We start from the raw sequence: 115,343 nt of genomic DNA on the forward strand, positions 1-115,343 counted from the left end.
CATGAAAAATGGGATAAAGAAGAAGGGTGGAAAAAATGGCTAAACAACCTACGATTAGTGATCTCTGTATTTAATGCAATAAATCTTATCAAAAAGTGGTTAAAAGTATTTCCATTTGCCCATGTTTTGGATGAGTTAACTAAACTTTACAACAAGGTTGATAAGCTAGATCGATTAAAGTATTTGCTAAATTCATGGAATACATTCTATTCTTCTTCTGCCTAGATTGATGAAAGAGGGATAGTTTGCTTCTTGAACCGAGCCACCAAAGCTCTGATCATACGAGGAAAATTTACTTACTTTCTCCTAATCTGGGAGAATCAGAAAGTTTTTTAAAAACTAGACTAAATATCGTTATCCCTACCATTGAGCTAATTAATCATCCTGCAGGGCTAAGAGTTTTTCATTCAATACCTGTAAATATTCATCACTGATGTCATCGGCTAATATTCCCTTTGCTAAGGCATCATTAATGGCACTTTTTTCGGCTATGTAGAGACGACGGTATAGACCGTCAATATATTCTTTTTCTACTTCTCCCTCGGAAAAAATTAAATTTCTTTGGTTATAAAAACTTCTTAATTCTTGCTCAGAATTGGCAATGCGAGCTTGATAATCGGCGAATAATTCTTCATACAAAAACTTAGGTAAACTGCCCGTTTCCAAGAGATATTTTAATTCCCCTTGGGCCGCCTTCGCCGTAACTAAATTAAGTTGGAGCACGGCAATTTTTTCAGCCAAGGGAGAAGGTTTGCTCAATTGTAGTTTTTTCACCACCCAGGGCAGACTTAAGCCTTGCCCAATTAGGGAAACCATCACAGTGCTAAAAACCAAGGTAATCACCTGCTCCCTTCCCGGTAAAGTGAGGGGCAGAGCCAATGCTAGGGCCATGGAAAGAGAACCTTTAACATTGCCGGCGATTAGAACATGTTGCCAGCGCAGGGGCAAAGGCCGGTCAAAGAAGCGGAGCAGATAAAGGAGCGGATAGATGGAAAAAACACGGCCAATTTGGTAGGCAACAATTGCGATCAAGGCGGCGGGGATGGTGGCCAAAAGAATGCGGGGATAGACCTCAATACCCACCAAGAGAAAAATTAGGGTGTTGACACCAAAACCGGCATATTGCCAGAAGCTTAACAGGGTAACCTTAATGGAAGCGGAGGTTTGCTTGAAGGCTAGATTACCAATAACTAAACCTGCCACCACCACGGCGATCGCACTGGAGACCCCCAACATTTGGCCAATTTGAAAAGTTCCCAAGGATACGGACACCGTCAGCAAAATGTCACTCAGGTCATCGTCTAGCTGACGAAACAGACCGACGCACAGGTAACCAAGTCCCAGCCCCAGCAAAGTCCCCCCCACAAAGGCAATAAAAATTTGCTTAATGCCTTGCCCAGGGCTAAAAGTTCCTTGGACGTGGATGGTGGTAATGACACTGAGTAGTACCATGGCCACCCCGTCATTAAGTAGGCTTTCCCCTTCCACAATGGTGGCTAAACGTCGGGGCACGGGCACTGTGCGAAAAGCGGCAATGACGGAAACAGTGTCAGTAATGGTCAGGATCACGCTGACCCCCGCGGCGGTAATCCAGGCTAAACCAAGCCCTATTTTCAATAATACTGCAGTAATGGCGGAGGAAAGCACCACCCCCGGCCCCGCTAATAGGGCAATGGGTTTAATGGTGCTACGTAGCCGGCTAATGTCGGTGTTAATGGCCGCCTCAAAAATGAGAATGGGCAGAAATAGATTGAAAATTAGTTCAGGATTGAGACCAATGGAAAGGTGACGGGGGATGGCCAAACCCGCTAGCACTAAACCCACCACGTAGGGAATTTTCAGCCAGCGGGCCACCAAGGCCACCAAGGTAGCCACCAACAGAAGAATGATCAAATTCTCCACCAAGGTGGCGATGGCTAGGTTACCGAGGGCTGATTCTGGCTCTGCAGGAAGTTTGTTGATATTGATTTCCGCACTGAGGGCCAAATATCTAATCATTATGCTTGGTGGTATCCCCCGTAATGGGTGGTGACTGTGCTTGGGCTAGTTGCCCCCTAACCATTTTTGGCCATTCAATCGCTGTAGGGTGTAGAGCACCATTAAATCAAGGGTGACCTTGCGCTCGTCAATCATAAAGGACTCCAGGGTGCTGGGGGGACGATTATCAACGCTGTAGGCAAAGCCTTTGGGACCTTTGATGTCTTCCTGGAAAAAATAGAGGTTGAATTGTTTGGGGATTTGGCGATCGCCGCTCCAGGTGCCTTGTACTTGCCAGTAGGCGGTATTGTCGGCACCGGGGATGGCTAGGGGTTGTTGGTTAAAGTCTAGGGCCACCTGACCTAGGCCAATTTTACCCAGAGCACTTTGGAGGGCGGGGAGAAAATCCTGCTTGATGAATTCGGTGAAGGGTTTCTCTTCCACTGCAGGGGGTTTCGCTTTCTTTTCAGCGGATGCTTTGGCTTCTGTCATTAATTTGGGGGGCGATCGCCATAATACGAAAAAGGGAGTGAGCGCCCTTGGGGGCAGTCACAAAGAAAATAACAAATATTAACGGGGTTCACCAGGGGTGACGGGGGCCCCATTAGTCTTTTTTTCCGTGACCCGGCGCAAAACCCCATTGATAAAACGATGACCGTCCTGGCCAGAGTAGCGCTTGGCCAACTCCACTGCTTCGTTAATGGCTACTTTTTGGGGTACACCGAGGTAATCCAGTTCGGCGATCGCCAAGCGGAGTATGTCTTGATCAATTTTGGCTAGGCGGGACAGTTGCCAGTCCACCATGGCTTCTTGCAGTTGCTCATCAATCTGCTGACGGCGGCGGCAGACGGTGCCAATTAATTCCAACGCAAATTTCCGCACTTCCATTTGCCCAGCCAATTGCAAAGTTTCTGGTAAATCCACCGCTAGAGCTAGACGATTAATCACGGTTTCCGTGAGGGTCATGGCTTCTTCTAACATTGCCTTCGCACTGTTGAGATTACTGGCCCGGATTTCACTGTTTAAGAGGCGTTCATGACTACGACTCAATTCTGCTGAGGCTGTTTCTAAAATTTCATGGACTTCCCCACTCAGGGTGCGGGTGGCGGCCAACAACAATGCTTCCAGGTCGCCTTGCTCCAAGGTTTCGGGCTTAGTGTCCTTGCGGCTCAATTGACTCAGGCTCAATAGGGACAGTTCACGGGCCACACGGCGGGGTTGTTGACGGGCAAGCATAGGTTCAAATCTCAGCAAATCAGGAGCAATACTTTTTCTGATCCTATGCCCATTGTTGGTTACTTGGACAATCTGGCCCAGGCCTTGGCGATCGCCAGCCCGATTGCGATTATTATTCAACTCACCAATGCCGATGGATTGGCGATGCACGAGAACGCTACTAAGGGATTGGTGGCATTGTGGATCAATGGCAGAATAGCTCCATGACCCTAGGGGATTTGCTGAAAATGATTAGTTGGAACAGAAATTGGTTGGGTTTTTCGCGTTTATTTGTGCTCACCCTGGCGGCCATGCTGGGGCTAAAACTGTTTTTGGCCAGTCCGGTGGCGGCCCAATCCCCCTCAAATTTTATCCAACAGGGCAATCAAATTAGCATTGATGGCAAATCCTATCCCGTCGCCTGGGGCCAATGGCGGGAAGGGGGCCAGACCCACACCAGCCTTGGGGATACCGGGGCTATGCAGTTTTTAGGGCTGGATCTGCTCGATAACACCAACCCCAACCAACAACCGGTGCAATGGTTCAGTGGCGATCGCCAGATTTTGAACGCCCGTTTTGTCGCTCCTAATCGTTATTTAGATGTAACTCCCCTATTGCAACCGCTGGGTACAGTCCAGTCCCAGGGCAATACCCTCGTCATGCCTAATACCAATGCCCAAATTCTGACGGTGCGGGACGGTAGGCAACCCTGGGGGGAAAGGGTGGTGCTGGAACTGAGCCGACCGGCTTTTTGGCAAGTGAGCCAAGCTAAGGAAGAAGCGGTTTTGACTATCAACGCCAGCAGTACTATCGGTGGCCAAGGTAATCCTAACTCCCCCGGCTTGCAAGCCATTGACCAGGACGATTTGGGTGGCAAAACCAGCGGCGGGCAACAGATTCGTTATCGCCTGGAAAGATTAGGTTCCAGCAGTAAAGTCCATTTCCAATTACCCGTGGGCTACAAGCTCCAGGTTAGTACCCTTACTTCTCCCTTCCGTTTGGTGATCGATGCCCGGACCGATGCTCCCCCAGTCAAAACCATTAATTGGGTAGAGGGAATTACTTGGCAACAACGTTTTGTCAACATTGCTGGCGGTCAGTTTCCCGTCACCACAGTCACCATTAATCCCCGATCGCCAGCCATTTCCCTACGACCTTTAATGGCTAATCCCACCATGGCCCAGGGCACTGCCCCGTTAGTAACCATGGCTAGGGACCAGCAGGCGGCGGTGGCCATCAATGCTGGTTTTTTCAACCGCAATAATCAACTTCCCCTTGGGGCGGTGTGGAGTCAGCAAAATTGGCGATCAGGGCCCATTCTGAACCGGGGGGCGATTGCCTGGAATGACCAAGGACAAACCACCTTTGGCCGCCTCTCCCTCTCGGAAATTATCACCACCGTATCGGGACAACGCTTAACCGCCAATTATCTCAACAGTGGCTATGTGCAAAGGGGCATTGCCCGCTATACCCCTGCCTGGGGGCCAACCTATGTTCCCCTCAGTGATAACGAACGGGTTTATCTGGTGCAAAATAACCAAATCACTGCCCAATATCCTTTACCCAAATCGGGACAACAGCAAATGCCCATTCCCAGCGATGGCTATCTAATCATTGACCGGGGTAACCAAATTCCCGCCGGAGTTTTAGCCGTCGGCACCACTATCAACGTCAACGGGCGATCGACACCGGAAGTATTTAATGCTTTTCCCCACGGCCTGGGGGCAGGGCCACTATTGATTGACCAAGGGCGCATTGTCCTCAACGCGGCAGGGGAAGGTTTTTCCAATGCCTTTCAACAGCAACGGGCCTCCCGCAGTGCGATCGCCGTGGACAGAAACGGCAATATTATCCTGGTGGCGAGCCATAACCGGGTGGGAGGAGCCGGAGCTAGCTTGGGGGAATTTGCCCAAATTTTGCAACAGTTAGGGACGGTGAATGCTTTGAATTTAGACGGTGGTAGTTCCACTTCCCTAGTCCTGGGGGGTCAATTATTGGATCGATCGCCAGTGACGGCGGCCCGGGTGAGCAATGCCATTGGCGTCTTTGTTCGTTAATCCCTAATCAGTTACTTTTTGGGGTATTTAAAGTCAATGCGCCAGATAACCGCCGCTATTTTAGCCAAGTGTTTTTGTCGAGATTCAATTTTGGCTTCATCCCAGATATCGTAATGTTCGGCGATCGCCTGAGTAATTTGGAAATCGCTTTGGGCATATACCTTGCGTTTGGTTGCATAATCCCCATTGCCCAGATCTCGATTACGAGCAGTTTCTAGGGGGGTCATGTTGCCAAGACGATAAATTAAACGATCCTGTTTAACCTCGTCAATGGTAGACCAAGCAGCGGAAGGATTTTCAGGCAGGATATGTTCCAAGTTGTAGGTGGCACTTTCAAAGTCGAAGTCCTGACCTGATCTTTGTCTCTCGATGGCAAACAAAAGATAACGAACAACTTTTTTATTGCGACTGTAGGTGGTACGGAGTTCTTTATCTGCAAAGGCATTTTTAAATTGGTCATCGTCGGGATAAACAGCTTGGAGGGTTGCCAATACCTGTTGATAGGTGAAGTAGGTTCTATTAGAAATCTTGACCGCAATATCGTTATAGAGCCTTTCTTGGTCATGGGTTTGCAGGTTACAAATGACGTTGTAGCGCAAGGAAATAATGGCGATCGCCTTAGTAATACGGGTAAAAGCAGCTCGATCTGAGTCAAAAAAATGATGATGGCAAGCCAGGAGCATGGCTAAGGGTTGGCGCACGCTAAACATTAATAATTGCTGGAGACTTTGTTTTTCTTCCGTATTCCAGGTTGGGTCTTGGGGGTCCCGGAGAGCTGCATAGATAGCGGCACACTGATCGAGGCTACGAACCAGGCTAAAAGCATTTTCCCTGCTGGTGATCTGTCGTCGGATGGTTTTAAACAAGTCGGATTTACGCACTAGCTTATGGCGACTATTCCAAAATACCCGCAGAAATTCGGGAAAGCTCTCACTACCCAGTAGTCCCACAATCCGTTCCCATTGTTCTTCAAGCGCCCGCATTTCGGTTTCATGGGTCTCGGCGGTGCTGATCAGGGAGAATAAATAATTTTTCAGCAAGTCGGTGGCGGAAAGACGCACACCCCTAGCATTGAGGGTTTCAAAGACTTTAAAAGCGTTGAGTTCGTCGGTGACAGTAATAACCGTAAAAAAGAGCTTATCCACCAGGGAGTCAATGAAGGCGGCAAAGTTCTGCCCGCTGTCAGGTTGATTGCCTAGTCGGGTTTTGAGGCGGTCTTTGAACCACAGGAAAGCTTTCCTAAGTTGATGTTCAGACGCATTGAGACCCCGTTGGGGAATATGTTCTAAGGGAACTAGATAAGTTTGATAAAAGCGATCATTGTGGCGATTGAGTCGCAATTTTGATTGGGCAATGAGGCTAACAGGATCGAGGTAACCGATGTAGCTATTTTGTAGTTGTTCTTGGCGGCGACGGTTGTTGTCAGCATCTAAGCCAGTATTAATTAGGTCTTTTAAGTAGCTAAGCCCGGCCAAAATCATAATGCTGATGGTGGTCAGGCGTTGTTGGCCATCAATAATATCGAAGCGTTTGCTATCGGAGGATTGCAGTACCAAATAGCCCATGTAGTGAGCCGGTTCACCGTCTGCTTCAAAAAGAGCAGTAATATCCTGCCAGAGATCATCCCATTCGTCATCGCCCCAGGAATAGTCCCGCTGGAAGGGAGGAACGTGATAGCTCAGTCCGTTGCCCAGTAGTTGGCGGAAAGTAGAATTGGTGGTGTTGAAATTTAAAGTTGCCACGGTTATTCCCCCCCAAATAAATAGTGAATACTTGACCAAAAAGGGTTGAATTCACCAGAGGATAAAGGCAGTAAATATTTCTGCACGAATAAATTAAGCTCTTCCATTGAGAGAGATTCGTCCAGAAACGGCTCGATCGCCTGTCGGCGCAGGGCGCGTAATGCGGGAATATCTAAACCTAGTTTCGAGATGGTGGTAATGGCCGCTTGATCCTGATCATGGCGAGGCTGGATATAACCATCAGCAGTAAATTTAAATGATGTTTCACACTTGGGGTCAAGGGGAGAAATCAATAATACTGGGTCAAACCAATGACCTTTGAGGTTACCGCAATGACGGGGTTCTCCTTTTTTAATTTGGTTTTGGCAGGAGCAGAGCAGATTGTCAAAGTCCAGAGGATCAACTGTGGGATCACTCTGGGGGCGAAAATGCTCTATGTGGGAATCGTTTGGGTCTAGTTTTTGTTCACAGTAACAACAAAGATAGCCTTGTTCTTGCATTAAGGCTTGTTTAATCGTTCGTTTAAGGTCACTGCCCAGGGTTGCATAACTGGGCTGCCAATGGTCGTTGCTTTGTTGTTTCCAATGGTGGAGTTCCGGCGGTTCTGCTTGTTTTTGGATATATTTCATCGACCAATGATCTCCTTGCGTCGAATCAGCACCTCGGCCTTGACCAATTCAGGATCGTTACCGATCGCCGCTTTCATTTCGGTAATCGCCTGTTGAGCTACGGGGAGTTGACCTTGATCGATCAGTTGGTAAATGTGATGAAGATCTTGACTAACTTGTTGGGGTCGGGTGGTGTCTAAACCCATGAGGTCTTCCAAAATTCGGTCTACCGTTTTCCCGTAGGATGCACTGGGTTGAGTGACGGTGATATTATCGGGAGTTTGGGTCAGGAGAAAAATATTGTCGGGCTGGACATGGGTTAGGACATGGGGCGAATGGGTGGAAACGATAAATTGACAGTTAGGAAACACCTTAACGAGTTGAGGAATAATCATTCGCTGCCAAGTGGGATGGAGATGCAGATCGATTTCATCAATCAAAACGATGCCATCTCCCTCTAGCGGATTCCCAATAGGATTGGCGATCGCCAAACGCCGAGCTATGTCACTAATCATTGCAATCAAACATTTTTCCCCATCGGAAAGTTGATTAATGGTGAAGAATTGTCCCCGCTTTTGAATTTCCATTCTGAGAGGGTTTCGCCTCACATTTAAATTTTCAAAGTCAGGTAGGAAATGCTTTAAAGCGCTACGAACTGCTTCCAGTTGAGGATCGGGAATAAAATCGTGAGAATAGTTTAAAAATTTTCGACTTTCGTTTTCTAAATCTTCACGTTCTCTAAACCACTGAAAAAATGTCTTGAATGTGGAACTTCCCGTTAAGGCTTGATCATAAACTTCCATCAAATCAAAGGTCTGTTTCTGTCTAGGATCTAGGGAAATTTTGGTTACAGCTCGCCCTACAGGATAAAAAATGAATATTGGGATATTTGTCTGTCCTTTTGTAGCGGTGATACTAGCTTGTATTTTTTCTATGTACTTATTTAATGAGGAAAAATCACTAAAATTGAGGTAAGCAGAATGGCCTTGACGACTCTTTCCAACTAGCCATTTCACTTGTTTATCATCGTCAACAAAGCTTATTTCAATTGAAGTATTGGGTTCGCCAATCTTAATATCTTCTTCTGAGATTGAATTTCCTTTTTTCCCAAGGCTCCGAATCCGACTAATCGTCCAGGACAACATGAGGGCGATCGCATCAAGAACAGTGGATTTCCCTGCCCCATTACAACCCACCAGGACGTTTAAGCGGGGCTGTAACTCCATTGTCAAGGACTGCGCTCCACGATAATTGTGCAGGCTTAGGGTTTTAATGTGCATGGTTGCGGCTGAATACCTGTTAACTGGCAAAAGTCATGGAAAGCTTCTTCATTGTAATGTACAATGTGAGCACAACTAATGGGCATTAAAAATCCCTGTTAACAAGTTCAAGTTATGAATAGCAAAGTTTCCCAGACTAAGGACGAGCGTGTGCAGTTGCGTTTAACCCAACGACAGAAAGCAACAATCCAGCAAGCGTCTCAAATTAAACAGACATCGATGACCAATTTTATATTGGATCAATCCTACCAGGCAGCTTTGACGGTGGTGGCCAATCAGCAATTATTTTCCCTATCGGATCAGGCCTGGGATGACTTTTGTATAGCATTGGAATCACCTCCGAAATCTTTACCCCGTTTGCACGCCCTCTTAACGGAGCCTGGGGTGTTCGATGACTAGGGGGAAATCATTCCAGGCCCCGATCGCCTTAGAGCCTAGCCATGATCTGGGGAGTTTTGATTGTGGCGTTCCTGAACTGAATCTGTTTTTGCAGAAATATGCGTTGACCAATAGCCGTAACCACACTGCCAAAACCTTTGTAGCGTTAGGGGAGGCTGGGCAGGTGATTGGTTTTTATAGTTTGGTCGCGGGGGCGGTGGAGCATGGGGCCGTACCACCAAGGGTGAGTAAGGGTTTGGGGAAATATCCGATTCCGGTCATTGTTTTGGCGCGATTGGCGGTGGATCGGCGTTATCAAGGTCTGGGGTTGGGAAAAGGTTTATTAAAAGATGCATTGTTGCGATGTTTGAATGTGGTGGAGCAAATTGGGGCAAGGGCGATCGCCGTCCATGCCAAGGATGAGGAAGCGGCGGCGTTTTATGAACGCTATGATTTTGAGCGATCGCCGTTGTCGGAATGTCATTTATATTTATTGGTCAAGGATATTAGTAAGACGGCGGGGATTTAGGCGAGCCAGGGAATTTTTGTGAAGAGTTTGGTAAATTTGGGTTAAAAAGGTAGTGGCATAAATTTTCATAAACCAGGCAAAGTCTTGGTAAATTTCAGGGATAGTAGCAAGCAATTCTGCCTTAGCTAATTGAGATTCCATTCCGGTTTCTGGATTGAGCAAGAATCCATTGGTTTTGTTAACGGTGATGCCATGGTTCGTCAAGCAAAAAAGGGCAGTATCTGGGAGACAAATAAGAATAGAACATTTACCAAAAATTAAATCCTGGAAGTCAAGCAAGTTGGAGAGTACTCTCAATCAATGCTAAGGGGGTCCACGTCAATGTCCAAGTAAACGGAACTAGGACAGATTTGTTTAATTCTCTCCAGGGGCAAATTTACCTTCACGGAACTTGGGTATTTAATTAAGAACTGCCAGCGATACCGTTGGGCAATGCGGAGAATGCTGGCCGGGGCAGGGCCCAAAATCTCCACCGTCTTTGGCAAAAGCTGACTACATAAAATGGCGATCGCCTGGATAGTTTTTTCCACTTCCCTTTCATTGGTCCCCAGACAACGGAGCAGAATTAACTTGCCGTAGGGAGGATAATTTAACATTTCCCGTTGGGGTAACTCTTGGGTAATAAAACCATGGTAGTTGTGGGTTTTCACCGCTTGGATGACGGGATGGTGGGGAGTATAGGTTTGGATAATCACCTGCCCCGGTTCTTCCCCCCGGCCGGCCCGGCCACTCACCTGGGTTAAGGTCTGAAAACCCCGTTCAGCGGAACGGTAATCGGCAAAATTAAGCAAACTATCGGCGGCCACCACCCCCACCAACGTAATCTGGGCCAGATCTAACCCTTTAGTTAACATTTGAGTCCCCACCAGTAAGTCCGCTTCTCCCTGTTTAAATTGCTCCAACAATTGCCGATGGGCTCCCTTTCTGCGGGTGGTGTCACTGTCAAAGCGAATCCAACGTAAATCGGGAAATTCCTGGGTCAGAGCTTCGGTTACCTTTTGGGTGCCACTGCCAAAAAACTTCAGATAGGGAGACGAACATTCTGGGCATACCTTGGGCTGGGTTTCAGCATGGTTGCAGTAATGGCAGCGCAGAAGGGGTTGGGCATTGCCCTGGACGTAGTGATAGGAAAGGGAGACGTCACAGTTGGGACACTCCAACACATAACCGCAACTGCGACAGGAGACAAAGGTGCTATGGCCCCGGCGGTTAATGAATAAAATGCCCTGCTGTTGTTTGGCTTTTAACTCCCCCAGAGCAGTTTGCAAAGCCCGACTAAAAATGGAGCGATTGCCCTGCTTTAATTCCGCCCGCATATCGACAATTTTGACCGGGGGCAGGGGTCGGGACTGTACCCGATCCGGTAACGCTAGGTAATGCCGTTGGGGGTCACCTTGAGGTTGATGAACCGTGTGCCAACTTTCCAAAGCAGGGGTGGCAGAACCGAGGATGAGGGGGCATTGTTCCAGCTCGGCCCGGCGTTGGGCCACGGTGCGGGCATGGTAATTGGGGCTGGACTGGGTTTGCTTAAAACTACTGTCGTGCTCTTCGTCGAGGATAATTAGTCCTAACTTAGGCAGGGGTGTGAAAATGGCGGATCGGGTGCCGATGATGATTTGTTCATAGCCCAACAGAGTTTGGCGCCAGGTGTCGTATTTTTCCCCGGCAGATAGGGCGCTATGGTACACCGCAACTTTTTGGCCAAAGCGGGCCCGAAAACGGTCGGTTAGCTGAGGCGTTAAACCAATTTCCGGCACTAACACTAAAACGGATTGCCCGTTGCCCAGGCGATCGCCACAGATTTGCAGATAAACTTCTGTTTTGCCGGAGCCGGTGACGCCGTGGAGTAGAACTTGATGATAGCCCTGGAGGGGACGGATAGTTTGGCAGGCCTGCTCCTGGTCTGGGGTTAACTGGGGAGCATGGCTAGCATGGACGGCTGGTTGCTGCAAAAGGCGCAATTTCTCCCGTTCGGCGATCGCCACTAGCCCTTTTTTGGCCAAAGATTGAATGGTGGAGGCGGAACAAGGCACCGCTTTGAGCAAATCTGCTAACCAGAATTCCCCTCCTTGATTTTTGAGCACTGTCAGGGCCCTGGCTTGTAATTCCGTTAATTTGAGGTCTGAGTCAAAGTTCAACAAAGTCACCATTTTGGGTAACTGGGGCCGCACCGCTTTGGGGGGTTCTAGATAACTTTCCACCCATTGCCGCTTGAGCAAATCCCGCAACGCCTTAGTCAGCCCCGGTACTTTTTGCCGCAGATAACGGTAACTGTAATCCCCTTCTTTGGAAGACTGCAGTAGGGTCAAAATTTGCCTTGCTCCCTGGTGGGATGGCTGACTCAAAAACATGGGCCAATCCGACGGCAGGCGATCGCCGTTTAGTTTAATGCGGCGCTGGGAACGCTGGAGTAAACCCGGCGGCAAGGCCATGCGAATGACCGTGATTAACTCCGTACAATAATATTCCGCCAACCAATGCAACAACCGCCAATAATGGGGCGCAAAAAAGCCCGACACAATTACGTCTTGAATCGGCTTAATTTTCTCGGCGGGCAAATCCGGGGGCAAGCTGGCCACACAGCCCACCACTACTCCCCCCAACTGTTGGTTACCAAAGGGCACCGCCACAATGTCCCCATCCTGCACCGTTAAATCCGGGGGAATGGCATAGGTGTAAATGCCATCGGTTTGGGGCAAATCCACCAACACCACTGCCCAGGGCCGCACCTTGTTTCCTTCTTGATAGTTAAAGCCCAACTCCGCCAGGGCTAGGGGAGAAACCGTCATACCGTTTTAGTTTTTGCCATTTTTCCCCTTGCTCTCCACAGCCAAATGGTCCGTGGGATAGACCTGCCAGGAATGCCAGGCCGCCTTCATCCCCGCCAGCAAACGCTTAGAGCCACTCTGCACTTTTTTGGCCCCTTCTTTGGTGATGGTTACGCCCCGGTCCACCGTTTGGGCCACATCTTCCACCGTTCTCACCCCCTGGTTCAAATCATCCGTCAACTCACTAATTTCCAAGCCCGTTAAACGAATCGCTTCCAACGTAGGGGGAAATTCCCGGTTGAGGCTATCAAACAACTTTTCGGCACTACGGGCCGCTCGGGCCAACTCCTGGAGGGCTGGTAGGGCCACCACCAGGACAGCGGTAAGGCTAATGGACACCATGGTGAGGGAAAGACCCAGCCAAAAAAGGGGTTCGGTCATAGGTACGACAAAAGTCAATGGGGGAGCAACGGGGCAAAATGTTTACGGCGGGGAAAAATTCTAGGTTAGTTACCTAAGGATTAACCAAAGGAAGCATCAATGAAAACTAGTTATCCGCCAAAGTGGTTTCCGCTGTAATGTCCCTGGGTTTTAGTTCCGGCTCTGACACCACGGTTGTCTGAGTTGCTTCCACCCCAGCGGCGATCGCCTCCTTTAACCGTTCTAGGGTGTCCTGCCAGTTACGTTGGGTGGCTTCGGAAAGATAGTCCGCCTGCAATTGCAGGGTGGTGGCCAAATCCTCGGCTAAATCGGGAAGGGCGTCAGCGGATTTTTTCAACAGTTGTCTGGTCTGTTTACCGGAACGGGGGGCCAACAAAAGCCCCGTCACCGATCCCACTAAACCACCAATTACCATGCCTGCCAACAGAGCGCCACCTTTGTTATTGCTGGCCATGTTCCCCCGCAAAAAGAATTTCCCCCATTCTAGTGGACAGGGAGAAAATGCTGTCGGGATTTTTGGTGGAGTTGGGCCATGGCAGATTTTCTGACAACAGTGGGCAATTTCTAATCAATTTGTAAAAGGGTATGAAATTCTTCGATCGCCATCGGTCGGCCATAGAAATAACCCTGGAAGAGATGACAACCCCGCTCGGCCAAAAAATCAACCTGTTCCTTGGTTTCCACCCCTTCCGCAATGATTGCCAGGTTAAAGTTACGGGCCACCCCGATGATTGCTTCCACCAACGCCGCATTGTTCAAATCCGTGGGGGCATCCTGGACAAAAATGCGATCAATTTTTAATTCATTCAAAGGTAACTGCTTCAGGTAAGCCAGGGAAGAATAGCCGGTGCCAAAATCATCCACCGAAAAATGTACACCCAAAGCTTGCAACTCAAACATGGTGGCGATCGCCTGGCGGGTATCCTCCACAATCAGCCCCTCCGTCACCTCCAGGGTTAAAAGGGAAGGATCAATGGCAATGCGGGCCAAAAGAGCTTTCATATCATCCACAAAGCTGGGCTGGCGAAATTGTCGCGGGCTGACGTTAACTGCAATGTGGAGCCTAGAACCAAGGTTTTGTAGCCGAGCTAAATATTGGCCCACCTCCTCCAACACAAAGTCTCCAATATCGCAAATCAGGCCATTCTCCTCCGCAATGGGAATGAAAAGATTGGGCGAAATGAACCCCCGAGTAGGATGGTGCCACCTCAGTAAGGCTTCGGCTCCGACCCACACTCCATGGTGGTTCACCTGGGGTTGGAGATAAACCCGGAATTCCTTGTTCTCCAGGGCATAGCGTAGATCTGCTTCCAGAGCAAAGCGAGACTCCACTTCCAACTGCATTTGCGACTCAAACAAACAGACCTTATTGCGGCCAGCCTTTTTAGCTTGGTACATGGCCGTGTCTGCTTCCTTAAACAAATCCGCAATTGTTTCATTGACTTTGGGAAAGAGGGTAATGCCAATACTGCCGCTGATCTGAACCTGTTCGGTTTCCAGGGTAAAAGGGTTGGCCAAAGCCCGGCGAATTTTTTCCCCCACCCCCAACCCCAACCGGGCCGCTAGTTCCTGGTCATGGGACAATTCCGGCAACAACACAATGAATTCATCTCCCCCCAATCGGGCCACCGTATCCGAATCCCGTAGGTTATCCGCTAATCTTTTGGCCACCATTTTCAACAGGCGATCGCCACTGTCATGGCCCCGGGCATCGTTAAGGGTTTTAAAACCGTCTAAATCAATCAACATCACCGCCCCATAATGTTTGGATCGTTGGGCCAGGGCCAGGGCATTTGTAGCTCGGTCCAACAATAGGCGACGATTGGGCAAAGCCGTGAGGGGATCGTAATAGGCCAGGGTTTTAATCTGGGCTTCCGCCCGTTTGCGCTCCGTAATGTCAGTCAAAATCCCCAACATTCTCAGGGGTTTACCCTGGGCATCCCATTCGACAATTTTCCCCAGGGACAGGAGCCATTTCCATTGCCCGGTCATGGTCTGTTGCCGATACTCCACTTCGTAACGGGAAATCTTACCTCCAATGTAACTGTTATATTTTTTCTCCACCCGTTGCCGGTCCTGGGGATGAATGCGCCCCAGCCAAAGTTGAAGAGTTTCTTGGAAGTTTTCTGGGTCGTAGTCCAAAATTTGAGCGTACTGGGGAGAAACCACTGCCAGCCCAGTTTGTAAGTTGAGATCGTAAAAGCCTTGGTTCGCCACCTCTAGGGCCAGCCTCAATCTTTCTTCATTTTCCGCCAACAGTCGCTGGGCCGTCTGCTTACTTTTGTCCGATCTAATGGCCGTCAGGGCAAAGGAAATATTGTCGCCAATTTCCTGGAGCAGTCCCTGTTCATCTGCGGTGAAAAATTCCGCTTCCTGGGAATACAAAGTTAATACTGCCACTACCTGTCTAGCTTCCCAGATGGGCACTGAGGCAGCAGAGAGGAAACCATAGCGTAGTGCACCACTGCGCCAGGGAGCCATATTTGGATCTTGGATAATGTCGGAACAGATCACCAATCTTCTTTCTCTCACGGCCGTACCAGCAGGGCCCCAGCCAGCGGGTTCATCTCGGATGGTGATGTGGATACTGTCTAGGTAAGCGGTAGTGTGGCCGCCAGCAATGTAGGGAATCACAGCTTGGCTTTCGGGGTCAATCAACCCAAACCAGATCAGGGGAAATTTGCCCACTTTTACCCCCACGTCACAGATGGCCCGGAATAAATCGTCCCGTTCTCGATTTTCGATGATGGCCCGGTTAACCTGGCTGAGGATAGCATAAAGGCGGGACAAATGCTCGATGCGGCGCTGGTTTTGTTTGCGTTCACTAATGTCCCGCACCACCGACAGCAGGCGAGCTTTACCATCAATGACCGTCGGCTGAATGGATACTTCCACCCAAAAAACACTGCCGTTTTGTCTGCGGGCTAGCCATTCAAACATTTGTAGTCCGTCATTGGCTGTCTGGCGAATTTTTTTCTCTATCTCCACTTCGGTCTTACCCGGTTTATCGGCACTAAAATCCAGAATCGAACGCCCTATCACACTCTCCTTGTGGACGTAGCCGTACATGGTGAGCATGGATTGGTTAACATCGACCACCGCTCCAGTTTGGGGGTCTTGGATAAAGATGGCTTCGTGGGTAGAATTAAAAATTTCCCGGTAATTGCGCTCGTTTCTTTCCAGGACAATTTCGGTGTAATGGGATTCTAGAAAACGGCTGAGGAATTGGCCAATGGTACTGAGTAACTGTTCCTCCTGGGACAAAAACTCCCTTCCTTCGCTGTAGCAGACTTCCAAACGTCCTTGGTGGAAATGTTCCGTCTGAAAATCAACGATCAAACAGCAATTGGTCTTTTGATAATCGGTGGTTTGGTAGAGGGAATTGCCCCAGGTCAGGCGGGCAGAAGCCAGCCTATCGTGGTGGAAAGCCAGGGGCAAAAGTTCCACCGTGTTTTGCAAAAATTCTTCTAAAACTAAATCCGGCTGTTGGGCCATCTGGGCGATCGCCACCAGGCAATCCATTTCCTTGACCCTTTCTCGCAACTGCCCCAGGGTTGCCCGTAATTCCTTAGTTCTTTGCCTGATTTGGTGGGTGAGATTGGCCTGACTGTTGGTGACAATAGACACAATGATGGTAATCAGGGCAGTGATGCCTGTGCCAATGACAAATGTGATCAGGGCCGCTCGCTCAGCCTGTTTTTGGTTAAAGTCCGGCCCCGGCCAGAGCAAAAGGGCGTAGGTTTTACCGAAAATAAAGACGGGATAAGTCTGAAATAGCCTCGGGTGATCGTGCCCTGCCTGTTCCCCTTGCCAACGACTGATGGAGAAAGGGGGAGGGGAAGATGAGGCTAGCAGTTGGGGCGCTAACTCCGTATCAAGTTCTAACCATGCCAACTCCAGGGAGTTATCTCCAAAGCTGATCTCTCCAAAGGTTTGCCGCAAAAATGCATCTAGCCTGATCACCACCGCCGCCACTCCCATGGGGGAATTTTCCACCTTACCGCCGGCAAAAACTGGGGCATAGGCCACAACGCCCCTCTGTTCTTCCATCTCTTGGACAAGGGTAAGGGGATTAGTGGCACTGGGAAGTCCAGATTTTAGGGCATTATCCAAAGCTGTTTTGGAGGGCCCCCTAGAACTGACATCAAACCCCAGGGCCATTTCATTGCCCCCTAAGGGCTCTGCATAAAAAATTGGGTAGTAGAAATCCCGCCCTCGGGCTGGAACCATTTCCCCCTGGCGATCAACTTCAAAAATGCGAAAATCTTTTAAGCCTTCTTCTTGAGCTTGCCGCTCAAACTCTGGCTTATCCGCTGCTAAAACCTTAGGAATCCATTCCCAAGCCTGAATACTAGATTGCCTAACCATCGGCCAGGTAAAACGGGTAAACTCCGAACGGGTGACCTCCTCACTAGATTCAATAAAACTAGTCAGGCTGGAAAGGCCATAATTTTGCAACTCCCAAAGCCTTTGGGCGAACAGAGTGGCCCGGGGAATGGCAACTTGGTTGAAATCACTTTGGCTGACTAGGAGAGTGTTTTCTTCCACCAAGGCCATGGTAACTATGCTTAAACATAGGCCCACGATCGCCATGGCCAGAGCTTCTCCTTGATTGACAATAAATCTGTTCCCCCAACGGTGGCGGCACTGCAGTAGATAATCTCCCCCCAGAATTACAACAATTAATCCTAGGGAAAAAAGCAAAGGGGCCCAAATTTTCTCCCGTAATTGACTTTTCCACTGACTGGCTTCAATATCTATGGCGACAATTACCAAAATCTTTGGGGAGCGAGGCTGAAGGATGGGGGCATAGGCCGAGACAAAATTACCCCGTTCACCCTGGTAGGGGCCAATAATTAACTTTTTGGCCGGGGGCTCGAATAATTGCCTGATGGCCGTTGGAGGGTTTTGGTAAACAGCCCCGGGGAAATTAGCCAGCAAATCCCCAGAATTAAGACTATCGGGGCCAAAGAGAATTTTTCCTCCCCGCCTCACCATGGTGTAGATACTGCGGTTATCAAAGGTCTGGGCATAGGCCATCATCTGATTGTGCAGTCTTTGAAAATGGGGAGCCGTTAGATCCTCAGTAGTGAAGGTAAGTTCCTGGAACAGTTGGGGATTAAGGTTGGAGGAAACCATTTCAACTTGTTCTAGTAAATCTTGACGCATCTGTTCACCAACTTTTTCCATGCGCCAGCGGGCCACCCCCAATCCCCCCAGGATAATTAAAAAAACTAGACCAGATAAAATTAATTTTCGCCAAAAACCCCGCCCATGGTGGCGAAAAGTAGAAGACGGGGGGGGAGAAATGATAGACATCGGGAAGTTGGGGATACATTACCCAGGGAAAAATGCCGGAGCTACCATCTTGAACAGCAGTACCTCCCCTCCTGTGGCTCAATCAGAGGGAGAAATTGGTTTGTGTTAAGCATTGAAGCATTAGAGTGCGAAAGTTTATAGACTTCCCCACACCATCAGTTTAAACAAAACTTGCTTAATTTTTGATGGTAGCACTACCCTTTAATTTGCCTTGGGAGAGGCGGAGGGGAAAGAGTTTGTTTAAAAAAACTTTGCAATGCTCTGCACTGGAGTTTTAAATAACGTTCCATGGAATTGCCTTTCATCAGAGCCATAGATTTATTCGCCTGGTCTACAAACGTTAGGGGGTCTAGGTATGCTTGGTAGGATAACCAGGCTTCTTGGTGAGTTTGAAAACTGAGGTGCAACCCTTCCGTTTCTTGGGCGAAACAGGCCCAAAGCATGGCCTCACATTCCTGGGCAGAAAGACTGAATAAAGGCGATGTGAGGAGTTTAGCAATGATGCCGTACAGGGCAGGGTCGTACCAAAAAATTCCATTGATGGCAGCGGATACATGGTAGTGATCCCTTTGGCATCCCCTAATGCCCAAGTTGACTAGTTGGCGCTCAAAGGCAGTGGGAGCGGGAAGGAGGCGTCCAACATCGTGGGACAAAATGGTGGAGGTATTGAAGTGAAAGCTTTCGTCGAGAAAATGGTAATAGGAAATTTGGGTCGGGATCGAGTTCCGTTCTGCTTCCTGTTGTTGGTAAAAGTGACTAAGTTTGTGCTGCACTAATTTGCCATTCAAGGTCCGCAATCCCCGTACCGTGAGATATTGGCAAGCTAAAAAAGCATTGTTCGCAGACAGTAAACCAAAGCCCTGGAGTTGCAGACCCTTCCACCAATTTTTAAACCAATTTGTGTTGGCAAAAATCATCGTTTCCCGAAATGGCGATCGCCGGGGCTGACCAAATAGATGGCCGCCAAAGAGAATTTGCTCCACTTGGTCAATCACTGTCTGAAAAGCCTGGATATGGCACCGTTCTTGGGAAGTTTCCAGATCTAGGGTGTCACAAACTAAGCGAAAATCCGTCAGGGGATAGAGACCCGTGGCGCTGGTTTGATTGAAATAAATGGTAGCCACTTCCGCCGCAATAATTTGGCTGTAGTAAGCCACCCAGTAAAGATGGTTGAGGATAAGTTTTTGATCTGCACTAGCTTGGTCCCACAGGGGAGTGCCATAGAGGAGGGAAAATTCTGGAGCTTGCCAGTATTGGCTTCGACATTGCTGATAATCAAATTGCTCAGCTAATTGATCTAATGCTGGACTATGATCTGTTTGCTTAGCCCGACGATAATTAAGCTCTAATTTTTTACGGGTTTTGCTATCCTTTGCTAACAGAGATGGCGGAGGATTACTAGACTTATGGAGGGCATTGACAGTGGTTGACATGGGACACATTCTCTAGCACAATTCAGCGGCATAGGGGACAAAACATTGTTGTTCTTCCAGGCAAGATAAAATTTTTGGTGGTACTCCGTGGGCCATTAAGGAACGCAAAAGATTGAGTTTATTTTGGCTCTGCACTTCCGTTTTTAATTCAGTAAAGATTTGTCGGCGATCGCCAGGGGATAAATAACCTCTGCCCTGTTCCACTGCTTGAACCAATCGTTGGGGCCCCACCTGCACCATGTGCAGAAATTCCCTGAGGGCTTGGTAAATATTTTCTAGACTGAGTTGATCGTATGACCAAGTTTGTAATTGCTGGACTCCCGTGGCGTGGTGGCGGGCTTCAGCAGCCAAAAAGCTTTGTAGGGTTGCAGTTAAACGATCATTTTGACAATGGCTAGCCAGGGAACGGTAATGGCTCAGACCCCAACCTTCTAGTACCACTTGCACCATGGTTAACAACAGAGCTTTATCGTTAGACTCCAATAATTGCCCCATAAAAGATAAAAAACTATCCTGATTAAATTCTGGCTTTTGCTGAAAAAATTGTTCAATTTGGCATAAATGTTGGGCTTCATCGGCGGCAAATAAACTGTACAAAATTCGTTCTTCATTACTTTCTGCTAGCAGGATCATTTTGGCCATATAGCCCATGCCTGCTTGTTCTACCCAATAAATTTCCGTCAGCAAGTCCTGGTTGGCGATCTCCAAAATTGTGTCCTGTTCTCCGGCACTGGCCTGCTGAAACAGGGTCACTTGGTTTAAACCAAAATATTCGGCGGGCCAATATGGTGGCTGGCCATGGTCAACAGTATCCTTCTCCCCTGGTCGATTTAAGGCTGAATTGAGAATTCGCTGTAGGTGATCGCCGGGGGCAGTCGAGGGGAGCGTAAAGCCACTAATGGATTGGGTCATGGATTTTTACCCCTCCATTGTGGTTAGTTACTGCCGGGGCAGATGGCAATTTTTTTTCATCTAATGGTTGCCAAGTTTCCCAATGAAGGATTGGTTGCTTTTCTAGATGGTGGATAAATTCAAGAATTGATCTATCCTCTGCTAAAGGCGTTTTGAGTGCGAATTTAATGGTCTCAAAAATCTTGGTATCTCCCTTCGCAAAATAATTGCCCACCAGATTAGTTAGCCAAAGAATAATGTTATTAAAAAACCAGCCCCAAAGCCCAGGGTGATGCTTAGTCAACAAAATTGTTTGCCCTTCCGTTTGCCCATTCTCGCCTAAGCGCAAGGTGAACATAAGATAAAAATGCAAAAAGTCTGGCCCCAATGTCACCGTCCCCGTACTACCAAACCAGTAGGATAAATTATAGGTGCCCGCTTCCCGGTAAAAGGGTTTAATCAGACGCACAAAAAGGGAATCATTGCCCCCCTGGGTGGTGTTGGCAAAATTAATCATGCTTTGATTAATAATCTCGGCTTTGAAGTTGATTTCCACCGGGAAATTATGCACTGTATTGAAATGGTGGGCATCAATGGCATTAACCATCACCACATTGGGATGGCAAGCTTTCGTAAAGTTTTTACCTAAGGCACTGGCCACTTTTTGATCAGCCAACTCCGGCGGTATAGGTAAAGTTTGACTAGGTTCAGTCCCAGTCCAGAGCCAAATCAAACCATAGGCTTCTGTCACTGGCCAGGTAGTAATTTTTAGCGGCAATGATTTCCCTAAACAGGGTACTTCCACGCATTGTCCATCGTGATCAAACCGCCAATTGTGGAAAAAACAACGTAAACTTTCCCCTTCCACCTTGCCCTCCGCTAAATGGGCCCCCATGTGGGGACAATGGGCATCCACCGCCACCACTCTGCCGCTGTCAGTGCGGTAAACCGCCAAATCTTTGCCCAATAAAAATACGGCTTTAACCTGGCCCCGTTTTAATTGTTTGGAGCGCAGTAACCAATACCAACCGGCCACAAAGCGCTGGGGCTGATTAAAAACTTTGGGAGAGTGCGGTTTGGGCAGGAAGACCACGGTGGTCAGACCAATTAGCTCAAGATATTTACAGCATAGCTGGAATGCCAAATTCTTAGTCCTGCTTTGGTCAAATTTTCCGTTGACACCTCAGCCAAACAAACCAACTCATCCCCCTGGATATGACCGGGATTTTTTTGCAAAAAGAACTCCACATGGCGATCGCCTAATTTTTCCGTGGGCACCTGGCGCAGGTTAGGGGTTAATACTTGGGGCTGGGGTAAGCGCACAATGCCCAAAATGGGGTCATAGTTGCCTTGGAATTTTTCTTGGGCTAGCTGGTCGATAAAATTTTGTACAGGCGGGGGAGTGGGGTGGAGATAGTGGGGATAGAATTCCTGGGCAAAAATGCTCAAAAACCGATAGGTACGGTAACCGGAGGAAATCAGGAGCCAATAAAGTTTTTCTGGCCTGGCCCCATGGAGAATTTGCATGGCCTTTGTCCAAGCCTTAGCTAAGGCAGGATTAGACCACATAGATGGATCGGTGATGGTGTCACCGGAATAGACAATTCTGACGGTTTCACCTTCCCGCTGGGCTGGATAGAAGCCAAAGGTGGTGAAGCCTTTCAACACCCCAGCCAATTTGAGTAAAATCACCCAATCCTTATCCACCAGGTCTGCTTGAAATTGCGGCCAATGGGGCCCCTCAAAGTGGGTTTGGAGCAATGCCAACATTAACCGTTGGTCGGCAGCGGGGATTTGGTCGGCGGGCAACAGAAAGGCTTCAATCATGGATTTGAAAAATTTTGCCTTCTCACCTCAATCTCTGGGGAAGGTCACGATGGTTTGCCCATGGCCTCTAGCCAACGATAGTTAGAGGAGATCGCCGCTCTGAAGGTGGGATAAACTTTGTACTCTACATCAAATTCTTGGCAAACATCCTTAATGATATTTTCTAGCTGGGGATAGTGAATATGACAAATATTAGGAAAAAGATGGTGGGTAACTTGGTGATTTAAACCTCCACAAAACCAGTTCCAAAAGGGATTAGTGGTGGCAAAATTGGCCGTGGTGCGAATTTGACAAATAGCCCACTCGTCATCAATGGTACCGGATTCACCGTCGGGGGTTAAAAATTCGGTGCATTCCAACACATGGGCCAGCATAAAAATAGTACAGACCACAATGCCGTAGGTCATATAGGTGACAGAAGCACCAATTAATACCTCAGGAATGGAAAAGCCTAGGGCCAGGGGTAAACCGAAAACATAACCTAGCCAAAGCACTTTAATAGCCAATAAACTAGCTAATTCCAGGGGCTGAAAAGGAGGGATTTTATGGTCATGGTATTTACCTTTATTCAGCACTAGATAAATGTCATAAATGAACCAATAAAAGGGAATAAAAAGATATAAGCCCCAAATATAAAATTGTTGGAAACGATAAATGCCAACATGTTCCTGTTCAGGACTCATGCGTACTGCTCCGTCCCCGTGGATTTCCACGTCGTGGCCGAGGATATTGGTGTAGGTGTGGTGCAAATAGTTATGACGATAGCGCCAAAGAAAACTGGATAACCCGACAAAGTCGTAGGTCAGGCCCAAGGCCCGATTCACGTGGGGATTGGAGGAATAGGCGTTATGGTTGGCGTCGTGGCCGACATTGAAGGAAAAGGCCGCGACGGCGATCGCCAAAACCACACAACCGAGGAGGCGTACCGGAAAAATAACTGGAGCAAAAAGCACAAAGGCCCAAGCGGAAAACAACCAGAGCACGATGATCAGGGTTTTCAGATACATGGCGGGGTTATCCCTTTGGGTCAGGCCATGCTCGGCAAAGTAGGCATCAACCCGTTGGTTTAGTACCCGACGAAACCCCCGCTTCTGGGTAAATTTAATTCTTTCCGCTGTTAACATTTATAAATTTTAAATAGATAAAAAACTCCCACATTATACCGCTATTAACTACCAAAAAAAACTCCAGCACCGAGGGAATCTAAAAATTTACTCAAAATAGCAGACCGTTGACAAAGTTATCGCCTGCTCCCCATCAACCCGTTCAAGCTCCAGCAATAGGAGAAGCACTGTATCTGGTTTTTTTTCAAAATTGAGTAGTAAGAAGACTTTTTAAACATACATTGAAGGGAATGATGAAGTCATCCAGAGCCGGTGCCAGTGAACTACTGCAATAACTAAGCAATAATCTAAAGTTGTTGTCTCTACTCACCCTTTTTTAGCATTGTTGAGAAGTAAAATCTAGCTATAAATTAAGCTGATGTTGCTATTTTATTTGGTTTGATTTTTCGGAAAAATGTACCTCTGCTGTTGTCTAATTTAAAAACATTAAACGTAGGTAAAATGTTCTTTCTTGATCGCCCTTGGGCCGAGCACAGGATTCCGTTTCCCCATGCTAAACCAAAAAAGAGTCCAGGGGATCGGCGGTGGCATGGGGCGATCGCCAAAGTTGCTCCAGGGCAGTGGCGGGCATGGTTAGATACAATACATCCCCGGAGGTGAGATGGGTGCTCAACAATTCCCAGCTATGGATAGTTTTGCCACCTCGTTCTAGATAAAGGGGAACGAAATCTGATTTTTGGGCCGCAATTTTCACCAATTGGTCAGCAAAGGGATGGTTGGGAGTGATTAAGGTCGCTAGGGCTACCCAAAGCAGATCATCGGTCATGCCGTTGCCCAAAATTTTGCCCCCCAGGGCCGCCGCCGCAAAGGAATAGGTGGCCAATTCCGCTGGACAAAGCACCGTTTCAAATTCAAATACTTCCTGCAGGGACAAGCTAAACTGGGCATCCTGACAGCGCAACACCACCGGCAAACTAGGGGCGATCGCCTTAGCGGTCAGGCCAATTTCCAAATTCACTGTATCGTTACTAGTGGCTACCACAATGGCTTCGGCTCGGTTGATATTGGCACAGGCTAAACTTCTTTCCAGGCGGGCATCTTCCACAATTACTGGCACCCCCAGGGAGCGGGCCGTATGCAAAAAACGATTATCGGTATCTTTTTCAATCACCACAATTTCATGGCCCTGGTGAATTAACTCTTCAATGATGGCCATGCTCACGCCCCCCAGCCCACAAATAATGATGTGATGGCGATCGGGTAACTTGGCGGCATCCAAAAACTGACTAAAGCGACTGCCGAGGATGAAATCATTCAGCAGGGCGTAGCAAATGCCAATCACCCCCGCCCCAGCTATCATCATCACCGCTGTGAACACTTTGATAATATCGGGGGACTTTTCCGCCACTTCTTCCTTGCCACCGGCCCCGGTAATCATACCAACGGAAAAATACAGCGCATCTACTGGGGCAATATGTTGGTCAATGGAAACGTAGGTGAATGTGGCCAGAAAAATCATCAACAACAAAAACAGCACTACCCACATCACCTGTTGGACGTAGCGCTGATATTCCCGCAGATTGGTAATTAGTTTGGAAACTTTGCGCCAAGGCGATCGCCTTTTGGCCTTGGGTTGGGGTTTTTGACCCACAATCAAATGATCCCCAGCTTGCAAAGTTAGCCCATCCACCACTGCGCCGATTAAATCTGTTTCACTATGGGCCGGCAGATAATAGATCAACATCCGACTGGGGTCATCCCATAAGTCTGCCAGGGGTAAATTGAACCAGGGATGGTCTTGGTCAATGATAATTTCTTGGATGGGCCAAGTCTGGTCAAACAAACGCAATTGCCCGATCGCCTGATTGCCCAAAGCCGCAAAGGAAAAAATCGGCGCCGCCAGGGCAGAAACACTTAAACTAACGTGGTCTGGTAAAGTGCTGTCCAAGCGTTTGCCCAGGGCATGGTTAAACAAACGATTAACAATGCGAATGCGGGGATTGAGAATGCGGGCCTGGGTCAGGATAGCCAGATTCAGGGCGTCGTCACTGGTGGCTAGCACTAAGGTTTGAGCGGTGTGGATGGCGGCCTTAGTTAGGGTAACGGTGGATCTCAGTTCCCCCACCACAATATTGCTGGGATTTTCCCCTGGTATGGGGCGATCGGAAATGCCAATCACCTCCGCTCCCTGTTGTTTGAGCAGACTGAAAATTCGATAACCCGTTTGTCCCAGCCCACAAACGACGATGTGCGGTTTCATAACGTCCTAAAAAAATGGGAACCTGAACAAAAAACGTCGCCAACGGGAAGCCCTGTCCCAGAGCCTCTGGAACTGATCAAACTCACCAAACGGCACTTTGCTAACCCAGCCATTTCATTTTCTCCATTCTCCCCAGACATCGCTAGCAAAACTGTCACCGTTCAATCATTTTGTCCCCACTGGCGATCGCCATAGCGCCAAAGACGTACTGAAACTGATCCTTCAACCATTACGGCCAACGTTTAAGATGGGAGCATTGTTCTAGTCCGTCATTGTAATTACCAACGGAGGGAAAATGTTACAACTACTGATCGTCTGGATTGTTACCTCAGTCAGTCTCCTCATCATTGCCCAACTGCCCACAGGGGTAGAGATTTCTAGCTTCAAAAAAGCCCTCATTTCCGCCGTCGTCATTGGTTTACTCAATGCCCTAGTACGTCCAATACTAACATTTTTCACTTTTCCCCTAATTTTTCTCACCTTTGGGCTGTTCTACACCGTAGTTAACGCCATCATTTTTGCCCTCGCCGCGGCCTTTGTGGATGGCTTCAGCCTCCGTTGGGGTTTTTGGAGCGCCCTCATTGGAGCCATTTTGCTGGGATTTATCAACTCCCTGCTCTTTCAATTACTACCCATCGGTAGCTAGTCCAAATGTGAGATTAGGATTCTAGAGTGTCTAGTAAAGGCGGTGGGGTTGATTTTAACGTCACCGTTCTTGTTTATATATTGCAAAAATTGAAATTGTTCGAGGAAAAAATTTTGCAAGTTACCATTAACCAAGCTAAATCTCTCCTCAATAAAGCCACTGGTTTTATCCAGGATTATGATTTTACTCTTAATCCCTATCGCGGTTGCCAGTTTGGTTGTGACTATTGCTACGCTTCTGCCTTTAGTCCCAATACTCAGCTAAAAGCCAATTGGGGAGACTGGGTAATGGTAAAAGAAAATTCAGCAGAATTATTAGTACATGAACTAGAGCGAACTAGCAAAAAATACGATCGTCCGATTCGGATCTATATGAGTAGTGTAACGGATCCCTATCAACCCATTGAGCAAAAAGTACAGATCACCAGAAAAATTCTACAGGTCTTAATTAAGTATCAACCTGTGTTAGTTTTACAAACCCGCAGTCCCATGGTGGTGAGAGATATTGACCTTTTACGTCAATTTCATAACCTAAGAATTAATATCAGCATTCCTACTGCTAGCGAAAGAGTAAGAAAAGATTTTGAAAATCGTTCTCCCAGTGTTAAAGCTCGCCTACAGACGGTGGAAAAACTTAGGCATCAACTTCCTTCTGATGATGATTATAAAATCAAATTCGCCGTTACTATGACCCCACTGCTGCCTTCCTACGATGAAGATTTAGCGAAATTTATTGAACAATTAGCCACAGTTGACAGAATAGTTATACAGCCATTTCACAGCAGTCAAAATCAATCTCTAAAAGCCGCCACCCCTGCCAAGGCAATAGAACTAAAAAGAAAATATGAATGGTGGTATCAAAACGAAGATGACAATTATCATAATCTACTCAACAGACTAGAATTGATCAACCAATGCTATGGCGTAGAAATTTTTGAAGGTAGGGAAGGATTTGGTTATGATTAAACCGATTCAATTTGTCAAAAGTTTATGGCAATTGCAGATTATCAAAGCGGAAATTGCCAAAGGAAATCGTAAGTTAGCTCAACATTTAATTTTAGCAAGAAAAAAACAGGGATATAAATTAACTTTGTTGGAAAGATTGTTCTTGGAAAACCAGGGACAAACCAAGCAAAATAGTGATTATTTGCCTGGACGTACTGCCACTATAGCTAGGCAAAAATTTACCACACAACAAAAGTTAATACAAAAAATTAATAGTGCTTTTCATTTAATTGACCACGATGGTCACAAAATAGAATGTACAGGAATTGAAGAGTCTATTTTTACAAAATTAGAGACTGAATTAGTGATTTTTTTAGAAAAAATCATTGATGCCGTCGACTTGAACAAGAATCAAGTTAAGCAAAAAATTAAGGAGGCTTATCGAGATTTAAATGGATTGAAAAAAGGAATTGATCCAACCTATGATAAAGCTTTTAGTCCCCATGTTTATTTCATCAAATATTTTTTGGATAACGTTTATTGTAGTTATCTCGCCTATTTTTTTATCTATCAATCTGGTCAATTAAAGAGAAATCTGAAAATTCTTGACATCGCCGCTGGCCCCGCTACGATGTTGTTTGGTTTATCCCTCTTTTTAGAGTCTTTGGCTGATTATCAAGAAATTGCTAATTTTACCTGTTCTTATTACTCCCTAGAAAAACAACGCAATTTACAGTACAGAGGACTACAGTTTTGGCGTCAATATCTTGATAGCCTTAAATTGCCCCCCAATATTTTTTATCAATTTAATACAGTCAATATCTTCGATTATGACAATTATTCTTCTAAGTTGCCCAGGGGATTCTTCGATTTAATTATCATTGCCCATTGTTTTTTCTATCAAGGAAAAGATAGAAGTAAATCTTTTGATATTTATCGATCAATTTTTAAACAATGTTTGCGATCAGAAGGTAGGGTTTTGTTGGTTGTTCAGGGAAACAAATTTTATAAAATGTTTGACACTTATCCTGATGAAAACATAGATAAAGAACGGTACTTAATTGATACATTATTAGATTCTCTCGGTCTACAACTAATCTTTTACAAATACTTGACTTCAACTGGCAAGCGAACTAGCAGCAAGGAGAATTTTAAAAAATTTATCCTAGGTAATCTTCCAGAACAACCACAAATGGATAAAGTAAAATGGGAATATCTCAACTATAAAAATCCTAGTAAATACGTTATTGATGATTTTGTGATTTATGCAGAAAGACAATTCTAATCATCTGTTTGAGGCTCTTCTTCTGTTGTAGAAGAATCCTCTGGTAACTGACTAATCAATACTTTATCAATGCGGATGCCGTCCATATCCACCACTTCCACCCGTAGGGTATCGGAAACAAAATATTCTCCTGATTGGGGAATTTTACCTAGGCTTTCAATCACAAAGCCCCCTAGGGTATGATAATGCCCTTCCTCTTCGTTGGAGAGGGTTTCAAGGTCGAAAATTTCCTTAAATTCATCAATGGGCAATAGGCCATCGAGCAGGTAGGAACCATCTTCCCGTTGAATAATTTGGGGCTCTTGAATTTCGTCGTCATTGGGAATGCTGCCCACGATCGCCTCGATCAGGTCATTGAGGGTGACTAGGCCTTCAATGCCACCATATTCGTCCGTAATTAAAGCCAAATGGATACCAGAGGCCCGGAACATTTCCAACACATTCAGGGAACGGGTATTTTCTGCCACAAATAGGGGAGGCTGAACAATTTCCTCCAGGTTGATTTTTTGCCCCGACCATTGACTATTGAGAATATCCTTCACCCGTACAAATCCTAAACATTCGTCCAGGCTGTCCCTACCCACCGGAAAGCGAGAATAGGGAGTATCGAGGATTTCCTGTTGATTTTCCGCCCAGTCCGACTCCACATCCAACCAGGCGATCGCCGTGCGGGGAGTCATTAACGTTTTAACCGGGCGGTCCCCCAAACGAAAAACCCGTTCCACCATTTCCTGTTCGGCCTCGTCGATCATGCCGGCCTGGGCCCCTTGTTCAATCATGACCCGAATCTCCTCTTCGGTAATGGGGCTAGCTTCCTTGCTAGTGATGCCAAACAGCCGCAGTACTCCATCGGTGGAAAGGCCCAAAAGATAGACCAAGGGAGCGGTGAGCTTGGCCACTAAATTCATAGCTGGAGCCACCCCACAGGCAATTTCTTCTGGATGACTGAGGGCAATACGCTTGGGCACCAACTCTCCCACTACCAGGGATAGATAGGTGATACATCCCACCAACAAAGCAATGCTGAGGGGACTAGCGTAGGGAGCCAGCAGGGGAATATTGTTAAGAAAATCCGCCAGCCGCAGAGCCACCGTTGCGCCTCCCACCGCACCACTCAAAATGCCAATCAGGGTAATGCCAATCTGGACCGCCGACAAAAAATTATTGGGGGCTGTGGCCAGCTTCAGCGCTAGCTTTGCTTTGTGATTACCCCGCTTTGCCAACTGTTCCAAACGAACCTTGCGAGCTGAGACGACGGCAATTTCCGAGCCGGAAAAAACTCCATTTAACACCACCAAAACGAAGATGAAAAAAAGTTCCAGCTCAACAGAAGAGGAAAACATTCAATTTTTAGGGATATGAATCCGGTAGGCCGGGGATAAAGTCGGTGGGGAGTGGCTAGCGACAACCATCAATCATAGAAGAAAACATCCCGACTGTCTGTGCTCTGGATTCAGTTTGTTCCCAGAGAAAGGCCCACAATCCTTGACTCCGTTGGGCAAACTCGGTTCCCATGGCCGTGTTTGGGGATTGATCCGTCCCTCTGACAATTTACGCCCCGAAAAATTCTGGCCCCGAAAAATAGGTTAGAATGATAAACGCGAAATTTTTCCCAATTTATTTTTAGTTAGTATGATTAAACTCCGTCTGAAACGCTTTGGCAAGAAACGTGAAGTGAGCTATCGGATCGTCGCCATGCACAGCACCAGCCGTCGGGATGGTCGTCCCCTGGAAGAATTAGGTTTCTACAATCCCCGCACCGATGAAACCCGCCTTGATGTACCGGCGATCGTCAAAAGATTGAAAGAAGGGGCCCAACCCACCGACACCGTCCGCTCCATTTTGACCAAAGCCCAGGTTTTTGAACAGCTAAAGGCTTAGTGCCGGTTTTTTCCTTGGTGTTTACCAACGTTTGCCCCCTGTGACTACCCTAAACTACGTTGAATTGGTCAAGTTTCTTGTCCGCCCCTTTTTGGAAAAGCCCGATGACCTGAAGGTGGACTGTGAGGTGTTTCGACAAAATAGCCGAGTTTGGATTCGCTTAGCCCTAGGGGACGAAGACCGGGAAAGACTCATCGGCCGGGGGGGAAGGAGTTTGCAAACCATTCGCACCCTGCTCACCACTGCCGCCGACCAGGTGCAACAGTCGGCCTTCCTAGAAATATACGCCACCGATTCCATTGGGAAATCCACTCCCCTGCGCCGCCGTCGCTCCTCTGCTGGCCCGGCCCCTGTACGTCGTTCCCGCAGTCGGGGAGAGTCCGTTAATCGCTACTAGGGGAGACTAGTTTTTTAGGCACCACGACTTTTTTGTAATATTTCTTCATATTTTGGATTTATAGCCTCGGCTCGTTTCCGTCTCCCCTTGGGAGGAAAGGAATGGGTCGTTGTTTTTGTATCTATATTGTCTATTTGAAAAAAATGTCTTGCGTATGATTGGAGGGTCTGTAAACTCCGAAGTAGAGATTTAAGCCAATGAGTGGAAATGCGGCCCGCGCCCAAGCAGTGCATCAAATCATCAACCAGAAACCCTTACCTGCAAAAGAGTCACCCCGTCTAGAAGACCTGTGGGCGGATAACGTCTTTAACCTGAGTAAAATGCAGGCGAGCCTCCCCAAAAGTGTCTTCAAATCCATCAAAAATACCATTGTCACCGGGGAAAAGCTGGATCCGACGATCGCCGATGCGGTGGCCACGGCCATGCGGGATTGGGCTATGGGCAAAGGAGCTTTGTATTACGCCCACGTTTTTTACCCCATGACTAACCTCTCGGCGGAAAAGCATGATGGCTTTATTTCCGTGCAAGGAGACGGCAATGTCATCTCGGAGTTTTCCGGCAAAGTTTTGGTGCAGGGGGAACCGGATGGCTCTTCTTTTCCTAATGGTGGCATTCGGGATACCTTTGAGGCCAGGGGCTACACGGGATGGGACGTAACTAGTCCCGCCTACATTATGGAAACAGATAATGGTTCCACCCTCTGTATTCCTACGGTATTTGTTTCCTGGACAGGGGAAGCATTGGACAAAAAAGTGCCTTTGTTGCGTTCCATTGCCGCCATGGATAAAGCGGCCAATAAGGTGCTCAAACTTTTAGGCAATGAAAATATAGCCCATGTCAATTCCAGTTGTGGGGCGGAGCAGGAATATTTCCTCGTTGATGCCAATTTTGCTAGCCAACGTCCCGATTTACTCTTAGCCGGCCGGACTTTATTTGGCAAAGCCCCCGCCAAGGGCCAAGAGTTTGATGACCATTACTTTGGGGCCATTCCCGAGCGGGTGCAGGTCTTTATGCAGGATGTGGAGGAAACCCTTTATAAATTGGGCATTCCTGCCAAAACTCGCCATAACGAGGTTGCCCCTGGTCAGTTTGAAATTGCGCCCTTTTTTGAAGCGGCTAACGTGGCCAGCGACCACCAACAGTTGTTAATGACCGTGTTGAAAAATACCGCCAAAAAACACGGCTTTGTCTGTTTATTACACGAAAAGCCCTTTGTTGGCATCAATGGTTCCGGCAAGCACGTCAACTGGTCAGTGGGCAACTCCACCCAGGGTAATTTGCTCGATCCCGGCGATTCACCCCATGATAATGCCCAATTCTTGGTCTTTTGCGGTGCAGTAATCCGGGGTGTCCATAAGTATGGCCCTCTGATGCGGGCGGCGATCGCCACGGCCAGCAATGACCACCGCCTAGGGGCCAACGAAGCTCCCCCGGCAATTATGTCGGTTTATCTCGGCACCCAACTCGAAGAGGTATTTGAACAAATCAAAACCGGTTCCATTGTGGAGTCTAAACAAAAAGGGGTAATGGATCTGGGCGTTGACGTGCTCCCCGCCCTAAGTAAGGACGCTGGTGATCGTAACCGTACCTCTCCCTTTGCCTTCACCGGCAACCGCTTTGAATTTCGGGCGGTGGGATCTAGTCAGTCAGTATCCGGACCCTTGATTGTCCTCAACACCATGTTGGCGGATTCCCTAGCTTGGATTGGCGATCGCCTGGAAAGTGAATTAGGCAAAGGCTTAGACCTTGATACCGCCATTCTCACCGTCCTCAAAGAAGTGATGAATGCCCACGGTGCCGTCGTTTTTGGGGGCAATGGTTATTCCGAGGAATGGCACAAAATGGCTGTGGAAGAACGGGGGCTGTCTAACCTCCGCACCACCGCCGATGCCCTCCCCGTGCTCAAGGAGCAATACATCAAAGACCTCTTTGAAAGCACTGGTGTTTTAACCCCGGTTGAACTAGCCAGCCGCTTTGAAGTGTATGCGGAGCAATACATTAAGTCTATTGATGTGGAGGTCAAGCTCGTCATCAGCATTGCAAAAACGTTGATTTACCCCGCTGCCATTGAATATTTAGCCAAACTTTCATCGACGATCGCCAGCTTAGGAAGTATGGGGATTGACCTGGATAAAAACAGCGCTAAAACCATTGCGGACTTAACCAACACCATGATGAATGCCGTTGATAAATTGAGCCATGCCAGCAAAAAGCATGGTTTTGCTTCAACAGAGGAAGAGCTACAATACTACGCCCAAACCCTAAAGCCATTAATGGACGAGGTGCGGGTTTCTGCCGATGCCATTGAAGCAGAAGTAGCAGATGAGTTTTGGCCCTTGCCTACCTATCAAGAAATGTTGTTTATCAAATAGTCAAGTACTATTTAATAGGCAATGGTTGCTGACAGTGAAAAACTGTTAGTAATCTAAGATTTATTTGGAAAGCCCCCTGACTTTAGCCATAGGAGAGTTGGGGGGTTATTTGATGTTTTGCAGATCCCAAGCAAAAAGTTAGCGATGGCAAAATTAGAAGTAAAATCCTCCAAAAGTTGGCAAGATTATCAAATTCGTTCTCGTTTCAAAGATGCCCTAGCCAAAGTTAGGGATGGGATGGTTGGGCGTTAAATATTGTATTAATTGCCGGCCAACTAAAGTGCTGTGGGCTTGGCCAGAGGAATGGAGTCCGATGGTGGTGCTCACAACGATGGCCAGGGACTGGGAAGGCAGGGCTGCAAAAAACAGATTGTAGCCGCCGAAACGGGGATTCTGCACTAGCCAACCATTGGCATAGATAATGCCCAGACCATAATAAAGATCCGGTCTATTCCGACCTAAACCCACCGTGGTGGGGGCAATTTGGGCTTGGGCCGCTTGGGGAGAGAGCAGAGTACCTTTGGCGATCGCCAGGGCTAATAAACCGAGATCCCCCAGGGTGGAAATCATCATCCCAGAGTAGGAAGTCCAAGAAGGATTCCAATAGGTAGAATCTTCAAAAACGTCCCTATCCTTGCTAAAAGCATGTAGTACCGGAGCCGGGATTTCGCTGGTATGGGGATAACTGCTGTTAGTTAAACCCAGGGGAGCAAAAATTTCCCGCTCTAGTAATTCCTGTATGGATTGCCCAGTAATCCTTTGCAATAGTTGCCCCAAAACAACAAAATTTGTGTGGGAATAATTCCAACTTTCCCCCGGTTCATACAGAAGAGGAGTAGCAAAGGCAATATCTAGCAATTCCTGGGTTTTCCACTGGCGGAAAGGATTATAGTTGTTGGCGTCGATCAAGGTTTGATCCTGTTCAAAGTCTGGGTAACCAGAGGTGGAATTGGCTAATTGTTGGAGGGTAACCTTTTCTGCCCTTGGTAACTCTGGCCACCAACGGCCCACAGGATCGTCTAAATTAACTATGCCCCGATCCACCAATCTCAATAGCACCAAGCAAATGCAGGTTATGGTAACTCCCCCAGCCCGGAGATGCATAACAGTGGTAGCAGGCACATTGGTTTGGGAATGACCGATCGCCGTGGAAATGATTGTTTTTTCTCCCTGCCACACTCCACACAGCAGGGCGGAAAGACCGTATTCCTGTTGGGCTTGCTGGAGGATAGCTAAAATTTCTTTGGATAAGGAGGAATCGACTTCTAAATCAGTGGCGATCGCCGGATTGGTCAAACCTTTCCATCTTTGGCTCCCCAGCCAAGCAGAAGCGGCTAAAATTGCTAAAAATCCACGACGTTTGAGATTAAGTTCCATACATTATCCCTAATAGGATGGAGAGAAACGGCGATCAAAAAATTTAGTAGGGTTTAATATTAATTAAAAAAGACCTCCCCTCAGTTTTGAGTGGAAGATCTTCTGCGTTTTTATGGAGTTTTATATTCACCGTTAAAACTTTGTTCGTAAACTGCCTCCAAACTTGGGGAATTTAGAGGGAAACTAATTAAACTAATTTTTTTACAAACAAAATTCCCCGTAGGTTTAGAAGTAGATAGTACCACCCCACCGTTCATCCAATTTGGGGGCAATGAGAGTGTAACCAGCCACATCAAAGATGTCATCTTCAGTGTAGTTTCTCATTTCTGGGTAGATGTCGGGACGGGAAATGTTGGGATGTAATTCCGAATAGTCATCTTCACCGTCATAACTCTTGGGATTTTTGAGATATTCCACCAAGGCCAAGAGATTATCCCGACGGGGCTCAGCACCGGCCAAGTCTACCAAACCTAAACTGACGTTATTGTTAGTTTTGGTTTTACCCTGGAGGTGACATTGGGTACAGGTGTCCACAAAAATCTTTTGGCCGTTGGTGAACTGGCGGGCGGTTAAAGTTGTGGTGCCACCGGCCTCATCTAGGGCAACGGTGCGGGTGCTTTCGGTCAACTCCACCGCATTGGCACTGCCGGCCATGGTGTTAAACAAAAATAGGACAGAGGCGATCGCCACCAGAAAAAAGCGTTTCACAAAGGTTCTCCTCAAACTGTTGGTATAAGGGGTGAGAAAGGTAATCGGTCAATTCTCAATCTTTTTTTAAAAATAGGGTTTTAATCAAGTGTGCCAAGAAAATCGAGGGTTTTTGATCGGTCAGTATGGTGATAGGAGCCATAGCAATGGTCTGACAGTGTTAGGAACTAGAAATTGTCCCCTTCCCCAGCGGCTGATTGTTGACGGTGCAAAATTTGCATAATTACCGCCTTCGCATCCTCCAGGGCCAGATTAGTTTCTTGGTTTTTGTAGGCTATGCCGAGTTGGTCGCACAGGTCAAAGACCGATTGCACAGTCAGATCGTACTCCGTGGCAATGGACTGAATCGACAGATCCGCAAATCCCATAAAATTTTATTGCTATGGTTTACCGAAAGATTGAGTGGTATAACCATCATGCCATTGTAAGTTCCCTTTGCCACAGCCTCCCTCCGGCGATCTCCCAGAGATTTGTTACGCAGGGCGCTATTGCCGGGGGAGATTAAGTCGAAATTTGCAGTTTTCGTGGGGGGATAGAGCCAAATTTGGTTAAAATCGCCACCCCAGGGCAGGGAAATGTTGATTAAGATATATGAAGCTAAGCCCCTTTTACCCCCCAACAAGCTTTGTCCATCGCCTATCTGTTGGTTGCCCACGGTAGCCGTGATCCCCGTCCCCAGATCGCCCTCGATCGCCTAACTTATCTAGTGAGTCAGTTTCTGCGCCCCCGTTCCGCCGCAGGAAAAAAGGCCCTGATCAAACGCCATGGCATGGCAACTTTGGGAAGTTACCTTGGGGGGACGTTGATCACCATTAGCCAGGAAAGTACTTCCCAGTCCCCAGTCCAGGTATTTAGCTCCAGTTTGGAAGCCCAAGCCCTGCCCCTCCATCAACAATTGGTTAACCTTGCTAGGGATTTGATTCCCCAAGGGGTGAAAAAAATTGCCGTTATGCCCCTCTTCCTACTCATGGGGGTGCACACCTGCGAAGACTTACCCCGGGAAATTGCCCAAGCCCAGGCCTTATTGGGTAATGACATTTCCATTGATTGCTTACCAATTTTAGGGGTTTATCCCTGGCTACCAGCTCTGCTCGACAAGTGTTTTACCCAGTACCAAACCCAACCCCAGGCCGAAAGAATTTTATTAGCCCACGGTAGCAAACGGGCCGGTGGTAATTTGGCGATCGCCACTGTGGCGGAAAAACTAGGAGCCAGGGCGGCCTATTGGAAAGGGGGCATCAGTTTGGGGACTGTCCTGAGGGAAATTAAGACAGCGGGGGAAGTGGTGATTTTGCCTTACTTTTTATTTGCCGGAGGATTAACAGACCTAATCAGGCAAGAGCGAGAGCAACTCCAATCAGTCCATGGTCGGCTCCGTCTTAAATTAGGGGAACCTCTAGGGCCCCAACCATTGCTGGCCCAGTTAATTGCCACGGAGCTACAGCGTTTTGATTGATACGAGCGGGAATTCCCCTTCCTCGCACGCAGTTGACTGCGACAAGTAGGCAGGAGTAGTTCACCTAGGGGACAATAGATCTTTCAAGTCCACGGCCCAGTCCACGGCTGTCAGGGTGATGGCCCGCCCTTCCCCTTGGTGGCATAGTTGAATTTGCAAATACTGGTTTGGTAGTTGGGGTAATCTTTCCGGCCACTCCACGGCGGTAATCCCCAAGGGAAAATCTTCCCCCTGCCAATATTGTTCTGGGTATAAATATTCGACTTCAAGGGAATTAAGCCGATACAAATCCAGATGGTAAAGAGGCATCTTGCCTTTCCGATACTCATTAACAATGGTGAAAGTGGGACTGACAATTTCCCCCACAATGCCCAACCCCCTACCAAGGCCCTGGACTAAGCTGGTTTTCCCGGCCCCCAAATCCCCCTGCAACAAGATGATGGTGCCCAGGGGTAACTGTTGAGCCAATTGTTGCCCCCATTGATGGGTCGCATTTAAGTCGGGAAGAAAAAATTGCATAGAGTTTTCATTCATCGGCAAATGGGAGAAATTTTAAAGGCATTGGACAAGTTTGATGGGGATCGGCCCGTCTGGAAAATGTTGACCCCTAGTCCTACCAAAATTTGTTAAGCTTTGTATCTAATTAGAGCCAATCTGTAACATTTTTTGACAGATCCAGTCTAGGCGTTCACCCTTTCCCTACTCCGCCATTATGCCCAACCTAGAGTCCGCCGTTGTTGTCCCCACCTCCGAGGCGATCGCCGTTGACCCGAACCAGCTAGAAGGAAAGTTGACTCCGGCGGATAGTTTTTTGGAACGCCACCTAGGGCCCGGAGAAACGGAACAACAGCAGATGCTCCAGACGTTGGGCTTTGATGCATTGGAGGATTTGATTGACCAAGCGGTGCCCCCGGCCATTCGCCTCTCCCGGTCCCTCAAACTGCCCGCTTCCCAGGGTGAGTATGGGGCGATCGCCCAGTTGAAATCCATTGCTTCCAAAAACCAAGTTTTTCGCTCCTACATCGGCATGGGGTATTACGACACCATCACCCCGCCGGTTATTCAACGGAACATTTTAGAAAATCCCGGCTGGTACACAGCCTATACCCCCTACCAAGCAGAAATTGCCCAGGGTCGCTTGGAAGCGCTGTTGAATTTTCAAACCATGGTGATGGATTTAACTGGGTTGGAAATTGCCAATGCTTCTCTGTTGGATGAGGGTACCGCCGCCGCCGAAGCCATGGCCTTGAGTTATGGAGTGAGTAAAAGCAAAGCTAATGCTTTTTTTGTTGCCCAGGACTGCCATCCCCAAACCATTGCAGTGATTAAAACCAGGGCCAATCCCCTCGGCATTGACGTGATTGTGGGCGATCACCGCACCTTTTCCTTCTCCACGCCCATTTTCGGCGCGTTACTGCAATACCCCGCCACCGATGGGGCCATCTATGATTACCGCAGTTTCATTGACCAAGCCCATCAAGACCAAGCCTTGGTTACCCTGGCCGCCGATCCCCTCAGTCTCACCCTGCTGACTCCCCCCGGTGAATTGGGGGCCGATATTGCGGTGGGCAGTACCCAGCGGTTTGGCATTCCCTTGGGGTATGGTGGGCCCCACGCCGCCTACTTTGCCACCAAGGCCGAATATCAACGGAAAATGCCGGGGCGCATTGTGGGGGTTTCCAAGGATGTCCATGGTAATCCCGCCCTCCGTTTAGCCCTACAAACCAGGGAACAGCATATCCGTCGCGACAAAGCCACCAGTAATATCTGCACTGCCCAAGTTCTCCTCGCAGTGATGGCTTCCATGTACGGTGTGTACCATGGCTCCACGGGTTTAAAAAATATTGCCCTGAGAATTCACCAGTTGACAGCCCTATTGGCGATCGGTTTAAAGCGGTTAAATTACAGCCTCAACAACGATTACTTTTTTGATACCTTGCGGGTGGGGGTAGGGGAACAGAGTGCCCCAGCGATTTTAAAAGCGGCAGAGGGACGAGGAATTAATCTGCGACCCCTGGCCCCTGGGGAAGTGGGCATTAGCTTAGATGAAACGGTGACAGTGCAGGATCTGCTCGATCTGTGGCAAATTTTTGCTGGCAAGGATGATTTATCCTTTACACCGGCAGAACTGTGGTCGGAAGTTAAAACAAGTTTTCCCGCAGATTTAACCCGTCAGAGTCCTTACCTACAGGATGCCGTTTTTAATCAGTACCATTCAGAAACGGAATTATTGCGCTATCTCCATCAACTGGAAAGCAAGGATTTAGCCCTGAACACTTCCATGATTCCGTTGGGTTCCTGCACTATGAAACTCAATGCCACAGCGGAAATGATGCCCGTTACCTGGCCCGAATTTGGCAAAATTCACCCCTTTGCCCCCGCCGGTCAAACGGAAGGTTATCAGATTTTATTTGCCCAGTTGGAAGCTTGGTTAGGAGAAATCACCGGTTTTGATGCCATTTCTTTGCAGCCCAATGCCGGTTCCCAGGGAGAATATGCCGGTTTGCAAGTGATCCGTCAGTATCATCTCAGTCGGGGAGAAGCACAACGCAACATCTGTTTAATCCCCGAATCTGCCCATGGCACCAATCCGGCTAGTGCGGTGATGTGCGGCATGCAGGTAGTGCCGGTGAAATGCGACGGGGAAGGAAACATCGATGTAGAGGATTTAACCGGGAAAGCAGAAAAGTACGGCGATCGCCTGGCGGCCTTGATGGTGACCTATCCTTCCACCCATGGGGTATTTGAAGCTACCATCAGCTCAATTTGTGATACTGTGCATCGCTTTGGCGGCCAAGTTTATATGGACGGGGCCAATATGAATGCCCAGGTGGGGTTATGTCGTCCCGCTGACTTTGGGGCGGATGTGTGCCATCTCAATTTACACAAGACTTTTTGCATTCCCCACGGCGGTGGCGGCCCCGGGATGGGACCCATTGGAGTTAAGGCCCATTTGCAGGAATTTTTACCCTGGACTAGCTTAAATTTTTTTGCTGCAACCCCAGAAGAAGATCAGTCCATTGGCATGATTTCCGCCGCTCCCTACGGCAGTGCCAGCATCTTAGTTATTTCTTGGATGTACATTGCCATGATGGGCCCTCAAGGTTTGACCAAAGCGACAGAGGTGGCTATCCTCAGCGCCAATTACATGGCTAAGCGATTGGAAAATTATTACCCCATTTTATTCAAGGGTAATAATGGCTTAGTGGCCCATGAATGCATCCTTGATTTGCGCCCTCTGAAAAAACAAGCGGCGATCGAGGTGGAAGATGTGGCCAAACGCTTAATGGATTTTGGTTTCCATGCCCCCACGGTGTCTTGGCCGGTGCTGGGCACCATGATGGTGGAACCGACGGAAAGTGAATCCCTGGCGGAATTAGACCGTTTTTGTGATGCCATGATTACCATTTACCAAGAGGCCCAGGCGATCGTCCATGGGGAAATTGATCCCGTTGATAACCCCTTGAAAAATGCCCCCCATACGGCCCAATCCCTCATCTGTGGTGAATGGAACCATCCCTACGACCAGGAACAGGCCGCCTACCCCGCCCCCTGGACTAAACAGTTTAAATTCTGGCCCGCCGTTGGCCGCATTAATAACACCTACGGCGATCGCCATTTAGTTTGCTCCTGCGAGGGTATGGAAGCTTACAAGGAAAATTAACCGGAGTCAGGGCAACGGTGAGGTGGGGGGGACAAACAAATTGGTCTCAACTTTATTTGCCAGTGGCAGTTAAACCTGGGAGGCTTGGCGGCGGGCAGCGGATTTTTCTAGTAGAGATTGGGCAAAGGCTAACGCTTCTTTGGCGGAATGGCCCCCAGTTAATTGGGCTAATTCCTGTTGGCGATCGCCATCGGACTGGAGGGGAGTAATGCGAATAACGGTGCGTAAATCCTCATCAAGCTGGGGGTTCACCGGATCGGCAATGTTCTCATTAATCACTACTTTGTCCACATGGAAATGGGCATCGGCCAAAGCCGCCACCAACGGTTGATGGGTGACACAGAGGAGTTGTTGACGTTGACTCAGTTGGGCTAGTTTGTCGGCGATCGCCTGGGCCACTTTGCCAGATACACCCACATCAATTTCATCGAAAATTAAGGTTTGGCTGGGGGGAGCCAGGTCACTAAAACAGGCTTTGAGAGCAAGGAGGAAGCGGCTCATTTCCCCCCCGGAGGCGGTGGCCGCTAAGGGTTGAATTTTTTCCCCCGTATTAGGACTGAAATAAAACACCACCTGTTCTGCACCAAAACTACTGGGAGGGGTGGACTCCAATTGACAAACGAAAATCACCTTTTCCATGGCCAAAGGTTTAAGTTCCTGTACCAATCTTTTTTCTAGTTTTTGGGCTGTTTTTTGTCGGATTAAAGTTAACTGACCACAATGCTTGATTAATTTTTGCTCTGCCTCAGTCAATGCTTCTTGCAACTGGGCTAGGGATTGTTCTCCATCCGCCAACTGGTCATATTCAGCTTGAATTTTTTCTTGGTAAGCAATGGCTTCGGTTAAACTGGGGCCGTATTTACGGCAAATTCTTTTCAATACTTGCAGCCTTGCTTCCACTTCCCCCAACCGCTCTGGGTCGGCTTCTAAATTATCGCCGTAGCGTTGCACTTGCCGTCCTGCTTCAATTACTTGGGTTAATGCTGTTTGTATCATTTCCAATAAGGGATTAAGGGCACTGTCAAATTCCGCCATGGTTTGCAACTGTCCCTCCGCATCTCCCAATAGATCGGCGATCGCCGGGGTATCCCGTTCACTTTGGTACAAAAGTTGAGTGGCTTGGTAACTTAACTGCTGTAGCTCCACCACATGGGAAAGTTTTTCTTGCTCCTGGATTAACAATTCCCACTCATCGCCATCGGTTAATTCAGCTTCTGTTAATTCCTGTAACTGATAGGTTAAAAAATCCAACCGTTGTAAACGATTTTGTTCCGATTGTTGCCTGGCCGTTAAAGCTTGTTTTGCTTGGGTAAATTCTCTATAGGCTGCTTCCACAGCTTGACGTTTTTCTAATAAGTTTTGCCCACCAAATAAATCCAGTAGTTGCCGTTGTTGACTAGGATCTAATAATTGTTGAGTTTGTCCCTGGGCTGTAATTTCCACCAATTGGCTCCGCAATTCTGCCAAAACCTGTCGATTTATCAACACCCCGTTAAGACGGGAACGGGAATTTAATGAGCTTCCTTTTTTGCTAAATTCTCTGGTGCAAGCAATGGTGCTATCTTCTAACGGTTCAATGCCCTGGGCCGCTAACCATTGGTCAATGGCAGGGGTAGCGGTAAAAATCCCCTCAATGGATCCACTGGGGCAACCCTGACGCAAAACCCTGGCCCCAGCTTTTCCCCCTAGTAACAAATCAATAGCATCAAGCAAAATTGATTTCCCAGCTCCGGTTTCCCCCGTCAATACATTTAAGCCTTGCTCGAAATTAATTTCTAAGCAATCAATCAAAGCAAAATTAATAATTCGCAGGGATAGTAGCATGGAGAATTGGCCGATGGTTTGAACATTCTGCTATGAAGGAGCGCCTTTTACAATAACTAAGCCTAGAATACAAGTGCAAATTAAAGTACGCTGGCTTTTCATACCCAACTCGGCATGAAGTTTGATTGTACATGGCTAAGCACCAGGGTCGTGACCGAGTAGTGGTGTTTGAATCCCCGGGGAACGCTGACTCCGCAACAGAAACGACAAGGGATGTCATCGATATTAACTCCAATGAGCAATGAAAATTAATTAACTTTTTCCCAACCTTAACTTTAACTAATCCTTAAAAAGTCTTTAAAAAATCTTTAAATTTGCTTGCTGACAAGGGGGGTTGGGGCAAGGTGCTAATTTATCTAGAGCCATTGCCGGCTCGCACTTTTATTTGTGTTGGATGGAGCACTCTTTTCTGGTTCAGTTACCAAATACCTTATCCCCCAGTAGGGTATATTTAATTGAGCTAGGATTCTTATTCAGCAAGGGGTTTAGGCTTCTAATCTAAATTATTTGTAACCTGTCTGCTACTTTTGTGATCTCTTCTGGGTAGGTTGGGATCAGGGTTTATTGAGGGGCTAGAAGGCTGTGATCTGGATCACATCCCTGAGTCAAACAGAGTAATAGAATATATATAGCTTGGTGAGATGAAATGTCGTTGAGGAGAGTTGGCTCAGATCCAAGCGATAAATACAGTTGAGTGTCCTTAATTTAACTTCTTTGTCTTTTATTTTTAGTTATTGATTGCTTTCCTGTCTCGCCTACCTTATTTTTACTTACAGTTGAAGATCAGTCATGAATACTCGCTTTTTTCTCAATTTCCTCACTGCTTCCAAACGTAATGCCGGTTTTGCCATGCCCATGGTGATCATGGGAGGGTTGGTGATTACCGTGGCGGCGGCGGCGATCGCCATGAAGGGGATGAATGACCAAAATCAGGTCACTTCTAAAGCGATGAAGCAACAATCTGAGGCAGTAGCTGAAGCTGGAGTGACACAGATACAAAATTTTTTACTGGGCTCAAAGTTTATGGCTTTGTATCCTAAGGATAAATGGGAAACGGCAATAACAATCAACGGTGATGGCACAGTTGCGATTAATGATGCTGATCTCCAAAAATATGTGACAAAAGTTGCAACGAACTTGGCTTCTGGAGGTGGAGCAGCCGGTAATAGCGCGTGTAGTAGCGGGACTCCTCCTACCTCAGCTGAAATTACGGCAAAGGAAACCCAAATCAAGTCAGCACTGAAAGATCTTCGCACCGCAGCAGTGACAGGGAAAGATTTAGTTGCAGGAGACTCTAGCAAAGGCAGATTTCGTCTGACAAGTTTTAGCTATCAAGGCTATGATTCTTCCACTGGACAAAGCTATTATCCTCCGTCAGAGAGTAGTTGGTTAGCCCAAATGACCGTTGAGGGTGAGGTTCCGGGTAAAGAAGCGAAGACAACTATCACAACTACATTCCCTATTTCCGTCACTCCAGAATCGGGTGAAACTCCCTTTGACGTGAGCACGATTTCTCCCGGATTATGGGTTAAAGAGGGAGGGGTTAACGATCTAAGCAAACCGGAAACTAGTTACAATGACAGTGCTGGCACAATTGATGGCGACATTGCCATCAGCGACTGTGGTGGAAATATTTCAAACACCTACATGGGTCAATTAAATGCAGCACAAAAATCGAGAGGCTATGAAGCATATAGAACTGACGCCCCAATGCCATCAATTCCTAGCGTTCCCACAGGGGTCACCCCCTATACATTGACTGGCTCAGCCTCTTTGCCAAGAGTTGGAGAGGTACAGGCGGCCGATGGCTATTACTATTACAGCAGTCCTTCAAATTTAGGGGATATTACCCTGGATCACAGTGGTGGTAAAAAATACAGAATTTATCTTTATGGAGATATTCCTAAAACAACAAGTGTCAATAGCAACTGCAAAACCACAGCCGGTTGTGTTCCGACGAATCTACAAATTTTCGGTATGAAGTCATCTGGTGGCGAAATTTGCATGAACGGTAACTCTGATAGGGCAGTGGACGCTTTTGTTCTTGCTCCTAACTATGCCCTTGGTAAAACTGGCAATGGTAACTTTTACGGTACTTTCATTGTTAAGAGCTTCGGCAAGATAGGCAGTTGTGGATCAAACAATGGCAAATTAGCGATAGTTTCCACCCAGCCTTCAAACACCGTTCCCAACGAATTTACAAATACCACTTCTTCTGCCTATCCTATCCCAGCCATAGGAGCCAGCTCAACATGGCAATCTTTGGAAACCAGTACCACTGGCACTGTGCCAAGCTTATCTCCCCTTGCCCAAGGCGGTCGTCTTGTTTCTCAACCTCCCCTGGTCAGTGGTGTTTCAAGTTCTAGCTCCATAGCGTCAAGTGCTGCTTCTAGTATCAGTTCGCAGGTTTCCAGTACCGCATCTAGTACGACATCCAGTGCCAGTTCCATGGCATCAAGCGCTCAGTCTAGCGTTAGTTCTGCCCTTCCCCTTAGTTCAATTACTGATCGTGTGACTTGTATTGCCGCTGGCGGCAAATGGAACAACGGACAAAAATCTTGTCGCTAGTGTCAAACTAACTAGATCTCTTATCTCAATAGAATTCTGATTCCGAAGCAACAACTCATGATTGTTAGAGGCATGCCTTAGTTGTATGCCTTTAATTTTTTTATTTGTAAAATCCTGTTCTTGCACAATTTACACATCGTAAATCCCAAAGAGGGAAAATCATGCGCTGGCGGAACTGTTCATCATTTAAAGGTTGATAATAGGTTAATGGACTATAAAAACGATATGAGACCAAAATTGCTGCTGACAACATTGCTAAAATCAAAATTTTGTATTTAGTTTTTAATACTAAGTTTCCTATTTGCCTTGCTTCCTCCACCAAAAGAGCAAACAAGCAAAAACTAAATAACAGCGCTGGGAAGTAATGATATAAATACATTACCCTACCCAGTTGACTAATGATAACCATATAGCTCCAGTAAAGAAGCAAAAAAGTAGCCACTAGGAATCTATTTTTAAGCGGTTCCCGTAATGGAAAAAAGATATAAACAAAAATCAATGCTGTTGTTCCCAGCGATCCACTGAGTCCCAAAAACCAGACCACTGAATTGACCTGCAAGTATAGGTATTTGTAGAAAACACCGTCGGTAGTTTCCCAGCGATAGTTGATTGCTCTGGCTCCCAAAGGCCAAAATAAGCTCGGACTTCCATTTTCATCTGGCTTGCTTAAATCTAATTTCGGTACGCCCTTTTGATAATTTTTTACGTGCTTAAAATGCTCTTGGAGTCTTAAAGGAAATGACCAAATTTCATTCTGTTTATTCTGATCAATTAACTCTCGATATTCTGTAGAAATATTAAAATATCCACTATTATCTAAATTTGGGTTAATATTTTTGGCAATAGAAAAATGTATTTGCCAAACCATGACGAACGTCATGATAAAACTAATCAAGACAATTCCCAATGACAAAGTGACTTTTTGCCAATGAGGAAATAGCTTAGAAAATAACAGTGGAATTAATAATAAGATAATTAATCCAGTTACTTTTGTGGTCGCTACTAGACCGACGCTAATCCCTAGACAAATTGAACAAATAACCAGGCATATATTATATTTTTTATTCTTTAAAGCTAACAAAAAAAATAAAACTGAAAGGGCGATAAATAACATTAATGGTGCATCTAGCATTGCTGCCCGAAAATGCACAATCATTGCATTATCAAATAAAACAAGAAAGCTCAATAAAAAAGCGATAATCTTATTGTCCACTAAATTTAAGGTAATAAAAAAAAATATCAAGGGCAATAACCAAGCACAAATTGTTGGAATAAAACGATAACCGGCAAAGGAAAAGTCAGTAGGGAAGTCTTTAGCATAATAAACATCATTAAACTGATTGGAAAAATTATTAGAATGTAGTAAATGCTCTCCAAGGGCAACTAACATTGGTCCCAGTGGAGGATGCTCATACATAAAAAAAGTTCTGTTAAGATACTTCTGGGCTGCAGGAATATGATAATTTTCATCCCAAAAGACTGCCTGGGGATAATTATAATTATGAAAGTAAGTAAAATAAGAAATGGCTAATATGACAATAGATAACAGAATAAATTGAATTTTATCCCTACTTAATCTTTCATAAAAATGTACTTTCATAAACTGATAGCCAGTAAAAATTACGCATTTGATTTGTAAGTATTATCTCAGAAGCAGACCTCAGAGGTTTGCCTTGTTTTTTGTCTGCTTTTTCTACAGCGACATTTTTGGTCTGGAGTTATCTGGCGATCGAGGATAGGATGGTGCTTGGCGATGGTAATGGCGATCATCAGGTATTGCTAAAATGGAAAAGTCCTAAGGAATAAGCAATGCTAGACTTTCAAACCTTTATAGCAATCATCACCACTATCCTGGTGTTTGTAACGGGAGTAGCCCTCAAATATGAAACCATCTACCTCAGAAACTACCAACTCCATATTCCCCAATGGGCAGGACTTAGCTTCGCCGGGATTACTTTCACGTTTGTGGTCTTGGATAAACTCCTACGGGGGTTTGTCCGACTTGAGGAACAGCAACGCCGAACTGAGGAAACACAACGAAGAGCTAAGTCAGAAGAACGAGAAACTCGCCGAACTAGAATCGAAACTAGATACCGTATTGCAACCATCTAGTACCAACTTGACCCCAACAATCTCCACCGACAACAATTAGGGGATATTCAGGCACTTCTCGAAGAATATCAAGATACCCTTTAGCTAATTGGCGATCGCCGCTTAATTCTCTTCATGATGGCGAGTAGATGGCCGTTAAAGTTCAGGTTTCAAAATTGGTGTTATTTTAATGCCTCAATTAATGCCTCAATATAATCAACGTATACATTTATTAACTTGTAGTCCATGACTAAGTTTTCAATTTCTGGCCAAATTTTTGCTAAAAATAAATGAAAATCTTTTTTACGCATATTGCCAAAACGTAAATGAACAACTTTGGCAGGAGATTCATCAATCATTAGTCTCTCTGAAAAGTCAGCATCTTTGGTCACGATAATTAGACTATTGACTTTAGCATATTCCCAAATGTGGCTATCCGTTGGACTCTTTCCCAAACTAGAGACATGATAAATTGGCAAAGATGATTAAAACGTTACATTTGCGGGTAAATTTTCATCAAATAAATATCCCTTCATGCAATTTCTTTGATTTGGTAGCTTCGAGCCATAAGTTTGGTCGCAAATTGAAGGCAGGCATAAACATAATCTTCAGTTAAGCTAGGGTATTCTTCTAGGATATCTGAAATTGAATCTCCAGCGCCCAGAAATTCCATAATTGTTTGCACAGTAATTCTGGTTCCGGCAATTGTTGGTTTTCCATTGCAAATATCGGGATGAATTTGAATCTTATTCATAATAATTACCCTTAACAAATGTTGCGAATAATAATCTTTGGTCAATCTAAATCGAATAATTAATGCGCTTCCAATTCACCAATCTTTTCATGATTTTTTTGTCAACTTTCACGAATCTTGATTGTTTTTTGTTGTATGACTGGCAATGTTTTCATGTCTAATTAGGATTGATTAAGATAGTCATCTAAGGTTTCAATGATAGTCAAACGAATTAGGTCTTTAAATTCCTGAGTAGTTAGGTCTTTAATCTGCATTGGTGTTTTTTCCTAAAATTAATAATGTTGAATCTTGGCTTGGCTTATTATTAAAATTTTAATCAAATTCTCCCGATCTGGCATTTAATTTAACGACTGATTTCAATACATTTCTTGAATTCTTTATATGTATGCTGATTACCATGAAATGTAGAAGCAATCATTCTTTGAAATGCATCAATAGATGATTTGGCCGACTCTGCTTGACTTAAACTATTACTAACAGCATTGGATAACATATTGCAGAAAGGAATAGTCGCATCAACAATACTTTCCCAATTTGCAATTGAAATTTGTGGATCAAGATCAATAAAGGAAAGACAAAAATAGTTTGAAAGACTCTCCTCTAGCAAGATTTCAAGGCACTTTGCAATAGCGGCAACAAGTAAAAAATGAGAACCTCTTTTTGTCAAGAACGATAATTGTTCTTCTTCAATCCCTATTAGTGGAGCTAGAACTTTTTTATTTTTTAAAGCGTCTTTTTTATTTTCAACGGCACGTAATAAAGAAAATGCAAAGAGAATATGTTTGGCTGATGTCAGATCACAAAAGTATCTAGAATATAATTCGTCTTTTAGCCAGATGTCTGCTTTGTTGTTATAAGCAATAACTGGGTCTTGATGAAATGAAGCAAGCGACTGCGCGACAGTATCAAGAGAAAGAAAAATATTAGTTCCTCGATTGGGACGACGAATAATATCTTCGGATCCACCTCTGCGACCATAATAGGTCGTATTTGGAATTGACTCAAACTCTTGTCTTAGTCTTTTTTGAATGTGGTCATTGCTTCGATAATCAGAGGGTTCAATCTCATTTTGTCGATTATTAAATTCAATAATTTTTTTGACAGTATCTTTACTTGGACACTTAATAAATCTGATTTGTACGAAACCTGTTTCTTCAGGCTCATTATCTAAGTTGCCTATTGCACCAGTGGTTTGGGCTCCATTTACAATTGATAAACCATTAATTATCAATTTTTTTAAAGACGTGGAGTCATCTTGAATTTCCTTGAAGTCATGAACCAGCACTGTAATTCCGTTATTGAATACCCAAAAGTTTTCAGGATTTTCTAATGCAGTTAGTCGTATTCCATTATTAATATTTTTGTGGTTTTTAGTACGCCCTAAGTATCCTCTAACATTTGCAGAAAATAAATTATCTTTATATGTTTGAAATTGTTCATGAAGCCAAGCAATAGGAATACAAGTAACGAAAGCTTCCCATTCTCCAGCTTTAATAGAAAAACCTTCGGAGATTGTCAACGAGAACTCATCAGATACAAGTATTGAGTTTTCTAGAGAGTGATACCAAGCATCGACCGTATTTTTGCCAACTTCTAAGGATGCTATATTGATGACACTAGAATTCTTATAGTTTGCTTTTACGGATGCGAGAACAGAATTTGTGACGCTAGTAAGCTCATCTTTGATGATTTCTGATTCTGGCCTATTATGTACAAACCAAAATTGAATTAATTCTATTTCATCATTGTTGAGCAGTTCGCGGATTTCTTGTACAACTTGCTTCAAACCATCAGGAATAGATTCGATAGAATTGTTGAATATATATGATGCGGCAGTATGAAGATCAGATGCCTTGTTCTTTTTGGCTGTTAGTTTATTTGAATGTTCATAGATTTCCGATTGAATAACTACAACAGTTCCATTGTCTCGGTCAATAAAAACCAAATCACATTTTTTATCGTCACCTCCCGTTATTTTGTCAGTTAATGCTATAGATTTTGAACTATTCCACTCAGTAATAATAGAATCATATGCAATGGTTTGTATATCTTCTATACTGAAACGAAGTTGTAGAGCAAATAGTGCCAGTGCGTCCGAGCCATACTTTCTTAGATCATCTCTAGCCTCAAATGCAATTTGTGATGGTATTTTTTCCATTTTTTTAGAGTTGTTTCAGAGAAAAAAAATAACGCTTATAAGCAATGTAAAGATGAAGGAGGCCGGTTGATTTGGGCCTCCTGCCTCCTATTCATTAGCAACTTTTATCTTTTACTCAACACCCTCAATCCGGTCTTCCACTTCTTGGTAAAGCTCCTGTAACCGTTCTAGGTTTTCCTCAGAAGTTTCCCAATAGCCACGACCATTCACTTCTAACAACGTACTGACCATGCGGCGGAAAGAATTGGGGTTTAAGTCCATCAGCCGTTTACACATTTCCTCATCCTGGATGAAAGTGCTGTTGGCATCCTCATAGACCCAGTTATCCACTGCGCCAGCGGTGGCACTCCAGCCCATGGTATTGACCAAACGCTTGGACAGTTCCCGTACTCCTTCATAGCCGTGGGAAAGCATCCCTTCGTACCATTTGGGATTAAGGAGTTTAGTGCGGGCATCGAGACGCACCGTTTCCGACAGGGTTCGTACCTGGGCGTTGGCGGTGGTGGTGTCGGCAATGTAAGCCGCAGGGGCCTTACCGTCATCCCGCAGGGTGGAAATTAACTTGGTGGGGTCAGAGTCAAAATAGTGGGACACATCGGTGAGGCTGATTTCCGAGGAATCCAGGTTTTGGAAAGTGGCATCGGCGGTTTTTAAAGCCCGCTCGAACATATCCCGATTTTGGTCCATCATGCCGGGGTTATCGGAGTTGAAGGCAAAGGATTTGCGTTTGAGGTACATTTCCTGTAATTCAGCCTCGTCTTCCCAACTGCTGTTTTCCACCGCTAAGTTCACATTAGAAGAATAGGAACCGGAGGCGTTGGAGAAAATCCGGGTGGCCGCTTCCCGCACCCCAATGCCCATTTCCTCGGCCTGTTCGAGGGCGTGCTTGCGAACAAAGTTCATTTCCAGGGGTTCGTTGGCTTCGGCGGCAAGTTTCACCGCTTGATCCAACAAATTCATTTGGTTAATAAACAGATCCCGGAAAACACCAGAACAGTTCACCACCACATCGATGCGGGGACGACCCAATTCTTCCAGGGAGACCAGTTCGATTTTATTAACCCGACCAAGGGCGTCAGGCACAGGTTTAGCCCCCACCATCCACATAATCTGGGCCAGGGATTCGCCGTAGGTTTTGATATTGTCCGTGCCCCAGAGTACAGAAGCGATGGTTTCGGGATAATCACCGCCATTTTCCACTTTTTGCCGCTCTAAGAGGCGATCCACTACCACTTTTGCTGACTGCACAGCAGCCAGGGTAGGAATAGACTGGGGATCTAGGGCGTGGATATTTTTCCCTGTTGGTAACACGTTGGGGTTGCGGATAGGGTCACCGCCGGGGCCAGGTAGAACATATTCCCCCTCTAGAGCTTGGAGCAAACCACCAAATTCATTGTCGGCACAAACCTGTTCTAGGCAAAATTCCAGGTATTCAAACAGGGGTTTGAGCTTTTCTTCATTGACGTTGGGGTAGCCGGAATCACAGAGGGATTTGACCCAAGGCGCTTTTTTGCCAATTTTGAAGAAATTCAACTTAGACACAAAAGAAACCCGACCGTCGGCGTTAATTTGCTCCTGTACTAAAGCGGCCACAGCGGCCCGACTGGCCATGGTGATGTCCTGTAACAGTTCTACGTCAGCTAATATGCCTTTGTCGCTGTTGCGGTAAATTTCCTCCATATTGCGCCCAATGCTTTCCGCAATCAGGGTGGGCAACGCCCAAATACCTTCCTCCTCCCTGTCCAAACTGGCGATATTAACCAGGGTAGCGATCGCTTCTTCGGCGCTGGGGGGTTGACCAATAACATGGAGACCACAGGGCAGGAGCCGGGACTCAATTTCCATTAGCTTGCGGTAAACGGAACCGACAATGGTATCCCGTTGTTCGGCACTCATCTCCTCCGCATTAATATCCGGCAGATTCACATCCTGATCAAGGTTGCAGATGCGAGCCTGGTCCATGATGGTATTGACAATCTGGATGCCCCGGCCGGAGTCCTTCAGGGTTTGATAGGAACCAATTAACTCACTTAATTCCTGTAAGCCTTTGTATAAACCGGCATTTTCCGCTGGGGGAGTGAGGTAGGAAATGGTGGAGGCATAACCCCGTCGTTTGGCGATGGTGGCCTCGGAGGGATTGTTGGCGGCGTAATAATACAGGTTGGGAATAGTGCCGATTAAATTATCGGGATAGCACTCCCCGGACATACCCATTTGCTTACCGGGCATAAATTCCAAGGAACCGTGGGTACCAAAATGAAGCACCGCATCGGCTTTCCAAATGTGATTCAAATAGGTGTAGTAGGCGGCAAAACCGTGGTGGGGACTGGCAGAACGGGAGAATAGCAAACGCATGGGGTCCCCTTCGTAGCCAAAGGTGGGTTGCACACCGATAAAGACGTTGCCAAATGCCTTGCCGTAAACTATTAGGTTCTGCCCGTCACTGTTCAAATGCCCCGGTGGTTTGCCCCAGTTTTCTTCCAAGCGTACGGAGTAGGGCGTGAGCCGTTCATACTGTTCCACCGACATGCGGTAGGCAATATTTAATTCTGGGCTGTTGTATTGGGCCTGGGCATCGTGGATTACCGCTTCCATTAATTCGTTGGCAGAACCAGGTAAATCCTGGACATCGTAACCGTTACCCTGGAGCCCCTTCATTACTTCGTAAATGGAGCCAAACACATCCAGGTAAGCTGCTGTGCCCACATTGCCCTTATCGGGGGGGAAGCTAAAAACGGTAATGGCAACTTTCTTATCCAGTTTGGGCTTTTTGCGTAAATTGGCCCACTTCATAGCCCGTTGGGCGATCGCCTCTAGGCGGTCTTGGAGAGCAATGGCCCGGCCGGTGGAACCATCTCGACCGGAAAGAATAATGGGTTCGATCGCCCCATCTAGTTCAGGAATGGCAATCTGGAGAGCTACTTGAATGGGATGTAAACCAAGGTCACTGGCTTCCCACTCCTCTGTAGTTTGGAACACCAGGGGCAGGGCGCACATATAGGGACGGTTAAGCTTTTTCAGAGATTCAATGGCACGGGGATGGTCTTGGCGAGCGGGGCCTCCCACCAGGGCAAAACCAGTTAGAGAGACTACTGCATCGACTATCGGCAGCGGTTCCATGCCATTGACACTTTTATCCAAGAAATACTCATCCACCGGTTTGGAGAAATCTAGCCCGCCGGAGAACACACAAATAACCCGGGCCCCCATGGCTTCTAGTTCCTGTACCATGCCGACGTAATGGGCATCATCCCCGGTAACCAGGTGCGTCCGTTGCATGATTAAACCAATACAAGGAGCTAGGGGATCTTTTAAGTCGTCGGAAATATCGGGCCGCTGATTGTACCATTCCAGATAATCCTTGACATTTTCGAACATTTGCATGGACAGGGGATGCCAAATGCCCATATCGGGGTACACCACCGGCTCCTGGTAGTTCACCAGTTTGTGCAAACCCAAATCAGGATAGACATATTTGTCTGTCAGCATGAGCAGGAAGTTTTCCAAGTTTTCCTGGGAGCCCCCCAACCAATACTGGAAGCTGAGCATAAAATTACGGGCATCCTGGGCCTTTTCCACTGGCAAATATTTCAACACTGTGGGCAGGGTCCGCAAGAGCTTGAGCATTGCATCCTGGAAGCCAGCGCCACTGCTGTTTTCCTTGCGCTTTTTCATAAACTGGGCGATCGCACTCTTGGACTGGCCCAATTGCGCCATGGAAAAAGAACCCATTTTGTTCAGGCGCATCACCTGGGGCATGGAGGGGAATACGATCGCCGCATCCAACTGGTCCCGATAGGGAGCCACCGCTTCCACCACTTTATCGGCCAAATCTTCAATGAAAATCAGGGAAGCAATGAAGAGATTGGCTTCGCTGACATCCTGCTTAAAGTTGGCGTAATTTTCCGGGTCCCGCAACTCCTCAATCAAATAGCCCGTTAACTGGATGGCCAAGCTGGAGTTAGTGCGGTTAATGTTTCTAACGGCCGCCGACAAAGCGCTCTGATACTGGGATTCCAAGACCACATAGACCACCTTGAGTAGCTTGCGCCCATGTAACGCTTCGGGATCAACACGGCGGATGGTGGACTTGACGTTAGTAAACATATAATTGGTGTTCTCCTACAGGGTTCGATTTTAAAGGGATTTTTTAAAGAGCCCCCTAGGTATTTCTAGCAGAAAATTCGAGGCCGTGGGGGCGTCTCCGCCTTTCTGGGGTAAATTAGCCTCCGGCGATCGCCAAAGTCTCGACTCGGACTACCACAATTTTTCCGGCTCTGAATTAGCAACTAAAAAGCCTGAGTTTACAAAACTCAACTTAAGAACATAAAAATTAATCAAACAGCCCATTCTTTAAGCATTCCTTAGCACTTAAATCAATTAACCTAGTATAAAATTTCAGTATGAACACCTACAAGTGGATGATCAATCCGTTTGGTTTATCTGGAAAGTCGCCAGATTCCTTTGATTTGCCAATCTAATCGCTGCCATCAGATTCGCCAACCACTGTTTCCCCATTAATGGTGTTCATATTTCAAGCATTAGTTTTTTACACTACACAGTTTACATTAGAGGTTAGGTACTATGGCTATTATTAACGGAACTCCCCAAAACGATGACAACACTGGTGCTTCATTTGGAGGCTTTTTAGGTCTAGTTTTGCAGACCAAGAACTTTCGTCCGGCTCTAATTGGTACTCTTGGCGATGATCAGATCTTCGGTGATGCGGGAACCGATATCCTTGTAGGATTGGCCGGTAACGATCTTTTGGATGGTGGTCCTGGCGCGGACACCATGTTTGGTGGTTTCGGTGACGATACCTACATTGTCGATGATGCCGGGGATTTAGTTGGAGAGTGGCTAGACACAGATGGCACAGATTTAGTCGAATCTTCAGTGACCTATTCATTAAACGGTCCCACCTTTTCTTTGCCAGGTATCAGTGGACTTGCTAATAATACTGCTGCCGCCCTGCCCGTGATCGGACTAGGTCCTGTTGACTATGCTCTTTATCTAGGACTGACGTTACTTGATTTAACCCCTCAATTTATTGAGAATCTAACTTTGACCGGTACGGATAACATTAACGGTGAAGGTAATGCCCTAGATAACGTAATTACTGGTAACAACGAAAATAACATCCTATCTGGTCTAGGGGGAAATGACACCATCTACGGTATGGGGGGGGATGACACCATATCCGGCGGTGATGGAGACGACAGCATACTCGGTGGTGACGGAAATGACAGCATATCCGGTGGTGATGGAAATGATTTCCTGAACGGGAATGTGGGAGATGATTTTTTAAACGGGAATGTAGGTGATGATACTGTCAGGGGCGGGAAAGGCAATGATACCGTCAGGGGCGGGAAAGGCAATGACAGCTTATACGGCGATCTGGGAGATGACAGCGTATTTGGTGATCTCGACAATGACACCCTATTTGGTGGCCAAGGCAATGACACCATGGATGGTGGCGACGATTATGACACTGCCCACTATGGAGACCTTGAAGATAGTGGTGACCAGGCTATTACCCTAAAAGGCACTGGTGACCTATCCTTAACCGTAGAAAAGGGCGCTCTGGGCACAGATACGCTCCTCAACATCGAAGAAGTCATTGCCAATGGTGGTGCTAACAATAACACCATCGACTTTTCTGGCGCTGTTTCACCGGTTAATGTAGATTTGAGCGCTGAAACTCTGTCTTCCCCCAACGAAACTGATCCCACTTTTTCTCTAGCAAAAGTCATTAACTTTGATGATGTTATCGGCACTAGTGGTAATGATAGTATTACCGGCGATGCTCAAGACAACATCCTAAAAGGAGGGGGGGGCAAGGACACCATCTTTGGGGGCGATGGAAATGACTTTATCTCTGGTGGTGCAGAAAAGGACATTCTAACTGGTGGTTCTGATAATGACCTGTTTGACTACACTACTCTGACTGATTCTCAGATAGGCATTTCCTGGTTCAACATTAATTTGTCTAAGGTTGATGTCATTACTGATTTTACAATTGGGCAAGATAAGTTCTTTGTTCAAGAGGTACCAACTGACGGTATCCTTCCAGGTGTTCGCCAACTGAGCGCTAATAGCATCTTTGGACTGGGGATAACAGTTCTTGGCTTGTCAACTCTTGGCGCCTATGACGCCGCTCAAATTACCGTAGGTTCACGCACCTTTGTGGCTATCAACGATGGCTCAATTGGCTTTAATGCTAGCAAGGATGCGTTCATCGAATTGACTAACTTTAGCGGCACATTAACGACTAACGATTTTACCAACATACTTCCTGTTTAAAAGTGACGTATATCAAGTCTGATCGTTGATCTACTGAATAACTCCCGCCTCTAATTCATCGTATTGGGGGCATTTTTTTGTTCTTTTGCCGGAGCAATACTGCCAAAGGCGCTGAAACTAAATTCGTCCGGGCTGATGTCATACCGCAAAATTCTGGCGGTGATACCCCGATTTTCCAATCTTTTCAAGCTGAGGTTATCGCTAAAACTACCGATGATGCTGTTGAGAATATTGGTATTAATACGGCGGCCGTTGAGGATGGCGCTGGGGTTCACCAGGATTAGGCGATCGCCGTTTTGGATGGAGATGCCGGTTTCGATGGCGATGGCTAATTTTTCTAGTTCAGCATTGGGTTCCAATTGTTGCCCCAGTTCTAAGTTAATGCCTAGGCGATCGTCTTCAAGGAAATCCACCTGGGCATTGAGTAGTTGAAAGCGGGGCACATCTGCCGGCACTCGTTGGTCAATTTGTTTTTGTAACCGTTCTTTAACGGTGGGATTTTGCAAAGCCCGATTCAGGTCAGCTTCGGTGAGCACCAGTTCCGCCGCCCCTTGAAATGGTTGCCGTAGGGCCTGCCTCAGTCCCGCTAGGTTACGGTTTTCCCGCAGGGCTTGTAGATCTACGTCAATGAGATCGGTTTCCAATTGCAATTGTTGAATCCTTAGACTGGGCACTATTTCCAAGCCTCGACTGGCCAGGCGTACCCGTTGGATTTTGCCCTGGATTAGTTGGTAGTTGGGGGCATTATCCACCCGCACCGATAGGTCTTCCACCCCATGGACCCGCTGGCGAATTTGGTTAGCAATTACCTGATCGCCGATGAAGTTAACGGGAGCAAGGAAAGTGAGAAAAGTAGACAGGGCAATGGCGAACCATTCCATAGAAGCCGTTGGGGATGATTGTTTCTCGCCTAGTTTAATGGGTTTTTAGCCAACCAGTAACTAATGGCAACTACCATCACTGACTTTTGCCATGGCCATAGCTTGCCCAGGGTTAATTTAACCAATAGGTTACCCCCAGTAAGAGAGCTAAAAAGGCGATCGCCGTAAAGATAAAACCATTGTCTTTGGTATTCATTCTCCGGGTATCTTCAAACTGGATGGGGGCCGGCTCCGGCTGACGACGAAGGCGACGGGCCATGCGGGGGGTAGTGGGTTTGGTATTTTCCTGGTCGGTTAAATCCGGGATGGGGGTCAACCACTCCTTCGGGCGGGTCAACTGGGGGGCTTGCAAAATTTCCAACACCTGTTGCCCCTGCTTGCGGCACTCAGGATGGGGATGGCGTACCAATTTACGGCAAATCTGTTTAGCTGTGGTCACATCTCCACCGGCCTGGTGGGCCATGGCTAACCACAACTGAGCTTCTCCGCCGCGACGGGTTGCCCCAGCAGAAAGTTTAACCGCTTCCTCAAAGAGGCCAATACTTTGGCGGTAGCGCCCCCGATCAAAAGCAGTTTTTCCTTCCTCAAATTTTTGTTCAAATTGGCCTTGATGATGGGCTCCCATGGCAAAGAACTATTTTTGTCGTTTAATCTTTACCATTACATATACATACCCATAATTTCATAGCCAGAATCGACGTAGATGATTTGCCCAGTAATACCGCTGGAGAGGTCACTGGCCAGGAAAGCCGCTGTATTTCCTACTTCCGTTTGGGTAACAGTGCGCTTCAATGGTGCCACCTCTTCCACGTGGTGAATCATATCCAAAATGCCCCCCACGGCCGAAGAAGCCAAGGTCCGGATGGGGCCAGCGGAAATACCATTGACACGGATATTTTGGGGCCCCAATTCCGCCGCTAGATAACGCACAGTCATTTCTAAACCAGCCTTAGCCACCCCCATCAAGTTGTAATTGGGAATAACTTTCACGCCGCCGAAATAGGTCAGGGTGATGATGCTACCGCCATTGGTCATTAGGGGTTTTGCGCCCCGGGCCAAACGACCAAGGGAATAGGTGCTAATTTCCATGGCTTGACTAAAGGCTTCCTTCGGGATGTCGGTGTAATTGCCCGTTAAACCGGACTTGTCCGCAAAGGCCAAACAATGGATCAAAATATCGAGTTTGCCCCATTTTTCCTTCACCGTATTGAACAAGGCATCCACCTGGGCATCGTCCTGTACGTCCCCCGGCAACACTAGACTTGGGTGCAAAGGCTCAGTCAACTCCCGCACTTTTTTTTCAAATCTGCCTTTGTCGTCTGGAAGATAACTAACGCCAATTTCAGCCCCGGCGTGGTGTAGTTGTTGGGCAATGCCCCAGGCAATGGAACGATTATTGGCGATGCCAGTAACGAAGGCGTGTTTGCCGCTGAGATCTAACATAAAATTTTCCCTGGGAGTGCTCAAATGTGGTAATTGCTCAAAAACTGGTTCGGGGAGCCATTAGCCCCGATCTTTCAATATACCTCCCAGTCCGTACTTCCAAGAAGCCCATCGGGGTAGGGCTAACTATCCACTTAACCCATTGCGGTCTGAACCTGGGACGTTAGCGTTTTTCTGAAATTCTTCTTCACTGGACGGAGTAGTTTTAATGACTTGATCCCGGAGAATTTGCCCATCCTGAAAAGAAATAATCCGTTCTCCATGACTGGCCACGTCGGCTTCGTGGGTTACTACCACAATGGTGATGCCCGTGCTATGTAACTGTTCAAAAATAGCTAACACCTCCTCGGTGGTGTGGGAATCCAACGCCCCAGTGGGTTCATCGGCCAGCAGCAATAACGGTTCATTAACAATGGCCCTGGCGATCGCCACCCGTTGTTGTTGTCCGCCGGACAATTGATTGGGCCGGTTATGTAACCTCTGGCTGAGCCCGACCCTAACCAAGGCGGCAATGGCTTTTTCCTTTCTAGTTTCCGCCGGTATGCCCGCATAAATCATCGGTAACATGACATTTTCCAGGGCGGTCATCTGGGGTAACAGGTAGAACTGCTGAAAAACAAAGCCAATTTTGCGATTACGAATTTTGGCTAACTGGTCAGCGCTTAAACCGGACACATCTTCGCCGTCCAGGAAATAGTGGCCCAGGGTGGGGCGGTCTAGGCAACCAATAATGTTCATCATGGTGGACTTTCCCGATCCAGAGGCCCCCATAATGGCGCAGTAACTACCCCGTTCGATCGCCAAACTGACATCGGCCAAGGCTTTGACTTCCGTTTCCCCCTCTCCATAAATTTTGGATACTCCCTCTAGGCGCAGTAGCACATCACCTTGGGGAGAATGTTGGCGATCGCCCTTGCTGGCCGGGGAATAAGTCATTAACTGGTTTGAATCAAGCATGGAGGCTATCTAGAGCGAACGGCAGACAATGGGGATATTAGTTGTGTTTATCATCATAACGACTTTGATGTTCTAGAATTATGGCAGGGGAGAGATTACAGCGGCTACCGTGTCAATTTAGTACGTCTAAAATGCATGTAATCCGACTTATTCCGAGAATTTACTGTGTCATATAGATAGTAAAACCTCCGTACGGATAAATCCTGAAATACTCAAAAGTTATAGGTTTTTTAAAAATGTTTTGGATTGCTTTTGATAAACTCACAAAGATAGTAGATGATGAAGAGAAAACAGACGTAAAAGAACTAAGTCTTCATAAAAATCAAATAATAAGGAGGTACGTTTTATGGTTTTCCATACATAATGTGTTTCTGTATCTTTGTCTATTAATTATTTTGTTTGTATATGTATTCTTGGGGTGGGATGGTCTTTCTCTACTTCTCATGATGATTGTTTGGATATTAAATTTTATCTATTTCAGCTATGAGACTGTTTCAGTAATTTGTATGTCAATATTTAAATGGAAGATATTAGCGTTTGGCACATTGAGTTCTGCGTTTCTACTAACAATCATTTTCTTGATAATTGAAGAAATAAGCATAAACTATCTACCTCCTGACACTGCCATCACCAGAACAAATCCTATCGCGAGCTTTGTGAGTACATTTATTGTTTTATACATATTATTTTTAGTTGAAGCTTTGCTATACATAAAAATATTGAAACACAAGCACAGGAACTAATAAAATACAGAAATCTTGAATCATGGTTGAGAAAAAATTAAAAGGTCTTTAAGATGATAAAGTCAAAGGTCAAATTTTCGAAATACAGTGTTCATAGCACCAATATAGTACAAATAAATCACCACAAAATAGGAGTTACAGCCGCTTCATGTGTGTCAAGCTGATTCAGAATCCGCTTTCATGGTTAATAATAGAAAATAGCAGATGGTTATTGGCTCTAGACAATGATCCCTCGCCGGTCGTTACAAATTCAAATTTCTGTCTGGAGAAAGCACCATGAAGTTGATTTGGTTACTAATACTTAGTTTTTTTTTCTTTCCTGCCCTGCCTATGGCCAAGAACAAGTAGAAATTGTTGATAGTGCCACTGGGGAGTTGGAAGCGGGGGATTTAAGTTCAGATAATGGGGTGATTTTTGATCTTTATCCTCTCCAGTTAACAGCGGATCAGCCAGTCTTAATTTACCTAGAAAGCCAGGATTTTGACCCCTATCTAATCCTAATGGATGCCCAAGGTAACAAGTTAGCGGAAAATGATGATTTATATAATACTAATGCAGGAATTTTAATCAACCAAATTGATCCCCAAGGATATGGAATAGTTGTTACCAGCAATAAGCCAGGGGTAACGGGCAAATATCAACTAAAAATCATTCTACCCGATGCTAATCAACTAGTTGAAATCCAAGGCCATCAATCCCTCATCCAAGCCCAGGCCATGATGGATGAAGGTTCTAAGGAGTCATTGTTCCAGGCGATCGAGTTATTTACTCAAGGTGTGGAATTCTATCGGCAAATAGGCATTGTTAATCGAGAAATAGTATTTGCCCTCAATCGTTTAGGCACCATCTATTCTGATTTTGGGGAAAACACCAAAGCCCTGGCCTATTATCAAGAAGCGATCCCTTTGGCCCAGCAATTGGCAGACAGTGCCCTAGAGGGAGCTACCCTCAATAATATTGGCAGTATTTACAACGCCTTAGCAGACCGAAGAACGGCCATTGATTATTATCAGCAGGCTCTGGTGTTAATCCGTAAAGCCGGCGATAAAACCGAAGAAATGACCACCATCAATAACCTGGGGGTAGCCTACGATAACCTAGGAGAAAGTGAAAAAGCTTTGCAATATTATGCTGAAGCTGTCGCCCTCGGAAAAAGCCTCAATGATTTAAAAATGATCGGCACTAGCCTCAGCAATATTGGCTTAGCCTACAATAATTTGGGGGAAAGGGAGAAGGCTCTGGAATATTATCAACAGGCCTTGACCATATCCCGTTCCGTCGGCGATCGCCAAGGAGAAGCAGTGCGTTTAAATAATATTGCTTTGGTGTACGACGGCTTTGGAGAAAAGGATAAAGCTTTGCAATATTACATCCAATCTTTAGTGATTGCAGAGGCAGTGGGGGATCAATCTCTCCAGGGTTCAGTAATTAGCAATATCGCCTTAGTTCTAGATGGATTGGGACAAAAGGCTCAAGCTTTAAAATATTATCAACAGGCCTTAGAATTAGCCAGATTGGTAGGCGATCGGTCTGGGGAAGGGGTGAGATTAAATAATATTGCTTTGCTCTACGACAGTGTTGGCGAAAAAGATGAAGCTTTGGCCTATTATCGACAAGCCTTAAAGTTAGCTCAGGAAACTGGCGATCGCCTAGTGGAAGGAGCCATTTTAAGCAATATCGGCTATGTTTATGACGGCTTGGGACAACTAGATCGGGCCATGGACTATTATCAGCAGGCTTTGGCACTCCGTCGAGAAATTAAAGACCGGGATGGGGAAGCTTTAACTTTAAATAATATTGGCACTATTTACTATGCCCGTGGGGATTATGGCCAAGCATTAAATTACTATGAACAGGCTTTATCCCTCAGTAGAGCAGTGAAAAATGTCGGCCTAGAAGCAACAATTTTAAGCAATATTGGTTATGTGGAATTTGACCAAAAAAAATATGATAAATCCACTTTATTTTTAACCCAGGCTATCGATTTATTTGAATCAATTAACAGTGAAGATTTAAGTGATGAATTGAAGGTTTCTTACTTTGATACTTATCTGTACAATTATTTCCGTCTCCAGGAAAGTTTAATTGCCCAAAATCAGCCTACTGTGGCCCTAGAAATTGCTGAGCGGGGTCGGGCCAGGGCGTTGATAGAACTGCTCAATAAGCGTTTTGCTCGGGACGCCAATTTTATCCCCACCGAAAAACCCACCATTGCCGCTCTGAAAAAAATTGCTGGCGATCGCCAAAGTACCCTGGTAACCTACGCCCTGATTCCGACCAAGGATCTGACCTCCCCGGTCAAACTCTACGTCTATGTCATTGCCCCCGACGGCACCATGGAATTCCGCCAGATGGACTTCAACCAAGATTTAAAGGACGTGGATTTTGTGCAATTACTCCAAACCACCAGACAATCCGTCACCAGGCGATCGCCTTCCGATATCATTGCCCGCCGCACCGCCCAGGAAGCCAGTACTTCCCTGCAACAACTCCACCAAATTCTGATCGACCCCATTGCCGATCTGTTACCCAGCAATGCCGATGCCCCCATCATTTTTATTCCCCAGGGTCCCCTCTTTGGCATTCCTTTTCCCGCTCTCCAGGATAGTAATGGTCAGTATTTGATTGATAAACACACCATCCTCACCGCCCCTTCCATCCAAGTGCTGGCCCAAACAGCCCAACAAAAGCAACGACTCAATCGGCAGACATTAAATCTGGGCCCGGCTCTAGTAGTGGGTAATCCCTACCCCTACCCTGACAATCTGAATGACCTAGAAAACGCCGCCAATGAAGCCAAACAAATTGGTCAATTGTTGGGGGTGCAACCCCTCATCGGCAAACAGGCCAGGGAGGAAACTGTCTTGGCCCAAATGCCCCAGGCTGGAGTATTGCATTTTGCTACCCATGCCAGCTTCGACGAGCAAAATGGTTTAGAAAGCGCCATTTACCTAACGGCGGAGCTAGGCCAAAGCAAAGAAGATTTACTGAGCACCTCGGGGCGCATCACGGCGGCGGAAATTTTTGACCATTTTGAAACGAATCCCCTCCATGCGGACATTGCCATCCTCAGTGCCTGTGACACAGGGCAGGGAGAAATAACCGGCGATGGGGTGATCGGCCTTTCCCGTTCCCTCATTGCGGCGGGGGTACCCAGTATTTTGGTTAGCCTCTGGAGTGTGGATGATGCGTCCACCGAAAAACTCATGACCGAGTTTTATCAACAATGGCAACAGGGGGGATTAAGCAAGGCGGCCGCCCTCCGCCAAGCCATGCTCCAACTCAAGCAAGAGTATCCTGAGCCCTATTATTGGGGCGCTTTTACTCTCATTGGCGAAGCAGAGTAATGTTCTTTTTCCCTGGGGCAGTCAATCCATTGTCAAACCCACTTTTAAGGAAAATTTGGCTGGTCAAATTTCCATCTGCAGGTATTTAGCCACCGTTTGCACGTCCTTGTCCCCCCGGCCGGAACAATTGATGACAATGCGTTCGCCATTTTTCAGTTGGGGACAGAGGGTCTCTAAATAAGCAAAGGCATGGGCAGTTTCCAGAGCGGGAATAATACCTTCCAACTCCGATAACCTCTGCAAAGCGGCGATCGCCTCTTGGTCAGTGACGCTGTAATACTCAGCCCGCCCCGCATCTTTGAGATAACTATGTTCGGGGCCGACCCCAGGATAATCTAACCCCGCACTGATGGAATGGGCTTCCGTAACTTGCCCTTCCGTATCCTGCAACAAATAACTCATGGCCCCGTGCAATACTCCCGGTTTACCCATGGTTAAAGTGGCCGCATGTTTACCGGAGACAATGCTTTCCCCCGCCGCTTCAATGCCAATCATTCTAACTTCGGGCTCATCAATGAAATCGTAGAACAGCCCCATGGCGTTGGAGCCGCCCCCCACACAGGCCAACAGCACGTCCGGCAGACCGCCCCATTTTTCCCAAGCCTGTTGCCGGGTTTCCTGGCCAATAACCCGGTGAAAATCCCGCACCATCATGGGGTAAGGATGGGGCCCGGCCACGGAACCGAGGATGTAATGGGTGGTTTCCACATTGGTGACCCAGTCCCGGATCGCTTCGGAAGTGGCATCCTTGAGAGTACCGGTTCCCGCCGCAACAGGTTGCACCCTGGCCCCCAGCAAATTCATCCGAAAAACATTTAATTTTTGCCGCTCCATATCCTGCACCCCCATGTAGATGATGCATTCCAACCCAAAGCGGGCACATACCGTAGCCGTAGCCACCCCATGCTGACCAGCGCCGGTTTCGGCAATGATCCGTTTTTTGCCCATGCGTTTAGCCAACAGAACTTGGCCAAGGGCGTTATTGATTTTGTGAGCCCCTGTGTGATTCAAATCTTCCCGCTTCAGGTATATCAAGGGATGGGAGCCGTCGGGACGGGCATAATGGGCGCTTAACCGTTCCGCAAAATATAGGGGGGAAGAACGGCCGACATAGTCCTTCAGTAACCCCGCCAATTCTTCCTGGAAGGAACTCTCCGCCCGGTAACGATAGTAGGCTTCCTCCAACTCCGTCAGAGCAGGCATGAGGGTTTCGGGCACGTATTTGCCACCGTAGTTACCAAAACGCCCCAGGGCATCGGGGTATTGGTGGCGGGGGGGAGAAAGGGGGGAAGTAGTGTTCACGGACGGTCAGGAAAGGGAATGGGGAAAATGGGTGGGGGTTGGTTGGCTGGGGCATTAATCTCAGCCAATGGCCTGGCAGCCTTCTAACGGACAATGGGAATCAAACGGATCAAATGGGATCACTGGCAGAAGGCCGACGATTAATCACCTGGTCAATCAGGCCGTATTCCTTGGATTCCTCAGCGGACATAAAGAAATCCCGTTCCGTATCAGCAGTGATTTCCTCCAGGGACTTGCCGGTGTGGTTGGCCAAATGTTGGTTGAGTAGTGCTTTGAGGTAAAGAATTTCCTTGGCTTGAATTTCAATATCCGTGGCTTGCCCCTGGGCTCCCCCTAGGGGTTGGTGGATCATAATGCGGGAGTTGGGCAGGCTCATGCGCTTACCTTTGGCCCCAGCACTGAGAAGAAAAGCCCCCATGCTGGCCGCTAAGCCGATGCAGATGGTGCAGACATCGGGACGGATTTGGTTCATGGTGTCGAAAATTCCTAGACCCGCTGAAACCGATCCCCCAGGGGAATTGATGTAGAGATAAATATCCTTTTCCGGATCTTCCGCTTCTAAAAATAGCAGTTGGGCAACAACTAGGTTGGCATTCTCATCCCGGACTTCTTGCCCCAGGAAGACAATCCGCTCCCGGAGTAGGCGGGAATAAATATCAAAGGCGCGATCGCCACGCCCAGACGTTTCAATGACGGTTGGAATCATGGAGAGATGGTGTTGTTACCGTAGTATTCTCCTAGATTGTGCCATATTCTCCGCGCCTAGGGGTTGGGGACCAGGGGATTAGGCTTGGCTAACAACTTGATGGTGTAGATATTCCAGCAATTGGACTAGGACTGCGTTCATGGTGGCAAATCTAGTCTGGTCCACTATCAAAATGGTGGCGGCATCCTGCACAAAGGGGCCAGGGATCAATTCATCGGCACAATTATCCACCAAGGCCTGAGCTGCTGTAGGGGTAGTTTCCAGATGGCATTGCAGACCGATGACCGATCGCCCGATTTGGAAAGCCTGATGCTGACAAGCTTCACTGGAGGCAATCAACTCGGCCCCTGGAGGTAAATCAAAGGTTTCACCGTGCCAATGGAAAACTTCGGTGCTGGGGGGAAACTGAAATAAATCTAACTGTGGCTCACCCTGTTGCCCCATGATAGGAAACCAGCCAATTTCTTTAACAGCGTTGGGGTAAACTCTTGCCCCCAGGGTATTGGCGATGAGTTGGGCCCCCAGACAAATACCCAGCATCGGTTTGCCAGCGGCGATCGCCTGACGGAGGAAGGCTTTTTCCTGCGCCAGCCAGGGATATGCCGCTTCATCATTGACGCTCATGGGGCCCCCCAGGATAATCAACAGGTCAATGGCTACCAAGGGCGGGAAAGTTGGGGGGGAAGACTGCTCAAAAAAACTAGTTTGACCGATGGTGTAGCCTTTACTCCTGAGCCAAGGCTCAATGGCACCAAGGTTTTCAAAGGCAACATGCTGGAAAAAGTGAGCTTGCATATGGTAATTTTCTGAAAATATCCTGGAAGTATTACGGAATTGCTCGAGCCGCTACCAAGAAATGAAATTATTGATAACTAACTGGCGATCGGCATGGTATCGGTATGGTAACAGTAGCCGCAATCAACCAACTACATTGATTTTAACTAGATCATCCCATTGCACAACGGCATTAATGGACTGATAAATCGACAGGAAATAACGTATATCTATGACCATTGAACTGTCCATTGTGATTCCAATGTACAACGAGGAAGATAACCTCGAGTATTTATTTGCCCGTTTGTTAGAAGTACTGACTCCCCTCAAAATTACCTACGAAATTATTTGCGTTAACGACGGTAGTAAGGATAAAACTCTGAGCCAATTAATTAACTGCCACCAAATTAATCCCCAAATCAAAATTGTTAATCTGTCCCGTAACTTTGGCAAAGAAATTGCCCTTTCCGCTGGTATTGATTACGCCCAGGGGAAGGCGGTTATTCCCATTGATGCCGACCTCCAGGACCCGCCAGAATTAATTCATGAATTAGTTAATAAATGGCGCGAAGGTTATGATATTGTCTATGCTACTCGCCGTTCACGCCAAGGGGAAACCTGGGTAAAACAATTCACCGCTAAAATGTTTTACAAAGTGATTGGCCGCATGACAGAAATTAAAATCCCCCCCAATACTGGCGATTTTCGTTTAATGGACCGCAGGGTAGTCAATGCCATTAAGCAACTACCAGAAAGAACTCGATTTATGAAAGGTTTATTTGCTTGGGTAGGCTACCGGCAAACTTTCGTATTATTTGATCGGGAGCCCCGCTTCCAAGGACAAACCAAATGGAATTACTGGAAGCTCTGGAATTTTGCCCTAGACGGTATTTTTTCCTTTAGCTTGCTTCCTCTGAAAATTTGGACCTATCTGGGTTTAATTATATCCCTGCTTTCCCTAGCCTATGCCAGTTTTTTGATTTTAAAAACCTTAATTGTTGGCACCGACGTACCAGGTTATGCTTCTTTGATGGTGGCAATTTTATTCCTTGGGGGAGTGCAACTAATTAGCCTGGGAGTAATTGGTGAATATTTGGGGCGGGTTTATGAAGAGGTCAAAGCTCGACCATTGTATTTGGTTAGTGATCTTTGGGGATTAGAATACCTACAAATAGAAAGACTTAGTTCAGTTGAAAGATAGAAGCCTTTAATGGCTATCAATTTCTCTGAAAATCAACATTGGTGATCAATGAATTCTATTCTACAAATTCCCTTGGGGTAGTTAATCTAATATACTGGTTATGTCAGGGCTTGTTACAGGACATTACTGTCCAGCTCGTCCCCTAGTTTTTGATTGTTTAACGTTCACTTCCCCTAACATCATCGTCCATGGTATCGATTCTGACCCAACTCAATGATCACTTTGCCCAAGCTCTGGAGGGTCAGTTTCCGCCCGATGTTACCCTGCCCACTACCCTGGTGGTGCCCGCTTCCAATCCTAAATTTGGTGATTTTCAGTGCAACATTGCTCTGCCCCTGGCTAAGCAGTTGGGTCAATCGCCCCGGGCGATCGCCATGGAGATTGTCGACAAAGTTAATTTAAGCGAAATTTGTGAACCATTAACCATCGCTGGGCCAGGTTTTATTAACCTCAAGCTATTGCCTGATTATCTAGGAGAACAATTAATTAAACTCCAACAGGATCAACAATTGGGCGTGTCCCTAATCCAAGCTGCAGAAAGGGTGGTGGTGGATTTTTCGAGCCCCAATATTGCCAAGGAAATGCACGTGGGTCATCTCCGCTCTACCATCATTGGAGATTGTTTGGCGCGGGTGTTGGAATTGCGGGGCTATGACGTTTTGCGTCTCAATCATGTGGGGGACTGGGGCACCCAATTTGGCATGTTAATCACCTATTTAAAAGAAGTTTATCCAGAGGCATTGGTAACCGCCGATGCGTTAGAGATTGGCGATCTAGTTACCTTTTACAAGCAAGCTAAACAAAGGTTTGATCAAGATGAACAATTTCGGGAAGCGTCCCGTCAGGCTGTAGTTTCTCTCCAGGCAGGGGATGCAGAAAACATCAAAGCATGGCAATTGCTTTGTGACCAATCTCGACGGGAATTTCAACTGATTTACGATTGGTTAGATATCACCATTAAGGAGCGGGGAGAATCATTTTATAACCCCTTTTTACCTGGTGTAGTGGAATTATTACAGGAAAAAGATTTGCTAGTGGAAGATAATGGTGCCCAATGTGTTTTCCTCGATGGCTTCACCAATAAAGATGGCGATCGCCTGCCATTAATAGTGCAAAAATCCGATGGGGGTTATAACTACGCCACCACGGACTTGGCCGCTTTGAATTATCGCTTAAAAACCGATGGGGTGCAGAAAATTATTTACGTCACCGATGCGGGGCAAGCCAACCATTTTGCCCAATTTTTTCAGGTAGCCCAAAGAGCTGGCATTCTCACTGATCCCAGTCAAGTAGTCCATGTGCCGTTTGGCTTGGTTAAGGGCGAAGACGGCAAAAAGCTGAAAACTAGGGCGGGGGACACCATTCGCCTCAAGGATTTGTTAACGGAAGCAGTGGCTCGGGCCAGACAGGATTTGGAAACTCGTTTAGCGATGGAAGAACGGCAAGAAACCCCAGAATTTATGGAAAATGTGGCCCAAAGGGTGGGCATTGGAGCGGTGAAATATGCAGATTTAAGCCAAAATCGCACTAGCGATTACGTTTTTAATTTTGACAAAATGTTGGCTCTCCAGGGCAATACCGCCCCCTATATGCTCTATGCCTACGCCCGCATTCAAAGCATTAGTCGGGAAGGGGGCATTGATTTTGCTCAAATGGACAGCGGTGAAATTGTGCTGACTGAACCAAGCGAGTTAGTTTTGGCTAAAAGTCTTTTACAATTTGCTGACGTCATTGAAACGGTGGAAACTAGTTTGTTGCCCAATCGCCTTTGCGATTATCTTTATGAATTAAGCAAAGTTTTTAATCGTTTTTATGAAAATTGCCCCGTGTTGAAAGCCAGTGAACCCCAACGTAGCTCCCGTTTATTATTTTGTGATCTCACCGCCAGGACTTTAAAACTAGGCTTGTCTTTATTGGGCATTCCGGTTTTAGACAGGATGTAGTATGAATAATAATTCTTTGACTGATTTAGACCAAACTTTAGATATTATTAGCGCGATTCAAGAAGATTTAAATTATCAGCAAGCCCAGGCTAGTTTGACGGCGATCGTTGAACACATTGATCTCGATACTAGGGAAAAACAGGGACTGGAAAGGGAAATTGGTCACCTCTGTGCCATGCTGGAAAACCTCAACCAAGGATTAGTACAAATTGCGGCTTTTGGTTTGGTTGGAAGGGGAAAATCTTCCCTACTCAATGCCCTTTTAGGTGCGCAAGTTTTCACTACTGGGCCAGTCCATGGTGTTACCCAGAGTCACCAGTCCGCTCCCTGGTCATTGACCCAAGCTGACGGTTTATCTACCGTTACTATTTCCGGTTGGGGTAATGCCCAATTACAATTAATTGATACACCGGGCATTGATGAAGTAAAGGGTAAAGAGCGGGAACAATTGGCGATCGCCGTAGCCCAACAGGTGGATTTAATTTTGTTTGTCATTGCAGGAGACATGTCCCAGGTGGAATTCCAAGCCTTGTCCCAACTGCGGGCGGTGGGCAAACCGATGTTGTTAGTATTTAATAAAATTGATCAATATCCGGCGACAGATCAGCAATTAATTTACGAAAAGATTCGCGATGAACGGGTAAAAGAATTATTGTCTCCAGAAGAAATTGTCTTAGTTTCCGCCAGCCCATTGGTGACAGAATTGAGAGAAAATGCCCAGGGAAAGTTGGAACGTCATCAATACCGAGGGGAAGCAAAAGTTGATAACTTACGATTAAAAATTATTGACTTGCTCCAACGGGAAGGAAAATCCTTAGTCGCTTTAAACACTTTGCTCTGTGCTGACAGCTTAAATGATAAATTAGTGCAACAAAAAATGCGTTTGCGGGATAATCAAGCTAATACCATTATTCAAAAAGCAGTGATGGTCAAGGCGGCGGCCATTGCCCTCAACCCGGTGACTGTGCTGGATTTATTCAGTGGGGCAGTGGTGGATGTGGCCCTGATTATTTCCCTGTCCAAACTGTATGGCTTACCCATGACCCAGACGGCGGCGATCGCCCTGTTGCAAAAAATTGGGGTGAGCATGGGGGGCATCACAGCCAGCGAATTTTTGGCCGGATTAGGCCTCAGTTCCCTCAAAGGCTTACTTGGTTTAACGGTGCCGTTAACTGGGGGATTGGCCCTGGCCCCCTATATTTCCGTTGCCCTCACCCAAGCTAGTGTGGCAGGAGTGTCCACCTTGGCGATCGGTCAAGTGACCAAAACCTACCTAGCCAACGGAGCCGCCTGGGGAGAAACGGGGCCCCGGACGGTGGTGCGAGATATTCTCAATTCATTGGATCAAAATTCCGTTATGGCCCGCATTAAGCAAGAACTGCAGGGAAAATTAACGCCAGAAAGAATTGTCTCCCCCTCCCCTTAACCGCAGTTGAGACAGAAAAAGAAGGAAAACAATCATCCCCAAGATTGATAAACTGAGATATTACAAGAGTTATTGATACTTTTAGGGTTTTGCTTTGCCCCCGGTTGTTGTAGCTCCGCTGTCTGACCAGCCTGACTAAATTTTATTTGTATTAAAATTACCCCTGCGTATGCTCTCCACTGAAATGCCCCGTCCGACCACCGGCAGCACATTGTTAAAAAAACCGGCCTCCCCCTCCCCCAACCAAAATCTTTTACCTCTGACCTCTGCTATCAATAAAAACGGTGAGCTGGAAATTGGTGGTTGCTCCGTCACGGCTTTGGTGGAACAGTTTGGTTCTCCCCTCTACATTTTGGATGAAACCACCCTCCGGCAAGCGGTCCAGCAGTATTGTCAATCTTTCCAAAACTACTATCCTGGCCCAAGCCAAGTAATCTACGCTTCCAAAGCTTGGAGTTGTTTAGCCGTCGTGGCGATCGCCGCCCAGGAAGGTTTAGGGTTTGATGTGGTATCTGGCGGGGAATTATTCACCACGGTTTCAGCCCTCAAGCAATTAGGCTGGGACGAAGCTGAGATTGCAGAAAAAATTTACTTCCACGGCAATAACAAATCAGTGCAGGAACTCCAAGAGGCGATCACTGTTGATTGCACCATCATTGTCGACAACTGGCTGGAATTAGAAACCCTGAGCAAGTTGGCGGCCAAATCAGGGGAGCCGGTAAAAATCATGTTGCGCCTTACCCCCGGTATCGAATGTCACACCCATGAATACATTAAAACTGGACATCTAGACAGCAAATTTGGCTTTGATCCCAACCAGCTAGAAGCGGTTTTCACCTACATCACCCAACAGCCCCTACTCCATTGCCTCGGACTCCATGCTCACATCGGCTCCCAAATTTTTGAGCGCCAGCCCCACCAAGACTTAGGGGAAGTGTTGGTACAATGGTTTACCAAAGGTTTAACCTACGGCCTGCCCCTCAGGGAACTCAACATCGGTGGTGGCCTAGGGATTTGCTACACCGAAAGTGATGATCCCCCCAGCATTGAAGAATGGGTCCAAGCGGCGGCCCTCTCCGTAGCCAAGGCCTGCGATCGCCATAATATCCCTTACCCCAAACTCATTGCTGAGCCGGGACGTTCCCTGGTCGGGTCTGCCTGTGTAACGGCCTATCGAGTGGGGGGGCGCAAAGTCGTGCCCAATATTCGCACCTATATTTCCGTCGATGGCGGCATGTCCGATAATCCCCGCCCTATCACCTACCAATCGGTATATCGGGTAGCTCTAGCCAACCGCATGAACGACGAATTAACCGAAACTGTCACCGTGGCCGGGAAACATTGTGAGTCCGGCGATATTCTCGTTAAGGATGTGGAACTCCCCGTCGCAGAACCGGGGGATGTCTTGGTAGTAGCCGCCACTGGAGCCTATAACTACAGCATGGCTTCCAACTACAACCGTTTAGGACGCCCAGCCGCTGTACTAGTTAGCCAAGGGCAAGCAAACCTAATTCTGCAACGGGAAACCTACACCGACCTATTGCGCCAGGATTGTTTACCCAACCGTCTACTTTCCTAAATTTCTCCCCACCCCCACCCTAACGACCATCTCCCCTTACCCATGTCGGGCTTTCCCCCGGATCTTATCTCTCTGCTTCCCCTCCTCCATGGCGCCCTCGATCTTGGTTTAGTCATCGGTTTGTTCTACCTGCTAAGCCGAGTCTTTGGCGAAAATCAAATCCTGTGGATTATGCGGGGACTGTTGGTGTTGATGGTGGCCCAACTGGTGAGCGATCGCCTCCATTTAGAATTGTTGAAATTTGTGCTGGAAAAATTTGTCTTGGGCACAGCGGTGGCCTTAGCAGTAATCTTCCAGGCAGAACTGAGGCGATTTTTAGAACTGCTTGGCCAGGGGAGATTTTTAGAATTACTGCGGCGGCGGAGTTCTAGCCCCCCCAGCACCGATGCCATTGACGAAATTGTCGATGCCGTTAAGGAACTGTCCCAAAATCGGATTGGCGCCCTGATGGTGATGGAAGCTCAAGGAATTTTGGACAGCCGTATTTTTCTCAATCGGGGGGTAGCCATTGACAGTAAGTTGTCCAAGGAATTGTTGCAAACCATTTTTCAGCCGAAAACTTTGCTCCACGATGGGGCCATTTTTATCCGAGGCTCCCGTTTAGTGTCCGCAGGGGTTATTTTGCCCCTCTCAGAACGCAGTGCTTCTCGGCAGTTGGGCACCAGGCACCGAGCCGCCATGGGCATCACCGAAAAAAGTGAAAATTGCCTTTGTATTGTCGTTTCCGAGGAAACCGGTTCCATTACCCTAGCCCAGGGAGGAAATCTCAACCGTCCCCTGACTAGCAGTAAACTAAAGGAATTGCTAGAAACTGAATATGCCCCCCCACAGAGCGGGAGTCAGTTACTCCCCAACTTAGCCGTCTGAGCCGTAGCCTGAGCAATCAAAGTTGGGGAATACTCAGACGTTTGCTTTGGCTGCCTTCCTCAACTGCCCAAAACGACAAAAAATGACTATTAAACCTGTCATCTTAGAAACATTACCGCCGGATTTGGACAAACAACGGTTACCCCAACATGTGGCGGTCATCATGGATGGGAATGGCCGCTGGGCAAAGCAAAGGGGAATGCCAAGGATTATGGGCCACCAGCGGGGGGTGGACTCCCTGAAAAATTTGTTGCGTTGTTGCGACGATTGGGGCATTTCTGCCCTGACAGCCTATGCTTTTTCCACCGAAAATTGGGGCCGCCCCTTGGAAGAAGTTGAATTTTTAATGACCCTGTTTGAGCGGGTATTACGGCGGGAATTGAAGGAAATGATGGCGGAAAATGTCCGGATCCGCTTTGTGGGTAATCTGACTTCCCTGCCTCGGTCTCTCCAGGATGAAATTGCCCGCTCGATGGAAGATACGAAAAATAATACGGGAATCCGCTTCACCGTGGCCACCAACTATGGCGGCCGCCAAGAAATTGTCCATGTCTGCCAGGCGATCGCCAGGGAAGTGCAAGCGGGAAAGTTAGACCCGGAAATTATTGATGAAGGAGTGGTGGAAAAATATCTCTATACTGAAGGTTTATCCCATCCGGACCTCTTGATCCGCACCAGTGGGGAACTGAGGATTAGCAACTTTTTGCTCTGGCAAATGGCCTACGCAGAAATCTATGTCACCTCCACCCTCTGGCCCGACTTTGATCGCCAAGCGTTCCATTTAGCCCTACGGGACTATCAACAAAGGCACCGTCGCTTTGGTAAGGTTTGAAATTACCACGCAAAAATTAAAGTAGAAATTAAATTTGCCTCGGTTCACCTCCGGGTTGAAACAACAGAGGCGCCCAAGTTTAAACAAACTTTAAACAGCCTGCGATAAAATCAACTAGTTTTCCCGAGCATTTGCCATGCCCCAAACCCAAACTGGCATTGAGGATTTTCTCCTGCGCCAACTGCGCCGCCCCCCAGAAGCAGAGGAAGAGGAAGACTATTTTGACTATTTCTACGATGAACCGGGTAGTGAACCAGGAACCCTCAGCATTGAACCCGATGCACCTCCTTCCCGCATAGTCTTAGTGGACTATAGTCCCAACCATGCTGTTCGCAAATCCGATATCAGTCCTAATGCTCTAAGACCTTATTTAGGAACAAATACTGTTTCCTGGATGGACATTGAAGGTTTGGGCAGTGAAGAAGTGCTTAAGGAAGTAGGGGAAATTTTCAAATTACACCCCCTACTTTTAGAAGATATTGTTAACGTTCCCCAGCGGGCAAAAGTAGAAGACTATAACGACCATGTCATGGTGATTGCCCATCGGGTACGCCCCAACCGGGAAGAAGATGGATTTGAAAGTGAACAGGTCAGTTTTGTGTTGGGCAAACGTTACCTGTTAACTTTCCAGGAAGGCCATATTATTGATTGTTTTAACCCATTGCGGGAAAGAATTCGCACCAACCAAGGGAAGGTATGCCAACAGGGGGCGGATTACCTCTGCTATTTGTTAATTGACATGTTAATTGATGAATATTTTCCCCTATTGGAAGACTACGAGGAGCGCATTGAAGCCCTAGAAGATACCATTATTCGCAATCCCAATAGTTCATTGATGGAGGAAATTTATCATATTCGCCGCGAATTATTGGCCCTGAGACGGTTAATTTGGCCCCTGCGCCATGTAATGAATGTGCTGCTGCGGGACACTACCAATTCCATTGTCAGTTCAGACGTTAGAATTTATTTTCGAGATTGCTACGATCACATCATTCAAGTGTTAGATATTATCGAAGCGTATCGGGAATTAGCTTCTAGTTTAATGGAGGTTTATATGACCGCCATGAGCAATAAAATGAACGAGGTGATGAAGTTTTTGACTGTTATTTCCACCATTTTCATTCCCCTAACTTTTATTGCTGGAGTCTATGGTATGAACTTCAAAGACATGCCAGAATTAAATAGTCCTTGGGGCTACTACATTACCTGGATAGTAATGATTTTAATTGCTGGAGGCTCCCTCTATTTCTTCTGGCGCAAAGGTTGGCTTAGTCCCTCCTATGATTTAGGAGAAAAGTAGCTAGCTTAGCAATCATCAAACACACCTTGATTATTTCAGGAAACCTTGGAGTATTGCCAAGAGGTCTTTAAACGGGTTGCAGCCCGGCAAGATAATATTTTCTAGCCTCCTCATAATTTGTGGTCAAGTTAATTATTAAGGTATTCTAATTAGTTGAATTTCTTCCAAGATATAGCAAAGATTGCTAAGGTTAGGACATAATGTAGGGAAAGAGTTAGGAAAAAAGCGATGCCAGCCCCCTACAGTGTAGATCTAAGAGAGAAAGCGGTAAGTGCAGTAGAAAAAGGAGAGAAGAAAAGCCATGTCTGCCGAACACTGAACATTAGTCGCAACACCTTAGACCTATGGATAAAAAAGAAGAAAGAAACAGGAAGTGTAGCCGCGAAGAGAGATTATGAGCGTGGTCCACGACCGAAAATAGATGATTTGGATAAATTCAGAGAATTTGCAGAGGAGAACGGTCATTTAACGCAAAAACAAATGGCAGAAAAATGGCCAGAGCCTGTAAGTAGAATAAGAATAAGTAAGGCTCTAAAGAAAATAGGGTTTACTAGAAAAAAAAACTTATATTTACAGGGAAATAGAAGAGGAAGCGAGAAAGGCATTTGAAGATGAAATCAAGCAATATGCGGCAGAAAAACTGATTTATATGGATCAAGCCGGTCTAGATGACACTCTAGACTACCCCTATGGGTACTGTCATAAATCAGAGAGATTAAAGGCAAGCAAATTAGGACATAGAACCAAGAGAGTCAGCATAATAAGTTGTTGGTGGAATGGAACAACAATAGCTCCAATGATATTTGAAGGATACTGTAACGCTCAAGTAGTATGCACGTGGATAGAAGAAATGTTATTACCAGAGTTAATACCAGGTCAGATACTAATCATGGATAATGCAAGCTTTCATCCGAAAGAAAGAATAAAGGCATTGGTAGCAAAAGCTGGGTGTGAGGTTATATTTTTACCACCATATTCACCAGACTTGAACAAAATTGAGAAGTTCTGGGCGAGACTAAAACGTTATGTTTCCCAACTTGTTAGTAATGGAGAATCGCTGATTTCTGCATTGGATATAGCGTTGAGAGAAATGTCCTAACTATCTCGTCCTTTGCTATATCCCTCTTCCGTCAATCTAGGCAGAAGAAGAATAGAATGTATTCCATGAATTTAGCAAATACTTTAATCGATCTAGCTTATCAACCTTGTTGTAAAGTTTAGTTAACTCATCCAAAACATGGGCAAATGGAAATACTTTTAACCACTTTTTGATAAGATTTATTGCATTAAATACAGAGATCACTAATCGTAGGTTGTTTAGCCATTTTTTCCACCCTTCTTCTTTATCCCATTTTTCATGCTTTTGATGATACTTTGACGTTGAATTTAGAGTCGGATTAAAATTCTCATCATAAAAACAAATCATACAATATGCACACATCACTAATTCCCACCATTTTTGAATTTGCTCATAATGAGTTACCCTAAAATCTGCCCATCCTAATTCACTTTTGCATTGCTTAAATCCATATTCTATCCATGACCTTACCCCATATATTCTGCCAACTTCTTTATATTTAATATCTGGTATTCGAGTCATTACAAACCATCCTGCTTTTTCCTCCTCTTTTTCTGTTTCTGTTTTAATTTCCCAATATCTTATTGCGTTTTTTTTGCCATAAACTATTTCTCTGATATACCTATCTTCCTGTTTTCCATCCCATCTTATATGTTCAAACCTCCTCCACTTATTTGCCCTTACTTTAGCTTCCTTTGGAAGCCAGACCCCATGATTGCTCCGGATTCCCACTGCATATTCTATTTTTAATTCCTCTACGGCACTGATAAAATTGCTATGGCTTTCTCCATATAAGCTATCTGACACTACTCTTTTTATTTTAAAACCACTTTCTTCTAGTTCTTTTATTATCTCTACTGCTAATTCCGGCTTTGTTTTATACTTATCTCCCTCTTTTAATCTTTCTTTTGGTTTAAATACTTTTGATTCTAGAGGAAACGTTACTCCATTGCAGTAACCATAGGCATTTACTGACACTATACCGCTTTCTATTTTTCCTAAATTTCCAATATATTGTCTTTTTACATAATCTGTTGTTTTCCCTTTTTTGGGGTCTCCTGTTTCATCTATTATTACTATTATTTCTCTTCCTTCTAAAACTTCTAAGATAATATTTAATCTTCTTTTTTCTAATTCTTTTAATTCCCAAGGAGAATCTGTCATGAAATGCAGTAATCCCTGTTCATTTTTCAATCCTAGTGATGATGCTATTGCAGGTAAACTCTTTCTTTTTATATCACTTAATATTCCCACAATGATATATTTAAATGACTCATAAGACCTCACTTCTGGAAATATATCTTTATACAGTTCACTATATGTGTCTACACACTGTACTGTCTTTTTCGCCTCTCTTGTCTTTGTCATTCTCCCTCCGCGCTTTTCAGCCTTTTATCTCCATTTTAATTCCCTCAGTCTGACGGAAGAGGGATATCATTCAACACTTCTGGGAAGCTAGCTATCTTACTTTATGACTATTCATGACATATGATGAATAAAACTAGGCATATTCGGCAACTTTTTTTGCCAAAATAATGCTTTACCCATTTGGGGATTTAGCTCATAACCACCAAAACCAAACGACTTGTACGCTGATTGGGCAACATAATTTCCTTCAAGTACTTCTAAAGTAAGTTTACAACAGCCTAAATCTAAAGCAATGGCTTCTACTTTGTGCAACATTAGTTTTGATAATCCCTTACCACGATAGGGCAAAGAAACAATAACATCATGAATATTTAATAATGGCTTACAAGCAAAAGTAGAAAATCCTTCTAGACACACAATAAGACCAGCAGGCTGAAAATCAACAAAGGCAAGAATGACATGGGCAGAAGGTCTTTTGGCAAGTTCTACAGGCAGATTTGCTTTAACATAATCAGATAATCCTTCTCCTCCTCCCATGGGATCACGGGCATATTCATCCATCAATTGAATCATTGCTTCCGCATGGATAGTTAAATTAAGATCTGCTTTTACAATGTCAATCATTTTTGTGATTTTAATAATATAAGACTATGTTAATTTTAGGTTGATTCGTTATTTAATAAGGCGATGGCTGCGGCTAAGGTAGATGGATAATGCTTGGCTAAATCTGCAAACCAAATTCCCTCACCGGACAGTGGGTCAAGTTGATCTAGCCATTGTTGTGCTTTTTGAGCAATGATTGCCTGCCTTTGTTGCTCTTGGCGATCGATTAAATTTTTTAATTCTGGATTTAAAACTTGGGGTGATTCTTTGATTATGGTTGGGATTTGATTCGTTTTTTCGGGAAAGTAATTAATCTTAAAACCTTGTTTTAATTCATTTAAAATTCTATCTAAAGTTGGATGCTGTTGCCCTTTACTCAAGGTAGGGTCTATCGTTGGATTATTAGATATTATGTCTGGTTCTTGAATATATTTTTGGTGGAGGTCAGCCAGTATAGAGTCAATGGAATCGGAGTCGTTCATAATAAAATCTCTAGTTTTAATCCTCGATAGCGTTTAATAAAACTTCAGTTAATGTTAAATCTTCCATTTCATCAAAAGTTACCGTATCGACGATATCAAACTTGGCTCCTACTTCCATTAATTGATCATCAAGGGCTTGAAGAAATTTGGTAGCACTGGGGTCATTACCGATTTGCATGAATGAAATGGCCAATTCTTCATCTGCATCTAGACATTTGCTGGCTTGGATAATGATTTCAAACACGGATCTACGATCATTCGGTTCTCCATCCGTAATCACTAAAATAGTTTCACCTATTTGGGCTTGATTAGATTTTTTTCGTTGTAAAAAATTATTGATCGCATCCTGTAGAACGGCGGTGAGATTAGTGCCCCCTACTGGCTCATTTTCTTGGAAAATTTGCTCTACTTTAGATGCGTTGACGTTATCGTAACGACGAAATTTACCAGAGAAGGTGTACACGGTGATCCCATCATCATCTAGCTGATCACACTTTCTGGCTAGGGCGAGGGTTGATTCTTGAACTAGCTCCCATCGGCTTTTTTGGAATTTTGGCTCGATGATAGACATGCTACCGCTTTTATCAATAATGAGTGTGTAATCCCGTTGGTTTGGCATCTTGAACCTGCTTGTGAAATGAACTTGTTGTCAATTATAGAAATTTTTTCAGTCTGTCAGTAGCATAATTTTGATTTTTCTACGACTCTACCAATAAATTGGAGCATTCAAAATTATTTGATGAACTCAGAATTTACCAAGGATGATAAATATTTTTAGCGTTTTTGATGATTAATTATTCCGTTGACCACATCACGACAAGACTAGCTTTAATTATTCTCGTCGGCGATCGCCATTGATCCAGCTATAATGATTGCCGCTTTATTTCCTTGAACTTTGTCCATGATCAAAAATGACATTTGGATCCGCGCCCAGGCCGCCCAAGGCATGATTGAGCCTTTTGAACCCCAGCTAATGCGGCAAATAGAGGGGGAACCGGCTATTTCTTTTGGTCTAAGCAGTTTTGGTTATGATATTCGACTTTCGGCGGCGGATTTTCGCATTTTTCGTCATATTCCGGGCACTGTAGTTGACCCCAAAAACTTTAATCCCCACAATTTGGAAGCAACCCAACTCCACAAAGATAGCAGTGGCAGTTATTTCATTTTGCCGGCCCACTCCTACGGCCTAGGGGTGGCAGTGGAAAGATTAGCGATCCCCGCCAATGTCACTGTGCTTTGTATCGGTAAAAGTACTTACGCTCGGGCTGGCATTATCGCCAATTTAACTCCGGGGGAGGCGGGGTGGTGTGGTCACCTCACCCTGGAATTTTCTAATTCCTCCAGTGCCGATTGCCGTATTTACGCCAATGAAGGCATTGTGCAACTGCTCTTTTTTGAAGGGGAAAACTGCGACATTAGCTACGAAACCAGAAGGGGCAAATATCAAAATCAGCCCCAATCGGTCACATTACCCCGGGTTTAGGGTTGCCAAAAACTACGCACTAGATCAGGGTGGGATGGAAGTAGAAAGCTAGGGCCACAATGGCATAGGTGGCGAGCAATAGGACCCCCTCTAGCCAATTGGAACTGCCGTCACCACTGATGGAGTTGACAATCAACACCGCCACCAATACCGCCACCAACTCGAAAGGATTGAAATTTAAGTCCATGGGTTGACCGATCGCCCAGCCGACGATGACCAGGACTGGTGCCACAAAAAAGGCAATTTGCAGGCTCGATCCCATCACCACAGACATGGAAAGATCCATTTTGTCCTTCATGGCCACAGTGACGGCGGTGGCATGCTCAGCGGCATTACCAATAATGGGTAGGAGAATTACCCCAGTAAACAGGGCAGTTAATCCCAGGGACTCCGTAGCCACTTCAAGGGAGCCCACCAGTAATTCCGACTCCACGGCTACCCCCAGGGTGACGGCCAATAAAACCCCCGTCCAAAGCCAAAGATTTGGTTTTTCCTCTTCTGTGGGAGGGGATGGTTCCGCCATGGTTTCGCCTAGTTCCGGCATTTCCATATTTTCAGCTAAACCCACATCGTACAAATAGGCGTGGGTTCCCATGGAAAATACCAGAGAAAGCAAGTAAACCCCGATCAACACTACGGCTACGGCCACGGACAAATTTTGCAAAACCGTTTCCGTCACCCCTGTGGAGGTATATTGCAACGCTGTGGGCAAAAGAATGGCCACTACGCCCAAATTCATGGTGGAGGCATTTAAACGGGCGGCGATCGGTTGGAAATTCTGTTCCTTATAGCGCAATCCCCCCAGGAAGACGGCAAAACCCATTACCAGCAGTAAGTTGCCAATAATTGATCCCGTCAGGGTGGCCTTAACTACATCGATCAATCCCTCCTTCAGGGCAATGTAAGCCAAGATTAGCTCCGTGGCGTTGCCGAAGGTAGCATTGAGCAAGCCCCCCGCATTGGGACCGATGACCACAGCGATTTCCTCCGTGGCAGTGCCCATGAAGGCTGCTAGGGGCACAATGGCCAAACCCGCCAAAATGAACACCGTCGTTTCCCCCCAACCCAACCAGTGGGCGGCAAAGGAGAGGGGACAAAAAACTAACAGAACAAGAAAAATTTTACTTTTGGTGGACATAACCTGGCGATCGCCATTGCAATGGTTTTTTGGATAGCTCGATTCATTATGCCCCAGGAAATTTCAAAATCATCTTGATCTGAAAAGATTAAATAATTCCTCCTGGGGGAAATTATTGGCCGCTCTCTTGGAGGGTAGGCCGTGGTTTAGAATATATCCCTGGGGGTTTCCCGCAAAACGATTACCAGGGTTGGCCGAGCGGTTGAGGCAGCGAACTCATAATTCGCCCTAGACAGGTTCAACTCCTGTACCCTGGACTTTTATTTAGTTGATGAAATTTTTAGAGATTATCCTAAGCTTTGTCATTAAGCCTGGTGAAGGGTAAAGAGGCTTATTTTTCGGTGGTAACCATGGCGATCGCCTGCTAGACTAGAAAGGTTGTCAAAAATTCGCACATCCAAGCTTTCGGGTGTTTCTGCCACAAGCTGAAATTCCCTTGGATGAAGGATAAACCCGAATAGGAGAAAATTTAACATGCCCGTAGTTTCTCTCGCAGATTTGCTAGAGTCTGGTGTTCACTTCGGCCACCAAACCCGCCGCTGGAACCCCCGCATGGATCAATATATTTACACCGCCCGCAATGGTGTGCATATCATTGACCTAGTGCAAACCGCCCAACTGATGGAGGACGCCTATGAATATGTGCGCTCTTCCACCATCAACGGTAAAAAGTTTTTGTTTGTCGGCACTAAACGCCAGGCCGCTGGCATTATTTCCCAGGAAGCCCAACGCTGTGGAGCCCACTACGTCAACCAACGATGGTTGGGGGGCATGCTCACCAACTGGGAAACCATCCGTAAACGGGTTGATCGCCTAAAGGAATTGGAAGCCCTAGAAAGCAGTGGCGCCATTGACCGTCGCCCCAAAAAGGAGGGTTCCATGCTCCGGCGGGAACTGGGGAAATTGCAAAAATACCTCGGCGGCATTAAAAATATGCGCAAGCTCCCCGATGTGGTGGTGATTGTTGACCAACGACGGGAACATAACGCCATCCACGAGTGCCAAAAACTAGGCATTCCCATCATCGCCATGTTGGATACCAACTGTGATCCCGATGTGGTAGATGTGCCCATCCCCGCCAACGATGACGCGATCCGTTCCATCAAACTGATTGTGGGCAAATTAGCCGATGCCATCTATGAAGGTCGTCATGGTCAGCCAGATGTCAGCGATGACTACGAGGAATTTGACGAAGGTTTAGATGGGGATAATCTGGAAGTAGAAGCCGCTGAAGAGGTGGAGGAAGTGGCCGAAGCAGAAGCTACGGCAACCCCAGAAGCTTAAATTTTGTCCCTTTTTCCCTTTGTCCTACCGATGGACCGAGGGAAACCCAGTCCCGGTGCTAGGGGAACATCTAGCTGGTGTTGGCCATCACTTTTTTCCCTTAGCCCAATAATTACCGTGCAATCATAGAAAAACTGATTAGGAACGATAACCATGGCAGAAATTACCGCTCAACTCGTGAAGGAACTGCGCGATAAAACCGGCGCGGGCATGATGGATTGCAAAAAAGCCCTAAAGGAAAATGAGGGTAATTTAGAAAAGTCCATTGAATGGCTCCGGCAGAAGGGTATTGCCTCCGCTGATAAAAAATCTGGTCGCACCGCCGCCGAAGGTTTGGTCCACAGCTATATTCACTTTGGTGGCCGCATTGGCGTGTTGGTGGAAGTTAACTGTGAAACTGATTTCGTGGCCCGGGGCGATCGGTTTAAAGATTTGGTTAACGATGTGGCCATGCAGATTGCCGCCTGTCCCAACGTGGAATATGTCAGTGTGGCTGATATTCCCCAGGAAATGGTGGCTAAAGAGAAGGAAATTGAAATGGGGCGCGATGACCTGGGCAAAAAGCCTGCCAACATCAAAGAAAAGATTGTCCAAGGCCGCATCGACAAACGCCTGAAGGAGTTATCTTTGCTGGACCAGCCCTACATCAAAGACCAAAATCTCACCATCGAAGAATTGGTCAAACAGGCGATCGCCGAATTGGGAGAAAATATCCAAGTTCGTCGCTTTATTCGCTTTAACCTGGGCGAAGGCATCGAAAAGGCCGAAACCAACTTTGCTGAAGAAGTGGCCGCCGCCGTTAAGGGCTAATACTCAGCTCTGAACACCAAGCTATTGATCGGCTAAATTTGAGAACCCGTTGAACCCAGATTTCCACCGCCACAGGCCGAGGGAGATTTGGGTTTTTGCCTTGGGTATCAACTCCAGAAAATCTTGGCAGTCTATCTTTGCTTTGCCCAGAGAGTGTGTCAAAATCGTGGATAACTTAGTCTGTCCTAGGCTCCCATAACCTTATAACTATCGCCATCATTGCCATGTTGCCATTGCCATTAATTGCCAACGGAAAGGGATTTATCCGCGCTCTAGAAAATGCCGGGGCTTTGGCGGTGTATGCGCCCCTGGAAGGTGGTTATGAAGGTCGTTACCAAAGACGTCTGCGGGCCAACGGCTACACCAGCATATCCCTTTCTGCTAGGGGTCTGGGGGATGTGGAGGCTTATCTGATGCAAGTCCATGGGGTACGCCCAGCCCATTTAGGCAAGAAAAACATTGCTCAAGAAGGGGCAGTGGGGCCGGTTTATTTTGCCCAGCCGATCGCAGGTTACCAGTTAGAAAATTTACCGGCCCAAAGCAAAGGTTTGGTGCTGTGGATTTTGGAAGGTTACATTCTTTCCCAAACGGAAATTCAAGATTTAATTAGCCTCACTAAACGGGAACCGAGGCTGAAGGTGGTGCTGGAAATGGGAGGCGATCGGGTTTTCCGCTGGCAACCGCTACTAGATTGTTTGCAGGCGGCCTAGGCTTTTATATTTTATTTACAGCCAGCCTAATTTGCTGACCAGTATCTTTTAACCTTAATTTCTAACCCCCATGACCGCCCGTATCGCCCGTCCCTATGCGGTTCTTTCCATTGGTACGGCCCTGGCCACCATGGGTTTGAAATTAGGGGCTTACGCCATCACTGGTTCCGTGGGGTTATTGTCCGATGCCCTGGAATCTACGGTCAACTTGGCTTCGGCGATCGTTGCTTTTTGGGCTCTCTCCTTAGCCGCCACCCCGGCGGATTCTCAACACCCCTTTGGCCACAGCAAAGCAGAATATTTTTCCAGTGGCTTAGAAGGGGCTTTTATTCTCATTGCAGCCCTGGGTATCGGTTACAGCGCAGTGGAACGTTTACTCAGCCCCGAACCCTTGGAGCAAAGTAGCCTGGGCATTGGTTTGGCGATCGCCGCTACGGTCTTAAATGGGACAGTGGCTTGGATTCTTTGGCGGGCGGGAAAAAGATTAAATTCCATCACCTTGCGGGCCGATGCCCAACACCTACTAACCGATGTCTGGACTTCGGTGGGGGTAGTGGTAGCAGTGGTGCTAATTTTTTTCACTGGCTGGCAATGGCTAGACCCCCTCATTGCCCTGGGGGTAGGGTTGAATGTGCTTTGGACTGGCATACATCTACTGCAAGAAACTTTTTCGAGTTTGATGGACAAATCCTTGGACTCCGAGCAATTGCAAAAAATCACCCATTGCTTTGCCGTCTACGAAGACGAGGGAGTGCGTTTTCATCTATTGCAAACTAGGGAAGCCGGCTCCCAGTCCTTTATCTCTTTCCATGTTCTGGTACCGGGGCATTGGACTGTGCAACGGGGTCATGATCTGTGTGAATCCATCGAAGCGGCGATCGCCCAACGCATTCCTGACTCCCGGGTAACCACCCATTTAGAACCTCTAGAAGATCCCAAATCCTGGCAACATAACTATGATTTTTCCCCCTCTCCCCCTTTAGGTCAGGCCAAGCCCGATTAGATTTTGGGGTATTATGCAAAAACTTGGCCTCGGCAGATTCCGGCTCCAGGTAACATAACAAACTTTTTTTGTCACTTGCGACGACAGGAGAACTTTCAAAAATATGAACAAATATACCAAAGATGACGATGGACGGCTGAATAATTTTGCCGTTGAACCCCGGATCTACACAGCAGACGCCCCAAGCAAAGCCGATAAACGGAATTATTTGATTATGGCGGCCATTACTGTTGTCCTGGTGACAGGGTTAATTGCCGTGGCAGTAGCGGCTTCCGGGACCAGCACCTAATTTTGCCCGTAGATTAAGAAGGTATCGCCATCGTTGCTCCCTGGTCGCGATGGCCAGTCAACTTCTAGAATCAAGGGAGGGTGGAAAGTAGCATGGGACAAAAAACTACAACTTTGTACGACACCGATTTCAATCTTTGGATTGAGCAAACTGTACGCCAACTTAAACGGGGCGATGTACAATCCTTAGATTTAGAGAATTTAATTGAAGAAATAGAGTCCATGGGTCGCAGCGATAAACGGGAAGTTTATAGTCGCTTGAAAGTACTTTTCCTGCACCTGCTCAAATGGAAATATCAACCCCAGAAGCGCACTGGTAGTTGGAAAAACACCATCGATGAGCAAAGGGATCAGCTTAGTTTAATCCTGGCCGATAGCCCCAGCCTGAATCCCTATGTGCAAACCATATTTGCCGATTGCTATCTTAAAGGGAGAAAGGGCGCAAGCAACGAAACCGATTTGCCCCTCTCAAACTTTCCGGTGGATTGTCCCTTTTCCCTGGCGGAAATCCTTGATGCTGAGTTTTTCCCTGATTAATCTGTTGCCTAGCTGAATGAATTCCCCTGCCCCTGATCCGGCCCTCTCTACGGCGATCGCCAGCACCCAACAATCGTTAAATTGGTATGCTAGCCAGCGTCGTCATTGGAACTATCCCCCTAATCTGGAATTGCAGGGGGCAGTGCGCCAAGATATTCAAGCTATGCACCAAGCCCTGGCCAAACTGGAGCAACAGCTATTTAAAATTGCAGCCTTTGGTTTGGTCAGTCGGGGTAAGTCCACAGTGATTAATGCATTGTTGGGGGAAAAGCGTCTGGAAACGGGGCCGCTCCATGGGGTAACCCAATGGCCCCAATCGGTGCGGTGGTGCAGTAACGACAAAATTCAAATTGATCTGATCGATACACCGGGGCTAGATGAAATTGCCGGGGGGGCCCGAGCGGCCATGGCCCAAACGGTGGCGCAACAAGCGGATCTGATTTTATTCGTCATTGCTGGGGATATTACCCAAAGCGAATTTGCCGCCCTCCAGACACTGCGCCAGGCCCAAAAACCCCTACTGTTAGTGTTCAATAAAATTGATCTATATCCAGAACAGGATCAACAACAAATTTTTGCCCAGCTACAATCCCTCACTCCCGACGGGGAAGATAGTCCTATTTTTTCCGCCGAGGACATTGTCCTGGTGGCCGCTGAGCCTCCCCCTATCATGGTGCGGGTGGAATATAGCACCTCTCCCAGGGGGGCCCAACCAAGCCCCCCTCCAGAGGAACGGTGGGAAAAACCAGCCCCCCAACTGGATCAACTACGCCAGAAAATTTTCACCATTCTGAACCGGGATGGCAGTCGACTGTTGGCCCTCAATGCCCTGCGTCAGGTGGAAGAAGCCGAAAAGAATATTGCCACCAAAACCATTGAGATCCGCACTGCCGAAGCAGACCAAATCATTGGTAAATATATGCGCTACAAGGCCCTGGCGATCGCCGTTAATCCGATCGGTCTCTTGGATTTAGGAGCCAGTTTGATCACCGATTTGTTGTTAATTCGAGGGCTAGCAAGGCTTTATGGTCTGCCCATCACCAGCTACGAAGCAGGCCGCATTTGGAAAAAAGTAGTAATTGGTGCCAGTGGCATTTTAATTAGTCAATGGCTATCGACTTTATTTTTAGGTCTGCAAAAAACCGCTCACCTCTTGGAAAATCCCGGTAATTTAGCTGCCTATGTAGGGGGAGCCGCGCTCCAGGGGGGAGTGGCCGCCTACAGCACCTACATTGTGGGGGAAGGGGCAAAAATTTATTTAGCTCAGGGAGCCAGTTGGGGCCATACCGGCACCAGCACGGTGATCGCCAAAATCAAAAGCAGTGCCTCTCCAGAAAGCCTGATTCAGCGCTTGGATAACCCCTAAAGTCCGCTAGCAAGGTTTTAACTCTGGCAATAATATTTCCTTTCACATACCATTTTAGTGTTGCCGTATTTTTATCCTTAATGGTTTTGATCAAGATTAAAATGTACACCGTTGCAACAAAAAGAAAAAAGGCTGGGGGATAAGTTTATAATCCATCAAACCAAATACGGAATTATCGTCAATTTTCTTAAAAGAATCATTAATCGGTAAATAATAGTAAACCATAGTGGCAGTAACCGCACCACGATTTTCCATCATTCGCAAACGTGCTTGGCTAATTTCAGTTTTAAAGAAACGATTAAACCAACGAAGACCTGGAGCAATCCATGGATAACGAGCAATATGAAAACGCAAGGAGAGCGCCATCACGGTTGGGTCTGGCTTCAGTTTAAAAATTTCTCCCTGGTGATTTTGAAATAACAAAGGATGGACTGTTTCCGAGTCAATAAACTCTTTGCCATACCAACAAATTATCTCTAATATGCCGTCCATAGGATGATTGGTGGAAATTCCCTTGCCCTGCCAACGCCCCATCATAAAAGCGAGATCCACTGGTTCTAAGGAATCATAAAAGGACAACGCCTCGGCAGTCGTCATTGAGGGAACTGACAAGGGAGATAGTAAATCAGCTTTAGCCATCACAGTAAATTCCTAGGGTGTAGGGGCTAGAAAAACACATCCATTTCCGATCGCCCGGTAATTTTAAGCCAGTTTTGGGCCTCAATGTAATTGTTAGGGGCCAGACGTATGGCCTGCTTCCAATATTCCGCCGCTTTATCAAACAAATTTTCCGCATCGTCTTCCTGCCCCGCTTCCTTAGCCCTTTCCCCTTGGAAATGGTAAATCACCGCAATATTATTCAACGCCGAAGGCATTTTCGGGTTGAGTTCAATCGCCTCTTGGTAAAGCCCCAGGGCCTTTTCATGGTCGCCGTTGCTGGCGTGAATTAGGGCCATGTTATAGAGGATGTAACTACGGTCATTGGGATTTTCCTCCAACCGTAATGCTTCCTCGTAGTTATCCAGGGCTTCTGCATATTCCCCGTCCGCCTGGGCTGACATGCCGTCCCGATAATAAACAAAGGCCTCCTTCGCTTTTTGGTTAGTGGGCAGAATTTTCAGGATAATGTCCGCCATAACGGTAAAGGACTTATCAATGAAATTATCGTTACGTTGGGTGCGGGGCATAGTAATTAAATAATCTTATCTGGTCAACCATTCTAACTTTTCTCGTAGCGTCGGCAAAACTCTCCTTTTCCCCATTGCTGATCTGGGAAATTTGATGATAGCCAAAATCATCTCGTCAACCGGGCAAATAATTTTTCCAACTCCACCCAGACGAACATTAAACTGCTAAAACCAAAACAAATCAGTAGTTGCTGGGGGCTGAGCCAATCAGTACCAAAGAAATTCCTCAGAGGTTCAACGTACACCAAGCCCAATTGCAGCATGGTGGTGACAATTACGGCTCCCCAGAGGTAGGGGTTGGTCAAAGGATTCATTTCTATGGTCAAACGGTGGCTGGAACGCACCGCAATGGCGTGGCCCATCTGGGCAATACAAAGGGTAGTGAAGACCATGGTTTTCCAACTGCCCGGCACACCGGCTAGCTCAGTGGTGTGATAGGCCAAGAGCATGAGGGTGATGGTAACAACGGCAAAAACCAGACCGATGCGAATAATATAGGCCCCCAATCCCCGCGAAAAAATACTTTCCTGGGGACTAAAGGGGCGACGCTGCATAATGTTTGGTTCCCCCGGTTCCATGGCCAAAGCTAAGGCTGGTAAGCCATCGGTGACCAAATTCATCCAAAGGATTTGTAGGGGGGTGAGGGGCACCCCAGACAACCCCAGCAGGGGAGCGGAAGCAATGGTGATCACTTCCCCCACATTGCTGCCCAGAATGTATTTAATGAAGCTACGGATGTTGTTATACACCACCCGCCCTTCCTCGGCGGCGGCCACAATGGTGGCAAAGTTGTCGTCCAACAAAACCATGTCGCTGGCTTCTTTACTGACATCGGTGCCAGTGATGCCCATGGCAATGCCAATGTCGGCTTGTTTGAGGGCCGGGGCATCGTTGACCCCATCCCCGGTCATGGCCACAAAACGATTCCTGGCTTGGAACGCTTTGACAATGCGTAGTTTATGTTCGGGGGAAACCCTGGCAAAGACACTCACCTCTTCCACTTGGGCTTCTAGATCGCTTTGTTGTAGCTGTTCTAAGGTTTGCCCTGTCAAAAAACGATCGCCGGCCTGGTTAATGCCCAGATCCTTGGCGATCGCCAGGGCAGTGAGGGGATGATCGCCGGTAATCATCACAGTGCGAATGCCAGCGGCGAGGGATTTTGCCACTGCTAGCCGCACCTCTGGCCGGGGCGCATCCAACATACCCACCATCCCCAACCAAACCAAATTTTCTTCGGCGGCTATTAGATCTGGAGTGCTGGGAATCTGGGCCAGGGATTTACAGGCAAAACCCAACACCCGCAATCCCCGACTAGCCATCAGATTGTTATCACTCAAAATTTGTTCTTGATGTTGGGGGCCAAGGGGTACCCCTTGGCCAGCAAGGTGGATCTGGTCGCACTGGGACAGTAACAACTCCGGCGATCCTTTGGAAAAAATTAAGTAGGGGGCCGACGGTGAAGCCAAGCTTTGCAAAATCCTCGATAAATCCGGTAAATGGAGATCTTCTTCGCCGGGGACCGCCACCACCACCCCCATGCGTTTGCGTTCCGAAGAAAAAGGAAATTCTCCCTGGCGGACAAAACTAGGCCGTAGTTGCCCCTGGTCAAAGCCAAATTTCCTAGCGAGAGCCAGTAATGCGCCTTCGGTGGGGTCGCCAATCACTTGCCACTGTCCTTCCCCGGGATCGCAGTTCAGGTCAGAATCGTTACAGATAATGGCGTTGAGACACAGGAGTTGCAGCGCTGGGGGCCATGGCCCGGAAGTGACCCTCTGTTCCCCATCCGATAGGTTGATAATGTTGCCCTGGGGTTGGTAGCCCTCTCCGCCAATACTGAGGCGATCGCCATGGGTCAGCACCTCCCGCACCACCATTTTATTTTGGGTGAGGGTGCCGGTTTTATCCGAGCAAATCACATTGACAGAGCCGAGGGTTTCCACCGCCGGTAACTTGCGGATCAGGGCGTGACGTTTAATCATCCTCTGGGTACCCAGGGCCAGGGTAACGGTAATTACCGCCGGTAAACCTTCCGGCACCACCGCCACTGCCATGCTGAGGGACGTTTCCACCAACTGTCGCAGTTGTCCCCAGCCACTCTGCCAGACTCCTAGGATAATTACCACCGCCACCAGCATGAGGGAACCAGACACCAGGATGCCGGCCAAATTTTCCATCCGTTTTTGGAGGGGGGTGGGTTCCGGGGCCACGGTTTGTAACATCTGGGCAATTTTGCCTAATTCGGTGCCCATGCCAGTATTGGTGATCACCGCTCTGCCCCGGCCTTGAATGACTTCAGTGCCAGAAAAGACCATATTTTGGCGATCGCCAAGGGGGGTATCTAGGGGTAAACCGGTGTTGCTGACAATTTTTTCCACCGGGTGGGCCTCCCCGGTCAGGGCCGATTCCCGCACCAATAAATTAGCCACTTCAATCAGTTGGCCATCGGCACAGAGTTGACTGCCCGCCTCCAGCAAAATAATGTCCCCCGGCACTAGGCTGGCCGCTTTAATTTCCTGGCGATCGCCATCCCGTACCACCTGTACCTTAGGAGAAGCCATTTTTTTCAGGGCGGCTAAGGCCTTTTCTGCCCGACTTTCTTGGAAATAACCCAACAAACCATTGAGAATGACAATGGCAAAAATAGCAATCGTATCCTTGAAGGGCAAACCCTCCGTCTGGGATTGTTCTAGCCGTAAACTGAGTAGGTCTAAAACCCCGGAAATAATGGCCACTCCGATCAGCATCAACAACATCACATTGGTGAACTGATCAAGCAAAATTTGCCAATTATTACGACCGGCGATCGTGGCAATTTCATTGAGCCCATAGGTGCGTCTTCGTTCCACCACCGTCTTTTCCGCCAATCCCCGATGGGGGACAGTGGTCAACCGTTGTAGAGTTTTTTCGATGCCATAGCTATACCAAGCCTCGGCCTTGACTGGGGAGACGGACACATCAGGGTCAGACATTAAAAAGTCAGCTTAAATTTGGGTTCCAATTTGTTCTAACGGGCTATTTCCTATTTTAAAGGCCGGCTTTGGGGGCCTACTACAATTGACCGTAATTGTTTACACTGAATTTCAAGCTTGTTTATGAGTTGAAATACTTAGAGACCCTTCCCATGCCCAAAAATATCGTCGTTGCTCCCTCAATTTTGTCAGCAGACTTCAGCCGCTTAGGTGAAGAAATTAAAGCCGTGGACGAAGCTGGAGCTGATTGGATCCACGTTGATGTGATGGATGGCCGCTTTGTGCCCAATATCACCATCGGCCCGCTGATTGTGGACGCTATCCGTCCCCTGACCAAAAAACCCTTAGACGTTCATTTAATGATCGTTGAACCGGAAAAATACGTCGAAGATTTTGCCAAGGCCGGTGCTGACATTATTTCTGTCCATGTGGAGCACAACGCTTCTCCCCATCTGCATCGTACCCTTTGTCAAATTCGGGAATTGGGCAAAAAGGCCGGGGCGGTGCTCAATCCTTCCACTCCCCTAGATTTTCTTGAATATGTATTGCCCGTCTGTGATCTCATCTTGATCATGAGCGTCAATCCCGGCTTTGGTGGTCAAAGCTTCATTCCCGAAGTGTTACCCAAAATCCGCGCCCTGCGTCAGATGTGTGATGAGCGGGGTCTGGATCCCTGGATCGAAGTGGATGGTGGTCTTAAACCCAATAACACTTGGCAGGTGCTAGAGGCCGGAGCCAACGCCATTGTGGCTGGTTCCGCTGTGTTCAATGCCCCCGATTACGCCGAGGCGATCGCCGGAGTACGAAACAGCAAGCGTCCAGAACCCCAACTGCTAACGGTGTAAACCTGCACCCATACCCATGGACAAAATAGGAAGACTAGGGGGCGCTATTCAACCCCCATTTCCTGCCATAACAAAAGCCCAGGAAGAAATCCCCTGGGACAGTTGTGAGGTGGATTGCTTTTTTCACCTCTGCTGAATTTTCAGGCGATCGTTAACCCCCAGCTACGGCGGGCACAATACTTACCTCATCCCCCGCACTCAGAGCTGTGTCCGTACCTTCCAAAAAGCGGATGTCTTCTTCGTTGACGTAAAAATTGAGAAAGCGGCGGGGTTTGCCTTCTTCATCACACAGCCGGGCCTTAATACCGGGACAACTAGCTTCTAGAGCTTCAATCAACTGTCCTACGTCAGCGGCCTCACAATCAATGGTGGCTTGACCACTGGTGAACTTTTGTAGCGGAGTCGGAATAAGAACTTTAACCGTCATGATATTTGCAAAAAAAAGAGGATTGCTCAACCGGGGCAAAGCCGGTGAAACCACTAGATCGATTAGACCGCTAAAGTCCCTTCAACGTCAAGTTAGTCACTGTGAACCAATTCCATCCTAGGATACTAAATTGATGGAACTAAAAGGCCTTCAAGTAGTTGGTTAAGCTTGAATTCCTCATGGACATTGGCTCAGTGAGTTACAAATTCAGTAAGCGTCTAACTCTAATGTACAGTTGGCGATAATACGGAGTTGGGGATTGTCTATCGCTTTGCTTGCTTACCCAGGGATTATTAGTTGCATTTCCAACGGGCTAACAGAAATATTTAATTAGATCAATTGTTTAAGTAGTTGGTGGGTCACTCATTCAATGGCAATTTCTCACATGCAAACAAAACTACATTCTTTATCGGTCAAATTTCTCAAAAATATTAGTGAATTAAAAATTTCCTTTGATGGTAAAGATATTACTGGGATTTTTGGCGCTAATGGATGTGGAAAATCTACAATCATTCACGCATTACCCCTCTTCCGTCATTCTAGGCAGACGAATAGCAAAAATCATTCCATAAATTTACCAGATATTGTAATCTGTCAAGCTTATTAACCCTGTTAAAAAGCTTAGTCAATTCTCTCAAAAGATGGGCAACTGGGAATACTTTCACCCATTTTGTAATAAGACTCACCGCATTAAGTAAGTAGGTGACAAGCCTAAGATTATTTGGCCACGTCTTCCAGCCTTTTTCTCCATTCCATTACTCATGCTTTTGATGAGATTTTGATATGGGATTCACTGTCGGATTAAAGCCACTTTCTTCTAGTTCTTTTATTATTTCTACTGCTAATTCTGGTTTCATTTTATACTTATCTCCCTCTTTTAATCTTTCTTTTGGTTTAAGCACTTTTAAATCTAGAGGAAACGTTACCCCATCACAGTAACCATAGGCATTTACTGACACTATACCGTTTTCTATTTTTCCTAAATTTCCAATGTATTGTCTTTTTACATAATCTGTTGTTTTCCCTTTTTTGGGATCTCCCGTTTCATCTATTATGACTATAATTTCTCTTCCTTCTAAAACTTCTAAGGTGACATTTAACCTTATACAGTTCACTGTATGTATCTACACACTGTACTGTCTTTTTTGCCTCTCTTGTCCTTGTCATACTCCCTCCGGGCTTTTCAGCCTTTTATCTCCATTCTAACTTTTATCTCCATTCTAATTCACCGACTTTGATGGAAGAGGGGTATTCAACGAATCATATCAAGATGCGAAGGAATTGCTGGCTGATGATTCAGGGTTATCTATCGATACGTTTCCTGAACAACCCATTGCTACCCTTGAACCTAAGTACAAGACAAAAGTTGTATGGGGCAGAACTCTGACTGGAGCAGAGAAGGGGAAGGAGAGATGAAAAAACGGCGCAGTAAATCAAAGCCATAGCGAAACAGACTACGAGCTCGACGACCATGGGCTGGGATGATGCGAATGGGTTTCTGTGTATGTCGCCACAAACCAGCCTTCATGGCCCAGACAAAAGCGATGGCCAACAGAGCCAGTAGCTTCGAGAGACGTAGGTTGTCGGTAAAATGGAAATGGGAGGATTCCAAGTAAAAGCCCCGAGTTTTGAGAGCACCAAACAGGGTTTCAATTCCCCAACGACGAGCGTAATCTTTCAAAGCGGTCTTGGGCTCATGACTGATGATAATCAGAAAATCATCATCCCTATCCTGAGATTTCTGCTGTGGCTTGAGACGAGTGCCGATGACATAGACGGGACGACCCCAGACCCAACGTTTCCCCGGTAGAACCCGTGTCTCATCGATGGCTAATGAGCGAAACAGGTGCGACCCGGCGATGGCTGGTTGACCTAGACCTCTGCTAATCTTGTCGCTCTGACGCATGCGCAGACGAAAGGGAATGGGTTTATCCATCATCAGGTACGATAACCAGGACTTGCCGATGAACTCTCGGTCTCCGGTGAGATAGTCAATCTCAGTCTTGGGAAATAAGCGTTCAAAGCGCTCGAGCAAGTCCATGCGCTCTGTACTGTTGCTGTTGCCCTTCTTCTCCAACATCGTCCACATCAGGGGATAGCCTATGCCTTCATGGACCACGCACAGCATTAGGATATTGAAATTGGTTTTACCAAATGACCAGTTGGTACGGTCTATGCTTAAGACCCAAGGTTGTGGGATGCCAGCGGTACTCATCACCATCTTGGCGATGGTGTCCATACTCACGTCAAATGACCTGAAGAATCGCTGCATACGTTTGTAATTGGATGCTTCCTCTGCATTACCTCCCCAGACTGTGGCGAGTTCGGCGAGATTAACGGTTTTAGCTCGGAACAAGGCTACTAAGAATAGGGCTACAAATGACACTCTGGCTCCATGCCATCCCATGTGGGGTCGCAATTGCTCGCGAATTTCGCTAATCTGACTCATGAGGGTTTGTTTGGTTTGTGTTAACTCCTATCAAACCCTCTCCCTGTAATCTTTTCAAGTTTTTGTCCCGTACTGAGCCCTTGAACAGGTAATTGATGAAGATTGGTTGCCCTAGGCGACGCCATTAGGGCTCGCTGTGCGTTGGGCCAGAATCAAGACCGAGATTGCTAAGTTTTTTGAAGAGGCGATCTGCATCGGAGTTTTGTGGGTAGGTTAGTAGAGTGTTATTTGGTGACGCAGATTTATGGCTGAAGGGTTAAGAGCTTATTGGTATCAAGGGGTTGATGCTCTCCTGAAGGGCGATGAAGCTTTGGCTCAAGATATTTTTATGTCAGCGATGTTGGAATGTCAGGTGGATGAGGTACAAGAACGGACTGCAGAATTGGTGGCAGTTCTGGAAAATACGGCGATCGAGTTATTGCAAGCCAGCAATTGGGCGGGGGCTAGGAAATGCTATGAAATGGCGTTGGAGGCTGATCAGTCTTTTGAAAATCTAACCCTAAAAAGAATTCTTTTTTGGCGGGAAATATACACTCAGCATTGTGAAAATAGGGGATACGAATTTAAGACTGATTGGTTCAGTAGTAACATTCCAATTTGGAATCAAATTTTGAAAAAATTTGTCGATTCGCCTAATTTATCTTTTTTGGAGGTTGGTAGCTGGCAAGGCCGGACAACTTGCTGGTTGTTGGACAATATTTTGACTGATCCGTCATCGACTATTACTTGTATTGATACTTTTCAGGGAAGTATGGAGCATGAATCTATGGGTTTGGGAGAAGTGGTTAAGTCGCTGGAGTCAGTTTTTGACTATAATATTCAGCAAACGGGGAGGGCCAATCAGGTTAAAAAGTTGGTAGGTTTTTCCCAGGCTTGGTTACGCCAATTGCCGGTTAACTCTTTTGACTTTTACTATGTTGACGGTTCTCATGTCGCCTCAGATGTAATGGAAGATGTTGTTTTGGGTTGGGGATTGTTAAAGGAGAGCAGCATCATTATTTTTGATGATTATGGCTGGAGAGCTTACCAGGATCAACCGACAATGCACCCCAAATTGGCGATCAATTCTTTCTTGGAAGTGTTTCAAGATCGGGTCAAGATTATTTACAAAGGATATCAAGTTATCGTTCAAAAAATTTAGTAGGTAAATAATGGCGACTTCAGAACAAATAGAACAAATAGAAGCCCTAATCACTCAAGAAAGCTATGATCAAGTTATAGTGCTTCTAGAAGATCATATAGAACATAATCCGGAAGGATTAACTTATTATTGGTATCTGGGTTTGATTTATGTATTACGAGAAAATGAAGAGTTAGCTCAAGAAATTTGGCTCTCCGTATTATTTCAAGGAACCTTAGAAGAAGTTGAAGAGTGGACGGCTGAATTAATCAATTTTTTGGAATCTAAAGTCAAAGAAAATATGGTAAAAAATCGATTGGGTAATGCCAAAATTATTTATGAAAGTATAAATATGATTAGGCCGGAGTACAAAAATCTTCAATTATTATCAAATTTAATAAATTTTTTATATCAATTGGCAACAACCTATGGAATTAAAGAAGAATATGAGAAGGCGATTATTGTTTATTCTGACATACTGAATCTAGATTCTTACCATGGCCCTAGTTGGTATTCTCTTTCTTTATGCTTTTACTATCTAGAAGATTATCTCGAAGCTGAAAATTCAATAAAAAAAGTATTAAGAATTGATCCTTCTGCTAATAATTTTTATGGACTAGGGATGATTGTGGAGAAGCAAAAAAATTATATCCTTGCCATAAAAGCTTACGGTCAAGCAATTAACCTTGATCATTATTTTTTAAATGCCTATCTATCTTTAGCAAATTTGCACTGCAATCAAGAAGATTTTAATAAAGCAATTATTATTTATGAAAAAGCCCTCAAACTATTTCCTCAAAATGTCTTAATTCTACAAAAACTTAGTTCGATATATAAATTAATTGGAGATGAAGCGAAGTCTTATTTTCACTTGGGAAATTTAAGTTATATCAAACATAATTATCAATTATCTATTGAAAATTTTGAAAAGTATTATTTATTGGAGAAGACAGGAGATATAGAATTTTATTTAAAACTTACTCAATCCTATTTAAACATAGATGAAACAGCAAAGGCAATATACTCAGTTGAAAAAGGTTTATCGGATTTTCCTGACTCTTTAATTCTCAAGAGATTAAATCAATCCATACTACCTATATTATATAAGAATCAAGAGGAAATAATTGATTATCGTCAGCGTTTTACATCATTACTTGATCATTTGATTAAGGAAACAAAAATTGAAACAAAAAAAGATAAACAAGAAGCGATTAAAACGTTAGGATTGATAACAAACTTCCGCCTTCCTTACCAGGGCTTAAATGATCTATATCTAAAAAGAAAGTATGCTAAATATGTTTGCACCATTGCTAAAAAAATTTGTCCAGACCTTTGCAAAATAAAATCATTAAATAACGTTACTGTAAATCAAAAGATACACATCGGTTATATTTCACTACGTTTACATGCTCTAGGCAGACTATACTTAGGCTGGATAAAGTATTGCAACAAAGAAAAGTTTGAAGTTTATGTTTATGATTTATCGGGAAAAAGTGATAACCAACTATCTAGATATCAAAAAGATATTAAGAAATATAGCAACGGCTATCAGGTTATTTTTGATGTGCCAAACTTGCATGACTTATCTGAGAAAATTGCTTCAGATAAAATACAAATTTTGATTATTCCTGAAATAGGTATAGATCCTGTTTTTGAAATTATTTCTTGCTTAAGGCTTGCGCCAATACAGTGTACAACTTGGGCTCATCCGGTTACATCAGGAAGCCCAACGATTGATTATTTTCTTTCCAGTAATTTGATGGAGCCTGTAAACGGCGACGAACATTATTCTGAGAAGCTAGTACGACTTCCTAATTTAGGTTTTCCACTACAATATAGTCCACCTCCACAGTTAGATAAAAAGCGTTCTGATTTTCATTCAAGGGAAGAAGCAATAATTTATTTATGCTCTCAGTCATTGTTTAAATATTTACCTCAACATGACTACATTTTTGCGGCTATTGCCTCTCAAAGTAAACTATTTCAATTTGTTTTCTTAGATCCAGCACAAGGTAAGACCGTTACCGAAAAATTTCAAGAAAGGTTAGATAAAGTTTTTCGAGACTACGGTTTACATTACCAAGACTATTGTGTTTTTTTACCTCGCTCAGACGAACCGACCTATCTCCAACTTAATCAATTATCAGATATATTTTTAGATTGTCTGAGTTGGTCTGGGGGATTTACGACAAAAGATGCCATAACCTGTGATTTACCTGTGGTGACCTGCCCAGGTGAATTTATGAGGGGAAGGCACTCTTATGCAATCTTGAAAATGCTTGGTGTTACAGAAACAATTGCTGAAACAGAAACAGAATATATTGAGATTGCAGTGCGTTTAGGATTAGATCACGAGTGGCGACAATCAATTTGCGATAAAATGGCGAAAAATAAACATCGTCTCTTTGATGATCAAGAGTGTGTCAGAGGTTTAGAAACTTTTTTTGAGGAAGCCGTACGGAAATATTCTAAAATGAAAAAAATTAATGGAGATTTATAAAAATGATAGATCAAGAAAAAATAAAAAAAATAAATTTATTATTGGATCAAGAAAACTACGATGAGATAATAGTTGCCCTGGAAAATTGTATTGAGGAAAATCAAGAAGAACTATTTTTTTACTGGTATTTAGGTTTGACTTATTTGTTAAATGAGAATGAGCAATTGGCTTATGAAATCTGGTTTTCAATATTTTTGCAGGGTAGTTTAGAAGAATCTGAGCAGTGGGCAGCACAATTAGTCGACTTTCTAGAAAATAAAGTTAAAGAAAATATTGCAAAAAGGAAATTAGGAAATGCAATAGTTGTTTATGAAAATATTGCCGTAATTCAACCTGAATATAAAAACATTGAATTATTAAATAATTTAGTTGAAAATTTAGCTTTACTAGCCTCAGACCATAGTTTTAACCAAGAATACAATGATGCTGTAAATATTTACTTAGAGGTCTTAAACTTAAATCCTAACCATACTAATTCTTGGCATGCTCTCGCTTTATGCTACTATTATTTAGAAAAATTTCCTGAAGCAGAATATGCCATACGAAGAGCAATAAAATTAGATAACTATTTTGATCAAAATTATCACGTATTAGGGCTAATTTTACAGAAAACTCAAAATAATGTATTAGCACTTGAAGCTCATAATGAAGCCATAAAAAGAAATCGAAGATTCATTGATGCTTATATTAGCATGGGTGACATTCATTTTAAACAAGAAAATATAGATACAGCTCTCAATTTTTATCAGGTAGCCCTTAGTATTGCCTTTGGTTCTCTAATCCCCCCTATTTTAAAAAAAATTGCAAATATCCATGAAAAGTTAGGAAATAATCAGTTGGTCGTATTTAATCTTGGATACTCCGCATATTTAAGTTATCAAAATAAAGAAGCTATTCCTTATTTTGAAGAATTCTTGATAACAAGTACTGATGAGCTTGATGTTTATCTAGCCCTTGGTAAATGCTATATTTTGAATGATCAACCCCAAGCAGCTATTAGTTTGGTTGAAAAAGCACTAAAACTATTTCCTAATCACCCAGCCTTAGTTAGATTAGATCAATCAATTTTACCTATTATTTATAGTGACATTGAAGAAGTAAGCTTTTATCGACAAAGATTTACTCAAAAATTAGAAAAATTAGCTAATGTCATGAAATCTAATATACTTTTTGATGATGTTAGTCAACAGAAATTTAAAACTATTGAGACAACATCTAATTACTTTTTGGGATTTCAGGGAAAGAACGATCTTGCTCTACAAAAAGAATATGCTACTTTTTTACATTCTTCTTTGAAGCAAATTTATCCTGATTGGTGTCAACCAATATCGATAAAGGATGATATTCGTCAAAGAAAAATTCGTATTGGCTTTGTTTCTTCTCGCCTCCATGGTTTAGGAAGGTTGTATTTTGGTTGGTTAAAATATTTGGATAAAAATAAATTTCAAACCTATGTTTATGATATCTCTGGATATGATGCAAATGTCAAATTAGAAAAACTAGAATTTAGAGACAATTTTAAAGAAAACAGTGATTATTTTCAGTTCCTTCCCAGTTGTATTGATGATATTTGTCCCAATATATTAGCTGATAATCTTGATATTTTGATCTTTCCAGAAATAACTGTAGAACTTATTTCTATCAATCTATCTTGCCTGCGTTTAGCTCCTATTCAATGCACATCCTGGGCTCACCCTATTACCTCGGGTAGTCCTACTATAGATTATTTTTTATCAAGTTATTTAATGGAACCATCTAATGGAGAAGAACATTATTCTGAGATTTTAGTGCGCCTTCCCAATCTCGGTTTTGCTTTTGAACGTCTTCCTCTTCGGACTTTTGACAAAAAACGTTCAGATTTTGGACTTCGAAATGATGCTACTGTCTATCTTTGTTGTCAAAATATGCCCAAATATTTGCCCCAATATGATTATATTTTTCCTTCCATCGCCCAAGGTAATCCATCAGCTCAGTTTGTATTTTTTGATGGTTTCCTTGGTTCAGCTATCACAGAAAAATTTAAGAAACGGTTGAATGGAGCCTTCAATAGGTTTGGGTTGAAGCTTGTAGATTTTTGCACTTTTTCTCCCACTTTATCCTTTAATGACTATTTAATTGTTCAGCAATTATCCGATGTATTTTTAGATACCTTTGGGTGGTCTGGTGGAGTGACTTCCCATGATGCGATTGCCTGTGGTCTACCAATCGTAACTTGCCCAGGAGAATTAATGAGAGGGAGGCAATCCTATGGCATGTTAAAAAGGATTGGTGTTACAGAAACAATTGCTGAAACAGAAACAGAATATATTGAAATTGCAGTGCGTTTAGGATTAGATCACGAGTGGCGACAATCAATTCATGATAAAATGGCAGAAAATAAACATCGCCTCTTTGATGATCAAGAGTGTGTCAGAGGTTTAGAAAGTTTTTTAGAAGAAGCTGTACAGAAATATTTTAAAATGAAAAAAAATAGTGGAGACTTGTAAAAATGATAGACCAAGAAAAACTGAAGAAAATAAATTTATTAATAGATCGAGAAGACTATGGTAAGGCAATTACCATCTTAGAAAACTGTATTGAGGAGAATCAAGAAGAGCTAGCTTACTACTGGCATTTAGGCTTGGTTTATTTGTTAAAAGAGAATGATGAATTAGCTCAAGAAATTTGGTTATCAATATTTTTACAGGGAAATTTAGAAGAAGCCGAGCAATGGTTAGCTGAATTAATAAATTTTTTAGAAATTAAAGTCCAAGAAAATATTGCAGAAGAAAAACTAGGCAATGCGAAAATTATTTATGAAAATATTACAACTGTTTATCCTGATTATGAAAACCATAAAATTTTATCAAAACTAGTAGATTCTTTATATGAATTAGCAACAGCCTATGGACTTAAGGGAGAATATAAAAAGGCAATTATTGTTTATTTAGATATATTAAGTTTAAATCCAAATCATAGTTTTGCTTGGCACGCTATTTCTCTATGTCACTATCATTTAGAAGACTACTTAAAAGCAGAAAATGCGATACGACGAGCTTTAGAAATTGATCCTTCTGCTAATAATTTTTATGGTCTAGGAATAATTTTAGAAAGACAACAAAATTATCCTCTTGCCATAGAAGCTTATATTCAAACAATTAATATCGATTCGAATTTTCTTGATGCCTATGTTAAACTTGGCAAATTACACTATAGGCAAAAAGACTTTGATGGTGCTTTAGACTGTTATCAAAGTCTTCTGAAAAAATCTCATAAAATAGGGCAACCCTCTATCAGAAATTATGTCGAAGAAATTTATAAAACAAAAAAATACCCTAAAGCTGCCCTTTATCTAGGATATGTTGATTATGCCCTTGATAATTATGATCAAGCCATTAAATATTTTGAAGAATATTTAATGGATGCAACACGTGACATAGATCTATGCTTAAACTTAGGCCAGTCCTATGTTAGGACAAACCAAACAACCAAAGCTGTTCAATTCATAGAAGAATCTTTAGCAATATTTCCAAAAAATCTATCTCTTAGAGTTTTCAATCAATCAATTTTGCCTGTGGTCTTTGAAAAAAGTGAAGATATTCAATTTTATCGTCATCGTTATAGCTCATTGTTGAGTGAGTTATTAGAAAAATATTTACCCAAAACCTTAGACGAAGCAAACGAAGCATTTGCTGGAATAAATAAAAATAATAGTTTTTATTTGGCTTATCAGGGTCAAAATGATCTAATTATTCAAATAAAATATTCAACCTATCTCCACTCAATTCTCAAGATAGCTTACCCTCAATGGTGTAAGACAAAAAATATAAGCTCTGATATAAGTGATAGAAAAATTCGCGTTGGCTTTGTTTCTCAACACCTAGATGGTCTCGGACAGCTTTACATCGCTTGGCTTCAATACTCCGATAAGAACAAATTTGATTTTTATACATATGATCTTTCTAAAATTGACCCAGAGCAATCTGATCTGACAAGAGATAAGTTTAAACACTATAGTCAGCAAATGTGGTATTTGGGTATGAATGATAATTTGATTGATTTATGTCAGCAAATAGACTCAGATCAACTTGATATTCTGGTCATGCCTGAGATTGCGGTTTCCGCTAGAGTTGGCCCCCTATCTTGTCTACGGCTAGCCCCAGTTCAATGTACAACCTGGGCCCATCCCGTTACTTCCGGCAGTCCGTATATAGACTACTTTTTATCCAGTGATTTAATGGAGCCGGTCAATGGAGAGGAACATTATTCTGAAAAATTGATTCGTCTTCCCAACCTTGCTTTTGCCATTAGTGAAAAGAAATGGCAAAAAACAGAAAAAAAACGTTGTGATTATGGAATAGATGAAGATTCGATTGTTTATTGGTGTTGTCAAAGCCTATTTAAGTATCTTCCTAAGCATGACTATATTTTTCCGTCTATTGCCCAACATAATCAAAAACTCAAATTTGTCTTTATTGAATCAGATCATAGTACTGTTGTTACTAAGGCATTTAAGAATCGCCTTAGTTTAGCATTTGCTAAATTTTATTTGAACTATGAGTCACATTGTTTATTTTTACCTAGACTAAATAAATCAGATTTTAGTAGAGTTACACAATTGTCAGATATTTTTTTAGATTGCTTGAGTTGGTCAGGAGGATTTACTACAAAAGAAGCCATTTCCCAAGAATTGCCCGTTGTTACTTTTCCTGGTGAATTAATGCGAGCCCGTCACTCCTATGCAATCTTAAAAATGCTCGGTGTTACTGAAACTATTGCCTCTAGTCAAGAGAAATATATTGAAATTGCCATACGTTTGGGGTTGGATCAGTCTTGGAGACAAGAAATTAAGAATAAAATAAGAACTAACAAACATCGTATTTTTGAAGACAAGAGTTGCATCGCTGGCTTAGAACATTTTTTTCTAGATGCAGTCGCTGAAAACTATAATCTATAATCAGTCGTATTTGTCAAGAAGCTAGTTATCTTTTTCTGGTAGTTTTACCTGTATCGCACCACTTGCTAGAACTTCTACTTTTCCCCCTAGAGCCCTAATTTCTTCTGTAACTTTTTTAACTGTTTTCGGATCAGGATTATTACTCAAAACGTTAACCCAAGCACTAATACGAGCAAATTTGCTGTCGGGGTTTGTTTGGAGAAATTTGATTGAGCTTTTGCTGATTTCTGCAATGTGTTTACTGTCTTCTGTATCATAACTCTGGGCGGACTTAATGGAATTAATGTAAGACTCCTTTGCCGCTTCTGTATCTCCAAGAAATAGAAGTTCATTATTACCTTTAGCTCGCCATAAATAGTAGGGGGGAATAAGAGATTTAAATTTATTTGGCTGTTTGTGCAGAGCACTAGATAGAAAATTAACACTTGCTTGGGGTTCCCCTGCAAATAAGGACGTTGCTACGTCAAGCCTGGCAATAGCATTAGTAAATAATGGATCTTTGTAGATAATTTGCTCAAAATAATCTACAACTAAGCCATAGCCTGACATTTCCCTAGCTTCATTATCCCCAAAGTACTGAATGAATTGCAAATACAACCAATCGGCAATTATATTATTAAAACCAAGGGATGGAGCCTTACCAAGCGCAGTCAATTTTAACCTTTCGTCTTCTAGATTTACAGCATAGTCTTGGGAGGCAGTGGGCTGTGCCTTTCCCGTAAGGTTCAGAGACTGGAGATAGATGATACCTGAAATACTAACAACGATAAGAGCACAATTACGAAAAATTTTTTTGAAATTGCCAGACATACTCGAAAATGAAAGTTGATCCATCATTTCCTTAACCCTTAACATCGAATCTAAACCTCACCTATTGGATATTAACACCACCATTGCTACAACTACCACCGGAAGAAGAGGGAGCCTGACTAATTACATTACCATAGGGACTTTGACAAAGTATTATGGTAAAAACTCCATTTTGTGGTTCATAATATACCCCCATTGAGTAAGCTCGATACGGATCATTGCCGAGGTTCTCTGGTACCGCATTACTTATTGTTGCGGTTGGAGTAGAGCTTTGAACGCTAAACTGATAGTATTTGGGAGTAAGAGCTACTCCCATATCTGTATAACTACTGGCAAAAGTTCTATTCTCAAAATGATAACCCTGCTGGGCAAATCCGAACACGCTCAATCCTTCTTTTGCTTCAACTTCACGGGCTTTACCTACGTGCCTAAACATACTAGGAAGGGCAATCGATGTCAAAATACTGGTTATAATGACAACTACTAAAAGTTCAAGTAGCGTAAAACCTTGGGCTGATGACATCCCCGGCGAAAAAAAAACCTTTCTAAGTATAGTCTTCGGATCTATCATAACCAGCAAACCTCCTTTATACAAGCTATGGTGGAGGGAATCAAAAATACTTTTGTTGCCAAATGCCATTGAGCCAGTTTTATAGGAGAACCCTAAATGAACCTACCCGCGGCAAGCCACAGGTATCACGTCGCTTCACCTCGCAAACTCTATGGCTTGCCTCCGTTTAACAATGTCCGAAGGGCATTGTTTTACATATCGGAGCAAGTTGTGAGGGATGTATCCCACAAGATTAAGATCAAAAAAATCAAATGAAAGGGCCAAACTATTAGAACAAAAATGCTTTAATAGTTTAACCCCGCCTACAATATACACTAGAGCGAAGTACTACCAGCCACCAGACTTATTAGCAGTTTGAGCAGAGTTAGTTAAGGTGAAAGTGCCATCAGTTGGTGTATAAGTGATGGTAGTAGTAATGGATGTTGTGTTATCACCCTCAGCAGAAAGAGCTGATGCAGTGTTTACAACGCCGGTACTGGTGGCACTTGCAGCCGAATAGCTAAAAAACTTTCCGGTTGTCGGCACTTTTGTATCTAGAGAGGTTAAGTTGCTTGCAAATGTTGGATTCTCAGTTCGATACACCTGTTGGCCACGATTAATGGCACCTAAGGTACTTTTCCCCTCAGACATCCGGGCTTTACCTACTTGGTTCAAGAGATTGGGCAAGGCAATAGCAGCCAATACACCAATAATAATAACTACTACTAATAGTTCAATCAGGGTAAAACCTTTTTCTCCTTTTTTCTGAGTGAGGTGGGAGAGGAGTTTAAATTTAAAATTGCTGGTCATGATGGTCTTCTTCCTTCTGTAGGGGGAACTAAAATAACTGGTCGGAACCCTTCTAGATGTAACCTACCCAAGTCTCCTCATTTGCTTATCATCCCAACTAAATTTTTTTATATCCTTTGGCATATATATTAAAATTTCCTCGCCATACCTCCACTGATCGAAAACCAGCCACTGTTAAGCGCCCCCGTAACCCTGACGCTGTAAAGCCAGTTTTATGCGCCATATAAGGCGTTCCGGGAATAGAAGTCCCCATTCCATAAAACATCCACAGCGCTCGAACCGGGCCTGCCGGGGAAGTATACAATGGCTGATCGTCCATATCCCCCTTCACAACCCATTCCGCCGCCAACTGCATATCAGGAACTACTAACCAAGTTAACCCTCCAGGCTTCAACACTCGCTTAAACTCTGCCAAGGCTAACGGCACTTCATAATCGTAAATATGCTCCAAATTATGGGAAGAATATACCGCATCTACCGAATTATCAGGAACTGCGCTCAAATCAGTAATTGTCCCCAAAATATCCGGTTGCATCTTCGGATCAATATCCAAACGAATCTCCTGCCAGTTCTCTGTTCGTAAGTCTGGTGGCAAAGCATTGGGATTATAAGGGCCACAGCCCACATGGAGCACCTTCTTCTTCGTTGATTTCGCCAAAAGCTTCGCAAATTTATCTGCCGATGTTTCCATGGCTACCGCCCCAACAATCAACGGATTAATCTCAGATACTTGGTTATCCGCATCCCAAACCAAAATCGCTAACCCTTGACTGCCAAAAACCCCATGGTCAGCCATCTGCCAATCCAACAACACCTTCGCGGCGGGTTCCGCTGCTAAAAAATCATTGATCGCCTGCTGAACCGGGGGCGTTTGGCTATTGTTAATCACCATAACCGCTTGCTTTGCTAACCAAGGCCGCACCAAAAATAAACTGATTAGCGCCTGCCGATAATCCGGCACAAAACTATAGATGTAAACCCCAAACTGATCAGCCGATTCCGTATTCCTTAAATCCTCAAAAAATTCATCCACACCGATATGGGCAAAGCAAACCCGGTCTAACACGTCAAAATGAGTCAGGTTTCCTTGCAAAAACCCAGTTTTTTGCTCAACCTCATCCCCATCGGGAGAATATAGATCAATGGCGTAGGCTAGCACCTCTGGATTATTTTGCAAACCGGCTACCAGATTGCCCCCCGCCAAACAGCCAATCTCACAAAACACCTCCCCCGGCTCTAGGTAACCACAGGCCGCATCCACTAGGGCATAAAAATTGGACGTATGTTGCTGGACAACCCGATCTACAATCTGACCCCATTCTCCTTGCTTCGGCTGCATTGTCTCCATGCCCCAGTTGTCAAACAACGTTGGTAATTGCGCCAAAAATTCTTTTACCAGCATGGACTAGACTCCTGATCAACAAACCTTTCCTTTAGACTACTCAAAAATCTTCAAAAATCTGCATGTTTTACTTTTTTGCTTCAGCCCTCTGCTTCCAGCATTAAAAGGCCCCACTCTTCCTGTTCGGCTATCATTCCGATCATTAATTTCGTTGCTTCATCCGCTCTAACGGGGGTCAAATCCGCGGGGTAGAAAGGACGAATCCGTAAAAAACGAGACACTAAACTTTCCAGAGTTTGAGACGACTCCAACAAAGGAGCGTAAAGGGTAGTGAGTAAAGTCCTATCCAACCAGGAATCCTGACCAATGAAGGGAAAGCAATGGGATAAGTTCAGAGGCATGAGCTTTCCTTGGTCAAGAATTGCTTGACGGAAAGGGGCAAAATTTTCAACACGAGGGTGCAAGTGGACGATTATTTCTTCCAGTGGTCGTTCCAGCCAATACTCGCTGAAGTCTTTTTTTGATGGGAGAGGATGGCTACACCAAAAATCCAGCAATCTTTTATCTGGCTGGACCAGCTCATAAAAACAAAGTTGTTCCTCTCGATCAGCATTTTCCAAGCCCATGGCTAGGTAGGCTGGTAGATTATCTGGTTCTTTGAATAATTTACGCCAATCCCATTTTTGCCAATCCACCATGTCCACGAGTGCCAGGTCTGATTGCGCCAGGGCATCAAATAGCTCCGGCAATGTATAGCCCTTATCATTTTGAAACAAATGATTCATTAAAATCCATTGGTCATTGTCTATTTTCTCCTGGTCAGAAGACCAAGTGGTTGCCTTCAAATTAACTTCATCTCTGAGGGCCGCATAAAACCCTCTAGCAATACCCAACTCCGTTTCTTCTGGGTTGTCCTCCATTAGTCCCATTCTTTGAAATAGAGTTTGAGCCCGATAATAGTTAAACCTCTGATAGTAACTGTGTAAATTGCCCCGAAGGACGCCATCAGGTTGCAATACCTGTGCTAACTGTTTTAAGGTCAAGGCCAAATTCGGAAGCAGATAGAGAACGTCACTGGCATTAATCAAGTCGAACTTTTGATTTAGTTCGTTCAAGTCGGCGATCGCCAACACATGGAACTCAGTATTCTCAAAACCGTGGTATCTCAGCCGCTTTTCTGCAATTTTGACCGACTCTGGTGAAATATCTACCCCGACGATCTTGGCTCCTGGGTTAGCCCAGGCCAATTGTAGAGTAGTAGCTCCGGTACCACAGGCCACATCTAAGATGGCACAATCTTCCAGATCTGTAATAATTTTTTTGTCCCGGCGGTAACGAGCAGTAACCAAGCTACTTTTATAAAGCTGTTCCACATCTTTATTCAGTGGATCTTCAATGGGAATATCTGGATAGGGGTAACTCTCAAACTGTTGTAAAGTTTTGTCCAGATAATTGCGGTCACCATTGCCGGCCATACACACTCCAGGATTTTGCTAGCCTAGGATCAAAGAAAAGCATAGTCTTCAGCGTACCCAATAATCTACTCTGCGTAGTCAACTGGTTTTTAACCATTTCTACTTGCCCGGGAAAATTTGTCCTGGCTTCCAAAACTTCATTCCCAAAACTAACTCCGAACCATTCTTCCATAACCTAAGATGATTAGAGAGTTGATTTGATTTTCCCCCTCTTAAAATTTATGGAAGCCAAGGAATTGGTCCAGCGCTATCGCAACGGCGAAACTTTATTTACGGGGCTAAAATTGCCGGGGATTAATCTAGAAGCCGCCGATTTGATCGGTATTGTGCTCAACGAAGCGGATTTGCGGGGGGCCAACCTGCTTTTTTGTTACCTCAACCGGGCCAATCTAGGTCAGGCCAACTTGGTGGCGGCCAACCTCAGTGGGGCTAGTTTAAACCAGGCAGATTTGGCTGGGGCCGATCTACGCAGCGCCAATTTCCACGGGGCCCTGCTCCAGGGGGCCATCCTGCGGGACAGCGATATGACCCTGGCCACCCTCCAAGATACCAATTTAATTGGGGTAGATTTACGGGGGGCCGATTTAAGTGGGGCCACCCTCACCGGAGCTTGCCTGCGGGGAGCTAACATGCGCCAAGAGAAAAAAGGTTACTATACCAATCTCCAGGCGGCCATCCTCGGTCGGGCCGATCTCCAGGGGGCCAACATGAAGGGAGTAGATTTAAGCCGGGCAGATTTAAGCTATGCCAATTTGAAGGAAGCCAATTTGAGGGATGCGGATCTACGCAAGGCTGACCTCAGCCACGCCAACTTAAAAGGAGCTTTACTGACCGACGCCAAATTATCAGGGGCAAAATTAAATAGCGCCGATTTACAAAATGCCAATTTGATGCGAGCCCAGATTTCTGAAGCAGAAATGGTAGAAGTGAATTGCCAGGGGGCGATCATGACCCATATTAATTTAAACCGGACTAATCTCACGGGGGCTAATTTGAGCTTTACCCGCATGAATAGTGCCGATTTGAGCCGAGCTAACTTGACCAGAGCTAACCTACAGGAAACGGAACTAATTGAAGCATTTTTTGCCAGGGCTAACCTGACGGAGGCTAACTTCACCAATGCCAACTTGATGCGGGCAGATCTGATGAGTGCCAACATGGTCGGGGCAGATTTCCAAGGGGCGACTATGCCCGACGGCCAGGTGCGTCACCACTAGCAATGTTCCGGTGTCTATAACCAACCTTTGAGGCGACGAGCCACCTGGGGACGGCGGAGTTTTCGCATGGCTTTGCTCTGGATTTGTCTCACCCTTTCCCGGGAAAGATTAAACATATTGCCCACTTCCTCTAGGGTGTAGCTTTGGTGGCTAGCGATGCCGTAACGCAAACAAATCACTTCCATTTCCCGTTCCGTTAGTACTTCTGCCAATACTTCGACAATTTCCCGCCGCAGCATAGACTCATTCATCAAATCCTCGGGCAACTGCAGTTGTTGATCTTCCAACAAATCTACCAACTCTGTATCCTCTCCTTTGCCCACCCGGTGGTTGAGGGACAGGGATTGACGACGTAGTTGCAGTAGTTGCCTTAGTTGGGTGGGGGTAATCTCCAGAGCGGCGGCCAATTCCCCTTCGTTGGGATTGCGCTTCAATTCTTGCTTGAGACTACGTTGAGCTTTCTTGATTTTGTTGAGCTTTTCCACCACATGGATGGGCAAGCGAATGGTGCGGGCATCATTGGCAATGGTGCGGGTGATGGCCTGGCGGATCCACCAGTAGGCATAAGTGGAAAATTTATAACCTTTATCGGGATCAAACTTTTCTGCGGCTCGGTTCAGACCGATCGCCCCTTCTTGGATCAGGTCGAGGAAGGGGACACCCCGGTTGAGATAACGCTTGGCAATGGAGACCACTAAGCGGAGATTGGAGCGGATCATGCGCCGTTTGGCGGCCCGCAGTTGGTAGAGCCAAATTTCAAACTGTCTGACCTGGGTAAATTCCAGGGCCTGGCCCCACTCCTGGAGGGAAGGCGTTCGCTCCAATTGTTGGGTAAGTTGTTGTCTAATGTCTTCTGCGTTGACCAAAAGTCGGATCTGTCTGGCCAATTCCACTTCTTCGGTGGCACTGAGGAGGGGATAGCGAGCCATTTCTTTGAAAAAAGCCCCCACGGTGTCTTCACTGACTGCCTTATTAAAACTCCCTTGCTGGCCTGCCGCTAAGGTGACCTCAATGGCGGGGGAATCATCGTTGGCGATCGCCTGGCCATCAACGAGATTATCCAAAGCTTCAACTTGGTCAACGGCACTGGTGTTGGGGGTGGAAAGGGAAGACATATCGCTCATAGGTTGGAAAAAACTAAACGGAAACAATCAAGAATGAGAAACGGATGGCAATAACTAAGCCACCCAAGGAAATAGAAAACAACCAGAAATTATCTAATCGGCTAGAGCCTTATTTGGGCAGGCCCCCCATCGGTTAAGGTTCTCCACTTTCAGCTATGCGCACTGCGGTAGTCGTGTTCCAGAACCAAATACCAGTCCCCGTGGCTAGATTGTGTCATTAATTTTCCAAAAATGGCAAAACTTTAGTTTTTTTTAATATCTATCTGTCCAAAATATCGCTAAATTTTAACGGCAGTGTAATTCGTGATACAAAGTTGATTCGATCCCCATTTTGTCAGCTTTCCCTAATTTCAAGGCGATCGGCGTTAAAATTGCACAAAAAATCCGCCCTGGTGGAACCACAGCGGACAATTTCCTAAAAGGAACGATTAATGAAAATTAGTGGGAAAAATACGGCAATTAACTAATTGAATCCAATCAAATCAGTCAGTAACCTTAGTTTCCTGCCAGGATCTACACCAAAACCTGTTGCCATTCCAAGCGTTCCAAAGTGCGGGAGCGCTCCAGGGCCCGCTCAAAGCTATCCAGGTTAGCGTCGATGGTGAGGGGTTCCCCTACGTGGCTTTGCACCGCTTCCTGGGTTTTTAAGCCATTGCCGGTGATGTAGACCACCGTAGTTTCTTCGGGATCAATTTTGCCCGCTTCCACTAGTTTTTTCAGCACGGCCACAGTGGTACCGCCAGCGGTTTCTGTGAAGATGCCTTCTGTTTCTGCCAATAGTTTGATCCCTTCAATAATTTCTGCATCGTTGACGCTTTCAATGTTGCCATTGGTTTTACGGGCAATGTCCAGGGCGTAAACTCCGTCGGCGGGATTACCAATAGCAATGGATTTGGCGATGGTGTTAGGTTTGACCGGCTTAACAAAGTCCCGGCCCTCTTGGAAAGCGGTGGCAATAGGGGAACAACCTTCTGCTTGGGCACCACTGAAGCGCACCGGCTTATCGTCCACCAAACCGACTTTGACAAATTCTTGGAAGCCCTTGTGGATTTTGGTGAACAGGGAACCGGAAGCTAGGGGGGCGACAATGTGATCCGGCAACTTCCAGCCCAATTGTTCCGCCACTTCAAAGCCCAGGGTTTTGGAACCTTCGGAGTAGTAGGGCCGCAGATTGATGTTCACAAAGCCCCAACCGTAGCTGTTGCCCACTTCACAGCACAGACGATTGACCTGGTCGTAGTTACCCTTCACCGCCATCAGGGTGGGATTGTAAATCAACGTCCCCAAAATTTTGCCCGCTTCCAAATCCGCTGGGATAAACACACAGCAGTCCAAACCGGCATGGGCGGCGATCGCCGCAGTGGAGTTGGCCAAATTGCCGGTGCTAGCACAGGAAACGGTGGTAAAGCCTAATTCCCGGGCCCTGGTGAGGGCAACGGAAACCACCCGGTCCTTGAAGCTCAAGGTGGGCATGTTGACTGCGTCGTTTTTAATGTAAAGATTTTTCAGTCCCAGGCGACGGGCTAAACGATGGGACTTAACCAAAGGGGTCATGCCAGTGCCCACATCAATCACATCTTTGCCGGTGACGGGCAAAAAGGCACGGTAGCGCCAGATGGAATTGGGGCCCGCTTCAATGGTTTCCCGGGTGACGTGGCGGCGAATTAAATCATAGTCGTAGGCCACTTCCAGGGGAGCAAAGGTTTCTTCACAGATATGTAGCGCTTTGAGGGGATATTCGGTATTCCCTTCCTTAGAAACCAGTTTGGTGCAGGCAGAGATGAATTCCGGGGCCGTCTTGGTGGCAGTGGTCATGGGTAAAGTCCTAATTTCATTAATCTTTCGGCATGCTAACACGGGGCAAAATGGGCGTCAATTAATCCCGACTATTTTTATCGGGTTTAGTCTTTTTGCACCAAAATGGGACTTCTTTGCCCCGCATTGATGGGGAGAATGGGTAGGGAGCGAGCTAAAATAGGTCGGTTTTTCTCCCATGGAGTTAAGCCCCGTAACTTTGGTTGGCTCCTAGGCAAATGTTTGTAAAGCTTGAGGCTTCCTCCCCACTTATCCCATGGGAAAACTCCGGTAAGGCTGGGCAATTTTGAGCCAAATCCTGCCAGCACCGAGGCCAGGAGCTTTGCAGACCCCCTCTAAAAACCCAGAGAAATTAATGAAACTAACTTGGTTGAATTCCCAGCGTCGGTTTATCTCGGTGATCATCTACCTGACGATTTTTATTCGGGTTTTGACCCTTGGCCTCTACGCCGTAGCGGACAGAACCGAAGCCCGCTACGCAGAAATTGGCCGCAAAATGGCAGAAACCGGCGACTGGATTACGCCCCAGATCGACTATGGCGTACCTTTTTGGGGCAAACCACCCCTGTCTACCTGGTTGACAGCGGCGTCATTCAAAGTTTTTAGTGTTAACGAGTTTGCGGCGAGGCTATCTTCTTTTCTGCCAATTTTATTGGCCAGTTACTTAGTTTATTTGTTGGCAAAAAGCAAGGGAATTAACTACGCTTTAGTTAGCACGATGATTCTGATTACCACCCTGGGCTTTTTTGTCAGTAGTGGGGCAGTAATGACAGATCCGGCTTTAGTGTTGGGAACTACCCTATCCATGGTGGGTTTTTGGCAAGCTTACCGGTCTGAGCCTAATGCGGTTCGCCTGTGGGGATATTTATTTTTTGTGGGGCTGGCGATCGGTTTATTAGCCAAGGGACCCATCGGGGTTGTGTTAGTTTTTCTACCCCTAACTATTTGGACAATTTGGCAGAGAAATTTACCTAGGGTTTGGGATCAATTACCTTGGATTGAAGGCATTTTATTAACAGCATTGATAGCGGTGCCTTGGTATTTGCTGGCGGAAGCTAAAACCCCTGGCTTTTTGGATTATTTCATTGTGGGGGAACATTGGAAAAGATTTGTCGAAAAAGGTTGGGAGGGAGATCTATACGGCAGTGGCCACGCCCATCCCTACGGCATGATCTGGGTGTATTGGCTGCTAGCCGCATTCCCCTGGTCATTGCTAACGTTGGGATTAGTAGGCAAAATAATCTGGCAAGTTAAAGTCAAACAAACTAAGCTAACTTTACCGACCTCAGACCAGGAATGGCTTAGCTACCTGCTGTTGTGGGCTCTGGCTCCGATGCTTTTCTTTACCCCATCCGCCAATATTTTATGGACTTATGTGTTGCCGGGGTTACCAGCATTTGCTCTGCTATTAGGTGAGTTATTTTATTTATTTTGGCCAGATAAGCAAATCAATAAATATGTTGTCTCCACTGGGCTATTAATTCCCTTACTATTTTTCTTTGCTTTGCCAGTGGTGGTGAATGTAGCCAATAAAAATTCCCAAAAATACATTGTTATTCAATATCAGCAATCCTGTGGGGAATTAGGACAGGAATCAAACTGTCAATTGTTTTATGTTTTCAACCGACCCTATTCAGCGGAGTTTTATTCTGGAGGTAAAGCCCAACAGGTGGAAATGCACGAAATTTCGCCTTTACTAGAAGATGGTCGCCGCAATTATTTTGTCATCAGAACGGATGATATTAAAGAATTTCCGCCGGAAATTGCATCAAAGCTAAATCAAGTTTATGAATATAGTGCTTATACCCTGTTTTCTGAAGCAAATTAATGGCAAGAAATCTAATTCGCCATCAATACCCGATTACGCCCAGCCGCCTTAGCTCGATACAAAGCCAGATCCGCCGCTTCAATAATTGCCTCCATAGTTTTCCCCTGGTTGGGATAACAGGCAACTCCGAAAGAAACAGTTAAAGACTGTAAATATTTACCCTTGTATTCAACTTGCATACCGTCGATTGCCGTTCGGAGTTGTTCGGCCTTGACAAAGGTATCGACCATGGGGGTTTGGGGGAGGACAATAATCATTTCTTCGCCGCCAT

95 protein-coding genes, 1 tRNA gene and 2 pseudogenes (2 of these 98 running past the window's edge) are annotated in these 115,343 nt (G+C 45.6%); 43 read left to right on the top strand and 55 right to left on the bottom strand.

The window, feature by feature from the left end; all coding sequences use genetic code 11:
- Nucleotides 1-225 carry the 3' end of an IS701 family transposase gene (locus IQE94_RS01100; RefSeq protein ID WP_223341782.1) on the top strand. Its footprint begins 1,086 nt before the window's first position, so 225 of the gene's 1,311 nt are visible here — the last part of the coding sequence; the start codon falls outside the window, past its left edge; the stop codon is at nucleotides 223-225.
- 150 nt (nucleotides 226-375) lie between these two features.
- On the opposite strand, the gene IQE94_RS01105 is transcribed toward IQE94_RS01100, so the two are convergent.
- The 3 genes from IQE94_RS01105 to nusB form a co-directional block, all read right to left on the bottom strand.
- Nucleotides 376-1,998 (bottom strand): sodium:proton antiporter, encoded by a 1,623-nt coding sequence (locus tag IQE94_RS01105; protein ID WP_223342529.1) that lies wholly within the window; start codon nucleotides 1,996-1,998, stop codon nucleotides 376-378.
- 45 nt (nucleotides 1,999-2,043) lie between these two features.
- Nucleotides 2,044-2,469: a DUF2996 domain-containing protein gene (locus IQE94_RS01110; RefSeq protein WP_212715577.1), complete on the bottom strand. Its 426-nt coding sequence runs from the start codon at nucleotides 2,467-2,469 to the stop codon at nucleotides 2,044-2,046.
- 78 nt (nucleotides 2,470-2,547) lie between these two features.
- Nucleotides 2,548-3,213: a transcription antitermination factor NusB gene (gene nusB / locus IQE94_RS01115; RefSeq protein WP_212715579.1), complete on the bottom strand. Its 666-nt coding sequence runs from the start codon at nucleotides 3,211-3,213 to the stop codon at nucleotides 2,548-2,550.
- A 45-nt stretch (nucleotides 3,214-3,258) separates the two neighbouring features.
- On the opposite strand from nusB, the gene IQE94_RS01120 reads away from it, so the two are divergent.
- Nucleotides 3,259-3,420: a hypothetical protein gene (locus IQE94_RS01120; protein WP_212715581.1), complete on the top strand. Its 162-nt coding sequence runs from the start codon at nucleotides 3,259-3,261 to the stop codon at nucleotides 3,418-3,420.
- Nucleotides 3,393-5,249 (top strand): phosphodiester glycosidase family protein, encoded by a 1,857-nt coding sequence (locus tag IQE94_RS01125; protein ID WP_223342530.1) that lies wholly within the window; start codon nucleotides 3,393-3,395, stop codon nucleotides 5,247-5,249. The genes IQE94_RS01120 and IQE94_RS01125 overlap by 28 nt, the downstream gene beginning before the upstream one ends.
- Nucleotides 5,250-5,260: 11 nt before the next feature.
- Here IQE94_RS01125 and IQE94_RS01130 read toward each other — a convergent pair whose 3' ends face one another.
- From IQE94_RS01130 to IQE94_RS01140, 3 genes are read right to left on the bottom strand one after another with little or no spacing between them, the layout of a single operon-like run.
- Nucleotides 5,261-6,991 (bottom strand): DUF262 domain-containing protein, encoded by a 1,731-nt coding sequence (locus tag IQE94_RS01130; RefSeq protein ID WP_212715583.1) that lies wholly within the window; start codon nucleotides 6,989-6,991, stop codon nucleotides 5,261-5,263.
- 2 nt (nucleotides 6,992-6,993) lie between these two features.
- Complete coding sequence (locus tag IQE94_RS01135; RefSeq protein WP_212715585.1) at nucleotides 6,994-7,620, bottom strand: retron system putative HNH endonuclease; 627 nt, start codon at nucleotides 7,618-7,620, stop codon at nucleotides 6,994-6,996.
- Nucleotides 7,617-8,879 carry an AAA family ATPase gene (locus IQE94_RS01140; protein ID WP_223342531.1) on the bottom strand — a complete coding sequence of 421 codons (1,263 nt, stop codon included), beginning with the start codon at nucleotides 8,877-8,879 and terminating at the stop codon, nucleotides 7,617-7,619. Before IQE94_RS01140 ends, IQE94_RS01135 begins: the two co-directional genes overlap by 4 nt.
- A gap of 114 nt (nucleotides 8,880-8,993) precedes the next feature.
- On the opposite strand from IQE94_RS01140, the gene IQE94_RS01145 reads away from it, so the two are divergent.
- Together IQE94_RS01145 and IQE94_RS01150 are read left to right on the top strand one after the other, a co-directional pair.
- A complete protein-coding gene (locus IQE94_RS01145) occupies nucleotides 8,994-9,278 on the top strand; it encodes a DUF1778 domain-containing protein (protein WP_223342532.1) in 285 nt (94 codons plus the stop codon).
- Nucleotides 9,271-9,786 (top strand): GNAT family N-acetyltransferase, encoded by a 516-nt coding sequence (locus IQE94_RS01150; protein ID WP_212715590.1) that lies wholly within the window; start codon nucleotides 9,271-9,273, stop codon nucleotides 9,784-9,786. Before IQE94_RS01145 ends, IQE94_RS01150 begins: the two co-directional genes overlap by 8 nt.
- Here the strand turns inward: IQE94_RS01150 and IQE94_RS01155 are convergent.
- From IQE94_RS01155 to IQE94_RS01205, 11 genes are all read right to left on the bottom strand, one after another.
- Entirely contained in the window at nucleotides 9,748-9,927 is a 180-nt protein-coding gene (locus tag IQE94_RS01155) for a hypothetical protein (RefSeq protein ID WP_212715592.1), read from the bottom strand. The genes IQE94_RS01150 and IQE94_RS01155 overlap by 39 nt on opposite strands.
- Nucleotides 9,928-10,079: 152 nt before the next feature.
- The gene (gene priA / locus IQE94_RS01160; protein WP_223342533.1) at nucleotides 10,080-12,575 is read right to left on the bottom strand and encodes a primosomal protein N'; all 2,496 of its coding nucleotides are present in this window, start codon (nucleotides 12,573-12,575) and stop codon (nucleotides 10,080-10,082) included.
- 6 nt (nucleotides 12,576-12,581) lie between these two features.
- Nucleotides 12,582-12,995: a DUF948 domain-containing protein gene (locus tag IQE94_RS01165; protein ID WP_194018112.1), complete on the bottom strand. Its 414-nt coding sequence runs from the start codon at nucleotides 12,993-12,995 to the stop codon at nucleotides 12,582-12,584.
- Between the two features lie 106 nt (nucleotides 12,996-13,101).
- Entirely contained in the window at nucleotides 13,102-13,449 is a 348-nt protein-coding gene (locus IQE94_RS01170; RefSeq protein ID WP_249213842.1) for a YtxH domain-containing protein, read from the bottom strand.
- 110 nt (nucleotides 13,450-13,559) lie between these two features.
- Nucleotides 13,560-18,314, bottom strand: a complete 4,755-nt coding sequence (locus tag IQE94_RS01175) for an EAL domain-containing protein (RefSeq protein WP_223342534.1) — start codon at nucleotides 18,312-18,314, stop codon at nucleotides 13,560-13,562.
- Nucleotides 18,315-18,508: 194 nt separating this feature from the next.
- Nucleotides 18,509-19,747: a P-aminobenzoate N-oxygenase AurF gene (locus IQE94_RS01180; protein ID WP_223342535.1), complete on the bottom strand. Its 1,239-nt coding sequence runs from the start codon at nucleotides 19,745-19,747 to the stop codon at nucleotides 18,509-18,511.
- A gap of 12 nt (nucleotides 19,748-19,759) precedes the next feature.
- Nucleotides 19,760-20,659, bottom strand: a complete 900-nt coding sequence (locus tag IQE94_RS01185; RefSeq protein WP_212715600.1) for a ferritin-like domain-containing protein — start codon at nucleotides 20,657-20,659, stop codon at nucleotides 19,760-19,762.
- On the bottom strand, nucleotides 20,643-21,731 hold the full coding sequence (locus tag IQE94_RS01190) for an aromatic ring-hydroxylating dioxygenase subunit alpha (RefSeq protein WP_223342536.1): 1,089 nt from the start codon (nucleotides 21,729-21,731) through the stop codon (nucleotides 20,643-20,645). Before IQE94_RS01190 ends, IQE94_RS01185 begins: the two co-directional genes overlap by 17 nt.
- A gap of 14 nt (nucleotides 21,732-21,745) precedes the next feature.
- Complete coding sequence (locus IQE94_RS01195) at nucleotides 21,746-22,465, bottom strand: hypothetical protein (protein ID WP_212722381.1); 720 nt, start codon at nucleotides 22,463-22,465, stop codon at nucleotides 21,746-21,748.
- 44 nt (nucleotides 22,466-22,509) lie between these two features.
- Complete coding sequence (locus IQE94_RS01200; RefSeq protein ID WP_212715602.1) at nucleotides 22,510-23,589, bottom strand: fatty acid desaturase; 1,080 nt, start codon at nucleotides 23,587-23,589, stop codon at nucleotides 22,510-22,512.
- 493 nt (nucleotides 23,590-24,082) lie between these two features.
- A complete protein-coding gene (locus IQE94_RS01205) occupies nucleotides 24,083-25,789 on the bottom strand; it encodes a TrkA family potassium uptake protein (RefSeq protein ID WP_212715604.1) in 1,707 nt (568 codons plus the stop codon).
- Nucleotides 25,790-26,084: 295 nt separating this feature from the next.
- Here IQE94_RS01205 and IQE94_RS01210 point away from each other — a divergent pair, with 295 nt between their 5' ends.
- The 3 genes from IQE94_RS01210 to IQE94_RS01220 are packed head-to-tail and all read left to right on the top strand — an operon-like array spanning nucleotide 26,085 to nucleotide 28,664.
- Nucleotides 26,085-26,435 (top strand): phage holin family protein, encoded by a 351-nt coding sequence (locus IQE94_RS01210; protein WP_212715606.1) that lies wholly within the window; start codon nucleotides 26,085-26,087, stop codon nucleotides 26,433-26,435.
- 26 nt (nucleotides 26,436-26,461) lie between these two features.
- Entirely contained in the window at nucleotides 26,462-27,400 is a 939-nt protein-coding gene (locus tag IQE94_RS01215) for a radical SAM protein (RefSeq protein ID WP_223342537.1), read from the top strand.
- Nucleotides 27,393-28,664, top strand: coding sequence for a hypothetical protein (locus IQE94_RS01220; RefSeq protein ID WP_223342538.1), 1,272 nt, complete (start codon nucleotides 27,393-27,395; stop codon nucleotides 28,662-28,664). The genes IQE94_RS01215 and IQE94_RS01220 overlap by 8 nt, the downstream gene beginning before the upstream one ends.
- On the opposite strand, the gene IQE94_RS01225 is transcribed toward IQE94_RS01220, so the two are convergent.
- Nucleotides 28,661-30,007: a hemolysin family protein gene (locus tag IQE94_RS01225; RefSeq protein ID WP_223342539.1), complete on the bottom strand. Its 1,347-nt coding sequence runs from the start codon at nucleotides 30,005-30,007 to the stop codon at nucleotides 28,661-28,663. The genes IQE94_RS01220 and IQE94_RS01225 overlap by 4 nt on opposite strands.
- 289 nt (nucleotides 30,008-30,296) lie before the next feature.
- On the opposite strand from IQE94_RS01225, the gene rpsP reads away from it, so the two are divergent.
- From rpsP to IQE94_RS01240, 3 genes are all read left to right on the top strand, one after another.
- Nucleotides 30,297-30,545 (top strand): 30S ribosomal protein S16, encoded by a 249-nt coding sequence (rpsP, locus tag IQE94_RS01230; protein WP_212715612.1) that lies wholly within the window; start codon nucleotides 30,297-30,299, stop codon nucleotides 30,543-30,545.
- Between the two features lie 40 nt (nucleotides 30,546-30,585).
- Nucleotides 30,586-30,942 carry a KH domain-containing protein gene (locus IQE94_RS01235; RefSeq protein ID WP_190599632.1) on the top strand — a complete coding sequence of 119 codons (357 nt, stop codon included), beginning with the start codon at nucleotides 30,586-30,588 and terminating at the stop codon, nucleotides 30,940-30,942.
- Nucleotides 30,943-31,139: 197 nt separating this feature from the next.
- Entirely contained in the window at nucleotides 31,140-33,314 is a 2,175-nt protein-coding gene (locus tag IQE94_RS01240) for a glutamine synthetase III (RefSeq protein WP_223342540.1), read from the top strand.
- Nucleotides 33,315-33,530: 216 nt separating this feature from the next.
- Here IQE94_RS01240 and IQE94_RS01245 read toward each other — a convergent pair whose 3' ends face one another.
- The 3 genes from IQE94_RS01245 to IQE94_RS01255 all read right to left on the bottom strand — a co-directional run bounded on the left by IQE94_RS01245 (nucleotide 33,531) and on the right by IQE94_RS01255 (nucleotide 35,767).
- Nucleotides 33,531-34,691, bottom strand: coding sequence for a serine hydrolase (locus IQE94_RS01245; RefSeq protein WP_223342541.1), 1,161 nt, complete (start codon nucleotides 34,689-34,691; stop codon nucleotides 33,531-33,533).
- 225 nt (nucleotides 34,692-34,916) lie between these two features.
- Nucleotides 34,917-35,399: a photosystem II cytochrome c-550 gene (gene psbV, locus IQE94_RS01250; RefSeq protein WP_212715618.1), complete on the bottom strand. Its 483-nt coding sequence runs from the start codon at nucleotides 35,397-35,399 to the stop codon at nucleotides 34,917-34,919.
- Nucleotides 35,400-35,566: 167 nt separating this feature from the next.
- Nucleotides 35,567-35,767: a translation initiation factor IF-2 gene (locus IQE94_RS01255; RefSeq protein WP_190599627.1), complete on the bottom strand. Its 201-nt coding sequence runs from the start codon at nucleotides 35,765-35,767 to the stop codon at nucleotides 35,567-35,569.
- A gap of 257 nt (nucleotides 35,768-36,024) precedes the next feature.
- On the opposite strand from IQE94_RS01255, the gene IQE94_RS01260 reads away from it, so the two are divergent.
- Complete coding sequence (locus IQE94_RS01260; RefSeq protein ID WP_223342542.1) at nucleotides 36,025-36,855, top strand: sirohydrochlorin chelatase; 831 nt, start codon at nucleotides 36,025-36,027, stop codon at nucleotides 36,853-36,855.
- A 60-nt stretch (nucleotides 36,856-36,915) separates the two neighbouring features.
- Here the strand turns inward: IQE94_RS01260 and tsaE are convergent, their stop codons facing one another.
- Nucleotides 36,916-37,389: a tRNA (adenosine(37)-N6)-threonylcarbamoyltransferase complex ATPase subunit type 1 TsaE gene (gene tsaE, locus IQE94_RS01265; RefSeq protein WP_212715619.1), complete on the bottom strand. Its 474-nt coding sequence runs from the start codon at nucleotides 37,387-37,389 to the stop codon at nucleotides 36,916-36,918.
- 178 nt (nucleotides 37,390-37,567) lie between these two features.
- Between tsaE and gcvP the strand changes: the two genes are divergently transcribed.
- Nucleotides 37,568-40,519: an aminomethyl-transferring glycine dehydrogenase gene (gene gcvP / locus IQE94_RS01270; protein WP_223342543.1), complete on the top strand. Its 2,952-nt coding sequence runs from the start codon at nucleotides 37,568-37,570 to the stop codon at nucleotides 40,517-40,519.
- 69 nt (nucleotides 40,520-40,588) lie between these two features.
- Here the strand turns inward: gcvP and recN are convergent, their stop codons facing one another.
- Entirely contained in the window at nucleotides 40,589-42,343 is a 1,755-nt protein-coding gene (gene recN, locus IQE94_RS01275) for a DNA repair protein RecN (RefSeq protein ID WP_212715621.1), read from the bottom strand.
- A 789-nt stretch (nucleotides 42,344-43,132) separates the two neighbouring features.
- On the opposite strand from recN, the gene IQE94_RS01280 reads away from it, so the two are divergent.
- Nucleotides 43,133-44,911 carry a hypothetical protein gene (locus IQE94_RS01280; RefSeq protein WP_223342544.1) on the top strand — a complete coding sequence of 593 codons (1,779 nt, stop codon included), beginning with the start codon at nucleotides 43,133-43,135 and terminating at the stop codon, nucleotides 44,909-44,911.
- Between the two features lie 100 nt (nucleotides 44,912-45,011).
- Here the strand turns inward: IQE94_RS01280 and IQE94_RS01285 are convergent, their stop codons facing one another.
- Entirely contained in the window at nucleotides 45,012-46,511 is a 1,500-nt protein-coding gene (locus IQE94_RS01285) for a phospholipid carrier-dependent glycosyltransferase (RefSeq protein ID WP_223342545.1), read from the bottom strand.
- A gap of 80 nt (nucleotides 46,512-46,591) precedes the next feature.
- Here IQE94_RS01285 and IQE94_RS18545 point away from each other — a divergent pair, with 80 nt between their 5' ends.
- A complete protein-coding gene (locus tag IQE94_RS18545) occupies nucleotides 46,592-46,717 on the top strand; it encodes a hypothetical protein (protein WP_255611339.1) in 126 nt (41 codons plus the stop codon).
- A gap of 467 nt (nucleotides 46,718-47,184) precedes the next feature.
- Here the strand turns inward: IQE94_RS18545 and IQE94_RS01290 are convergent, their stop codons facing one another.
- The 4 genes from IQE94_RS01290 to IQE94_RS01305 form a co-directional block, all read right to left on the bottom strand.
- The gene (locus IQE94_RS01290; protein WP_223342546.1) at nucleotides 47,185-47,481 is read right to left on the bottom strand and encodes a DUF5615 family PIN-like protein; all 297 of its coding nucleotides are present in this window, start codon (nucleotides 47,479-47,481) and stop codon (nucleotides 47,185-47,187) included.
- 53 nt (nucleotides 47,482-47,534) lie between these two features.
- Complete coding sequence (locus tag IQE94_RS01295) at nucleotides 47,535-47,756, bottom strand: DUF433 domain-containing protein (RefSeq protein ID WP_223342547.1); 222 nt, start codon at nucleotides 47,754-47,756, stop codon at nucleotides 47,535-47,537.
- 343 nt (nucleotides 47,757-48,099) lie between these two features.
- Complete coding sequence (locus IQE94_RS01300) at nucleotides 48,100-49,914, bottom strand: AIPR family protein (RefSeq protein ID WP_223342548.1); 1,815 nt, start codon at nucleotides 49,912-49,914, stop codon at nucleotides 48,100-48,102.
- A gap of 111 nt (nucleotides 49,915-50,025) precedes the next feature.
- Nucleotides 50,026-54,021 (bottom strand): magnesium chelatase subunit H, encoded by a 3,996-nt coding sequence (locus tag IQE94_RS01305; RefSeq protein WP_223342549.1) that lies wholly within the window; start codon nucleotides 54,019-54,021, stop codon nucleotides 50,026-50,028.
- Nucleotides 54,022-54,498: 477 nt separating this feature from the next.
- Here IQE94_RS01305 and IQE94_RS01310 point away from each other — a divergent pair, with 477 nt between their 5' ends.
- Nucleotides 54,499-56,217 carry a calcium-binding protein gene (locus IQE94_RS01310; RefSeq protein WP_212715636.1) on the top strand — a complete coding sequence of 573 codons (1,719 nt, stop codon included), beginning with the start codon at nucleotides 54,499-54,501 and terminating at the stop codon, nucleotides 56,215-56,217.
- Nucleotides 56,218-56,267: 50 nt separating this feature from the next.
- Here the strand turns inward: IQE94_RS01310 and IQE94_RS01315 are convergent, their stop codons facing one another.
- From IQE94_RS01315 to IQE94_RS01330, 4 genes are all read right to left on the bottom strand, one after another.
- Nucleotides 56,268-57,098: a DUF2993 domain-containing protein gene (locus tag IQE94_RS01315; RefSeq protein ID WP_212715638.1), complete on the bottom strand. Its 831-nt coding sequence runs from the start codon at nucleotides 57,096-57,098 to the stop codon at nucleotides 56,268-56,270.
- Nucleotides 57,099-57,210: 112 nt separating this feature from the next.
- Nucleotides 57,211-57,723, bottom strand: coding sequence for a tetratricopeptide repeat protein (locus tag IQE94_RS01320; protein ID WP_212715640.1), 513 nt, complete (start codon nucleotides 57,721-57,723; stop codon nucleotides 57,211-57,213).
- Between the two features lie 35 nt (nucleotides 57,724-57,758).
- Nucleotides 57,759-58,541: an enoyl-ACP reductase FabI gene (gene fabI, locus IQE94_RS01325; RefSeq protein WP_212715642.1), complete on the bottom strand. Its 783-nt coding sequence runs from the start codon at nucleotides 58,539-58,541 to the stop codon at nucleotides 57,759-57,761.
- A 126-nt stretch (nucleotides 58,542-58,667) separates the two neighbouring features.
- A complete protein-coding gene (locus tag IQE94_RS01330; protein WP_223342550.1) occupies nucleotides 58,668-59,498 on the bottom strand; it encodes an ABC transporter ATP-binding protein in 831 nt (276 codons plus the stop codon).
- A 1,150-nt stretch (nucleotides 59,499-60,648) separates the two neighbouring features.
- Between IQE94_RS01330 and IQE94_RS01335 the strand changes: the two genes are divergently transcribed.
- Nucleotides 60,649-63,588, top strand: a complete 2,940-nt coding sequence (locus IQE94_RS01335; protein WP_223342551.1) for a CHAT domain-containing protein — start codon at nucleotides 60,649-60,651, stop codon at nucleotides 63,586-63,588.
- A gap of 63 nt (nucleotides 63,589-63,651) precedes the next feature.
- Here IQE94_RS01335 and trpB read toward each other — a convergent pair whose 3' ends face one another.
- The 3 genes from trpB to IQE94_RS01350 all read right to left on the bottom strand — a co-directional run bounded on the left by trpB (nucleotide 63,652) and on the right by IQE94_RS01350 (nucleotide 66,391).
- Nucleotides 63,652-64,890, bottom strand: coding sequence for a tryptophan synthase subunit beta (gene trpB, locus IQE94_RS01340; RefSeq protein ID WP_194014404.1), 1,239 nt, complete (start codon nucleotides 64,888-64,890; stop codon nucleotides 63,652-63,654).
- A gap of 109 nt (nucleotides 64,891-64,999) precedes the next feature.
- Nucleotides 65,000-65,596, bottom strand: a complete 597-nt coding sequence (clpP, locus tag IQE94_RS01345) for an ATP-dependent Clp endopeptidase proteolytic subunit ClpP (protein WP_010874060.1) — start codon at nucleotides 65,594-65,596, stop codon at nucleotides 65,000-65,002.
- A 78-nt stretch (nucleotides 65,597-65,674) separates the two neighbouring features.
- A complete protein-coding gene (locus IQE94_RS01350; protein WP_212715646.1) occupies nucleotides 65,675-66,391 on the bottom strand; it encodes a type 1 glutamine amidotransferase in 717 nt (238 codons plus the stop codon).
- Between the two features lie 211 nt (nucleotides 66,392-66,602).
- Here IQE94_RS01350 and gtrB point away from each other — a divergent pair, with 211 nt between their 5' ends.
- From gtrB to IQE94_RS01395, 9 genes and pseudogenes are all read left to right on the top strand, one after another.
- Nucleotides 66,603-67,571 carry a glycosyltransferase GtrB gene (gene gtrB / locus IQE94_RS01355; protein ID WP_212715648.1) on the top strand — a complete coding sequence of 323 codons (969 nt, stop codon included), beginning with the start codon at nucleotides 66,603-66,605 and terminating at the stop codon, nucleotides 67,569-67,571.
- A gap of 188 nt (nucleotides 67,572-67,759) precedes the next feature.
- A complete protein-coding gene (argS, locus tag IQE94_RS01360; RefSeq protein ID WP_212715650.1) occupies nucleotides 67,760-69,514 on the top strand; it encodes an arginine--tRNA ligase in 1,755 nt (584 codons plus the stop codon).
- A 1-nt stretch (nucleotide 69,515) separates the two neighbouring features.
- On the top strand, nucleotides 69,516-70,940 hold the full coding sequence (locus IQE94_RS01365; protein WP_212715653.1) for a GTP-binding protein: 1,425 nt from the start codon (nucleotides 69,516-69,518) through the stop codon (nucleotides 70,938-70,940).
- Nucleotides 70,941-71,109: 169 nt separating this feature from the next.
- Nucleotides 71,110-72,519, top strand: a complete 1,410-nt coding sequence (lysA, locus tag IQE94_RS01370) for a diaminopimelate decarboxylase (RefSeq protein WP_212715655.1) — start codon at nucleotides 71,110-71,112, stop codon at nucleotides 72,517-72,519.
- 42 nt (nucleotides 72,520-72,561) lie between these two features.
- A pseudogene (gene cdaA / locus IQE94_RS01375) lies at nucleotides 72,562-73,472 on the top strand (diadenylate cyclase CdaA).
- Complete coding sequence (uppS, locus tag IQE94_RS01380) at nucleotides 73,469-74,218, top strand: polyprenyl diphosphate synthase (RefSeq protein WP_212715657.1); 750 nt, start codon at nucleotides 73,469-73,471, stop codon at nucleotides 74,216-74,218. The pseudogene cdaA and the gene uppS overlap by 4 nt, the downstream one beginning before the upstream one ends.
- Before the next feature lie 136 nt (nucleotides 74,219-74,354).
- Entirely contained in the window at nucleotides 74,355-75,518 is a 1,164-nt protein-coding gene (gene corA / locus IQE94_RS01385; protein ID WP_194014396.1) for a magnesium/cobalt transporter CorA, read from the top strand.
- A 228-nt stretch (nucleotides 75,519-75,746) separates the two neighbouring features.
- Nucleotides 75,747-76,127: an IS630 transposase-related protein gene (locus tag IQE94_RS01390; RefSeq protein WP_223342085.1), complete on the top strand. Its 381-nt coding sequence runs from the start codon at nucleotides 75,747-75,749 to the stop codon at nucleotides 76,125-76,127.
- Between the two features lie 7 nt (nucleotides 76,128-76,134).
- Nucleotides 76,135-76,617, top strand: a complete 483-nt coding sequence (locus tag IQE94_RS01395; RefSeq protein WP_249214045.1) for an IS630 family transposase — start codon at nucleotides 76,135-76,137, stop codon at nucleotides 76,615-76,617.
- A 36-nt stretch (nucleotides 76,618-76,653) separates the two neighbouring features.
- Here the strand turns inward: IQE94_RS01395 and IQE94_RS01400 are convergent, their stop codons facing one another.
- From IQE94_RS01400 to IQE94_RS01415, 4 genes are all read right to left on the bottom strand, one after another.
- Nucleotides 76,654-77,964, bottom strand: a complete 1,311-nt coding sequence (locus IQE94_RS01400) for an IS701 family transposase (RefSeq protein ID WP_223341782.1) — start codon at nucleotides 77,962-77,964, stop codon at nucleotides 76,654-76,656.
- Between the two features lie 111 nt (nucleotides 77,965-78,075).
- On the bottom strand, nucleotides 78,076-78,588 hold the full coding sequence (locus IQE94_RS01405; RefSeq protein ID WP_212715659.1) for a GNAT family N-acetyltransferase: 513 nt from the start codon (nucleotides 78,586-78,588) through the stop codon (nucleotides 78,076-78,078).
- Nucleotides 78,589-78,623: 35 nt separating this feature from the next.
- Complete coding sequence (locus IQE94_RS01410; protein WP_223342552.1) at nucleotides 78,624-79,049, bottom strand: salt stress protein, Slr1339 family; 426 nt, start codon at nucleotides 79,047-79,049, stop codon at nucleotides 78,624-78,626.
- Between the two features lie 16 nt (nucleotides 79,050-79,065).
- Entirely contained in the window at nucleotides 79,066-79,668 is a 603-nt protein-coding gene (locus tag IQE94_RS01415) for a VWA domain-containing protein (RefSeq protein ID WP_190597699.1), read from the bottom strand.
- A gap of 282 nt (nucleotides 79,669-79,950) precedes the next feature.
- On the opposite strand from IQE94_RS01415, the gene dcd reads away from it, so the two are divergent.
- Nucleotides 79,951-80,532, top strand: coding sequence for a dCTP deaminase (gene dcd / locus IQE94_RS01420; protein ID WP_190597698.1), 582 nt, complete (start codon nucleotides 79,951-79,953; stop codon nucleotides 80,530-80,532).
- A 19-nt stretch (nucleotides 80,533-80,551) separates the two neighbouring features.
- On the opposite strand, the gene cax is transcribed toward dcd, so the two are convergent.
- Nucleotides 80,552-81,670, bottom strand: coding sequence for a calcium/proton exchanger (gene cax / locus IQE94_RS01425; protein ID WP_194018851.1), 1,119 nt, complete (start codon nucleotides 81,668-81,670; stop codon nucleotides 80,552-80,554).
- 184 nt (nucleotides 81,671-81,854) lie between these two features.
- On the opposite strand from cax, the gene IQE94_RS01430 reads away from it, so the two are divergent.
- Both IQE94_RS01430 and rpsB read left to right on the top strand, forming a co-directional pair.
- A tRNA-Ile gene (locus IQE94_RS01430) sits at nucleotides 81,855-81,927 on the top strand.
- 217 nt (nucleotides 81,928-82,144) lie between these two features.
- Complete coding sequence (rpsB, locus tag IQE94_RS01435) at nucleotides 82,145-82,954, top strand: 30S ribosomal protein S2 (protein WP_223342553.1); 810 nt, start codon at nucleotides 82,145-82,147, stop codon at nucleotides 82,952-82,954.
- Here rpsB and IQE94_RS01440 read toward each other — a convergent pair.
- Nucleotides 82,951-83,109 carry a hypothetical protein gene (locus tag IQE94_RS01440; protein WP_223342554.1) on the bottom strand — a complete coding sequence of 53 codons (159 nt, stop codon included), beginning with the start codon at nucleotides 83,107-83,109 and terminating at the stop codon, nucleotides 82,951-82,953. The genes rpsB and IQE94_RS01440 overlap by 4 nt on opposite strands.
- Between IQE94_RS01440 and tsf the strand changes: the two genes are divergently transcribed.
- The 6 genes from tsf (at nucleotide 83,108) to IQE94_RS01470 (ending at nucleotide 87,668) form a co-directional block, all read left to right on the top strand.
- On the top strand, nucleotides 83,108-83,764 hold the full coding sequence (tsf, locus tag IQE94_RS01445; protein WP_212715661.1) for a translation elongation factor Ts: 657 nt from the start codon (nucleotides 83,108-83,110) through the stop codon (nucleotides 83,762-83,764). The genes IQE94_RS01440 and tsf overlap by 2 nt on opposite strands.
- Before the next feature lie 224 nt (nucleotides 83,765-83,988).
- Entirely contained in the window at nucleotides 83,989-84,474 is a 486-nt protein-coding gene (locus IQE94_RS01450; protein WP_212715662.1) for an NAD(P)H-quinone oxidoreductase subunit N, read from the top strand.
- A 70-nt stretch (nucleotides 84,475-84,544) separates the two neighbouring features.
- Nucleotides 84,545-85,477, top strand: a complete 933-nt coding sequence (locus tag IQE94_RS01455; RefSeq protein ID WP_212715663.1) for a cation diffusion facilitator family transporter — start codon at nucleotides 84,545-84,547, stop codon at nucleotides 85,475-85,477.
- Between the two features lie 103 nt (nucleotides 85,478-85,580).
- A complete protein-coding gene (gene psb34 / locus IQE94_RS01460) occupies nucleotides 85,581-85,766 on the top strand; it encodes a photosystem II assembly protein Psb34 (protein ID WP_194015617.1) in 186 nt (61 codons plus the stop codon).
- Between the two features lie 92 nt (nucleotides 85,767-85,858).
- Complete coding sequence (locus IQE94_RS01465) at nucleotides 85,859-86,302, top strand: DUF29 domain-containing protein (RefSeq protein ID WP_212715665.1); 444 nt, start codon at nucleotides 85,859-85,861, stop codon at nucleotides 86,300-86,302.
- Nucleotides 86,303-86,318: 16 nt separating this feature from the next.
- Entirely contained in the window at nucleotides 86,319-87,668 is a 1,350-nt protein-coding gene (locus tag IQE94_RS01470; protein ID WP_212715666.1) for a GTP-binding protein, read from the top strand.
- Nucleotides 87,669-87,764: 96 nt separating this feature from the next.
- Here the strand turns inward: IQE94_RS01470 and IQE94_RS01475 are convergent, their stop codons facing one another.
- From IQE94_RS01475 to IQE94_RS01485, 3 genes are all read right to left on the bottom strand, one after another.
- A complete protein-coding gene (locus IQE94_RS01475) occupies nucleotides 87,765-88,307 on the bottom strand; it encodes a DUF4334 domain-containing protein (protein WP_223342555.1) in 543 nt (180 codons plus the stop codon).
- A gap of 26 nt (nucleotides 88,308-88,333) precedes the next feature.
- Nucleotides 88,334-88,855 carry a photosystem I assembly protein Ycf3 gene (locus IQE94_RS01480; protein ID WP_194015626.1) on the bottom strand — a complete coding sequence of 174 codons (522 nt, stop codon included), beginning with the start codon at nucleotides 88,853-88,855 and terminating at the stop codon, nucleotides 88,334-88,336.
- Between the two features lie 107 nt (nucleotides 88,856-88,962).
- Nucleotides 88,963-91,824 carry a cation-transporting P-type ATPase gene (locus tag IQE94_RS01485; RefSeq protein WP_212715670.1) on the bottom strand — a complete coding sequence of 954 codons (2,862 nt, stop codon included), beginning with the start codon at nucleotides 91,822-91,824 and terminating at the stop codon, nucleotides 88,963-88,965.
- A 152-nt stretch (nucleotides 91,825-91,976) separates the two neighbouring features.
- Here IQE94_RS01485 and rpe point away from each other — a divergent pair, with 152 nt between their 5' ends.
- Nucleotides 91,977-92,669 (top strand): ribulose-phosphate 3-epimerase, encoded by a 693-nt coding sequence (gene rpe, locus IQE94_RS01490; protein ID WP_194015628.1) that lies wholly within the window; start codon nucleotides 91,977-91,979, stop codon nucleotides 92,667-92,669.
- 151 nt (nucleotides 92,670-92,820) lie between these two features.
- On the opposite strand, the gene IQE94_RS01495 is transcribed toward rpe, so the two are convergent.
- Nucleotides 92,821-93,150, bottom strand: coding sequence for a MoaD/ThiS family protein (locus IQE94_RS01495; RefSeq protein ID WP_212715672.1), 330 nt, complete (start codon nucleotides 93,148-93,150; stop codon nucleotides 92,821-92,823).
- Between the two features lie 316 nt (nucleotides 93,151-93,466).
- Between IQE94_RS01495 and IQE94_RS01500 the strand changes: the two genes are divergently transcribed.
- Nucleotides 93,467-93,703 (top strand): AAA family ATPase, encoded by a 237-nt coding sequence (locus IQE94_RS01500; protein ID WP_223342556.1) that lies wholly within the window; start codon nucleotides 93,467-93,469, stop codon nucleotides 93,701-93,703.
- A 196-nt stretch (nucleotides 93,704-93,899) separates the two neighbouring features.
- Here the strand turns inward: IQE94_RS01500 and IQE94_RS01505 are convergent.
- Both IQE94_RS01505 and IQE94_RS01510 read right to left on the bottom strand, forming a co-directional pair.
- Nucleotides 93,900-94,199, bottom strand: a pseudogene (locus IQE94_RS01505) (transposase); the annotation flags it as partial.
- A 245-nt stretch (nucleotides 94,200-94,444) separates the two neighbouring features.
- On the bottom strand, nucleotides 94,445-95,545 hold the full coding sequence (locus tag IQE94_RS01510) for an IS4 family transposase (protein ID WP_223342557.1): 1,101 nt from the start codon (nucleotides 95,543-95,545) through the stop codon (nucleotides 94,445-94,447).
- 244 nt (nucleotides 95,546-95,789) lie between these two features.
- Between IQE94_RS01510 and IQE94_RS01515 the strand changes: the two genes are divergently transcribed.
- The 4 genes from IQE94_RS01515 to IQE94_RS01530 are packed head-to-tail and all read left to right on the top strand — an operon-like array spanning nucleotide 95,790 to nucleotide 104,101.
- Nucleotides 95,790-96,686, top strand: a complete 897-nt coding sequence (locus tag IQE94_RS01515) for a class I SAM-dependent methyltransferase (protein WP_223342558.1) — start codon at nucleotides 95,790-95,792, stop codon at nucleotides 96,684-96,686.
- A 10-nt stretch (nucleotides 96,687-96,696) separates the two neighbouring features.
- On the top strand, nucleotides 96,697-99,165 hold the full coding sequence (locus IQE94_RS01520) for a tetratricopeptide repeat protein (RefSeq protein ID WP_223342559.1): 2,469 nt from the start codon (nucleotides 96,697-96,699) through the stop codon (nucleotides 99,163-99,165).
- Nucleotides 99,166-99,167: 2 nt separating this feature from the next.
- A complete protein-coding gene (locus tag IQE94_RS01525; RefSeq protein ID WP_223342560.1) occupies nucleotides 99,168-101,651 on the top strand; it encodes a CDC27 family protein in 2,484 nt (827 codons plus the stop codon).
- 2 nt (nucleotides 101,652-101,653) lie between these two features.
- Nucleotides 101,654-104,101 carry a tetratricopeptide repeat protein gene (locus IQE94_RS01530; protein ID WP_223342561.1) on the top strand — a complete coding sequence of 816 codons (2,448 nt, stop codon included), beginning with the start codon at nucleotides 101,654-101,656 and terminating at the stop codon, nucleotides 104,099-104,101.
- A gap of 21 nt (nucleotides 104,102-104,122) precedes the next feature.
- Here the strand turns inward: IQE94_RS01530 and IQE94_RS01535 are convergent, their stop codons facing one another.
- The 5 genes from IQE94_RS01535 to IQE94_RS01555 all read right to left on the bottom strand — a co-directional run bounded on the left by IQE94_RS01535 (nucleotide 104,123) and on the right by IQE94_RS01555 (nucleotide 109,088).
- Nucleotides 104,123-104,938, bottom strand: a complete 816-nt coding sequence (locus tag IQE94_RS01535) for a hypothetical protein (protein ID WP_223342562.1) — start codon at nucleotides 104,936-104,938, stop codon at nucleotides 104,123-104,125.
- Between the two features lie 34 nt (nucleotides 104,939-104,972).
- Complete coding sequence (locus tag IQE94_RS01540; protein ID WP_223342563.1) at nucleotides 104,973-105,551, bottom strand: type IV pilin protein; 579 nt, start codon at nucleotides 105,549-105,551, stop codon at nucleotides 104,973-104,975.
- Nucleotides 105,552-105,809: 258 nt separating this feature from the next.
- Nucleotides 105,810-106,271, bottom strand: a complete 462-nt coding sequence (locus IQE94_RS01545) for a type IV pilin protein (RefSeq protein ID WP_223342564.1) — start codon at nucleotides 106,269-106,271, stop codon at nucleotides 105,810-105,812.
- A 97-nt stretch (nucleotides 106,272-106,368) separates the two neighbouring features.
- Nucleotides 106,369-107,673 (bottom strand): class I SAM-dependent methyltransferase, encoded by a 1,305-nt coding sequence (locus IQE94_RS01550; protein WP_223342565.1) that lies wholly within the window; start codon nucleotides 107,671-107,673, stop codon nucleotides 106,369-106,371.
- A gap of 80 nt (nucleotides 107,674-107,753) precedes the next feature.
- Nucleotides 107,754-109,088, bottom strand: coding sequence for a class I SAM-dependent methyltransferase (locus IQE94_RS01555; RefSeq protein ID WP_223342566.1), 1,335 nt, complete (start codon nucleotides 109,086-109,088; stop codon nucleotides 107,754-107,756).
- A 221-nt stretch (nucleotides 109,089-109,309) separates the two neighbouring features.
- Between IQE94_RS01555 and IQE94_RS01560 the strand changes: the two genes are divergently transcribed.
- Nucleotides 109,310-110,305 carry a pentapeptide repeat-containing protein gene (locus IQE94_RS01560; RefSeq protein WP_212715698.1) on the top strand — a complete coding sequence of 332 codons (996 nt, stop codon included), beginning with the start codon at nucleotides 109,310-109,312 and terminating at the stop codon, nucleotides 110,303-110,305.
- 14 nt (nucleotides 110,306-110,319) lie between these two features.
- Here IQE94_RS01560 and IQE94_RS01565 read toward each other — a convergent pair whose 3' ends face one another.
- Both IQE94_RS01565 and thrC read right to left on the bottom strand, forming a co-directional pair.
- On the bottom strand, nucleotides 110,320-111,429 hold the full coding sequence (locus tag IQE94_RS01565) for an RNA polymerase sigma factor, RpoD/SigA family (protein WP_223342567.1): 1,110 nt from the start codon (nucleotides 111,427-111,429) through the stop codon (nucleotides 110,320-110,322).
- Between the two features lie 513 nt (nucleotides 111,430-111,942).
- Entirely contained in the window at nucleotides 111,943-113,244 is a 1,302-nt protein-coding gene (gene thrC, locus IQE94_RS01570) for a threonine synthase (RefSeq protein WP_223342568.1), read from the bottom strand.
- A 355-nt stretch (nucleotides 113,245-113,599) separates the two neighbouring features.
- On the opposite strand from thrC, the gene IQE94_RS01575 reads away from it, so the two are divergent.
- Complete coding sequence (locus IQE94_RS01575; protein ID WP_223342569.1) at nucleotides 113,600-115,072, top strand: glycosyltransferase family 39 protein; 1,473 nt, start codon at nucleotides 113,600-113,602, stop codon at nucleotides 115,070-115,072.
- Between the two features lie 11 nt (nucleotides 115,073-115,083).
- On the opposite strand, the gene IQE94_RS01580 is transcribed toward IQE94_RS01575, so the two are convergent.
- Nucleotides 115,084-115,343, bottom strand: the 3' end of a protein-coding gene (locus IQE94_RS01580) for a diguanylate cyclase (protein ID WP_223342570.1). The gene runs 1,999 nt beyond the window's last position; 260 of the gene's 2,259 nt are visible here — the last part of the coding sequence; the start codon falls outside the window, past its right edge; the stop codon is at nucleotides 115,084-115,086.

Origin of the sequence: Synechocystis sp. PCC 7339, assembly GCF_019924095.1 — a bacterium.
Taxonomy (GTDB): Bacteria; Cyanobacteriota; Cyanobacteriia; order Cyanobacteriales; family Microcystaceae; genus Synechocystis.

Bases quoted from the DNA above. Each gene is read 5' to 3' on its own strand.
- IQE94_RS01225 (WP_223342539.1), bottom strand. From the start codon at position 30,007: ATGTTTTCCTCTTCTGTTGAGCTGGAACTTTTTTTCATCTTCGTTTTG.
- tsaE (WP_212715619.1), bottom strand. From the start codon at position 37,389: ATGAATGAAAACTCTATGCAATTTTTTCTTCCCGACTTAAATGCGACC.
- IQE94_RS01305 (WP_223342549.1), bottom strand. From the start codon at position 54,021: ATGTTTACTAACGTCAAGTCCACCATCCGCCGTGTTGATCCCGAAGCG.
- uppS (WP_212715657.1), top strand. From the start codon at position 73,469: ATGACTATTAAACCTGTCATCTTAGAAACATTACCGCCGGATTTGGAC.
- IQE94_RS01440 (WP_223342554.1), bottom strand. From the start codon at position 83,109: ATGGTTATCGTTCCTAATCAGTTTTTCTATGATTGCACGGTAATTATT.
- tsf (WP_212715661.1), top strand. From the start codon at position 83,108: ATGGCAGAAATTACCGCTCAACTCGTGAAGGAACTGCGCGATAAAACC.
- IQE94_RS01350 (WP_212715646.1), bottom strand. From the start codon at position 66,391: ATGCAAGCTCACTTTTTCCAGCATGTTGCCTTTGAAAACCTTGGTGCC.
- IQE94_RS01545 (WP_223342564.1), bottom strand. From the start codon at position 106,271: ATGACCAGCAATTTTAAATTTAAACTCCTCTCCCACCTCACTCAGAAA.
- IQE94_RS01555 (WP_223342566.1), bottom strand. From the start codon at position 109,088: ATGGCCGGCAATGGTGACCGCAATTATCTGGACAAAACTTTACAACAG.
- IQE94_RS01465 (WP_212715665.1), top strand. From the start codon at position 85,859: ATGGGACAAAAAACTACAACTTTGTACGACACCGATTTCAATCTTTGG.
- IQE94_RS01300 (WP_223342548.1), bottom strand. From the start codon at position 49,914: ATGGAAAAAATACCATCACAAATTGCATTTGAGGCTAGAGATGATCTA.
- IQE94_RS01120 (WP_212715581.1), top strand. From the start codon at position 3,259: ATGCCCATTGTTGGTTACTTGGACAATCTGGCCCAGGCCTTGGCGATC.
- IQE94_RS01320 (WP_212715640.1), bottom strand. From the start codon at position 57,723: ATGGGAGCCCATCATCAAGGCCAATTTGAACAAAAATTTGAGGAAGGA.
- nusB (WP_212715579.1), bottom strand. From the start codon at position 3,213: ATGCTTGCCCGTCAACAACCCCGCCGTGTGGCCCGTGAACTGTCCCTA.
- IQE94_RS01145 (WP_223342532.1), top strand. From the start codon at position 8,994: ATGAATAGCAAAGTTTCCCAGACTAAGGACGAGCGTGTGCAGTTGCGT.
- IQE94_RS01450 (WP_212715662.1), top strand. From the start codon at position 83,989: ATGTTGCCATTGCCATTAATTGCCAACGGAAAGGGATTTATCCGCGCT.
- corA (WP_194014396.1), top strand. From the start codon at position 74,355: ATGCCCCAAACCCAAACTGGCATTGAGGATTTTCTCCTGCGCCAACTG.
- IQE94_RS01185 (WP_212715600.1), bottom strand. From the start codon at position 20,659: ATGACCCAATCCATTAGTGGCTTTACGCTCCCCTCGACTGCCCCCGGC.
- IQE94_RS01550 (WP_223342565.1), bottom strand. From the start codon at position 107,673: ATGCTGGTAAAAGAATTTTTGGCGCAATTACCAACGTTGTTTGACAAC.
- IQE94_RS01140 (WP_223342531.1), bottom strand. From the start codon at position 8,879: ATGCACATTAAAACCCTAAGCCTGCACAATTATCGTGGAGCGCAGTCC.
- IQE94_RS01165 (WP_194018112.1), bottom strand. From the start codon at position 12,995: ATGACCGAACCCCTTTTTTGGCTGGGTCTTTCCCTCACCATGGTGTCC.
- gcvP (WP_223342543.1), top strand. From the start codon at position 37,568: ATGCCCAACCTAGAGTCCGCCGTTGTTGTCCCCACCTCCGAGGCGATC.
- IQE94_RS01500 (WP_223342556.1), top strand. From the start codon at position 93,467: ATGGCAATTTCTCACATGCAAACAAAACTACATTCTTTATCGGTCAAA.
- IQE94_RS01510 (WP_223342557.1), bottom strand. From the start codon at position 95,545: ATGAGTCAGATTAGCGAAATTCGCGAGCAATTGCGACCCCACATGGGA.
- IQE94_RS01415 (WP_190597699.1), bottom strand. From the start codon at position 79,668: ATGCCAAACCAACGGGATTACACACTCATTATTGATAAAAGCGGTAGC.
- IQE94_RS01480 (WP_194015626.1), bottom strand. From the start codon at position 88,855: ATGCCCCGCACCCAACGTAACGATAATTTCATTGATAAGTCCTTTACC.
- cax (WP_194018851.1), bottom strand. From the start codon at position 81,670: ATGTCCACCAAAAGTAAAATTTTTCTTGTTCTGTTAGTTTTTTGTCCC.
- psb34 (WP_194015617.1), top strand. From the start codon at position 85,581: ATGAACAAATATACCAAAGATGACGATGGACGGCTGAATAATTTTGCC.
- IQE94_RS01210 (WP_212715606.1), top strand. From the start codon at position 26,085: ATGTTACAACTACTGATCGTCTGGATTGTTACCTCAGTCAGTCTCCTC.
- fabI (WP_212715642.1), bottom strand. From the start codon at position 58,541: ATGTTAGATCTCAGCGGCAAACACGCCTTCGTTACTGGCATCGCCAAT.
- IQE94_RS01195 (WP_212722381.1), bottom strand. From the start codon at position 22,465: ATGATTGAAGCCTTTCTGTTGCCCGCCGACCAAATCCCCGCTGCCGAC.
- IQE94_RS01520 (WP_223342559.1), top strand. From the start codon at position 96,697: ATGGCGACTTCAGAACAAATAGAACAAATAGAAGCCCTAATCACTCAA.
- thrC (WP_223342568.1), bottom strand. From the start codon at position 113,244: ATGACCACTGCCACCAAGACGGCCCCGGAATTCATCTCTGCCTGCACC.
- rpe (WP_194015628.1), top strand. From the start codon at position 91,977: ATGCCCAAAAATATCGTCGTTGCTCCCTCAATTTTGTCAGCAGACTTC.
- IQE94_RS01110 (WP_212715577.1), bottom strand. From the start codon at position 2,469: ATGACAGAAGCCAAAGCATCCGCTGAAAAGAAAGCGAAACCCCCTGCA.
- IQE94_RS01515 (WP_223342558.1), top strand. From the start codon at position 95,790: ATGGCTGAAGGGTTAAGAGCTTATTGGTATCAAGGGGTTGATGCTCTC.
- IQE94_RS01565 (WP_223342567.1), bottom strand. From the start codon at position 111,429: ATGAGCGATATGTCTTCCCTTTCCACCCCCAACACCAGTGCCGTTGAC.
- IQE94_RS01400 (WP_223341782.1), bottom strand. From the start codon at position 77,964: ATGACAAAGACAAGAGAGGCGAAAAAGACAGTACAGTGTGTAGACACA.
- argS (WP_212715650.1), top strand. From the start codon at position 67,760: ATGGTATCGATTCTGACCCAACTCAATGATCACTTTGCCCAAGCTCTG.
- IQE94_RS01135 (WP_212715585.1), bottom strand. From the start codon at position 7,620: ATGAAATATATCCAAAAACAAGCAGAACCGCCGGAACTCCACCATTGG.
- IQE94_RS01150 (WP_212715590.1), top strand. From the start codon at position 9,271: ATGACTAGGGGGAAATCATTCCAGGCCCCGATCGCCTTAGAGCCTAGC.
- rpsP (WP_212715612.1), top strand. From the start codon at position 30,297: ATGATTAAACTCCGTCTGAAACGCTTTGGCAAGAAACGTGAAGTGAGC.
- IQE94_RS01105 (WP_223342529.1), bottom strand. From the start codon at position 1,998: ATGATTAGATATTTGGCCCTCAGTGCGGAAATCAATATCAACAAACTT.
- IQE94_RS01155 (WP_212715592.1), bottom strand. From the start codon at position 9,927: ATGGAATCTCAATTAGCTAAGGCAGAATTGCTTGCTACTATCCCTGAA.
- IQE94_RS01535 (WP_223342562.1), bottom strand. From the start codon at position 104,938: ATGATGGATCAACTTTCATTTTCGAGTATGTCTGGCAATTTCAAAAAA.
- priA (WP_223342533.1), bottom strand. From the start codon at position 12,575: ATGACGGTTTCTCCCCTAGCCCTGGCGGAGTTGGGCTTTAACTATCAA.
- IQE94_RS01310 (WP_212715636.1), top strand. From the start codon at position 54,499: ATGGCTATTATTAACGGAACTCCCCAAAACGATGACAACACTGGTGCT.
- IQE94_RS01530 (WP_223342561.1), top strand. From the start codon at position 101,654: ATGATAGACCAAGAAAAACTGAAGAAAATAAATTTATTAATAGATCGA.
- IQE94_RS01220 (WP_223342538.1), top strand. From the start codon at position 27,393: ATGATTAAACCGATTCAATTTGTCAAAAGTTTATGGCAATTGCAGATT.
- IQE94_RS01315 (WP_212715638.1), bottom strand. From the start codon at position 57,098: ATGGAATGGTTCGCCATTGCCCTGTCTACTTTTCTCACTTTCCTTGCT.
- IQE94_RS01170 (WP_249213842.1), bottom strand. From the start codon at position 13,449: ATGGCCAGCAATAACAAAGGTGGCGCTCTGTTGGCAGGCATGGTAATT.
- clpP (WP_010874060.1), bottom strand. From the start codon at position 65,596: ATGATTCCAACCGTCATTGAAACGTCTGGGCGTGGCGATCGCGCCTTT.
- gtrB (WP_212715648.1), top strand. From the start codon at position 66,603: ATGACCATTGAACTGTCCATTGTGATTCCAATGTACAACGAGGAAGAT.
- IQE94_RS01560 (WP_212715698.1), top strand. From the start codon at position 109,310: ATGGAAGCCAAGGAATTGGTCCAGCGCTATCGCAACGGCGAAACTTTA.
- recN (WP_212715621.1), bottom strand. From the start codon at position 42,343: ATGCTACTATCCCTGCGAATTATTAATTTTGCTTTGATTGATTGCTTA.
- IQE94_RS01280 (WP_223342544.1), top strand. From the start codon at position 43,133: ATGAATACTCGCTTTTTTCTCAATTTCCTCACTGCTTCCAAACGTAAT.
- IQE94_RS01200 (WP_212715602.1), bottom strand. From the start codon at position 23,589: ATGTTAACAGCGGAAAGAATTAAATTTACCCAGAAGCGGGGGTTTCGT.
- IQE94_RS01245 (WP_223342541.1), bottom strand. From the start codon at position 34,691: ATGGAACTTAATCTCAAACGTCGTGGATTTTTAGCAATTTTAGCCGCT.
- dcd (WP_190597698.1), top strand. From the start codon at position 79,951: ATGATCAAAAATGACATTTGGATCCGCGCCCAGGCCGCCCAAGGCATG.
- IQE94_RS01255 (WP_190599627.1), bottom strand. From the start codon at position 35,767: ATGGGATTTGCGGATCTGTCGATTCAGTCCATTGCCACGGAGTACGAT.
- IQE94_RS01390 (WP_223342085.1), top strand. From the start codon at position 75,747: ATGCCAGCCCCCTACAGTGTAGATCTAAGAGAGAAAGCGGTAAGTGCA.
- IQE94_RS01330 (WP_223342550.1), bottom strand. From the start codon at position 59,498: ATGCTTGATTCAAACCAGTTAATGACTTATTCCCCGGCCAGCAAGGGC.
- IQE94_RS01485 (WP_212715670.1), bottom strand. From the start codon at position 91,824: ATGTCTGACCCTGATGTGTCCGTCTCCCCAGTCAAGGCCGAGGCTTGG.
- IQE94_RS01475 (WP_223342555.1), bottom strand. From the start codon at position 88,307: ATGGCTAAAGCTGATTTACTATCTCCCTTGTCAGTTCCCTCAATGACG.
- IQE94_RS01405 (WP_212715659.1), bottom strand. From the start codon at position 78,588: ATGATTGACATTGTAAAAGCAGATCTTAATTTAACTATCCATGCGGAA.
- IQE94_RS01525 (WP_223342560.1), top strand. From the start codon at position 99,168: ATGATAGATCAAGAAAAAATAAAAAAAATAAATTTATTATTGGATCAA.
- rpsB (WP_223342553.1), top strand. From the start codon at position 82,145: ATGCCCGTAGTTTCTCTCGCAGATTTGCTAGAGTCTGGTGTTCACTTC.
- IQE94_RS01455 (WP_212715663.1), top strand. From the start codon at position 84,545: ATGACCGCCCGTATCGCCCGTCCCTATGCGGTTCTTTCCATTGGTACG.
- IQE94_RS01175 (WP_223342534.1), bottom strand. From the start codon at position 18,314: ATGTCTATCATTTCTCCCCCCCCGTCTTCTACTTTTCGCCACCATGGG.
- IQE94_RS01365 (WP_212715653.1), top strand. From the start codon at position 69,516: ATGAATAATAATTCTTTGACTGATTTAGACCAAACTTTAGATATTATT.
- IQE94_RS01285 (WP_223342545.1), bottom strand. From the start codon at position 46,511: ATGAAAGTACATTTTTATGAAAGATTAAGTAGGGATAAAATTCAATTT.
- IQE94_RS01240 (WP_223342540.1), top strand. From the start codon at position 31,140: ATGAGTGGAAATGCGGCCCGCGCCCAAGCAGTGCATCAAATCATCAAC.
- IQE94_RS01410 (WP_223342552.1), bottom strand. From the start codon at position 79,049: ATGAACGACTCCGATTCCATTGACTCTATACTGGCTGACCTCCACCAA.
- IQE94_RS01470 (WP_212715666.1), top strand. From the start codon at position 86,319: ATGAATTCCCCTGCCCCTGATCCGGCCCTCTCTACGGCGATCGCCAGC.
- IQE94_RS01180 (WP_223342535.1), bottom strand. From the start codon at position 19,747: ATGTCAACCACTGTCAATGCCCTCCATAAGTCTAGTAATCCTCCGCCA.
- IQE94_RS01205 (WP_212715604.1), bottom strand. From the start codon at position 25,789: ATGAAACCGCACATCGTCGTTTGTGGGCTGGGACAAACGGGTTATCGA.
- IQE94_RS01575 (WP_223342569.1), top strand. From the start codon at position 113,600: ATGAAACTAACTTGGTTGAATTCCCAGCGTCGGTTTATCTCGGTGATC.
- IQE94_RS01540 (WP_223342563.1), bottom strand. From the start codon at position 105,551: ATGGCATTTGGCAACAAAAGTATTTTTGATTCCCTCCACCATAGCTTG.
- IQE94_RS01295 (WP_223342547.1), bottom strand. From the start codon at position 47,756: ATGAATAAGATTCAAATTCATCCCGATATTTGCAATGGAAAACCAACA.
- lysA (WP_212715655.1), top strand. From the start codon at position 71,110: ATGCTCTCCACTGAAATGCCCCGTCCGACCACCGGCAGCACATTGTTA.